Consider the following 85660-nt stretch of genomic DNA (forward strand, 5'->3'; position numbering starts at 1 on the left):
CCGGCTAGGTCTGCGCGGTGGTGTCTGGGCTGCTGCGCCCGTGCGGTTGTGCCTGCGCGGCGGCGACCGGCCGGTTGTGCCTGCGGGGCGGGGCTGCCTGGTTGGGTCGGGGCGGTCGGGGGCGGTCCGGTCTGGCGTTGGTTGGGTGCGGTGGTGTTGGGGCGTGGCTCGGTGTTGTCGGGGTTGCGGTGGTGGGGTGTCTGGCTGGTGGGAGGGGGGTGAGGTGGTTTGGGGCTGGGGGCGGGTGGTGACGCAGGCGATTTCGCCGATGCGCGGCGGGTGGGTGGGTCGGCAGGCTCCGGGGGTGCGGCCTCCGCCTGGTCGTACCCCCCGTTGAAGCGCTGATCGGAGATCCCATGCGTCGGATTCTCGTGCTCGTGCTGGCCTGCGCGGCGTTCGTCGTGGCCGGGCCGGTGGATGGTGCTCGGGCCGCCGGGCGTCGGCCGGTGGTGTTCGTTCATGGTTATACCGGTAGTGCGTCGAACTGGGTGACGGCCCAGTCGGTGTTCAGGGCTGCCGGGTACAGCGGCAGTGAGCTGTTCGCGTACGAGTACAACTCCTACGGCAGCAACGTTGCCAACGCGCAGGGGCTTGCCGCGTTCGTGTCGCGGGTCAAGGCGCAGACCGGGGCGTCGAAGGTCGACATCGTCAACCACTCGATGGGTGGGCTGGTCAGTCTGTGGTACCTGAAGCAGTTGGGTGGCACGGCCAACGTCGCGCACCTCGCGTCGCTTGCCGGCGCCAACCATGGCACGACGGCGGCCGGGGCGTGTCTGGTCTTCGTGACGTGTCAGCAGATGTACCCGGGCTCGTTGTTCATCGCGACCCTGTCCGCCGGTGACGAGACGCCCGGCAGCGTCGTCTACCGGACCTGGTACTCACCGTGTGACGGCGTGATCCTGCCCTACACCAGCACGGTCCTCAGCGGGGCCACGAACACCTACGTGGCCTGCGAGAACCATCTTACGTACCTGACCGACACGTCGATCCTCTCCCAGGTGCGGGCGTTCGTGTCGAGCTGACGACCGTCCCGCCGCACAGTCCACGGTCCGGGTGCGCACATCGAGGTGCGTGCCCGGACTGTGCGTCCGTGCCGGGACGATCGGTGACGGTGGCCGGTCCGCTGCTACGGCACCGTCCGCTCGATCGCCGCCGGGCCCAGTTCCTCCAGTTTGCGCCGGCTGCGCTCGACGTTCGCCGGGGTCGGGTCCCGGCCCTCGGCCACGGCCAGGTCCTCTGGGTCCCACGGCTGATCCGCCCCCGTGCGGACCTTGACCGGCCGCCCGCCCGGCTCGGCGGTCCGCGCCGCCGCGGGTACACCGGAGATGATCGGGTCCTCGCTCATGATGCGTACTCCCCTCTCGCGTGCTGGCTGCCGTGCCCCTACCCGCCCTCACCCGTCTCACACCGGCCCAGCCCCGCGGAGCAGCACCGGCCCGGCCCCGCGGAGCAGCACCGGCCAGGCGCCGCGGAGCAACGACGGCCGGCGCCGCGGAGCAACGACGGCCCGGCGACGTCCGCGGGCACGGAGCCGGTGTGGGACGGGTGAGAGCCGGGCGGCCGATGTACCCGAAGCCCTAAGCGAACCGCCGGTACTCCGCCGGCAGCTGGGCGAGCGCGTGCTGGACGTGGGTGCTGGACACGGACCGCCGCAGGGTGGTCAGGACCGCCCGCGCGCCGCGCCTGGCCTCGGCCTCGTTGAGACCGGTGCGTTCGCTGACCTGACGGACGAAGTCCCGCAGCGGCACCGGGTGCGCCCCGCCTGAGTGCTGCGGCAGGCTGTCGGCGAGCCCGTCGGGCAGGTCGAGCGCCAGGTCGCGCACCTCGCCGCCGCTGAGCTGGTGGCCCAGCGCCTCCAGGGTCGCGCGGGTGAGGTCGGCGGCCTCCTCCTTGCCCAGGCCGGCCTGCTCCGCGACCGCCGCGGCGAACGCGCGTTCCTCCATCGATATCCCCCAAAGCCGAAGAAGAAGGCCAACACAGCCAAAGAGCCAAAGAAGAAGGCGAACACAGCCAAAGGACGAAGGCCAACAACCGCCGAAGGACGAGGTCAAAGGAAAACGTAGCGGCGCACAGGGCGTGTCCCCGTCGCTCGCACGGGGTGACCGCACGAGCGACGGGGACACAGAGGGCACGGGCGATCAGCAGGCGTTGGTGCGGAAGCTCGACACCGCGGCACCGGAGAAGCCGCAGGTGAAGGGCGTGAAGCGGGAGTCCTGGTTCAGCCAGCGCTTGAACCACGAGACCAGGGCACGGGACGTGGTGGCGTTCGACGACTGCGGGAAGAAGTGGCTCGCCCCGGTCAGTTCGACGTACGTCTTCGGCCCCGCCAGGGTGTTGTAGAACGGCACCGAGTGCGAGGAGACCGGCGCGATGGTGTCGGACTGCCCGCCCACGATCAGGACCGGCTCGCTGACGTTGTTCCAGGTCTTGTCGCTGTTCCAGGGTGCGAGCGGCACCCCGGCCTTGACCAGTCCGCTGGTGTCGGCGGCGAGCGCCTCGAGGGTGCCACCGCCGCCCATCGAGTGGCCGGCCACGCCGCGGCGGCTGCCGTCGACGCGGGACCGCACGGCGGTGGGGGAGGAGCTGACCGCCCAGTTCAGCGCGGCGAGCAGCTGGCTGCCGCGGCTGCCGGGCTGGTCGTAGATGCTGTTCGTCTCGATGCCGACGACCACGAAGCCCCAGGAGGACAGGCGCGGGCCGATCCAGGAGAGGCTCGACCAGGTGGCGGTGAAGCCGGGCGAGATGGCGATCACCGGGTAGGTCCCGGTGGCCGTCGGGTAGTACACGCGGCCGCCGCCGAAGCCGGCGACCGTGCTGGAGATGCTGGCGGACGTGGTCGCGAAGCTGCCGTTGCCGGTGATGTTGGAGGCGGTGGGTGCCTGGCCGATCTCGTCAGCGAGCGCTGGGGTGGCGACCGCGGCGACTCCGCCGCCCATGAGCGTGAGGACGACGGCCAGCCTGAGCAGGATTGTTCGCAACGCTGCACTCCTCTCGAAACACCTTCGTAACTTCGATGGGTGTCAGTGTGTGCAGGTCGCGACCCATGCCGTATCGGCGAAATCACCGGTGTTAGAGTTTGAACACGCGTTCAAGAAGGCAGCGGGCATGATCAACGTCGGGGCCGCCGTCGACGGGCTGGCCGTCGTCTCCGTCCTCGCCGGCATCGCGCTCACCCTGAGGGCCCGGCCGCAGCCCGCAGAAGCCGGCGGCAGCCCGGGGCCCTGGCTCGGCGCCGTCGTTGCCGCGATCTACTGCAATCAGCTGCTGTTCACCGTGTACGTCCTCCGCGTCCACGACGGTGACCCCGCCTTCATCGCCCGGTACCTCCCACCCGGCTGGTTCGATCTCGCCGACGGCGACGTGATGCGGGCGGTCGCGGCCGCGTTCCCCGCGCCGGAACTCCTGGCCGCGAGCGTGCTCCGGGTCCAAGCGGTGCTCGAGCTGCCGTTCGTGATCCTCGCCTACCTGTGCGTGTGCCGCTGGCTCGACCCGGCCCGCGCCCGGATCCTGACCACGCCCGCCGTGCTGTGGGCCGCGTGCGTGGCGTACTCGGTCGTGTTCGGCCTGGTCGAGTGGGGGCTGCGCAATCCGTACACCACCGATGACCTGATCCTGCGGGGCCTCTCGTGCGTCGGCACGGCCCTGCTCGCCGGCCGCTGGCGCCAGCCTGCCGAACCCCGGGGATCGGCGGTGGACCTGCTGCTCGCGGTCGGTTCCGCCGGCGCCCTCGGAGTCCTGGTGCTGGTGGTGTACGACACCGCCCTGCTCTACAACCTCGGCCACGTCCCACGGCTGCTGCCGGTCGCGGTGGCGGCGGGAGCCGTCCTGGCGGTGACCCGGCTCCTCGCCCGCCGCCGGACTGAGACGCCCCGCGAGGCGGGCCCGGGCGTGCGGACCGTGTCGACCGGCCTGGCCTGGTTCGCGACGCTGTTCTTCGTGCCGGCGCTGCCCATCCGGTACGCCCTCGACCTCGGCACCATGTGGCTGACCGTCGCCGGTGCCGCGGTCGTCGCCGGGACCGCCGTGGTGCTGACCGTGCGCGACGTGACCCTCGGGTGGACCCGCCGGGCCGTCGGCCGCTGGCTGGCGCAGGTGTCGGTCGCCGCGGTTGCCGGCCTGGCCGCCGCGAGCGCCGCCCTGCTCCCGCCGCCGACCTACCCGGAGGTGCGGATCCTCCTGGCCGCGGCGCTGTTCCTCACCACCGCGACCGCCACGTGCGCCGCCACGGACGCCGTCCTGCGCCGCGAACCGTAGATCGCCGAATCATTATGCACGCTAAGTGTCGAAAGATGGTGTAGGGTCGGCGCACCACGGGGCCCGGCGCAGGAGGTCGGCATGGTGTTCAAAGTGGACGTTCCGCCCGACCTCGTGCAGGGCGATGTCGACGAGGGCTACGGACCGGTCGCCGACGCGTTCCGGCGCAACTTCGCCGAGCGCGGCGAGATCGGGGCGGCCTGCGCCGTGTACCGCGACGGCCGCAAGGTGGTCGACCTGTGGGGCGGCTACCGCGACGGCCGCACCCGCACACCGTGGCGGCGCGACACGCTGGTCACCGTGTTCTCCACGACCAAAGGGGTCTCCGGGCTGGCGATCGCGGTCGCCCACTCGCGCGGCTGGATCGACTACGACGCGACCGTCGCCACGTACTGGCCCGGGTTCGCCCGCAACGGCAAGGAAACGGTGACCGTCCGGCAGCTCCTCGCCCACCAGGCCGGGCTCGCCGCGATCGACCGGCCGCTCACCGTCACCGACCTCGCCGACCTCGACGTGGTCGCCGACGCCCTCGCCGACCAGCGCCCGGCGTGGGAGCCGGGGACCCGGCACGGGTATCACGCGATCTCGCTCGGCTGGTACGAGGGCGAGCTCCTGCGCCGCGTCGACCCGGCGAAGCGGTCCCTGGGCCGGTTCTTCGCCGAGGAGATCGCCGCACCCCTGGACATCGAGTTCCACGTCGGCGTGCCGGACACCGTGGATCCCGAGCGGATCGCGTTCATCCACGGGTACCGGCCGGCCGAGCTGCTGCTGCACCTGGGCACCATGCCGCGCGGGTTCGTGTTCGGGTTCCTCAACCCGCGCAGCGTGACCGCCCGCTCGTTCGCCAACCCGAAGGTTGAAATATGGCACACACCAAAGCGGTGTATAACGGGCTCAACCGGATGACACGCGAGCCGGTCAGAGCGGCTGTCCGGCAGGGGGATTCCTCCAGGAACCCCACGACGAGGCCGATAGCACGGTCTCGTTGCTGGTGGTGACGATCGCTCGATCCATGGTCCGATAGCTCGGCGTCCACGGTCGCTCGGGCACATGGTGGTGGTGCGGGGCCTCGGGATGGACCGGTCCGGCCTGGAGTGCGGCCGGGTGTTCGGCGGCGTGTGACTCGCCAACGTGGACCATCGTCAGGGCGATCAACGGCACCATCGCTGCGCAAGTGACGCAACGGAAATCGATCTGCATGGACCCTGACCGTATGCCGACGTTGGCGTGTCGGTGCGCGAAACACCGGCCCGGTTCGTGAGACGGCGCTCACATCCTCGTGCGTGCCAGTCTCACGCCATCCCGTAGAGGCTGAACTCCGATCCGGCGACCCAGTTGCCCGAGGTGGGGAAGAGTTGGATCGAGGTGTACGGGCCGGGGATGTTGGCGAGTCCGCCGCGCAGGGTGATGTTGGAGCCGCCTGCGGCGGAGGTCCACCAGGTGGAGGATGTGCCGGTGAACTGGAGGCTGGCGCGTCCGGCGGGCAGGACCCAACTCGGGATGGTGATCTCGCCTGCGCCGAAGTAGGTGGCGCCGCCAACATTCGCGCCGGGCATGTTGCCGATCTCGGCGGAGGTCGAGTTGCCGCCGCTGGCACCGCCCTGGGCGGCGTTCAGGAACGGCCCGGTCGCTTGGATGATGTTGAAGCTGTAGTTGCCGCCGCTGTTGCCGTTGACGCGCATGAGGACGCCGACGAAGTTGGCGGCGGCGTCACCTCGGGCTGAGTAGATGATGCGCAGGTTCTTGAATGCCGGGATACCGCTGAAGTCGACGGTGGTGGTTGCGCTGGTGAGGGTGCGCCGGGCGATGAGCTGCGTGCCGCCGAGGGACGCCACGGTCCAGGTGGAGCCGTCCCACTGTTGGATGCCGACCCCGGCGACCCAGCAGAGCTGTCCGGTCTCGGGCGCGGTGAGCTGGGCGTCGCGGGCGCCGGTGCTGGCGAAGCGCGGGACGGTCTGACTCATGAGGTAGCCGTTCACGTCGGCTGCGTTCAGGTAGTCATCGTCATGGAACTGGTGGTAGCCGCTCACGTGCTGGCCTCTCTCGTGGTCATGCGTCGCCATGTCGCAACAGCGACCAGTCGCAGGGGGCGCCGCCGTCTGGGGGCGCAGTGCCGAAGTTGATGGTGAATCCGGTGGTGGCCTTGTTGGTGATCCACCAGGTGGTGTTCCAGCCGGGCGCGACGGTCACGGTGTAGTTGGTGTCGAACCGCAGGTAGGGCATGGCGATGGTGGCGGTACTGACGCCGCCGTCCTGGTAGAACTCGAAGCCGTCCACGTCGAACTTGTAGGTCAGGACGCGTTCGATGCGGTCGCGGGACGGTCCTGTGTAGACGTAGGTGGCGCCGATATCGTCACGCCACCAGGTGGCGCCCGGGACCAGTCCGCGTGGGTTGGCGCTGCCACGGGCGTTGTCCTCGGCGGCGTCGGTGAACCGCATCCCGTTGTAGGTGTCCCCGACTTTGAGCCCGTAGACGCCGACGGCGGTGGGGTCTGGGCGGGCACCTGCGGGGGCAAGGTCGACAGCGTTGCTGTTCACCACCGTGTGGTGGCAGTAGTCCTCCAGGGCGATGCCATGCCGCATCGCGACCCAGTCAGCAGGGGTGGCGAAAAATTCTCCGATTCCGGCGTAGATGTAGTTGCCGATCAGGGTGTTGTAGGCGGCGGGGTGGCTGGCGCTGCCGGCGATGTTGATGCCGTCGTAGCCGCCCGCTGCCTGCGTCGAGTTGTAGTAGATCTTGTTGGATGCGATGTAGTTGTATGAGCCGTACTCGACGATCTTGATGCCGTGCTGGGCGTGGCCTTCGATCTGGCAGCCGATGACCTGGTTGGTGGGTGCGCCGATGAGGATGCCGTTGGCCTGCTTGGAGCCCCAGATCGTGCAGTTGCGGAGGCTGTTGGAGCCGGCGATCAGGTAGACGCCCTCGTACTGAGTGGCGCCGATGTCACCGAAATCGATGTGGTTGTCATCAGACCGGTCTGCGAAGAACACGCCGTACTTGCCGCACGCGTAGATGTACGGGCTGGTGAAGTGCAGCGTGGACGTGGTCATGTTGAACGCGTCCTCGCCGGACTGTCCGGTCAACGGCAGGCCCTGGATGACCAGCCCGGTGCCGCCGCAGTGCCGGATGGCGAGGTCGTAGAAGTTGGAGAACTGGACCGCCTCCAGCACCATGCCGTTGTTGCCGGTGAACCCGCTGTCGGCGCGGTAGACGGTGTTGTTGGTCTGGAGCACGTTGTTCATCGACTCGGGCTGTCCGCCGTCGAAGAACGGGTTCATCGCGTCGCCGTCCAGGCCGATGCCCTGCCAGTGGATGTTGCGCCGAGGGGTGGGTTCACTCGGGTCGACCTTGACCAGGCATTCCATGGTGGTGTTGGGCTTCTGCTTCAAGGTGACCGAACCCTCGGCGAGGTAGGCGCGGTCGGCGCGCAGCAGGATCGGTGTCTCGATGATGTAGGTGCCGCCGGGGAAGACGATCGCAGCGCCGGACGCTGACGCGGCGATGGCGCGGTTGATGGCCGCACCTGCGTCGGTGCGTCCGTTGGGGATGGCACCGTGGTCGGTGACGTTGACGCTGCTGTTGATGACTGGTGTGGGCGTGGTGGTGTCACCGCCGGTGCCGGGTGACGGCGTGGCGCTGGCGCTGCTGCCGCCGGTGGGCTTGAGTTCGAGGCTGGCGCTGTAGTGCCTGCCGAAGCTCTGTGTGACCCGGGCGACCGGAACGACGGTGCCGAACACGCTGATGGTGTCACCGGCGAGGAATCCGGTGCTGCGGAACAGACTGCCGCCGAGCCGGGAGCGGCCGAGCCGGAACGTGCGGCCGAGCCGGTCGGGGGTGACCGCGACGCTCTGCTGTCCGCCCATCAGTCGGGTGTCGTCGGCGCGCACGGTGACGGTGCTCGGGGTGAACTTGCCGCGTGCGGTGGACTCGTAGTCCACGGCGTGTGCCCAGTCCTGCGCGTCGGCGATGGTGGGTGCGACGCTGCCGGGGTCGAGCACGGTGACGTTGCTGGCGCCGCCGGTCAGGTAGGACCGCATCCGTAGCGGCAGGGTGGTGGCTGCGCTGAACGCCCGTGCGAGGTCGAGTCTGGTGGCGGTGCCTGCGTCCTCGGCGGGCATGACGGTGTTGAGCAGCGCTACGTGCGCGGCGCTGACGGCGGTGGTGTCCACGGTGAACCAGCGGGTGAGCCTGGTCAGGGCGGTTTCCTCGGGCAGCGCGTCCCAGGACTCCACGGCGGACATCAGGGTGGCTTCGCGGCTGGCGAGTTTGTAGGTGGTCTGCTGCGTGAATCCGCCGGTGGGGTCGGCCTCCAGGCCGGTGGTGACGCCGGTGACCTTGCCGCCGAAGAGGATCACATGTTCGTAGGACACCTCGACCACGTCGCCGACGGCCAGGGTCAGGCCGGTGGGTGCGCCACGGGTGGACATCTGTGCTGTGCCGGTCGCGGGGTCCAGGCTCAGCTCACCGTTGTCACCGATCGTGTACCCGTCGGCGAGGGTGACCGCAGAGACCGGGATGACCTCACGGAGGTCCGTGGTGGCGCCGAGCCGGGTGCGGCCCAGGACGGCGGTCCAGCCGAGTCGGGCCGAGCCGCTGAGCCGTTCGAACCTGAGCAGGTCAGGGTTGTACCTGCTCATGCCGTGCCTGCCAGGAACTGGCGGCCGATCTGCTGCTGATACGCCTTGATCGCCTTGACCACCTGTCGGCCGACCTCGCCAGGGTCCGTGCTGGGCGGCACGCTGACGTTGATGTTGACCGTGCTGGCAGTGCCGGTGCCCGTGCCGGCGATGCCGAGGGTGCCGGTCGCGGTGGTGCGTAGGTCCACTGTGGGCATTGCGGACAGCCCGGCGATGTCGTTTGTGACCCCGGCGAGGGTGCGCCGCAGGGCGGGTGCCTGCGAGTCGATCCCGGAGACCAGGCCGCGCATGATGAGCTTGCCGCTGTCGTACAACAGGGTGCGGTCCCGCTGCGCCGGGCCTTTCCAGTCCGGGATCAGGTTCGTGAGCTGCGAGAGCTTGTCTTTGACCTTGTTGAACCCGTCGGAGATGGCGTTGAGCAGCCCGTCGATGATCTTGCGTCCGGCGTCGACCAGCCATGATCCGGCGTTGGCGAAGATGGCGAAGACGCGGTCACGGAACTCGATCGCCTTGTTCGCGAGATTGACGATCGTCGACCACACGGCGGTGACGTTGGCGATCCCAGCCTGAATCCGGCCCTGCACGAACGCTACGGCGGCAGCGATCACAGCCTGCACTGCGGACCAGACGGCCGAGGTCGCCGACTTCACCGCCGACCAGGCGGCGGCGACGGCGGCAACGCCAGCCTCGAACGGCTTGACGATGTAGTTCCGCCAGAGGTTCACGAAGAACGACGCGAAGGGGCCGCTGAAGAAATCGACCACGGCCATCGCGCCGGCCTTCAGCCCGGACCATAGAGCATTGACGATGTTGCGGAACGCCTCGGAGTGCTGGTACGCGAGGACGATCACGGCGATCAGGGCGACGATCGCGATGACGACCAGGACGATCGGGTTCGCCGCCATCACGAAGTTGAACGCAGCGGTGACAGCCGTCCATACGCGCTGGGCTGCGGAGACGATCACCATCGTGACCTCGTAGATCTTGATGGCGGCGTTGACGACCAGGACGATCGCGGCCAGGGACGCGAGGACGGCGACCAGGGCAGTGACCGCACCCTTGTTCTCCTTGACGAACCCGACGAACGCGCCGAGCTTCCCGGCGACGGCGGCCATCACCGGCAGGAGTTGCGCGCCGAGTTCGGCGGTGACATTGGCGAGCTGCGCCTTGAGCGCGACCTGTTGGTTCTTGGCGGAGTCCGAGGTCCGGGCGAAGTCGCCCATTGCGTCCTTGGACTGCGCGAGGATCGCCTGAGACGCGGCAAGAGCCTTCTGCTGCGGGGTCAACGCCTCTTTGGTGGTCTTGATCAGGCCGAGCTTGAGCGCCTCGTTGCGCAGCGTCGCGTCATCGAGCAGGATGCCGTAGCGCCGGATCGGCTCTGCCTCACCACGCAGCGCGGCACCGATGGCCTCGACCGCCTCTTCGGGACTGCCGCCCTTGAACGACGCGAGGTCACCGGCCAGACCCACGAACTGATTCGAGAAGTTCGACAGGTCGGTGCCGGACAGCCCGGCAGCCTTTCCGATCGTGCCAAACGTCCCCGACGCGTCGAGAGCAGCCTGTTTGGACAGACCGAAGCTCTTGGCGGCACTGCTGGCGAAATCCTCGACCGCCTTCGCGGCAGAGCCGAAGACCACCTGTGACGCGGAGATCGAGTCGCTCATCTCCGATGCGGCTTGACCTGCGGCGAACGCGCCTGCGCCGATCGCGCCCAGGGCGCCGAGGGCGGGGGCGGTCATGCTGCGGCTGGCGTTGGCGACGCGGGTGCCCATCGAGTCGGCGGCGTCGCCGGTGTCGCGCAGGCCACGTACGGCATCGCGGACGTTAGCGAGGATGCTGATCACGACGCTCGCGGCCACTTGTCACCGCCTCCGGTTGGCCTTGTTGATGGCATTGGTGAACTCGTCGCGCTGGGCGAGGGTGAGTCCGAAGTAGACCGACGGTGGGAAGCCGGTCGCGATGCACCACTCGGCGAGGTGCCGGTCAGCGGCTACTCGCCGCTGCCGTCTTTTCCCGCCGGGTCGTCCGGCTCGACGGACGGGGCGGCGAAGTAGCCGTTGAGATCGCGCATGGTGCGCTGCTCGACTTCCGCCCACGTGATGTCCGGGTTCGTGCGGTGTTCGTAGGCGTGCACGACACCGACCAGGGTGCGGATGGCGCCGAGGTTCTCCATGTCGCGCTTGTAGTGCTGCTCGATGCCGATGACCTCGAAGCCGGTCAACTCCTCGACGGCGTCCTTGAGTGGTAGGTCGATGCTCACGACAGCCCCCGCGCGGAGATGAGTCGGTTGATGGCCTGTTCCAGCCGGGTCGGCAGGGTCGGCTTCATGGCCTCATCGGCGCGTTGCATGAAACGGCTGGCCGCGACCCCTCGACGCGGCCAGCCGTAGTTGATGGGTGCGGCGTAGGGGACGCTGGCGCCGACTACGGCTTTGGTCTTGATCTGCCCGCCCTTGACCGACGCGGCGAGCCGGCCGGTGCGCCGTGGCGCGAACGACGCTGCGAGTCGTGCGGTGTCGTCGGCGATGTCGCCCATGACCCGGCTGAGGTCGTCGCCGTCGAGCCCCTCGGCGGTGGCGCGGAGGTCGCGCTGCAACTCCTGGAGGCCGGTGACCTTAACCTTGGTGACCATGCTCAGGCCGTGATCCGGGTCGGCTTGGCGAGGAACGTCCACTCCACGTCGGTGGTGAACCGGGCGGTAGTGGAGGCGTCGGCCTCGCCGCCCAGCAGGTCACCGTCAGGTTCGGTGATGGTGACCGCGCCGGTGAAATGCGGCAGGGTCGCGGACGCGGCGGCGTTGCCGTGCGGACGGACGGTGACCGGCACGTCTTGACCTGCGTGGCTCCAGATCTGATCCCACAGGCTGCCGGTCTCGGTGTCCTGGACCATGGTCAGTTTCAGGGTGTAGGTCCGGCCTCCACCTGCGGCGGCGTCGGCGAAGCTGACGAAGTCCGAATCGGTCTCGGCGCTGGAGATGACGGCGCTGGACACCTCGGGCGTCACGTTGTCGCCGTCGATGCTCAGCGTGAGCTTGCGGGTTCCAAGGGCTGCCATTTTGCGTTCCTTACAGGCGGGTTGGCTTGGACAGATGCACGACGGTGCCGAGGTATTCGGTGCCGGAGATCGTGACCAGGGACGGGCTGTCCACACCGGACAGCGACCAGTCGACGGTGTTGCTCAGTACGCCTTCGACCAGCTCTTCGAGGGCGTTGAGCGCGAGGGCCGGCGACGCCTTCCCGGCGAGGACCACCACGTCCAGCGCGACGGTGTACTCGGTGAAGTTCGGTCCCGCCGTCACGTGCACAGCGCTGGCGGGCGGGACGACCAGTAGGACCGGCGGGGTGATGCGGTCCGGCCAACCGTTGGCGACCGGCACGCCCAGCACGTCGAGGTCCTTGGCGAGCTGGTCCCGCAACGTCTTGATCATCCGACCCGGCCCAGCGAACGGTAGGGCTGGAGGAGCGGCTTGACCGAGGTCATCGGGTCGCGGGCGAGTCGGACCGGTTGCCCGTCCGGGGTCCACTGCGCGATCCCGGACGGGGCGTTGCGGCGGGCGTACAGCTCTGAGCAGAGCTGCTTTGTCGCCAGGGTCAGCACGGAGGAGGGGACGGCCGGGATACGGGCACCGACGTAGGCGTTGATCAGGTCAACCGCAGTGTCGACCAGGTCAATGACCATGAAGCGGTTGGCATCTCGGAGATCGACGCCGATGTAGTCGGCAACGTCCTCAGGTCGGACCTCCAGCACGTCCACCATGTCGACCTCAGGAGTGCGTCAGTCGCAGCACGTCGTCATCGCGGATGACGGCCTCAGCCGAATATTGAAAGAAGCCGATGAATACGCTTTTTACCTGAATTTCGAAGGTGAGCCTCTGCGGCGGCGAAGTCCACTGCCAGACCGATTCCGGCACCATGAGGTAGCTCTGGTCGGAGCCGAGCGCCCACGCGGGCACGCCGACGGCGTTGCCGATCTGGACCGCGCCGAAGCTGGACGTTGCCGAACCGTCGGCGTTGGTCGGGTTGATCATCGGCAGTAGCGGCCGGTTGTCGGCGTCCTTGGCGTTGATCAGCGCCGTGTAGAGGTAGCCGTCCAGCGCGAGGCTGCGGTACCGGTTGCCGCCCCGCTTGAACTGGAGGCCGATCAGGATGCCCTTGAGGTCATCGACCAGGACGGCGTTGGCGCCGGTGATGGGATGAGGGGTCAGGGTGAGTCCGTCGAGCAGGTCCGCGATACGCGCCTCAGCTGCCTCTGCCGATGCGGCAAGCATCTCCTGCCAGACGATCGCGTCGGCCTGAGGTGACCCGCCCTGGTCGATTAGCTCGCGGTTGATTTCTGCTTTGCCCGACAGCACGCCCGGCGTGATCGTCTGGCTCGTGACGTTCATCGACGCAAGCGACGGCTCGACGCCTTCGACGTGCGGGTTGACCAGGTTGGTTGCTGCGCCGAACTTCGGCAGCGTGAACGGCGTTGCGTCGCTGATCGTCCCGGTGCTGATCAGCCCGGCGAGCGGCCGGTTGTACCGCAGCGGCGGCACGTACAGGTCCGGGCGGTTCTGGGTCGGGTTGAGCGCGGCGGCGTTGGCGCGGGTGACGGCGAACGTCTCGCCGACCGTGCCGATGAACGCGTTGATCCGCTGCGTCGCTTCACCGTCGCCACGCGTCGAGGCGATCGCGTCGGCGACGAATCCGAACCGGCCACCACGTCCGTCGAATCGGTACGGTGCCTCCTCTGCGACCTGCGTCGTGGCGGCGTTCGGGACGGGCTGCGGGACCGGACCATCCACAGTGGGCGGGGCTGCGGGTTTGAGGCCGGCAGCGATGGCCGCGCCCAAGGCGGCGGGGTCAAGGTTGAAGGTCACCGGAGCGACCGGGATGTCAGTGCAGTCCGGCATGACCGGGATTCCTTCCTGCGGGGTGGCGCTGAGCGCGACGGAGTCGATGCGGCTGCCCGAAAATGCAGGCAGGGGAGTGAGCGAAATTTCCTGGGCGGTCGCGGTGCTGACGTGGAGTTCCTCGCCGACCAGGCGGGCACCGCCCTCGGGCACATCGATGCCGACGGATAGGCCGACGACCCCGTCATGCGCGAGTTGGAGTGCCTCGTTACCTGCGGCGGTGCGGGATACGGCGAACTCGACCTCAAGACCTCGATCGGTCCACTCGCCGAGGGTCAGCAGTCCGACCGGGCGGGTTGCGTCGTGGTAGGCCAGCAGCGGAGTGCGGGTGCCGAACTTCACGGAGTCCTTGAGGAACCGCCAGACACGGCCGGCCTTGCTGGCGGTGGCACCCAACGGGATCGCCAGGCCACGGATGCGCCGTGCGGGAACGTCCGCGAACGTCTCACGGTGGTCCAGGTCGAAGACGAGCCGCTCGGTCATGCCTCCGCCTCCAGGGGCGGGCGGTCCTCCAGCGCGCGGACCTCATCGACGGTGAGGAATCCCGCGTTGAGGGCGATCTGGTGTGCCTGGTAGCGGGTCAAGGTGTCCGCGCGTAGGAAGCCGTCGAGGTTGAACCGCACCCGTTGACCTCGGGGCGTCACGTCACCGAGCGACAATCGCTCCTCGACCGCGTGTAGGTACGGGGCGAGAACGAAGTCCACAAACGACCGTCGAGCGTCCTGCGCGTTGGCGTAGGTTCGGCTGGTCGTGTTGACCGACAGCCAATCAGCGTCGATGCCCGTGAGTCGGGCGATCTCTGTTACAGAAAATTCCCTGGCCGCTACGAGCTGCATCGATTCCGGGGACATCCGATCGACGGTGTTGAGCTGCAAGCCGCCCGGCACGTAGGCGGTGGCACGGACCTTGCGGGCGTTGCGCCAGTCCGTCAGCAGCCTCTCGACCTCGGCAGGGTCCTCGGGGTCCACGCCGTCGACCGGGGTGAAGTAGCTCGCCGGCTCAGGGCTGTCGGCATACAAGGCTGCCGTTGCTTCGAGCCGGATCAGGTTCCTGATCGCGGGTGCACCGGCGAGAAGCAGCGGGTCACATGGGCTGGTGAACAGGATGATCTGCTCGGGGCTCATCTCCCGCCCGTCGACCCGGATCGTGCCGGTCTCGTCCTGCGACCACTTGCCGTACTCGATGCGCTCGACGACCTGCGGGAAGCCGGTCGACGTGCGCAGCACGACCAGCCACAAGGAGCGACCGTCGTAAATAAGGTCCTCGACCAGGCGGGTGACGCTGACGCTTCGGACCAGACCTTGCAGGCTCTCGGGCTGCTCCAGCAGGGCGTGTGCGACCTGCTCACCTGCGGCGTTGATCGCGTGCAGAGGGAGCGTCCCGATCGTGCCGGCGACCAAATCTCGCGCCCGCTTCACGGCGGGGACGGCGAACGCTTCCCGGCGGGAGACCTTCCCTGTCATGGCGGTTCCGCCAACGAGGGCTTGCCAGGTCGGAAAGTCGTTGTCGCCGAGCGCGAACCGGTGCCGGGCAGGCTGGAGGGCGGGTGCAGTGTCGGGAGACACCGCCTGCACCCGCCCCGTCAAAAGGGTCGACCAGAACCCAGGCATTGACAGATCTATCGGTTCGAGTTCTCCGGAACCGTGATCAGGCGGAGCTTGGCGGGTGCGGGCAGCGATCGGGCTAGATGAATCGCTCCGGCGGCGGAATATGCGGCGTCGGCGTGCCCACCGTCGCGACGGCTGAACCGCCACCCGTCACCGGACGTGAGCCGTTTCGCGCCCAGGACGTGAGCGGCGAGCAGCGGGTCACCGTTGTGCGCGACGCGGCCGGCTGCGGCGAACTCGGCGAGCCCCTGACAGATGGCGTTGGTCTGTCCGACGGTGAAGCCCTGGGCGTTGCGGACCCGGGCGATGTCGGTGCCCAGGGCTGCGGCGGGACCGGAGGGGAACCATCCGAAGGTGCGGGGGCGGATGCGGGCGAGCAGGCCGGGCAATGACGCGCGGACCTCGGCGGTCGATTGCCAGGCAGCGACGACTTCGACTCGAACACGGCCGTCCGGCAGGGTCGCGGCAGCGACCAAGGTCGAGTGCTGCAAGTCCGGGCTGAGGTCCAGGCACACCACCACGCGGGACCGGTGCGCGTCGAGGGTGCCCGGGTCGTGGCATGCGGCCCACGCGTCGGCACTGACCGCCTCATTGACGGCGGCGACGACCTGCGCGAGGTTCTCGGTCCGGAAGACCGAGGCAGGCTGACTGAGCTTCGAGGTCAGCGCACGCTCGGTGATCGTGCGGCCCAGGGACGGGTTGGCTTGCCGCCACGCATGCCGGTCGGTGATCTCGCATCCGTCCGGGGCGGACCACTCGAACAGGCCGAGGGACGGGTCCTCGCCGGACCGGCCGAGGGCGAGAAAGTGATTGAGGACGATCGAGCCGGCGTCACCTGCGTTCGACAGCATCCATGTCTGTGCGTCTCCGACCGCCAAAGTCGCGTTGTCGGCGGCGGCATGCGCCTCGAAGTCCCGGTGTTCGCGTAGCTCGTCCTCAACGACCCGGTGAGCGGTCAACCCTCGCCCGCCCCGGCGACCAGCAGCAGCGATCTTGTAGCGGCACCGATTGCCGACGGTGAGTTGCCAGTCCCCATTGGACCGGCGGACCTTCACCCGGCCGAACACGTCGGGCAGATCCTCGGCGAACTCGACCGCGTTCTCCCACACCTCACGGGCCGTGTCCAGGCTGCTCGACGTGCCCAGGATCAGGGGGACACCCTGACTGAGCCACCACAACGACAGGGCGGTGATCAGGCTGCTCTTGCCCTGCTGCCGGGCGGCAACGACCAGGACGGTCCGAAAGCGCGGTAGGCCGTCTTCCTGCAACTCCTGGGCGTGGAGTAGAAGGAAGCGCTGCCAGGGAAGTGGAGTCCACCCGAGTGCCGACTTACACCAGTCGATGACCTCATAGCCGGAAGTCGATTCCGGAGTCAGTGGGCGAAGCGGCTTGGTATAGATGCGCGGCTTTGCGATGCCCAGGCGTCGTCTTGACTCGATTTGAGGAAGTTCGCTGTTATCTGTATCTATGTGGTCACTCTGGGGGGAGGGATCCACGTCGGAGGTGGGACCGGGACCCGGCCGGCCGGGAAAAGCGCGGGCATCATTGTCGATTGCAGTGATCGATGCTGAGCCATGAGTCGATGCGCTCACCATCGGGTCGCCGAGGAAGGCTCAGGATCTCCGAGAGGCTGCCCCACCTTGCGGTTGCACTGACGGCACGAGGCGACCACGAAGGTCGGGTCATCACCCGTGATCAATCGACCCAAGGTGTGATGGCCTGCGGTCGCGTCGAGCGTGCAACCGGGTAGCCGAAGCTGACAGACACCGCCGTCACGGCGCAGCACTATGGCCCGGACACGACGCCACCCGGTGTCAGTCCCGCCCGCCCACGCTCGCGACACGGGTCACCCGTTGGTGTTGGTGGTGTCGGGGGCGGTGCTGTCGGCGATGTACTCCCCGGTGCGGTTGGAGACCGGGTTGCCCGGGTCGCGGTCGCTGTGCTCGGGCTGCTCGGGCTGCTCGACGGTCGGCAACTTGCTGGAGCTGACCGACCCGGACGCTTTGCGTGACATGAGCGCTATATCGGTCGATGAGAGGCCGGCGCGTTTCGTGAGCCGATGGACAGGTGTGTGACGGACACTCCCACTCGGCATGCCCATCGACGCTCGTACTCACCGGCCTACCGACAGGAGGTGGTCGATCAGGTCCGAGTCGGGCAGCGCAGGATCATGGAGGTCGCCAGAGAGCGCGGGATCGCACCCACCCTGATCCGCAACTGGGTCCAACGTGCCATCGCCGAAGAGGTCCCGGCAGAGCCTGAGCGACTGCAATCCCGGTCAGCGCGGGATCGAGCGCTTGACGATTTCCTCGCCCAGCGGCTGGAGAACCCACCAACGCACGTCCGGGGCGTCCGTCGCGTCGAGGTCGACCTGTTCGCCGGTCACGTCGCGCGGGCGCTGGACGCGTTTGCGACCGACCCGAGCTATGCGGTCCAGATCGCCAGAGCCGCGTGGGCGCTGACCCAGCGACAAGCGCAGCAAAAGACCCGCAAGCGGGTAACGTGAGCGCGCTATCCGTGCAGGTAGGCCATTCCTGCGAGCGGCGAACCGAAGACCAGGACGGCGGTGCCGTCGTTCGGATAGTGGACCTCGGGAAGCAGTTGCTGACCGCTGGCGCTGATCACGGTCACGCCCGGCTTCGTTGATAGAGCATGGTTGATCGTCCACGACGCCGACGGGACGGGCTGCGTGTGCACGTAGCGGGAGCCGGTGCCGACACCGGTGACCTCGGCGGCACGTAGCCGCGCCTCGATGTCGGCGATGAACGGTGCCCAGTCATAGACCGGTCCCTCGCCGAACGTCAGCACCCGCTCAGGTGGCTCGGGAACTGCCCCACGCTCAGCTGTTACGGCGGAGCGGGCGTAGCCTCCACGCGGATTCTCTTCCGTCGCGGTCATCGCGCGCTCAAAGGTGCTCGGTAGCCGACGTACGCGGTGCCCGTGCGCGCACTGGCCGTGATCCGCTCGATCCCAGCCAAGGAGCATACGCGGCCGAACAGCTTGCGGCTGATCCCGGCACCGAAGTGCTGGCGCTCTTCGGCGAAGCGTTGCCACGCCAGATAGAAGTCGATCGCTGCCACGCAGGAGTTCGACGCAGAGTGACGGTCGAGGAAGGCGCGGAAGGTGTCTGAGTCAGCTAGCGCTTGGGATCGACTGCACGCCATATTTGAAGCTTACTCCTGCATAGCAAAGGAATGCGAACCAAAGATCGACTAACTTTGCGTGCAAGATCGCTCCTCCGGGTAGCGACTTCGGTCCCTGGAACGCGGTAACGGTCCGTGGTCGACCGTGGCTATAGTTGATCCATGACGAGCACTCAAAGCGCAGGTCCACATCGGACCTCCGCAGCGACCGCAGCGCGCAGGTCGAAGGCGCAGGCGCGGCGAGTCGAGAAGATGGCGGAGCGGCTTCGAGAGTCGGGCTACACGGTCACGAAGAACACGGAGCCGACCGAGAAGACGCCCGGCAACTTGGTCTCGAAGAGTGTCACGCGGGTCGAGTTCGCCGGCTCTGAGGAGGACGGCACCCGATAAGCACGAACAAGCCCCGGGCGGGAACCCGGGGCTCAACGGTTTCACTGGACCGTCCACTGTCCGAAGTAGAGGTTACCGCATGTCCCGCACCACCGTGGACAAGAGTCAGGGGTACCGATGGGTCACGTGGCTGCGCAGCCACCACCGGAGCGAGTTCGCTCGGATCCTGCGGTACGGCACCCCCTCCGACGAACTCGTTGCCCTCGCGGAGTTCCCGGTCCTGCTGCGCAGCGCACATGAATCGGAGATGGAGTGGGTAGAGTTCCCGCTCTCGCTGAGCCGGCGATCCGGGCAGGCGCTGCTCTTCGAGACCGCGAAGCAGGTCGACTCTTACATGAAGTCGATCCCGATGTTCTCCTGGACCACGGTGTCATCCTGCCGGGAGATCTCCTCGACCCGCAGGACGTGGGAGATGCGGCGCAGTGCTGAGCTGGTCGCGGAGGCGATCCTGTACCGGGCGGCGGTGGAGTTCGTGAACACGGTGCTGTGCGCCTACTCCACCATCCAGACCTGGATCAGCAAGGCCCACGGCGTGGAGCTGAGCTTGCTCGGGATCGGCAACGCGCTGCGGTGGTGGAGCGAAGTCGAAGGCTCGCCCTTTTCTGTTCTGGAGTGGGGACAGCGGGGCGGATTCGGTCAGCCCACAAGGATCAGGATCAGGTTTGGGACTGAGGTAGGAGCTACCCCTAGCCCTACACCGGAAGCACCCGCCCGGACCTCCCCTCGGAGACCTACTGGTACTACAAGATCGTTTAGGGCATCCCAAGAGCAAGCTGATGAATGGGTTCTCTCCTACGCCCATGCCATGAACGCTGTGTACCGCCTCCAGGACGAACTCAAGGCCCACGCCCAGAAGCGCCGGAAAGAGCAGGGCGAGCGCAAGAGCATCGAGCACGCGCAGGAGAAGGAGGCGATCCGTAAGCGGGTGACTGAGCACCTGCGTGCTGGTCAACCCCTCTTCGGCACGCTGGAGGACCTCGTTCCCGCCGTACGGGTCGGCGCTACAGCCCCTGTCGAGCCCGCACCCATACCCGTACCTGCGTAATCCTGCGAGATCCCCGTATAGGTGAGTGTGGGAGAGATGTGCGGCGACGAGCCGGCGAAGACGAGGGACCACCGGGATGCCGCCTACTGGGCACACATCGACAAAGTGCTCGACGGGTTCACGCCCGTCGAGCACTGGCCGGAGGAGAAGAGGCGCCGTATGGCGCTGCTGTGGTCTACAGCTTCTCCACGATCTGGACGTACTCAGGCTTGAAGCCGGGACCTCTCGGAGCGGGCAGGACCGTCACCTCCAGCAGCTCCGAGAGGATCGCGCGCTGGATGCCCAGTGACATCGACTCCCACTTCGCGCGCTTGTCTTCTGCCTCCACGAGCTGCTTCACGGGCGACTCGACCACCACGGAGCCGAGCTGCTGCTGAACTGCGTCGAGCCGCGCTCTGGTCACCTTGGTGCCCTCCAGCATCTGGGCCCGGGTGATGAGGTCGGCGGCCTCGTCGCGGGTGTACTGGGCGAGCTTCTCGATGAGGGCCGCCTCCTTCTCGCGCAGGGCGGGCACGTCGATCCCGGGGTCGGTTGTCCGCAGCAGGTTGATCGCTCCTGGTCGCTGAGCCCACCGGATGATGAAGTCGGTGATGTAGCCATCCAAGATGTCGCACTGCCGGGAGGTGTGGGGTCCACCCGGACCACGGGTGCTGCACAGATACGCAGGCCCGGGAGGGGCACCCCGCTTCTTGATGCTCTTGCCCGGGTTACCTGGTCGCATCGGCGAATCGCAGGCGCACTTGTAGAGGAACGAGCCGAGCCACCGGTGAGCGGGACCAGGACCAGATCGGCGAGCCGGGTCCTCCAGTACCGCGACTACGGACTCCCACACGTCCCGGTCGAGGATCGGTTTCCACGGCGCAGCCCCGACCTTCTCTCCACGGTGGACCATGAGTCCCGCGTTGCGCGGGCGGAGCAGGATCAGCCTCACGGTCCGGGCCGACCACGGCCGCTCACGTGCGACCTCGCGCTTGATGAGGTCGCGGACGATGACCCGCAAGGGCACCTCGTTCAGCACCTGCTCCGCCATCTTCACGATCTCGCCGGCCTCGTTCTCGCGGATGGTGATGCCGTCCGGCTCGAAGCCATAGGGGCGGGGACCTCCACCGTGCTCGCCGTTCATGGCCTGACGGAGTCGAGCGGCGGCGACACGACGCGCGGTATCGGTGCTCGACTTGTTCGCCATCGTGACCATCATGCGGGCGATGGTGCGCTCGTCCGGCGTGCCGCCGTTGGTGAAGGACAGCGTCCCGGTCAGCGACTTCACGTTGGCGCTGTGCGCCTCCACCGTGTCGATGAGGTCTTCGAGGTCCCGAGGGTTGCGCACTGCCCGGTCGAGGTCGACACAGAGGAAGCCGCCAGATTTGCCAGAGCGAATGCGGTCGAGCAACTCATCGAAGCCCGGCCGAATGACGCGCAGTGCGGTAGTGCCGTCAGCGAGTGTCACTTTCCTGCGCTTGAATGCGGACGCGGGCTTCGGCTTTCCACCCTTCATGTCGTTCTCGATGACGGGCTTGCCGATGGTCCAGCCCTCCCGCTTCGCCCGCTCCCGCAGGAGGCGCTCGTGCTCGACCAGACCCTTGCTCAGACCGTCCTCGTTGAGGTCCTCGGTCCGTAGGTCGGACAGCCGCAGGTAGAGATCCATTGGAGCGTTTGCGCTGGTCATGGCTTGAGTCTGTCATAACTCAACCTTGGGCAACCCGAAGGTGCTGTCGGAGACCGGCAACTACAACCTGCCCGAGGTGCGCCGGCTGGAGCTGCCCGCCGCCAACGGCACCGGCGAGGTCCGCGCCATCGCCCGCGCCTACGGCGACGCGGCCACCGGCGGCGGCACGCTCGGCCTCGCACCGTCCACACTGGACGCCCTGGCCCGGCCGGCCGAGCCGCCGAGCGGCGGGCTGCGGGACGTGGTGCTGCGGGTGCCGACGATCTTCTCGCTCGGCTACGTCAAACCGTTCCCGCGGCTGCGCTTCGGCGCCGCCGGCGACCGGGCGTTCGGCACTCCCGGCGCGGGCGGGTCGTTCGGGTTCGCCGACCCGGAGACCGGCGTCGGGTTCGCCTACGCCATGAACCGCGCCGGGTTCCACCTCTGGGACGACCCGCGCGAGCTGGCACTGCGCGAGGCCCTGTACACGACGGTCCTCGGCGAGCGGACCCAGCGCCCGGACAAGAGCTAGCCGCGCAGCTCGGTCACCAGGGCGACGTACTGGCGCTGCGCGTCCTCCTGGCCGGTGCCGGCGAGGGCCTTCCAGGCGTCGTACTTGGCCCGGCCCACCAGGTCGAAGACGCCCGGCCGCTTGCCGTCGGCGTCGCCGTGGGTGCCCTGCTTGTACAGGGCGTAGAGCCGCAGCAGGACGTCGTTGGCGGGGCGCTGGTCGAGCTGCTTGACGTCGATCTGGGCCTGGTCGAACTCCGCGCTGAGTGACATGCCCGCAGACTAGCGCCTCAGCGGGTGATCCTCGGCGAGCGACTCGGGTGCTGACAGCTGCCACGCCTCGTAGAGCAGCTCGGCGAGCTCGTCGGCGTCGATCTTCTGCAGGTAGACGACCACCCAGCCGAAACCGCCGGACGTGAACTGGATCTCGAACACGTCGGGGCGCTCGGCGACGAGGGCGATCTGCTCGGAAATGGTCTGTTTCAACCCGGTGGTGTGGGTGCGGGGCCAGTAGTAGCCGAAACGCTTGCCGCGCACGCTGAACGACGTGTAGTCCGCGGCGTGCGCCCGCTCGACCTCGGCGAGCTCGTCCACCATCGCCAGGAACTGCTCGTCCGGAACCGCCACGACAAGCATTGTGGCAGGTGTCGTGGAAGTTTCATCCTCCCGCCTGGACAGCGGCCGCACCCGGTTGACACGTCAGGGAACAGGTTCGTAGCGTCGACTGTCGAAGCGCTTCGACAGGGATGGGCAGTGCATGAAGTTCAGCGACGGGTACTGGCAGCTGCGCGACGGGGTGCACCCCCTGTACCCGGTGCACGTCCATGACGTGGCGGTCGGCGCGAACAGCCTGTCGGTCTACGCGCCGACCCGGCGGGTCACCGGCCGGGGCGACACGCTCAACACGCCCCTGATCACGGTCGAGTGCACCACCCCCGCGCCCGACGTCGTCGCGGTGCGGGTCAGCCGGCACACCGGCGGCCGGGTCCGCGGCCCCCGGTTCCGCCTCGACGCCGACCCGGCCGCCGACGGCAAGGTGACCCGCGACGACGACGCCGTCACGTTCACCGCCGGCGCACTGAGCGCCCGGTTCTCCCTCGGCGGGCAGTGGCGCCTCGACTTCCTCGCCGAGGGGCGGATCCTCACCACCAGCGCGCCCAAGGCCCTCGCCGCGCTGCGCACCCCGGACGGGCACTTCCTGCGCGAGCAGCTCAACCTCGGCGTCGGTGAGGTGGTGTACGGCCTGGGCGAGCGCTTCGGACCGGTGGTCAAGAACGGCCAGACGGTCGACGTGTGGAACGCCGACGGCGGCACCAGCAGCGAGCAGGCGTACAAGAACGTGCCGTTCTACCTGACCAGCGCGGGCTACGGCGTCTTCGTCGACGACCCGGGCCCGGTGTCGTTCGAGGTCGGCTCCGAGGCCGTGTCGCGGGTCCAGTTCAGCGTCCCCGGCCAGGTCCTGTCGTACCTGGTCATCTACGGCCCGACGCCGCGCGACGTGCTGCGCAAGTACACGGCGCTGACCGGCCGCCCGGCGCTGCCGCCCGCCTGGTCGTTCGGGCTGTGGCTGTCCACGTCGTTCACCACGTCCTACGACGAGGCGACCGTGACGTCCATCGTGGACGGCATGGCGGAGCGCGGGCTGCCGCTGTCGGTGTTCCACTTCGACACGTTCTGGATGCGCGAGTTCCACTGGTGCGACTTCGAGTGGGACCCGGTGACCTTCCCCGACCCGGCCGGCATGCTCGCCCGCCTCAAGGCGAAGGGGCTGCGGATCTGCGTGTGGATCAACCCGTACATCGCGCAGCGCTCCGCGCTGTTCGACGAGGGCGCCGCGGCGGGTTACCTGGTCCGCCGGGAAGGCGGCGACGTGTGGCAGTGGGACCAGTGGCAGGCCGGGATGAGCCTGGTCGACTTCACCGACCCGGCGGCGCGAGCGTGGTTTCAGGGCAAGCTGAGGAGCCTGCTCGACCTCGGCGTCGACTGCTTCAAGTCCGACTTCGGCGAGCGGATCCCGACCGACGTGGTCTGGGCCGACGGCGCCGACCCGCTGCGGATGCACAACTACTACACCCACCTGTACAACGAGGCGGTCTTCGAGGTGCTGCGGGAGCACCGCGGCGACGGCGAGGCGGTCCTGTTCGCCCGGTCCGCGACCGCCGGCGGGCAGCAGTTCCCGGTGCACTGGGGCGGCGACTGCGCCGCCACGTTCGAGTCGATGGCGGAGAGCCTGCGCGGCGGGCTGTCCCTGGCCTGGTCCGGCTTCGGGTTCTGGAGCCACGACATCGGCGGGTTCGAGGGCACCCCCGACCCGGCGGTGTTCACCAGGTGGATCCCGTTCGGGCTGCTGTCCTCGCACAGCCGCCTGCACGGCAACGAGTCCTACCGAGTGCCGTGGCACTTCGGCGACGAGGCGGTCGCCGTGCTGCGCGAGTACACCCGGCTCAAGGCGCGGCTGATGCCGTACCTGTACGGCGCCGCCGTCACCGCGCACCGCGAGGGCCTGCCGGTGCTGCGGCCCCTCGCGCTGGAGTTCCCCGACGACCCCGCCTGCGCCCACCTGGACCGCCAGTACCTGCTCGGCGGCAGCATCCTCGTCGCGCCGGTGTTCAGCGCCGCCGGCGACGTCACCTTCTATCTGCCGGCGGGGCGGTGGACCGACCTGCGCAGCGGGGAGGTGCTGACCGGGCCGGGCTGGATCCGCCGCCGGTACGGGATCGGCGACCTGCCGGTGCTCGTCCGGCCCGGCTCGGTCGTGCCGTTCGGCGCGCACGACGACCGCCCCGACTACCCCTACGCCGACGGCGTCACCCTGCGGGTCTACGAGCTGCCCGACGGCGCGGGCACGACCGTGGACATCCCTTCACCGCGGGGCCGGCCCGACACCACCTTCACGGTGCGCCGGGCCGGGACGACCGTCGAGGCGCGCCGACGCGGCAGTTCGCCGGCGCGCTGGCGGGTGCAGCTGGCCGGCGTCACGACGGTGGCGGCCGTCGACGCCGGCCGGCTCACTCCCGCGTCGAGCACCGACCCCGCCGGGGTGCTCATCGAGGTGGACGCTGGTGTGGACCAGGTGACCGTGCGGCTGACCTGAAGGGGTGGGTGGGATCAGCGCCGCCGCGACCCGGTCCGGGTGTTCCGGGCCGCGGCGGCGCTGTCGCGCACCGTCAACGCCGGCGGCAGCAGCGTCGCCTCCGGCACCGCCCGGCCGTCGAGCTTCGCCATGAGCAGGTCGACCGCGAGCCGCCCGACCTCCTCGGCCGGGATGCTCACCGACGTGAGCCGCGGCTTGCCCCGCTCGGCGACCTCGTCGGGGCAGATCGCCACCACCGACACGTCCCGCGGCACCCGCAGCCCGAGCGCGGCGAACGCGTCCAGCAGCGGCGGCACCGTCGGCTCGTTGTGCACCACCACGCCGGTCAGGTCGGGGTGGCGGCGCAGCAGACCCGTGACCGTCTCCAGGACCGCGTCCGGGGTCGGCTCGCACGGCACGGTCGTGCCCCGCAGCCCCCGCCGGCGCAGCGCCTCGTCGAACCCGGCGGCGGTGCGGCTGGCGAAGCCCAGCTCCCGCTCGTAGACCTCCGGCGGCGAGCCGACCAGCGCGACACACGCGTGGCCGAGGTCCGCGAGGTGATCCACGCAGGCCGCGCCGGCCGCGGCGAAGTCCAGGTCGATGCAGGTCAGCCCGTCGGCGTCGGCGGGGAAGCCGATGAGCACCGACGGCCGGCCGAGGCTGCGCAGCCGCGGCAGCCGCCGGTCGTGCAGCTCGACGTCCATCACGATGAGCGCGTCGGCGAGCGAACTGGCGGCGACCCGCTCCAGGCCCTGCTCGCCCTCGTCCTGGGTGAGCAGCAGCACGTCATGGTCGAAGCGCCGCGCCGCCGTCACGACCGAGATCACGAACTGCATCAGCACCGGCACGTACAGGCCGGTGTAGAGCGGCATGATCAGCGCGATGACGTTGGACCGGTTGCTGGCCAGGGCGCGGGCGCCGGCGTGCGGGTGGTAGCCGAGCACCTCGACCGCGGCGAGCACCCGCTGCCGGGTCTCCTCCGAGATCGTCCGCTTGCCGCTCAGGACATACGACACGGTGCTCGGAGACACCCCCGCCTGCCGTGCCACGTCACCGATCGTCGCCATGCCCCTGCCCTCCCATGGTCACGACAGTATGCGGCAGCGGCGCCGCGCCCCCGTGGTGCGGGAAACGCGACGCCGCTGCCCGGCCGGTTGGCCCACCGGGGCCGCGGTGCTGGTCCAGGCCTTGTTGACGGTGGTGGCGTTCAGCGTGGCGGTCGCCAGGACCGGTCCGGTCGGCGAGTCGAGCCGCAGCTCGACGGTGGCGCGGGCGGTGCCGGCGGTCGCCGCCGAACCACGCGAGTGCCGCAGCGTGACGGTGCCGACGCCGCCGAGGCTGACCGGGTCGAACGCGACGTGGTCGCCGGGGTCGAAGCCGGTCAGGTGCTGCCCGCCGCCGGTGTCACCGCTGACGGTGGCCTCGACGCCCTACACCCGTGCAGCCGGTCGTGGACGCGTGGCCGTGGCCGTGGCTGTCGTGGCCGAGCACGAAACTTACCGTCACCCGCGAACAGTCGACGGGTCCGTCCTCCGGGTCGGTGACCGTGAACGGCACGGCGTCGCCCCACGTGAAGCACGAGCCCGCGACCGGCGCGACGACGGTGACCGCCGGCGCGGTGTCGCCGACCGTGACGGTGCGGGTGAGCACCGCCGTCGTGCCGCTGGAGTCGGCCACGGTGAGCTTCGCCGTGGAGACGCCGTTGGTGGTGTACGTCCTCGTCGTGCTGGCAGACCGGGGCTGGCGCCGGCCGCCGGGTCGAAGAGGCGGATCTCGCCGCCGTGGTTGTTGTGCAGGACCCGCCCGTCGGGCAGGACCGTGAGGGACATCGGCTCGCCGGCTCGTCGTTGTGGGTGACCTTCTCGCAGTTGCCGATGACGGTCGCGCCGCAGTCGCCCTCGACCACGCCGGTCACGTGCCCCTCGAACGCCGCCTGCCGCGCCGGGTCGAGCACGTCGCCGATGGTGTTGAGCAAGACGACCGCGCGGTAGCGGGCCAGGTTGGCGGCGGTGAACGCGCGGGCGTCCCGGGTCACCGTCGCGGTGAAACCGTTGCCGCGGGCCAGGTCCTGGATCTCGTCGAGCACAACGGCACGACCCCCGAGCTGGTGCAGATGTTCACGGTCCTGGTCGGGGAGAGCGTGGCCGCCGACCATCCGGCCCGCGCCTGAAGCGGTCTCTCGCGCCACCCGCGTAGGCATGTCCTTTTTCGCCCCGTGATGCGGAAATCTCCGGACCGGACCAAATTGACGACGGTTGGTTACAGTCATGCATTGAGTTCAATGCTTGAATACTATTCATCCCCCTTGCTGGGTCCCTCTTCCGGTGCGATTATTCTGGACATTGACCACAATTGACGCCGGATCAATCCGTGCGCCCTTCCGTGCCTGTCTCGGCGAACGCTAGGCTCCCGGGCATTGCCGGAGCACCCGGATTCCGCTGGTGCGGATCGACGGGCAGCCATGCCGAAAGGGGGAAGACCATGCCGAAGGCCGTTCGCTCGCTCTAGGAGTCAGCACTGCGCCGGCGCCGTTCAACAATGCGCCGGCGCAGGTTCCATCCCGTTTCGGCGAAAGAACTGGAATCGCTGTGACCATGCGTATTACGGTGCCCTTCGAAGGGGGCGGCAGCGGGGTCGGGGAACTGACCTGGGGACAATTCGCCGCCTGGCGTTCGATGCAGGTCGTCGAGGCCACCGAGTGGGCCGGCGGCACGATGCCCCTGGCGCCCGGCACGAGCGTCCGGGACGTGGCGACCACGCTCGGGTTCATCATGAGCCGGCACCAGTCGCTGCGGACCCGGTTGCTCGCCGACGGCGACGGCCCCCCGAAGCAGCTCCTGTCCTCGTTCGGGGCGGTCACCCTCGAGGTGCACGAGGACGACGGCGACCCCGAGCGCCTCGCCGCCGCCATCCGCGCCCGGTTCGAGGCGCTGCCGTGGGACGCGTACACCGACTGGCCGGTGCGGATGGCGGTCGTCGCCGACGCCGCGGACCCCGACCGGGCCCTGTGGTTCGTGGCCCTGTACTGCCACATGGTCATCGACGGCTACGGCTTCGAGGCGCTCATCGCCGACCTCGCCAACCTCGACCTGGCCACGGGCCGCCACCTCGCCCCGGTCGCCGGCGTCCAGCCCCTGGAGCTCGCCGCCGCCCAGCGTGGCACCGCCGCGCTGCGGCAGCACAACGCGTCGCTGCGGTACTGGGAGAAGCACCTGCGGGCGATCGAGCCGCGCCGGTTCCCGGTGGCGCTGACCCCGCAGCCCGAGCGGTGGTGCGAGGCGACCCTCACCTCACCCGCGACGCGGCTCGCCCTCGCCGTGGTCGCCGAGCGCGCCAAGGTGCACACCGGCACGGTGCTGCTCGCCGCGTACGCCGTGCTGCTCGGCCGCCTGTCGGGCCAGCCGGTCGGGGCGTGCCGGATCGTGGTGAGCAACCGGTTCCGGCCCGGGTTCGCGGCGTCGGTCAGCAACCTGGCCCAGGCGGGGCTCGCGGTCATCGACGCGGGCGCCGGCGGGTTCGACGACGTCGTCGCCCGCGCCTTCAAGAGCCAGCTCACCGCCGGGATGCACGCCTACTACCACCCCCGCGACCTGTGGGCGCTGGTCGAGCGGGTCGGCGCCGAACGCGGCGTGGAGCTCGACACCGCCTGCTACTTCAACGACCGCCGCCGCTCGGCCGCGCAGGCACCGGCCCCGGGCCGGCCGGAGCCGGACCGGATCCTCGCCGCGCTGCCGCGCAGCGAGCTGCGGTGGGGGCCGAGCTCCAACGAGTGGGACGCGACCTGCTTCCTGCATGTCGACGCCGCCCCCGAGGCCGTCGAGCTCACCTGGCGGGTCGACACGGCCGCGGTCTCGCCGGCGATGCTGGAGACCTGCCTGCGCGGGATCGAGTCCCTGGTGGTGACCGCCGCCCTTGACGCCGCCGCCACCGTCGCGGCCTGACCACCCACCCGAGGTGGTCAGCGGCGGGCGAGCCAGGCGCGGAGGTTGGCGATCCACAGGGCGACCGCGCCCGCGGCCAGCAGCGCGGCAACGGTCCACCCGAGCCACAGGGCGACCGCGCCCGCGGCCAGCAGCGCGGCGACGGTCCGCCCGAGGTGGTCAGCGGCGGGCGAGCCAGGCGCGGAGGTTGGCGACCCACAGGGCGACCGCGCCCGCGGCCAGCAGCGCGGCGACGGTGACGCGCCAGTGCCGGGCGGCGGTCTCGACCAGGGTCCAGCCGGCGAGCAGGACCACCGCCGTCATGACGCCGCGGCGCAGGAGGCGCAGCAGCCTGCGCCGCGCCGCGGCCTCCACCGCGACGAGCCCGGCCAGCAGCGCGGCGACGGACCAGAACACGCCGAGCGGCGGGTTGAGCACGATCAGCGCGGCGCCGCCGAGCACCACCGACGCCGACGCCGCCGACCACAGCACCAGGAACCGGCGCCGCCGGGCGTCGGGCCGCGCGGCCAGCCGGTGGACGGGCTGCGCCGCCGGCGGCGGTGGCGGGTCGCCGTCCCGCAGGGCCACCAGCTCCGCCTGCAGCGCCTCCAGCTCCGGGTCGGCGCGCGGGTCTGGGCCGCGGCCGGCGGCCCTCGCCGCGGCCCGCCGCCGGCGCAGCTGCCCGCGGCGCCGGGCGATGAGGGCGGTGACCTCGCGCCGGCGGGCGCCGGCGGCGGCGCCGGGGTCCGGCCCCTCGGCGTCCAGGCCGGCCCAGGTGACCGGGTACCCCCAGGACGCCCGCACGGTGCCGTCCCGCTCGTACCGGGGGCCGGCCGGCGCCCGCTCGCCGCCGAAGCGGTCCTCGGTGTCCAGGCCCCACAGCCCCCGGTAGTCGCGGACCCAGGGGGTGTCGTCGCCGATCAGGACCGGCGTCCACGGGTGCCGTTCGCCGGCGCCGATGCCCGCGCCGTCGCCGCGGTGGTAGTCCAGGAACGGCAGGCCGAACCCCGGCCCGGCCGCCGCTGTCGGCGCGGCGACCAGCCGCCGCGCCGCGTGCCACCAGCCGCCGGCCCGCTCCAGCCACGGCCAGCTCACGGTCGTGACGTAGTCGCCGGGGCCGTACGCACCGGCGTGCGAGCCGCCGCCCGCGTAGACGACCGGATGCTCGCCGACCCGTTCGAGGTCCGGGTCGTCCCAGCGGCGGCGCAGCTCGGGGCCCAGTTTGTCGTGCGAGGAGAACACCACCCACGCGGGCGGTCCGCCGGGCTCCGCGACGAAGACCGTCACCTGCTCCCAGTCCGCCTCGTGGTCGTTGACGCCGCCGAAGGTGGAGCGCCAGTCGTTCATGGCGTAGAAGTACCAGTACTGCATGACCAGGTAGCCGCCGTCGCGGGAGACCCGGCCGTAGTACGGGTGGACCTCGGGCGACGGCCGCGCGGCGTGGCGGACCTGGGCCGCGGCCCGCGTGCCGCCGGGCACCGTGCCGCGCACGAGCAGCGACAGGCGCAGCGCCGCGTCGACCAGCCGGGACGTCAGGCCGACCGCGGCGAGGCGGTCCCCCGGACGGAACGCCGCCGGGCCCAGTTCGCGGCGCCAGCGCCGGTACGCCTGCCCGCGCAGCGGACGATCCACGAACCGCAGGTGCAGCGGCTCGCCCCGCAGCCGGCGGCCGTGTTCGGCGAGCCGGTCGGGATCCAGGGCACCGGCCGGGGCGAGACAGCCGCCGGCGCGCCAGAGCGAGGCGGCGCCCAGGAAGCCCTCCACGGACGTCGGCAGGAACAGTTCGCCCGCCGTGTAGCGGAACACGGGCTCGTAGCGGGTGAGGAGCCGAAGATCGTCTGACACCGGGCCGCTCTACCCGGGCCGGCGCGGGTCGCGGGGGATTCCCCGCATGAGCCGGGGTGAAACATTTCGCTCCGGGCGGATTCTCTCAACGGCGACGCGGCCGGGCCGATGGGGCGGTTGGACCCCTGTTTTTCCGGCCCGGGCGGCAAGGACGGCACATGAGCACAGGTACGAACCCCATCGAGGTGACGGTCCGTCGTGGCGCACTGGTCGGCTGGGTGGCCGACCGGTCCGTCGGGACGAAGAACCTGATCGGCATCGCCCTGGTCGCGCTGGTCGCGGTCGGCGTCGGCGTCCTGTCGATCTCGAGCATGTCGCAGCTCAACGACCGGCTCGGGCACCTCAAGTCCCGGCATCTGGAGAGCGTCGAGCAGCTCGTGGTGATCCGGCAGGGCGTCAGCGAGAACTACCGGGGCCAGTCGCTGTTCGCGTGGTCGAGCTACGACCCGACCCTCGGCCCGCGGGCCGTGCAGGCGATCGACGGCGGCGACGCGATGATCGACGAGGCGGTGGCGAAGTACCGGACCCGGCTGGCCGGCTCGGCGACCCGCGAGGCCGCGCTGAACGACTTCGCGAAGGCGTGGACCGACTACAGCAACCTGCGCGACGTCGTGGTGTTCCAGAAGACGCCCGCGGCCGGCGTCACCGTCCCGACCGACCCGGCCGCCAGGAACACGCTGTGGCAGAGCCTGGAGGCGCAGATGAACGCCGCCCTGGGGAAGCTGCAGCAGCAGGAGATCGTCGAGTCCGCGGCCATGGCGAAGTCCGCCGCGGACGACTACGCGACCGCGCGGAACTGGACCATCGGCTCGCTCGTGGCCGGGCTGGGCCTGGCGCTGCTCCTGGCGCTCGGCATCGCGCGGCGGATGAACCAGCAGCTGCGGTCGGTCTCCGACACCCTGCGCGGCGTCGCCGACGGTGACCTGACCCTGCGCGCCGACGTGTACGCCCGCGACGAGCTCGGCTCGATGGCGGCCGCGATGAACCGCGCCAACGAGAGCGTCGGGCGCACCGTGCAGACCCTGGCCGCCGCCGCGGGCACCCTCGGCGCCAGCACCGGCCGGCTGACCAGCGTCACGACCCGCATCGCGGACAGCGCCAAGGCGGCGGCGTCCCGCGCCAACGTGGTGGCCGGCGACGCCGGCACCGTGTCGCACAACGTGCAGACGGTCGCGGCCGGCTCCGAGGAGATGGGCGCGTCGATCCGCGAGATCGCGCAGAACGCCAACGACGCCGCACGGGTCGCCTCGGAGGCGGTCGGCGTGGCCGAGTCGACGAACCGGACCGTGTCGAAGCTCGGCGACTCCTCGACCGAGATCGGCAACGTGGTCAAGGTGATCACCTCGATCGCCGAGCAGACGAACCTCCTGGCCCTCAACGCCACGATCGAGGCGGCCCGCGCGGGTGCGGCGGGCAAGGGCTTCGCGGTCGTCGCGAGCGAGGTGAAGGACCTCGCGCAGGAGACCGCCCGGGCCACCGAGGACATCTCCCGCCGGGTCGAGGCGATCCAGTCGGACACCGCCAACGCGGTCGGCGCGATCGGCGAGATCAGCCGGATCATCGCGCGCATCAACGACTACCAGCTCACCATCGCCTCGGCGGTCGAGGAGCAGACCGCGACGACGAGCGAGATGAGCCGCAGCGTCGGCGACGCCGCCCACGGCGCGGCGAACATCGCCGGGAACATCGCCGGGGTCGCCGACGCCGCGGACACCACGACGGCGACCCTGAGCGAGGTCGACGCGACGGTGGCGGAGCTCAACGGCCTCGCCGCCGACCTGCAGCAGGCCGTGGGCCGCTTCCGCATCTGACGCCCGCCGTGATCCGGAAGGCCTTGTGCGGCCAGGAGCGCACGAGGTCTTCCGGATCATGAAAAATGGGCGTTGAAGCACTGTGCGTCATACAGTACTGTGTGCCACATGGTAAGCGGTGCCGCGGACAAGCTCGAGCAGGAGCTGCGTCGCGGGGTCCTCGTGCTCGCGGTGCTGTCGCAGCTGCGGACGCTGCGCTATGGCTACGAGCTGCGGCAGTCCCTCGTGGAGCGAGGGCTGTCGATCGAGGAGGGCACCCTCTACCCGCTGCTGCGCCGGCTCGAGGCGCAGGGCGTGCTGCGCAGCGAGTGGCGCACCGCCGAGGGCCCGCCCCGGCGCTACTACGAGCTCAGCGCCGACGGCGCGGAGCTGTTCGAAGGGCTCACCGCCACCTGGCGGGGCCTCAACACGGCCATGGATCTTCTCCTGGAAGGCGAACGGTGCGATGACCGCTGACGAGCTGATCGACGGCTACGTGGCCGAGGTGGTCGGTCTCCTGCCCCGCGCCCAGCGCCGCGACGTGGCACTGGAGCTGCGGCAGCTGCTGAGCGAGGAGGTCGCCGCGGCACCCGACCGGGCGGAGGCGGCCCGGGCGCTCCTGGCCGGTTTCGGGCGCCCGGCCGAGGTGGCGGCGCGCTACGGCACGCCGGTGACCCTCATCGACCCGGCCGACACCCGCCGGTTCCTCACCCTCGCCGCGGGCGGGGCCGGGCTGATCCTGTTCGCCGCCGTGCTGCACGAGCTGATCGAGCGGGCCGCCCCGCAGCGCGACCTGGAGCGGGCCGGGCAGCAGGCGCTCCCGTTCGTCTTCGCGTGGCTCGGCCTGCTCCTCGCCGGGTTCGCCGTCGCCGCGTGGGCCCGCCGTCGCCGTCCGGACACCGGTTGGCAGCCTCGGCCGGTGCCCACCGACCGGATCAACCGGCTGGGCCGGGCGGCCGGGCTCGCGTTCTACATCCTCGGCACGTTGGTGCTGCTGGATCCCGCCCGCGTGATCGTGCCGCTCGCCGGGGAGGCGGCCGAGCCGGCGCTGCGCGAGGCGTTCGCCTATGACGGGGACTTCCTGCGGGTGCGCGGCCCGGTCCTGCTCGCGCTGCTGGTCGCCAGCCTGGTCGTCGAGGCGGTGCTGGTGGTCAAGGGGCGGTGGTTCCCGCTGCTGCACCATGTCACCCTCGGGCTCGGCCTGGTCATGTGCGCGGTGCTCACCTGGGTCATCGGCGCGGGGCCGGTCTTCACGGCGGCCCTGACCGACCAGACCGCCAAGGAGATCGTCGGGCTGATCGTCCTCGGCTCGCTGATCGACCTCGCGGTGCGGGCCCGCAAGCACCACGTGCGGCGCGCCGTCCACCATTGAGAGCGCTCTCTTGACGGGGTGGCCGGCGACTTTGTAGGTTCGACAAAAGTCAATCTGTGAAGATTGCTTACTGTAGCCGCACGGACACCGCCATGTCCTCGGGAGGTCGCCCATGCACATCCACCTCAAGGCTCGTTCCCTGCTCATGCTGGGCGCGACCGTCATCACGTTCCTCACCGCGATCGCGGTGCGGGACGCCGGCACCACCGCGGCCCAGGCCGCCATCGGCGGGCTCACGTGGTCCGACGAGTTCGACGGCGCGGCCGGCAGCGCGCCCAACGCCAGCAAGTGGAAGCGGGACATCGGCGGGGGCGGGTGGGGCAACAACGAGCAGCAGTACTACACCAACAGCACCAGCAACGCCTCGCTCAACGGCGCCGGCCAGCTCGTGATCACCGCGCGCCGGGAGAACCCGGCCAACTACCAGTGCCACTACGGCACCTGCCAGTACACCTCGGCCCGGCTGCTGACGCAGGACAAGTTCACCCAGGCCTACGGGCGCTTCGAGTCCCGCATGAAGATCCCGCGGGGGCAGGGCATCTGGCCGGCGTTCTGGATGCTCGGCGCCGACATCGGCACCAACCCGTGGCCCAACAGCGGCGAGATCGACATCATGGAGAACATCGGCCGTGAACCGAACCAGGTCCACGGCACCATCCACGGCCCGGGCTACTCCGGCGCCGAGGGCATCGGCGCCGGCTACACCATCGGCGCGCCGTTCGCCGACGCGTTCCACACGTTCGCGGTCGAGTGGGAGCCCAACGCGCTGCGCTGGTACGTCGACGGCAACCTGTACCAGACCCGGACCCCCGCCGACCTGGGCGGCGACCGCTGGGTCTTCGACCACCCGTTCTTCATGCTGCTGAACCTCGCGGTCGGCGGCTACTGGCCCGGCTACCCGGACGGCACCACCCAGTTCCCGCAGACGCTGACGGTCGACTACGTGCGGGTGTACGCGTACACCAGCGGCGGCGGCGGAGGCAGCGCCGGACCGATCATCGGCAACGGGAGCAACCGCTGCATCGACGTGCCCAGCTCCAACGCGGCCGACGGCAACCGGCTGCAGATCTGGGACTGCAACGGCACCGGCGCGCAGCAGTGGACGTTCAACTCGGACGGTTCGGTGCGGGCGCTGGGCAAGTGCATGGACGTGTCCGGCGGCTCCACCGCCGACGGCGCGGTCGTGCAGCTGTGGACGTGCAACGGCTCGGGCGCGCAGAAGTTCACCCTGAGCGGCGCGGGCGACCTGGTGAACATCCAGGCGAACAAGTGCGTCGACGTGCAGAACGTGGCCACCGCCAACGGCTCGAAGCTGCACATCTGGACCTGCAACGGCGCCAGCAACCAGAAGTGGCACCGTTAGTTTCGTGACCGGACTGCGGTGGCGTCAGGGATGGCGCCACCGCAGCACCTCCAGGGCCGCGCCGACGCTGACCACGTTCTCCTCCAGGGGGCGCGGGAGCAGTTCGTCGGCGCGGGCCAGCCGGCGCAGGACCGTGTTGCGGTGCGTGTAGAGCCGTTCCGCGGTGCGGGTGGTGCTGCACTGCTCGCGCACGTACGTCAGCACGGTGAAGCGGGTCGCCGGGTCCGCGTGCAGCAGCTCGCCGAGCGTGTCGGCGAGGAACTCGTCCGCCCGCGTCGGCTCGGCGGTCAGCAACGCGACCAACTGGACGTCCTCGTACCGGGCGACCTGCTGCGGTGACGTCAGCCTGGTGAGCATCCGCTGCGCCTCCGCGGCGTCGAGGTGGCTGCGGCGGAAGCCGTCCACGTCGGCTCCGGGCCGGCCCAGCGCGACCCGCACGTCCGGGTGCAGCTCCGCCAGGTCACCCGTCCGAGGGGCGGCACCCGCGGGGAACCACACCCACAGCGCCGCGGCGCTCGCCACGACCGTGAGCCGGTGGGTGGCGCCGGCCGCCCGCATGACCGTCTCCGCGGCGCCCTCCAGGTGCTCGCCGCTGGACGCGCTCCACAGGATCGCCGCCGTGTGCGGGCCGGCCAGGCCGTAGCCGAGCTGCGCCTCCGCCCGGGCCCGGCCGATCGGCGCGCCCTCCAGCAGCAGCGTCACCGCCGCCCGGCGCTCCGCCGACGCGCCCAGGGTCAGCTCGGCGCGCTCCGCCTCCATCCGCCGCGACACGGCCGCGACGGTGTCGTCGATGAACGTCGCGATCGACAGCGCCGACGCGTCGAGCAGCTCACGCAGCAGCACCGGGTCCGTCGTCAGGTCGAAGCAGATCTCCATCCACCGGCGCCACGCCACGCTCTGCGCGGTCCGGTACGCGTCGAGGCCCCGCTCGTCGAGCCCCCGGCGCACCATGTCCCGGGCCGCGTCGAGCGCCTCCGCGCCCATGTTGGCCGGCACCCGCCGGCCGGGATGCCGCACGTTCTGCGCCGCCCAGTGCAGCAGGTTGGCGAGGTTGGCCCGTTTCGTCGCCTCCGCGAGGACCGGGTCCGCGGCGACCGGGCGCATCCGGTCCCCGCCCAGCGCGGCCGCGTGCAGCTCCTCGATCCAGTCGGCGCGCGGGTCGAGCGCGATCTCCGCGCCGCGCCGGAACAGCTCGGCGACCGCGGGCGACAGCCGGGGCCACGACGGCTGCGCAGCAGTGTGCACCATGCGGCGAGTATTTCGGTGCAGATCGCGCTAGCGCAAGGCGGGGGTGGTGGCGCATCGTCGTGACTATGAGCGCTGTGGAGCACCTCGACGTCCTGATCGTCGGGGCCGGCATCTCCGGCATCGGGGCCGGCCGCTACCTGCGCACCGAGCTGCCGGGCAGGTCGTTCGCGATCCTGGAGGCGCGCGCCGCGTCCGGCGGCACCTGGGACCTGTTCCGGTATCCCGGCATCCGGTCCGACTCGGACCTGCACACGTTCGGCTACGAGTTCAAACCGTGGCGGGACGAGGAGTCCATCGCCTCCGCCGACCGGATCCTCGCCTACCTGCGGGAGACGGCGACCGAGAACGGCCTCGACGCCCACATCCGCTACCACCACAGGGTCGTCGCGGCGGCCTGGTCGAGCGCCGAGGCCCGCTGGAGCGTCGAGGTCGAGCGCGCCGACACCGGCGAGCGGACCCGGCTCACCGCCGGCTGGCTGTTCTGCGCCGGCGGCTACTACCGCTACGACGAGGGCTTCACCCCGCACTTCGAGGGCCGGGACCGCTTCGCCGGCCCGATCGTGCACCCGCAGCGGTGGCCCGAGGACCTCGACTGCGCCGGCAAGCGGGTCCTGGTCATCGGCAGCGGCGCCACCGCCGTCACCCTCGTGCCGGCCCTGGCCCGCACCGCCGCGCACGTGACCATGCTGCAGCGCACCCCGTCCTACGTGATGCCGGTGGCGAAGAAGGACCCGGTCGCCAACCTGCTGCGCCGGTGGCTCGGCGAGGAGCGCGGCTACCGGGCGACCCGGCGCAAGAACATCGCCCAGCAGCGCGCGGTCTGGCGGTTCTGCCAGCGGTTCCCGAAGGCGGCCCGCCGGCTCATCCGGTGGGTCAACACGAGACAGCTGCCGGCCGGGTATCCCGTCGACGAGCACTTCAACCCGCCCTACGGCCCGTGGGACCAGCGGCTGTGCGCGGTGCCCGACGGTGACCTGTTCAAGGCGATCCGCCGGGGTGCCGCATCCGTCGTCACCGAACGCATCGCGACCTTCACCGAACGGGGTGTGCTGCTCGCCTCCGGCACGGAACTGGCGGCGGACGTCATCGTCACCGCCACCGGCCTCAACGTCCAGGCCCTCGCCGGGCTGGCCCTCACCGTCGACGGCACCCCGGTGCGCCTGCCGGAGACGGTCGCGTACAAGGGGATGATGCTTTCCGGCGTGCCGAACTTCGCCTTCGCGATCGGGTACACCAACTCGTCCTGGACCCTCAAGATCGGGCTGCTGTGCGAGCATTTCTGCCGGCTCCTGGCCCACATGGACGCCACCGGCACCACCGTCTGCCGGCCCGAGGTCAGTGACCCGGACATGCCGACCCGCCCGTTCCTCGACTTCGCCGCCGGCTACGTCCAGCGCGTCGTCGACCAGCTGCCCCGGCAAGGAGACCGCATGCCCTGGCTCACGTCGATGGACTACCACTCCGACGTCAAACTGCTGCGTAACGGTCGTGTCGACGATGCGTCGCTGCGGTTCTCACGTGCGAAGGTCTCGGCATGACCGACGATCTGTTCGTGCAGCTGCCCGACGGGCGGCCGCGGATCTGCTACCGCGTCGACGGGCCGGCCGACGGCGCGCCGCTGCTGCTCATCGCCGGCCTCGGCCTGGACCTGACCTCGTGGCCGCAGCGGATGCTGGACGGGCTCACCGGCCAGGGCCTGCGGGTCATCCGCCTGGACAACCGCGACGCCGGCCGCTCGACCCGGGTCGCGGCCCGGCCGCCGGGCCTGCTGCGGCAGCTCTTCGCCCGGCCGCTGCCCGGCGCGTACGACCTCGCCGACATGGCCGAGGACGCGCACGGTCTGCTCGAACACCTCGGGGTCGGGCGGGTCCACCTGGCCGGGATGTCGATGGGCGGCATGATCGCGCAGACCCTCACGGCCCGCCACCCCGACCGGGTCGCCACGCTCACCTCGATCTTCTCCACCACCGGCGACCGCCGGGTGGGACAGCCGGCCCGCTCGACGATGATGCGCATGGCGAAACGACCCGCCCGCACCGTGGAGGAGTCCGCCGCCCGGCACCTGGCGCTGCTGCGGCACATCGGCTCGACCGAGTTCCCGCCGGACGAGGCCGTCGAGCGGGAGTGGATCGCGCAGCTGTGGGACCGCGGGTCGGGCCGGCCCAACCACGCCGGCGTCGCCCGCCAGATCGGCGCCATCCAGGCGTCGGGGGACCGCACCGCGCAGCTGCGCACGATCACCGCGCCGACCCTGGTCATCCACGGCGACGTCGACCGCATGGTGCACCCCAGCGGCGGGCGGGCCACCGCCGCCGCGATCCCGGGCGCCCGGCACGTCGAGATCGCCGGCATGCGGCACCACCTGGCGCCCGGCGTCCAGGACCGGCTCGTCGAGCTCATCGCCTCGGCCGCGGTGGCCCGCGCATGAGCGGTCCGGCGCGAAGCGGAGGATTGAGCACAGGCCGACGCCGCAGCGATGCGGAGGGGGCGGCATGAGTCCGGTCGCGGGCAAGGTCGCCGTCATCACCGGGGCCGCGTCCGGCATCGGGCGGGCGCTCGCGCTGGAGCTGGCCCGGCGCGGGGCCCGGCTCGCGCTGAGCGACGTGGAGGAGGCCGGCCTCGCGGAGACCGCCGAGCTGGCCGGGGGCGCCCACGTCAGTGTCCTGGACGTCAGCGACCGGCCGGCCGTGGAGGCCTACGCGGCCGCGGTCGCCGGGCACTTCGGCGTGGTGCACCAGGTGTACAACAACGCCGGGGTCGCCGGTGGCGGGCGCAGCGTGCTGGACAACGACTGGGCGGCGTATGAGCGGACCCTCGCGGTCAACCTCTTCGGCGTCATCCACGGCACGAAGGCGTTCCTGCCGCACCTCATCGCGTCCGGCGACGGGCACGTCGTCAACGTGTCCAGCCTCAACGGGATCATGGCCCAGCCGGCGCTGAGCGACTACTGCGCGGCGAAGTTCGGCGTGCGCGGCTTCAGCGAGGCGTTGCGCGGGGAGCTGCTGACGGCCCGGCATCCGGTGCGGGTGAGTGTCGTGCATCCGGGCGGGGTCCGCACCAACATCGCCACCGCCGCGCTCGAGCACGCACGGAGGACCGGCGTGCCGGTGACGGCCCGGGACGAGGCACGGACCCGGCACTACAACGAGAAGCTGCTGAAGATGCCGGCGTCGCGGGCGGCCCGCATCGTGGTGGACGGGGTCGAGGCCGGCCGGCCGCGGATCCTCGTGGGGCGGGACGCGAAGACCGTCGACCTGGTGGTGCGGTTGCTGCCGCGGTGGTACCCCAAGCTGGCGGTCCGCCTGGAGCGGGCGCTGTCTACGGCTTCAGCAGGGCGTTGACCAGCCTGGCGAGCGGTGCGACGAGGTCGTCGTGGCCGGCCGAGGCCAGGGGCTCCAGGGTGGTCGAGGAGCGCAGCACCGCCAGCCCGAACGCGGTCGCGAGGGTGACCTGCGCGCTGAGCAGCCGCTGATCCGCGTCGGGCAGGTCGGCCCGCCACCCGGCCGCCGCAGCCAGGCGCACGGCGAACGTGCCGAGGATGTCCTGGCGGATCCGTTCCGCCCGCTCGTCGCCGGAGGAGCGCAGGAGCAGCAGGATCTGGTTGGGGTGTTTGGCGGTGTGCGGGCCGACGAGCCGGGCGGCGATGTCGTGCGCGATCCGGTCCAGGGTCAGGTCTTCGCCGGCGGTCCGGCCGAGCTCGTCGCCGACACCGGTCAGGCAGGCCTCGAACAGGCCTTCCTTCGAGGTGAAGTACCGGTGGATGAGCGCCACGTTGACCCCGGCGTCCTCGGCGATGTCCCGCACGGTGGTGGCGGAGTAGCCGTCGGCGGCGAAGCGGCGCCGGGCGGCGTCCAGCAGCAGCAGCCGCGTCGCGGCCGCGTCCCGGCGCCGTGGCGCGGCGGTGTCGGTCATTTCCTCAGGTTAGCCGGGCGTTGCCGGGTGCTCCGGTGTGACGTAAACGATTGTTGACTTATCCGCGACCGGGTCAATACTGGCTAAGTCAGCAATCGTTTACATATCGCCTCGGGGATCCTCATGACGCGAACCATCGAACCGCCGGTGGCCACCAGCCGGCACGTCAACAGCACCCTGCTGGTGGTGTACCTGTCGCTCGGCGGCCTGGCCTTCGCGGTGCTGCAGTCCCTGGTCGCCCCGGCGATGTCGACGATCGCCCGGGACCTGAACGCCTCCACCGCGGACATCAGCTGGATCCTCACCGCATACCTGCTGTCGGCGTCGGTCCTCACGCCGATCCTCGGCCGGCTCGGCGACATGGTCGGCAAGCGCCGGGTCCTCATCGCCGTCCTGGCCGTCCTGGCCGCCGGCACGCTCCTGGCCGCCCTCGCCCCCAACCTGACGGTGCTCATCGTCGCCCGGGCGATGCAGGGCGCGGCCGGCGCGATCCTGCCGCTGTCCATCGGCATCGTGCGCGACGAGCTGCCCCGCGAGAAGGTCGCCGTGACCGTCGGCCTGCTGTCGGCGATCTTCGGCGTCGGCGCCGGTGTCGGCATCGTCGGCGCCGGCCCGATCGTCGAGCACCTCTCCTGGCACTGGCTGTTCTGGCTGCCGCTCGTCCTCGTCGTCATCGCCCTGCTCGGCGCCGTGTTCGGGATGCCCGAGTCGCCCGTGCGCACGCCCGGCCGCCTCGACGTGCTCGGCGCGTCGATCCTGTCCGTGTCGCTGGTGTCGCTGCTGCTGGCGATCAGCAAGGGCCAGTCCTGGGGCTGGGGCGACACCAAGACCGTCGCCCTCCTCGCCCTCGGCGTCGCGGCCCTCGTCGCGTTCGTGCTGGTCGAGCGGCGCGTGAAGGAGCCGCTCGTCGACATGCGCCTGATGTCGATCCGCGGCGTCTGGGCCACCGACCTCGTCGCCCTGATCCTGGGCTTCGCGATGTTCGGCACGTTCCTGCTCGTCCCGACCCTGCTGCAGCTGCCCGCCGCGACCGGCTACGGCTTCGGCAAGTCCGTGTCGGAGTCCGGCCTGTTCCTGCTGCCCACGGTCCTCATGATGGTCGTGTTCGGCCCCATCGCCGGCCTGCTCAACCGCCGCTACGGCCCCAAGGTGCCGCTGTTCCTCGGCGCCGTCGCGGTCGTCGCCGCGTTCACGCTCCCCGCGATCGCCCATGGCGCGGTCTGGCAGGTGCTCGCCTCCGGCCTGCTCACCGGCGCCGGCATCGGCCTGTCCTTCGCGGCCATGTCCAACGCCATCATCGAGAGCGTCCCGGCCACCCAGACCGGCGAGGCCAGCAGCGTCAACACCATCGCCCGCACCATCGGCAGCAGCATCGGCACCGCCGTCGTCGCCGCCGTGATCACCGCCAACAGCACTCCGCGGGGCCTGCCGACCGACACCGCGTTCACGGCCGGCTTCTGGGTCTGCGCCGGCGTCGCGGTCCTCGCCGTGCTCGCCTCGCTCGCCCTGCCCTCGGCGCACCGCCGCCACGAGGAGGCCGTCGCCGCCGGCGTGCAGGACCTGCCGCCGGAGCCCGCCGAACTGCACCTGCCGCTGCGCCACCACAACTGACGGCTCGTTCTCGTGATCCGGAAGATCTTGTGCACCCAGGGGTGCACAAGATCTTCCGGACCACGGGACGGCGACGGAGCGACGGACAGCGGACAACACTCTTGATCACATCGATGGTGCGCCGCGACAATGCCCGCCGTGGAGACAGAGAACGAAGGGCAGCAGCGGCAATCGCGATGGTCGGACAACTGCAACATCGGTGGTTGTGACATCCCCGACTGCGACATCCCCGGCTGCGACGGATGCGACATCCCCGGCTGTGACTGCAACTTCATGCTGGGCACGATGCTGCTCGGCACGATGGCGATCAGCACGCCCACGAAGAAGCCGCGGGCCACCGCCAGTGGGCCGGGCCGGGCCGGGATGGTGGCGATCCGCGGGTATCAGCGGTGGCTGTCGCCGCACCTGCCGACCCGCTGCCGGCAGATCCCGACCTGCAGCAACTACGGCCTCGAGGCGGTCCGGCGGTACGGGCTGGTCGTCGGCTCCCGGCTGACCGCGGCCCGGATCCGCCGGTGCAACCCGTCGACCCCGAGGGGCACCCGCGACCTGGTCCCGTAGCTCTGGACTGAACTGCCCCGGGTGACCGGCCGGGATCTGGCCGGCCGGTCGCCCGGATGCCATACTCTGCCGCTACCAGCACCGGTGGCGGACGGGAGCCCCTGCCATGAAGGCCCTCATCAGCGGATTCATCTGGATCGCGAACTCGGTCAAGGCAACCGTGGCGACCTACCTCGTGCTCATGCTCATCGGCGGGACGCTGTACAGCCTCTTCGAGCACAAGAGCTTCGGCGACTCGTTCTGGTGGGCGGTCGTCACCGCCTCGACGGTCGGCTACGGCGACACGTACCCGACGACGACGCCGGGGCGGATCGTCGCCGGCTTCCTCATCTCGATCATGGTGCTGGTCGTCATCCCGCTCATCACCGCCCACTTCGCCAGCAAGCTCATCGTCGACAACGACGCGTTCCGGCACGAGGAGCAGGAAGAGATCAAGGAAAGCCTCCGGGCGATCCGGGCCGCCCTGGAGCGCATGGAGCGGGAGCGCGAGGCGCCCTGAAAATCCTTTGCGGTGCGCGGGGCGGATCCGCGATGGTGGACCGCATGACGCTCTGACGGACGACCCCGGCCCGCCCCTGTTGACTTCGAATCGCGAAGCGAGCGTCCGTGCCCGAAAACAAGGCTTCCGTCAGTGTGTTCGCCGGCCCCACCAGCTGGATCGAGTCCGACGCCGTCGACCAGTGCCACCAGGTCGCCGCGCTGGACGGCATGCTCCACGTCGCCGGCATGCCCGACCTGCACCCCGGCAAGGGCGCCCCGATCGGCGCCGCGATGGCCTCGACCGTGTTGTACCCGTTCCTCGTCGGCTCCGACATCGGCTGCGGCATCGCCGTGTTCCCGATCGGCCTCAAGCGCGCCGTCCCGGAGAAGCTGGCCGCCCGGTTCCCCGACCTCGACACTGCCCTGGATCCCGAACGGGACGCCGACGACCCCGCCTGGGCGGTGCTCGACGGCGACATCCCCGGCGGGCACACCGAAGGGCTCGGCACCGTCGGGCGGGGCAACCACTTCGTCGAACTGGCCCGGATCGGCACCGTCCTCGACGGCGCCCACGCGGACCGCCTCGGGCTCGCCGCCGGTGATCTCGTCCTCGTCGTCCACAGCGGCTCCCGGGGGCTCGGGGAGCGGATCCTGCGGGCGCACACCGAGGTGCACGGCGCCGGCCCGGCCGCGGACCCCGCCGCGTACCTGGCCGCCCACGACGACGCCGTGCGCTGGGGTTCGCTCAACCGGCGGCTCATGGCCGCGCGGGTCGCGCACGCCCTCGGCGCCGAACCCACCGAGCCGATCGTCGACCAGTGCCACAACCTCGTCGAGGTCCGCGACGGTGTCTACCTGCACCGCAAGGGCGCCGCGCCCGGCGACGGCCAGGACGTCCTGGTCGCCGGCACCCGGGGCACCCCGTCCTACCTCGTCGCCGCCCACGCCGGGCCGGAGGCCAACCACTCGGTGGCGCACGGCGCGGGCCGCAAGATGTCGCGCGCCGACGCCCTGCGCCGGGGCAAGGCCAAGCACACCGTCGAGGAGCTGCGCCGCACCCCGGTCGGGTCGGTGGTCGTCTGCGGCGACCGCCAGCTGCTGTTCGAGGAGGCGCCGACCGCGTACAAGCGCATCGAGCAGGTGATCGGCGACCTCGTCGAGCACCGGCTGGCCACGCCGGTGGCGACCACGGTGCCCCTCGTCACGTACAAGACCCCGGAGGCCGGTTCGGCGCCGCAACGGGACCGACCGGACCACCGGGGCCGGCGGTTCAGCAGGTGATGCCCTGCTTGGCGAGCTCGGCGATCAGGGCGGTGGCGGTGAGGTTGGTGAAGTTGACGTCCTTGCCGTTGGCGGTCTCGATGACGTAGTCGTGGTCGCCGGAGTCCTGCTCGATCTCCACGGCGCAGTTGCCGGCCTTCGCGTCGGCCTCGTAGTCGTCGAGCTTCTTCACGTTCTTCTTCTTTTTCTTGTCATACACCTGGTCGTAGTCGGCCTCGGCGTTCACGTTCGTGTACCCGGCCTTGGTCAGCTGCTTCTCCAGGTCGTCCACCTGCGAGGAGCAGCCGGCGAGCCCAGCGCCGAGCAGCAGCATGGTCGTGGCGGCAACGATGGTTCGGGAGGCTCGCATGGGGTATCCGCGCTTCTTTCCGTCTGGGGGTGTCTCGGGGGTGCGCACCATTCTGGATCATCCAGTGGGCGGCGCTGTCGGGATGCCGATGACCGTTGTGTCGGCAAACGGCATGGTGCCCGTGCGACGGGCGTCGTAGTCCGGATCCAGCGTGCCGAACAGCCGGTCCCACACCGTCGTGTAGAAGCCGAGGTTGTACCGCGGCGCCGCGTGATGCCCGGCGTGCATGGCGGGCGTCGCCACCCAGCGGAAGACCGCGGCGGCGCGCACCCGCTGCGGCAACGGCTCCACCCCCAGGTGCCCGAGGATCCCGAAGAGCAGGTTCAGCACGGTGTAGCCGCCGAGCGCCCACGCCGAGAACGGGTGGACGGCGAGCACGACCAGCCACGCCCCGCCGAACCCGAGCACCTCGACCGGGTGCAGCGCGAACAGTGTGATCGGCCGGGCGTCGGCGAAGACGTGGTGCAGCCGGTGCGCGAGCGGGAACAGCCGGCGCACGTGGGCGAGGGCGTGCCCGGCGTACAGCAGCACGTCCATCACCACGATCAGCACGGCGAGGTCGACCAGCGCCCGCCAGCCGAACGGCAGGGTCAGGCTGATGACCCCGGCCCGCCACAGCCACCAGCCGGCCACGGTGACGGCCGCGTTGAGCACCGTCGCAACCGCCACCAAACCGAGCTCCAGCCGGCCGACCGGCCCCGGCGGCGCGGTCACCCGGTGCGCGCCCGGAAGTCGCAGCACCCAGTGCCCGAGCACCGCCGTGACCCCGACCAGCGCCGCGTTCTCGACCAGGGCGAGCACCACGACCCACCCCACGTCCAGCCCCCGCAGCCAGGCGACGATCTCATGCACACCACGACTGTGCCACCCGCCGGCAACCTTCCGTGATCCGGAAGACCGTGTGCACCCAGGGGTACACACGGTCTTGCGGATCACGGGTCAGTCGTCGACGGTGACGCCGTGGAGGGTGGCGAGCTCGGCGAGGCCGTGGTCGTAGCCCTGGCCGATGGCACGCAGCCGCCAGCGGCCGTCGCGCCGGTAGACGTGGGCGAGGAGCAGGCTGCGCTCGGTGGTGGCGGCGTCGAGGGTGGCCCGCAGGCGGGTCGTGCCGTCGCCGGTGCGGGCGACGAACTCGACCGGTCCCAGGTCGCCGAACGTGTGGGTGCCGGGCAGGGCGGCGGCGATGATGATCCGGCTGACGTCGTCGGGGACGCGGTCGAGCCGGACGTCGACGAGGGCCTCGCGGCGCACGTCGAGGGTGAGCTCCACGGACCCGTCAGCGGCGGCGGGCTGGTTGTAGAAGACGAAGTCGGCGTCGGCGCGGACCTGCTCGTCAGCGTCGGTGAGGAACGCGACGACGTCGACCTCCACGTCGGTGCCCGTCGGCCACGTGACGGAGACCGTCCAGTCGCCGACCCCCTCAGGCAGGTCGACCACCGCACCACGGGACAACACCGCGACCGGCGCCCCGGAAGCGGCGGCCGGCGTCGCACCAATGGCGGGCGGCGCGGCAGTAGGCGACGCCTCGGCAGTGGGCAGCGCTTCGGCAGTGGGCGGCGCGGCGGTGGGCGACGCCTCGGCAGTGGGCAGCGCGGCGGTGGTGGGCGGCGCTTCGGCAGTGTTGGGCGGCGCTTCGGCAAGGGCGGGCGGCGCAGTAGCGGCAGCGGCAGCGGGCGGCTCCGGTGCGGCGGCGGGCGGTGCGGCGGCGGGCGGTGCGGCGGCGAGCGGGGCAGCGGCGGGCGGGGTGGTCGCGGGCAGAGCGAGGGCCGCGGGTTGCAGGGCCTCCGGGGCGCAGACGGGCAGGGCCAGCGCGGTGACGGTGGCCCAGCGGCGGTCCGCGGACGCGCCCGGGAGGGCGACGACGTCGGTGACCCGGGCGGTGAGGTTGACCGCGGCGATGCCTCCGAGCTCGCCGATCACGGTGCGGACCTCGGCGGCCTCGCCGTGGGTGCCGCCGAGGACGAGCAGGCACCGCCCGGTCAAAGGCCCGGTCAAAGGCCCCGTAAAAGGCCCGGTCGAAGGTGCGGCGGCGCGCTGGGACGGCACCGCCGGCCGCGCCGGCGTGGCCTCCTTCGGCGTGCCGGGTTCGACGTCGGCCAGGAGCCCGGCGAAGGTGGTCTCGTCCACGACGGGGACGGCGTACCTGGCGGCGTCGCGCAGCTTCGAGGTCGCGGCGGCCGGGTCGTTGGTGACGAGCAGGCCGGTCCGGCCGCTGACCGTGTTCATCACGTCGAGTCCCGCGTCGGTCGCGCGGGCGGCGAGCGCGTCCCGGGCGGTGGCGGTGCTGCCGGTGATGGCGACCTTCGCGCCCTGGACCAGGCGCCGGCCCGGGATCCACCGGCCCGGCCAGGCCCACGGGCAGGCGGGCCGGGGGAGGCGGGCCGGGTAGACGCGGTCGGTCTCGGCGGGGTCGCAGGCGCTGAGTGGCAGTTCGACGGCGAGGGTGTCGGCGAAGGCGAGGCTGTGCCGGAGGATCTCGGTGAGGACCCGGGTGTCGTCCTCCGCGTCGTGCGGCCGGGCCTGGCTGACGCCCCAGTGCGCGGCGAGGGCGGCGAGGGACAGGCCCGGGGTCGGCAGGTCGAGCCGGCGGCTCAGCGCGAGGGTGCACAGCCGGGTGCTGACCGGCAGGCGGTGCACGGCCCGGTGCGCCTCCGCGGCCAGGAACCGCCAGTCGAACGCGGCGTTGTGCGCGACCAGGACCCGCCCGGCGAGCAGTTCGGCCAGGTGAGCCACCACGGTGTCGAAGCGGGGCGCGCCGGCCAGCCGCTCGCGGGTGATGCCATGGATGTGCACGGGGCCCGGGTCGCAGCCGGGGTCGACGAGGGTCGACCAGGTCCGGCCCACCGACCCGTCGGCCTCCATCTGCGCGACGGCGATCTGCAGGACCCGGTCACTTGGCGCGTGCAGGCCGGTGGTCTCCACGTCCACGACGGCGTACCGCAGCGGGTACCGCGTCGAAACCCGCGAGGGCAGCGTCTCCATCCGCGCGATTCTCGGGCCGCCGCCACGGAAACCGGCGCGCGAAACGCGGGACGCGCCGACAAAAGCCCGACACAGCCCCGACAAAGCGCCGAACGGGCACGCGGCGGGGGTGACGGCATGCGTTACGGTGCGGATCGTGGAGAACTCGATCGTCGCCGTCACCGTCTACCCCAGGCAGGCGCGGGTCACCCGCCGTGGCCGGACCACGCTCGAGGCCGGCGAGCAGGTCGTCGAGGTCGGGCCGCTGCCGTTGAGCATGGACGGCGACTCGATCCGGGTCAGCGGGCGGGGCGCCGCCACGGTCCTGGGCGTGGACGTGGTGCTGCGCCGGCAGGCCACGCCGTCCGACGGCACGGTGACGAAGGTGACCGAGGAGCGCCGCGGGCTCCAGGACGAGCTGGCGGAGATCGCCGACACCGAGACCGTGCTGCGCCAGCGGCAGACGTTCCTGACGACGCTCGGCGAGCGGGCCAGCGGCGCGTACGCGCGGGCCCTCGCCAGCGGCGACACGGCGCCGGACACGGTCACCGCGTTCACGGCCACGATGGGCGGCGAGCTGACGTCGGTCCTCGCCGACATCCGCGAGCTGCAGCACCGCCGCACCCGGGTCACGGAGCGCGTCGCGGCGCTGGACCGGCAGCTGCTCGACCTGTCCGGCAAGCGGGAGCCCGACGCGCGCTACGCCGTCGTCGCCCTCGCCGTGTCGGCGCCGGGCCCGGTCGAGCTGGACGTGTCGTATCAGGTGCCGGACGCGGGCTGGCGCTCCACCTATGACGTGCGGCTCACCGGTGAGACGCTGAGCCTCACCTGGTTCGGCCTGGTCGAGCAGCGCACCGGCGAGGACTGGCCGGAATGCGAGCTGGCGCTGTCGACGGCCCGCGCGTCCGGCGTCGTGGCGATCCCCGAACTGCAGCCGTGGTACCTGGACCCGCTGCTGCCCCCGCCGCCGGCTCCGCCGATGCAGTCCCTCGGCTACGGTGGCGCGCCCGGTGCCGCGATGCCGGCCGCCTCGATGGCCCCGGCGCCCCGGGCGGCGAAGCTCTCGCTGGCGCAGTTCGACGAGGCCCCGCCGGTGCAGGTGGCGCAGGCGCGGGTCGAGGAGGGCGCGGTCGCCGCGACCTACCGGCCGGCGCGGGTGGTCGCGGTCCCGGCCGACGGCACCACGTCCCGGGCCACGGTGCTGGTGCTGGAGCTGGCCACCCAGCTGGACCACGTGGCCGCGCCGGCCCGCTCGACGGACGTGCACCTGCGGGCCGTGGTGACGAACACGTCGCAGCACACGCTGCCGCCCGGGTCGGCGGCGGTGTTCCACGAGGCCGACTTCGTCAGCAGGACCACCCTGGCGACCTGGGCGCCCGGCGAGGAGCTGGAGCTGGCGCTGGGCCTGGACGACCGGGTCCGGGTCGAGCGGGAGCTGACCCGGCGCACCGCGACGAAGGCGACGCTGGGCTCCACCCGGCGCCGCGAGGTGGAGTACCGCACCAGCGTCGGCAACTACACCGGCCGGCCGGTGCGGATCACCGTGCTCGACCAGCTGCCGGTCAGCCGCCACGACCAGATCACGGTCAAGGAGACCGTGCTGGAGCCGCAGCCGGCCGAACGCACCGACCTCGGCGTCCTGACCTGGCGTCTGGTCATCCCGGAGGGACAGACGCAGACGGTGCGGCTGGGGTACCGGGTCGAGACGGGCAAGGGCATCGAGCTGTCCGGCTGGCGGGAGTAGCCCCGCGACGGGCGCGCGGGTCGAGCGCGATCAATGTAGAGTCCCTGAGTGGTCACTTCGATGACTTCTACGGGGAACCTGCAGGCCAACGACTATCGGTACAAGCGCGACATCAGTGAGCTGCGGTATTTCTACGTGCTCAACCCGGCGTCGCCGCACAGCGGGTGGGCGCTGCGCGAGATCATCCAGCCGGCGTTCCGGGCCCTGCACGCCGAATACGGGGTGACGGTCCAGCCCCTCGCGTACGGTGACGTGCCCGAGCACCGGGCGGACGGCGTCACCTACGTCGTCTACGGGCCGACGAACCCGCTCACGATGCCGGTCGACGAGCAGGGCTATCTCGCCGCCCTCGCGGCGACCGGCGCCAGGACGAACATCATCTCGGCGTATCCGCTGACCGAGACCAACGAGGACCGGCCCGACTACGCCAGGGCCGGCACCTGGGTGCCGGAGCTGTGCGACCTGCTCGACATCAACGCGATCTTCCCGGACGAGGTCGACCTGTCGCGGGGCATCCGCACCAACACCTGGCAGGACGTCTACGTCAACGCGATCGGCGAGACGATCCGGGTCAAGTACCAGCCGACGCAGAGCGCCGACCCCGGCGACCGGGCGGTGCTGCACCGGCTGCGTCACGAGCACGACGCCGAGATCGCCGAGCTGGCCCGGGTGCACCGCGACCACCACCTGTGGCAGCGCAAGCCCTACACCGACGGCTCCATCATGTTCACCCACGACGGGCACTGGTTCGCCTCGCAGACCGTCACCGACAAGTCGCGGATGACCGCCGACGACTTCGACCTGATCACCTCGTTCGACGAGGGGACCGCCAGCCTGACGTACACGGGACCGCGGCTGCCGAGCTCCGACGCGCCGGAGTTCCTGATGCTCAGCAGCGTGCTGGGCATGCACGGGCGCCGGCCGCGGCTCATCGTGCACTTCCACCACCGGGAGCTGACCCGCGGCCCGCGCTACCGGGAGCTCGTCACCGACGCGCGGATCGAAGGCGGGCGGTTCTCCGCCGGGCGGCTCTTCTACCGGGAGCTGTGCCAGAAGCAGACCGACTGGTTCATCATCCGCGAGCACGGCATGGTGTGGACCGGCGACTCGGTCGCGCAGTTCGAGGAGTTCGTCCACCGCGTCGTCGTGCCCGGCGGCTGACGGGGGCCCGGGGGATGTTGAGCATCGGGGTCGCCGCCCGCAACGAGGAGGCGACGATCGGGCAGACCCTGCGGTCGATCGAGGCCGCCGTCGCGGAGGTGCCGGGACCGGTCCCGGCGGAGATCATCGTCGCGCTCAACGGGTGCACCGACCGCACCCGCGACGTCGTCGAGCACTACGAGGCCGGCGACGGCGTCACGGTCCACGTCATCGAGACCGCGCCGGGCCTGATCGAGGCGCAGCGGGCGATCGCCCGGCTGGCCCGCTCCGCGGAGCACCTGATCCTCGTGGACGCCGACTGCGTCCTGGACCCCGGCTGCCTGCGGGAACTGGTCCGGGTGATGGCCGAGCACCCGGACGCGGAGGCGGCCTGGGCGAGCATGGTCCCGGCCGGCGACGGCACGGCCTTCTGGCCGGTCGTCTACAACTTCGCCGACTACCACCCCGACGTCGTGCACCGCGGCCGGCACCTGTGCGGCCGGGCGTTCGCCATCCGGCACTACGACGTCGCGTGGCGCGTGCCGCACCGGCAGCCGGACGTCGACGCGCGGGTCGCGGAGTACCTCAGCCTGCAGCGGGGGCCGGTCAGCGACGACTCGTACCTGTCCCGGGCCATCGTCGACCGTCACGGACCCGGCGCCATCCGGCACGCGGCGGCGGCCCGCGTCACCTTCCATCCGATCCCGCGGCTGCGCGACTTCGCCCGCGCGCAGCGCCGCAAGACCTATGAGGCGCGGCGGCTGGACCTGCTCTTCCCGGAGTACCGCGGGGTGCGGCGCCGCCACTTCGGCCGCCGGATCGACCCGGCGGGCTACGCGCGGCTGCGACCGGTCCAGCGCCTGCAGTGCCGGCTCTACGTGCTGCTGTACGCCCTGCTCGGGCGGCTCGCCGCGGCCCGCCTGGCGGCGGGTCTCACGCTGCTGCGGCTCGGCGTGCCGGTGCGCCCCTGCGACGTGTGGCCGGTCGTGGAGGGCACCAAGCGGCCCTTCACGACCGTTGCGGCACCACGACCGCCGGCTCCTCCCGCGTAGCCGCGGCGACCTCGTGGCGGCGGGCCAGGAACAGCACCGGCAGGGCGAAGGCCTGCAGCACCCCGCCGAGGACGAACGAGGTCGGGTAGCCCCGCTGGTCGGCGACCCAGCCCAGGCCGGGCTGCGTCACCACACCGCCGCTGGAGGAGATCAGCGAGTCGAAGGACAGCACCGTCGCCCGTTTCCCGGACGGCAGGAGGCTGTTGAGATACGCCTGCCGCGACGGCAGGATCGCCGCCGACACCATGCTGATGCCGGCGAGCAGCGCGATGGCGACGGGCACCGAACGGGCCAGCCCGAACCCGACCAGCAGCGCGCCGTTGAGCAGCACCCCGGTGATGATGACCGACACGCGCCGGCGGAACAGCCGCTGGACCGCCATGGACAGCAGCCCGCCGACCGTCTGCGCCGCCGCGTTGGCCGCGGCCGCGATGCCGAGCAGCCCGTAGGCGTGCGGGTCGTGGGCCAGCTGCAGCAGGTAGGGCTTCATGGTGAACGCGACGTAGTAGCTGACCCCGGCGGCGAACACCGCGCCGAGCATCACCCAGCGCACCGCCGGATGCCCCCAGCCGTGCCGCACCGACTCCGTGACGACCCGCCGCACCTCCCGCAGCGGCCCGGCGCTCCGGCGGCGGCTGAACCCGATGTCGTGCATGACCCGCCACGCGACGACGGTGAGGGTCAGCAGCAGCGCGGCCCGGATGAGGAACGGCACGCCCACGTTCGTCGCCTGCGCCACGTAGGCGCCGCCCAGCGAGCCGGCGAGGGTGCCGATCCCGGTGACGATCTGCGCCCGCGCGAACACCTGCTCGAGCCGGCCGTCGTACTGCAGGAAGTGCAGGGCGTCGACCAGCCACGCCTCGGTGGCGCCGGAGAAGAACGTGAAGCCCACGGCGAGCACCACCGACACCGCCGCCCACGCCCACACGCCCGCGTGCAGGCGCCACGCCAGCCAGTACAGCAGCGTCGTCACCGTCAGTGTGCCCCCGCCGAGCAGGTAGGACGCCCGCCGCCCCCACGTGTCGGCGATCGACCCGGTCGGGATCTCGAACGCGGCGTAACCGAGCGTGAAGCAGGCGTTGGCGGTGAGGGCCTCGGTGTTGCTCAGCCCGGCCTCGAACAGCAGCAGCGAGTTGATGCCCCAGATGAACGTGACGGCAAGGGTGTTGAGCAGCACGAGGCTGAGATAGATGCGTCGCACGCGGCGGCTCGTCACAGCCATGGCGCCACTGTAAGGCCTAGGCGCCTATCTATTTGGAGGAATGTCGATGAAGGTGAGCGTCGTTCTGCCGTGCTACAACGCGGGCCCGGCGCTCGGCCGGTGCCTGACCGCGCTGCGCCGCCAGGACCTCGGCGGGGCGCACCGGCTCGAGGTCGTCGTCGTGGACGACGGCTCGACCGACGGCACGGCGTCGTTGGTCGAGGCCTTCGATCCCGGCCTGCGCCTGGTGTACGTCCACCTGCCGCGCACCGCCACCTCGGGCCGCTCGGCCGCGCGCAACACCGGCATCCGCCACGCCACCGGTGACCTGATCGTCATGATCGACCCGGATCACGTGTTCCCGAGCGACTTCCTCGCCCGGCACGTCCGCCGTCACGAACAGCGGACCGACCTGGTCGTCGCCGGTCCCCGGCACCGCCTGGCCGGCGCCGTCTTCGACGTCACGCACGACCGGTCGTTCGAGGCGCTGCCACCACCGCGGGACGTGCGCGTGATCGTCCTGGCCCGGCTCGGCCTGCCCTTCGGCGACCTCGCGACCTGCTGGTACTACACGTTCAGCTGCAACCTGTCGGTGCGCCGGGAGCACCTGCTCGCGACCGGCGGGTTCGACGAGGGCTTCACCGGCTGGGGCCTCGAGGACTCCGAGCTGGGCTACCGGCTGCACCGCCACGGGCTCGCGTTCGCCTTCGAACCGGCCGCGGTCCTCTACACCTGGGAGCGCGGCGGCATGACGGCCCGCCGCTACACGGACTGGCGGCGCAACCTGGACCACTTCACCGCCGTGCACCCCGGCGCGGACGTCGCCCAGATCCGGGTGCTCGACGACACGTTCAACCCGGACGTCACCGTCGAGGACGGCATCGGCCGCTACGTGCGCTTCGAGCACGCCGTCCGCGCGCTCACCGCCCCGGCACCTCGACCGCGTCCGGGAACCGCCTCGGGCTGAAGCTCCCGTATCCGTCGGTGAGCGCCGCCGGCGGCAGGCCCAGGCTCTCGATGATCGCCTGGTGCTGCAACTCGGCCCACACGCGGTCGACGCCTGGGGCTCGGGTGGTCCCAGCCGGGTCGTTGGTGTCGCCATCGTGTCCCCGTGATCAAAGTCGCCCCGCGGCTATCCACCCGACCAGCCCACGACTTCGATCACGCCCGAACGACCCCGCGAGCCAAACGACTTGCCTGCAGTCGCCCGGGGTCGTCCACGAGCCTGTTGCGGATTGACGTCGCCGGTGGGTTGGCGGTGGTCCGGAGCTCTTGGGTGCTGCCGGCTTCAAAACTTCCGGCAGATCACCCGCTGGTGGAGCCCGCACCAAGGTCTCACGATCTTGGTCGCTTGATCAAAGGCGTTGGGTGGTCGTGTGGACGGCTGTGCGGCCATGGCGCTCCTCCGATCATGAGCGGACCGAATGATGCCCTCGACGGCGCTGGGTCAGGTGAGCTCGGACCGCGGGGAACCGCGCTTGCGAGCCTGTTCCAACACCAGCGCCGCCCACCTCCGTGATCCACGTCGCTCCGCGGCAGCCCCGCCGTCGCGGGGGCGGTCCGGCGAGCGGCGGCTGGATACAGTCGTGACCATGGGGACGGACATGGGGACGGGCGAGCTCGCCGGTTGGCGGCCGAGGTCGCGGGTCGGTGCGGTGGTGGCGGCGTTGCTCGTGGGGGACCAGGACGCCGCCGAGCAGGTGGCCGCCGAGCCGGAGCCGGCCGCGGATGAGCCGCAGGATGACCGGGAGCCGCAGGTCCTGGCGGCGGCGATCCGGCTCGCCGTCCGGAGCCTGTTCGACGACGACACCCCGGCGGAGGCGATCGCCGAGGACGTCGCGCTGATGGCCCGCGACGTCGAGGTCGACCAGGACGCGGCGGTGGCGGTCATCCAGGCCCACCTCGGGCCGGACGACGCGCTGGAGCGGCTGTTGACACCGTTCCCGCCGCAGGTGGTGATCGACACCACCTGGACGGTGTTCGGCTACCTGTGTGAGCAGCGTCTCGGCCGCGAGGACTCGCTCGAGCTCATCGCCCAGGCGGAGCGCGAAACCCTGGGGCCGGAGCGCGAAACGCCGGAGCCGGGACGGGAAAGCCGGGAGGGCGGGGCGTAATCACCGGCATGGCGGGCACCTGGGCGGGCGAAGGACTCCCAAGCTCGGCCGAAGGAGGCCAACCATGCCGTACATCACCGTGGGCAAAGAGAACTCCGGCCCGATCGACCTGTACTACGAGGACCACGGCTCGGGTCAGCCGGTCCTGCTGATCCACGGGTTCCCGTTCAACGGCGCCACCTGGGAGAAGCTGTCCACCCCGCTGCTCGCCGCCGGCTACCGGGTGATCACCTACGACCGGCGCGGCTTCGGCAACTCGTCGCAGCCGTCGACCGGCTACGACTACGACACGTTCTCCGCCGACCTCGACGCGCTGATGACGAAGCTCGACCTGCGCGACACGATCCTGGTCGGGCACTCGATGGGCACCGGCGAGGTGACCCGCTACCTGGGGAAGTACGGCTCGCGCCGGGTCTCCCGGGCGGTGCTGCTCGCGCCGCTCGCGCCGTTCCTGCTCAAGACCGCCGACAACCCCGAGGGGGTCGACAAGAGCCTGTTCGAGGGGTTCCAGTCGGCGATCATCGAGGACCGGTTCGCGTACCTCACCCAGTTCTGCAAGGCGTTCTTCAACTGGGACGAGAACAAGGGCACCCGGGTGAGCGAGGAGGCGTTCCGCGGGCACTGGGACATCGGCGCGCGCGGCTCCGCGAAGGGCACCCACGACTGCGTGGCGGCCTGGCTCACCGACTTCCGGCCCGACCTGCCGCGCATCGACGTGCCGGTGCTCATCGTGCAGGGCGACCAGGACAACGTGCTGCCCTACGCGAAGACCGGGCAGCGCCTGCAGCCGATGCTGCCCGACGCCCGGCTGGTCACCCTGAAGGGCGCCCCGCACGGCATCCCGTGGACCCACCCGCGCGAGGTGGCCCAGGCGACCGCGGAGTTCATCGGCGCGAAGGCGATGGCGCGCGCCTGACCCTTCGTCCAGCGAACGCCGGGCCCGGCGGGCCCGACCGTTCGTCCGCGAACGCCGGGCCGAGCGGCCCGACCCGTTCGTCCGCGAACGCCGGGCCGAGCGGCCCGACCCGTTCATCCAGCGGGCGTCGGGCCCAGCGGCCCGGCGCCCGCCGTGTCCGGTGAATCATGCCGGTGGCGTGAGGCCGGCTCGTCGCGGCCGGCAGCACGCTCGACCTCATGGCGGAAACCACGCGCGTCGTGACCACCGAGCGGCCGCAGGTCGTGCCGGGCCGGCCGGCGCGGCTGACACCGTTGATGGGCCCGGCCGTCGTCGCCGCCATCGCCTACGTCGACCCGGGCAACGTCGCCACCAACCTGACCGCCGGCGCCACCTCCGGCTACCGGCTGGTCTGGGTCGTCGTCGCCGCCAGCCTCGTCGCGATCCTGGTGCAGTACCAGGCCGCGAAGCTCGGTGTGGCGACCGGCCGGAGCCTGCCGGAGCTGTGCCGGGACCGGTTCCCGCGCTGGGGCCGGCGGATCCTGTGGCTGCAGGCGGAACTGGTCGTCCTGGCCACCGACCTCGCCGAGTTCGTCGGGGCGGCGATCGGCCTGCGGCTGCTGTTCGGCATGCCGGTCGCGCTGTCGGCGCTCGTCACCGCCGGCGTCTCGCTGCTGCTGCTCGCGCTGCGCCGGCGCGGCCGGACCCGGCGGTTCGAGTCCGCGACCGCGGCGGCGCTGCTGCTGATCGGCGCCGGCATGGCCTATGACCTGGTCACCGTCGGGCACCAGTCCGGGTCGGGGTTCGCCGGCGGGCTCGTGCCGCACCTCGGCGGCAGCGGCCAGATCGTCCTCGCGATGGGCATCGTCGGCGCGACCGTCATGCCGCACGCGGTCTACCTGCACTCGGCGCTCGCCAAGCCCGGCGCCCGCGCCGGTGCGCGCCCCCGGGACGTGCGGCGGGCGCTGCGCTACGACTGCGGGATCGCGCTGAGCGCCGCCGCGACCGTCAACGTGTCGATGATCGCGCTCGGCGCCGGGCTGGGCGCGCTGACCGGCGGCGCGTGGACCGGTGACCTGTTCGAGGCGCACAGCGTCCTCGCCGAACGCGTCGGCGGCGCCGCGGCCCTCGCCTTCGCGGTGGCTCTGCTGTCGTCCGGGTTCGCGTCCTCCGGCGTCGGCACCCTCGCCGGGGACGTGGTCATGGGTGGCTTCCTCGGCCGGCGGATCCCGGTGTACCTGCGCCGGATCGTCACCATGCTGCCGGCGGTGGTGCTGCTGACGATCGGCACGTCGCTGACCTCGCTGCTGGTGGCGAGCCAGGTCGTCATCTCCTTCGGCGTGCCGGTCGCGCTGTTCCTGCTCATCCACTTCTGCCGGGACCGGGCGCTCATGGGCCCGCTCGTCAACGCCCGGGTCACCACGACGGTGGCGGCCGTCGCGGCGGCGGTCGTCGCGGGCGTCGGCTGCGCGCTGCCGTTCCTGCTGCTGGCCTGACGCAGTGACAGTGACCATGACAGCGCCGGTGCCGGCCCGGATCCGGGCCAAGCTGCTCGGGTCGGGCGCGCTGACGGTCGCGGCCGTCCTCACCGGCGCGCCCGCGGTGACCGTCGTGGCGCTCGCCGCGACCTGCGCCGCGATCCCACTCGCCGCCGGCGTGCTCGGCGGTGCCGGACTGCTCCGGGCCGTGCTCGTGCCCGGGGCGGAGCTACCACGTACCAACTCCTCAGGAAGGTCGACGCAGAATGGCTCAGACGACCACCCAGCGGACGACGCCGCAGCCGAAGCGCGGGAACCGCGGCGGCACCGACACCGGCCCGCGGAACCTCGAACTGGACCTGCAGAACCCGGACCTGCTCACGCCGCCGGCGACGGACTACGGGACGATCCCGAACCTGAAGTTCTCCATGTCCATGGCGCACACCCGGATGGAGGAGGGCGGCTGGACGCGTGAGGTCACGCAGCGGGAGCTGCCGGTCGCCACCCAGCTGGCGGGCGTCGACATGAAGCTCAACCCGGGCGCCTACCGGGAGATGCACTGGCACAAGCAGTCCGAGTGGGCCTACGTGCTGGAGGGCAGCTGCCGCATCGGCGCCGTCGACCAGGAGGGGCGCACCTTCCTCGACGACGTGCAGCGCGGCGACCTGTGGTTCTTCCCCAAGGGGGTGCCGCACCACATCCAGGCGCTCGACGAGGGCGTGGAGTTCCTGCTCGTCTTCGACGACGGCATGTTCTCGGAGAACTCGACGTTCATGATCAGCGACTACTTCGCCCACACGCCGCAGAGCGTCCTGGCGAAGAACTTCGGCTGGTCGCAGGAGCTGCTGGCGAAGCTGCCGGAGCGGGAGAAGTACATCTTCAACGGGCAGGTCCCGCCGTCGCTCGAGTCCGACAAGCTGGTCAGTCCCACCGGTGACGTGCCGCGCACGTTCAAGCACCGCATGCTCGCCGAGACCCCGGAACGGTTCGAGGGCGGCTCGGCGCGGGTCGTCGACTCGACGAGGTTCGCGGCGTCGAACGCGATCAGCGCCGCGCTGGTGGAGATCGACCCGGGCGGGATGCGCGAGCTGCACTGGCACACGACCGACGACGAGTGGCAGTACTACATCTCCGGCACCGGCCGGATGGGGGTCTTCGCCGGCTCCGGCATGAACCGGACGTTCAACTACCAGGCCGGCGACGTCGGATACGTGCCGTTCGCCTACGGGCACTACATCGAGAACACCGGCAAGGAGCCCCTGGTGTTCCTGGAGATGTTCCGCAACCCGCGGTTCGAGGACATCTCCCTCAGCCAGTGGATGGCGAACACCCCGCCGGAGGTCGCCGCCGCCACCCTCAACCAGGACCGGGCGACGATCGAGGCGCTGCCGCACACGAAGCCGCGCATCACCCGCTGAGCACGGCCGTGCCGGGCCTTACCGAAGGGCCCGGCACGGAGCTGTGTGCGCTCAGCAGGCGCCCTGGTCCTCCCAGGCGCCCCACTGCCCGCTCGTCGACGGGTTCTCGCCCTGCGTCCACCACTTCGCCCGGTACTTGCGGCCGCTGTACTGCACGACCGTGTTGCCGGTGTACGCGCTGGTCGAGTTCCACACCGGCAGCGATGCGCAACCGGTGCCCGTGGACGTGCTGGGGCTCGTGCTCGGGCTCGTGCTCGGGCTCCGGCTCGGGGAAGCGCTGGTGCTCGGGCTCTTGCTGGGGGACGCGCTCGTCGACGGCGACGGACCGGAGCAGACGCCCTGGTCGACCCAGACCGCGTTGCCGCCCGGGGTGTCACCCTGCGTCCACCACTGGGCCTTCCACGTGTGGCCGTTGTGGGACACCAGGTTGCCGCCGGTGTACACAGTGGACGCCGACCACGCCGGAGCGGTGCAGGTGCCCGTCGACGGGTTCGTCGACACGGTGGGGGAGGCGGTCGGCGCGGTGCCGCCGCGGGCGTAGTCGGCCGAGAGGGCGTAGGTCTGCCCGCCGATGGTGAGCGTGAAGTTCGACGGTCCGGAGATCGGCAGCTGGTAGTTCAGCGTGACCTCGGCGAACGCGCCCGCCGCGATCGCCGGTACCGTCAGACGCACCCGGTTGAAGTCGCCCTTGAGACCGCCGACGTTGCTGCCGGTGTGCCCGGTCGACACGGTCGTCAGCGCCCACCCGGACTGCTGGCTGAGGTTGCCCGGCGCGGTGGTCGGGTAGTCGAACTCCAGCGTCGAGCCGGCCGGGATCGCCGCCCCGGTGTTGTTGGTCAGCCGCAGCTCCGGGTTGATCGGGTAGTTGTTGTCACCGAGCGCGAACCCGCCGACCGACACCCCGACGTTGAGGGTCTGCGTCGGCAGCGTGATGTTGGCTTTGCGGGCCCCGTACGGCGCGGCCGTCTTGAACTTGTCGTACAGCAGGTTCGTCAGGGTGTTGCCGATGTAGTACTCGTTGCGGGTCGCGTCCCACGCGTAGTCGCCGGCGAGCTCCCAGATCATGACGCCGCCGATGCCCTTGTTCACCACGTAGTCGGCCTTGGTGCCCAGCGACTGGTCGTCCTCGGTGGACAGGAACACCTGCTTCTGCGCGTTCCACAGCCACGGCGCGACCAGCGCGCTGGAGTAGTTGCGGGCGTAGGTGCCGGTGATGCGGTCCTCCGGGTCGGTCGCCGGGGTCAGCCCGTAGGCCTCCAGGTAGTCACCGGTGCGGCCCTCCTGCAGGTTCTTCGCGTGCCACATCGGGTTGGCGCCCGCGGGCACCTCCGCGTTGAGCTCGACGTCGTGCCACAGGTTGTCGATGCCGACCGCGCCGTTGCCGCACGGGGTGGTCGAGCCGATCGCCCCGCCGGTGCCGGCCGGGCACTTCGTCTGGTCCGGCAGCGCCGCCCGGCCCCACAGGCCGTTGGTGCCGCCGGTGACGCCGCGCCAGCCACGGGTGTAGTACGGCACGCCGATGTTGATCCGGCCGGACTGCATCGCGCCGCGGAAGTAGTGGTACGCCCAGTCGGTGTTCAGGTACCCGATGTTCGAGTACGCCCCGTACACACCGCCGGTGGACAGTTCCGCGTCGTCGCCGTTGTCGTACAGGGCCGCGTTCGGCCCGACGAAGTTGTTCCACGAGCCGTGCAGGTCGTAGGACATGATGTTGACGTAGTCGAGGTACTGCAGCGCCTGGTAGGACTCCAGGCCGCGCAGCAGCCAGCCGGACGCGGGCGCGGCGACGGTCACCATGTAGTACTTGCCGTCGCTGGCCGCGGCCGCGTCGAGCTTCTCCCGCAGCGTCTTCATCAGCAGGTGGTAGGAGGCGTTGAGGCCGGCCCGCTTCGCGTCCGCCTGGGCGAAGTCGAGCGGGTTGCCGGCCTTCGCGTTCGACGTCGGGTACTCGTAGTCGATGTCCACGCCGTCGAAGCCGTACGTGCGCAGGAACGTCACGACCGAGTCGGCGAACGTGTTGATGCCGGCGACGTTGACGCTGTTGTCGCTGTTCGTGGTCATCCGGTAGAAGCCGCCGGAGTCGATCCGGTCGCCGTTGTCGGCGAAGTAGCCGCCGGTCTCGGCCCAGCCGCCGACGCTGATCAGCGTCTTGACCTGCGGGTGCTGCTTCTTGAACTTGTTGAGCAGGTTGAAGTGGCCGGTGTAGGAGTACGCCGGGTCCATCTCCGCGCCGGCGGTGCCGGGCCAGGTCATGTTCGTCGCCGCGTTGTTCGCCGCGGTGGGCGTGCCGACGGAGATCTTGTTCGTGCCGTCGACGTGCGCGAAGGCGTAGTTGACGTGGGTGACCTTGTCCCACGGGATCTGGCTGGCGAGATACGCGGGGGCGCCGTTCTTGCCGGTGCGCCAGCTGGTGAAGTACCCGATGATCCGGCGGCCGTGGTCGGCGCCGAGGTTCTCGCGGCCGTTGGTGTCGTACACGTTGCAGTACGGCACCGTGACGCCCGGGGTCGGGTACAGCCCGTCCGGACGGCAGGCGGCGTGGTCGACCTCCGCGTTGGCGGTGGTCACGAAGAACGCCGCGGAAGCGGCCACGAGCGCGGCTGTCGCGGCGGACAGGAGGTGCAGGGTACGTCGTCGCATAGAACCCTCGCCAACCGTTAATAAAGTTAACAGTAAAGTGTCCTAGATGTATAGCGGCCATCGACGACGGTGCGCAAGAGCCAGGCTTAACGGCGCCTTAGTACGCGACTTATTTCTGGACGGACCGGTGCAGGGCCTGCATCGCGAGGATCGATGAGCGGACTTCCTGCAGCAGCTCGGTGGTCGCCAGGGGCCGGCCCCACTCGGCCGTCGCGAGGTCGTCCATGCCGATCGTCTCGATGCCGCAGCCGTAGGTTCGGCCCAGCAGCCGGACCGCGTCGCAGTGCTGGTGCCGCACATAGGGGTCGTTGGTCACCACGAGGACGCGGTCGCGCTCGGTGGGGGTGTGGATGTGCTCCGCCCAGCCGAGCAGGGTGCAGGCGGTGCTCGCGCGCAGCGGCAGCCGGGTCGACGCGGCGGCCAGGACGTGGACCCTGTCGTGCGGCCAGGCCTGGTGCCACCAGCCGTCGCCGGAGCGCGTCGTCGTGGGCGCGGGCAGGTCGAGGAAGCGCCGCAGCGCGGCCGTCATCATGTCGGCCTCGGTATCGAGGGTGCCGAGCCCCAGGCGGATGCCTTCGCGGTGCTCCCGGTCGTCGCGGTGCCGGAGGCTGCCCAGCCCGGCGACGGTGCCGGTTCTCACGTCGCCGCCCAGGAGGCGGGCGGTGAAGTCGACCCGGCCGAGGGTGACCCGGATGCCGCCACCGAGGATGACCACGTGGTCGTAGCGGTCGTGCGCGGGGCGGGTCCGGCCGCCGAGGCCGAGGGCGTGGATCAGGGCCCGGATCCGCTCGTCCGCCTCGCCGTAGCCGACCCGGGCGGTGTCGAACCGCTCCTTCGTCCCGCCGCGGAAGTCCCACACCGCGCAGAAGGCCGCCACCTCGTCCAGGGCCGGGCCGCCGGGCACCTCGCCGCCGAACTGGCCCACCAGGTCGCGCATGGCCGCCGAGCTGAACCACGCCTCGATCGAGGCGGTCACCGCGGCCGGGTCCACGCCGCCGGGCTCGCACGGGGGCAGTGGTTCCGACACGGATCAGGAGCCTACCGCAGGTCGCGGCGGTACCCTGGAGCGATGATCTTCATCACCGCGAAGTTCCAGGTCCGGCCCGAATACGCCGACCGGTGGGGCGAGCTGACGGGTGATTTCACCCGGGCGACCCGGGCGGAGCCGGGGTGCCTGTGGTTCGAGTGGTCCCGCAGCCTCGACGACCCGTCCTCGTACGTCCTGGTGGAGGCGTTCCGCGACGACGCCGGCGCGGCGCACGTGGAGTCCGCGCACTTCAAGGAGATGCAGCGGACGCTGCCGCGGTATCTGGCCGCGACGCCGCGCATCGTCAACGCCACCGTCGAGCAGGACGGCTGGTCGGAGCTCGGCGAGCTGGCGGTGCCGTCCGGTCCATAGTGGCCGGTCGGCGGCGGGCCGCGGGGCCGGTCGGCGGCGGGCGGGCCGGTCGGCCGCGGGCCGGTCGGCGGCGGGTCGCGGGGCCCGGTCGGCCGCGGGCAGGTCGCCGGCGGTCGGTCGGCTGCGGGTCGGTCGGCTGCGGGCCGGTCGGCGGCCGGCCGGTCCATAGTGGACGTTCGGGGGTGTGCGGCGTTGATCGACTCCGAGATACGGTCTCGATACGCTCACGCCGGAGGTGACCCGCATGACGACCGCAGCACTCGCCCGCGGCGCGAACACCGCGATCGACGAGACGGCGGTCGAGGCCCGCGTGGCCTGGCGCGCCGGCGCGACCGTCGACGCGTGCGCGCTGCTCGTCGGCGAGGGCGGCAAGGTGCGCGGCGACGCCGACTTCGTGTTCTACAACCAGCCGCGGGACGGGTCGGGCGCGGTGTCGTTGCGTACCGACGGATCCAACGCGGCGAACCTCGCCGTCGACCTCGCACGCGTGCCCGCGGACGTCGCCGGTGTCGTCATCGCCGGCTCGATGGACACCGGCACGTTCGACGCGGTGCCGGGCCTCGAGGTCACCGTCCGGGGCCCGGGCGGCCGGGTCCTCGCGAGCTTCCCGGTGCGCGACGTCGAGCCGGTCACCGCGATGGTGTTCGGCGAGTTCTACCGGCGGCAGGGGCGCTGGAAGTTCCGCGCCATCGGGCAGGGCTGGGACTCCGGGCTCGACGGCCTGGTGACGGCCTATGGCGTGACGGTCACCTCGTCGCCTTCCTTGCCTGCGGCGCCTCCCTTGCCTGCCGCGCCTCCCTTGCCTGCCGCGCCTCCCTTGCCTGCCGCGCCTCCCTTGCCTGCCACGCCTGCGTCGCCTTCCTTGCCTGCGGCGCCGTCCTCGCCCCGGCCGGACTGGTATCCGGCGCACGGAAACCCTTCCCAGTTGCGCTGGTGGAACGGCACCGAGTGGAGCGTGCAGACGGTGCCGCTCATCCACGACACGCCCACCGTCTGCGGGCGGTGCGGCGGGCCGAAGTACCGCAACCACGCCGGCGTGCAGTCCACCTGCCGCCGGTGCGAGCCGGAGATCGCCAACGTCCTGAACGTGTGGCGGGGCCGGGCGGCCCGGGTCCTCGCCACGTCCGGGACCGCCGAGCCGGCGTGGTCACAGCTGTGGGCCGAGCTGCGCCACCAGCGGGTGCGGGAGGACGCCGGCCTTTCGGCGCTGCGCCCCCTCGCGCTGCAGCATCTGCATCAGCTGCTGACGTTCGCGTTCGCCGACGGCGTCATCGAACAGCACGAGATGGACGCGTTCGACGAGGCGGTCGCCGCCCTCCGCGTCGTCGACCCGGTGATCAGCGACATGCGCCGCCGGTTGCGCCGCGGCCTCGAACTCGGCCTGATCAGCAACGGCGACGTACCCCGGGTCACCTCCAGCACCCTGCACCTCGACGCGGACGAGATCCTGCACCTGGAGGTGCCGGCGGCGCGGGTGCAGCAGCAGGCAAGGGGAACCAAACGCAGCAGCGGCCGCCTGATCGTGACGAACGCCAAGCTGCGCTTCGTCGGTGACAGCACCGGCTCCGACCTCGCCTGGGCGAAGGTCCTCGAGGCACGCCCCGAGTACGGCACCGTCGTCGTCGCGGCCACCACCTCCCGCGGCGGCGGCACCTACGAGGTCGGCGACCCCGAGTACGTGGCCGCGGTCCTCACCGGCGTCGTGAAGATCGCCAAGCGGACCGCTCAGTTGCCGGCCCAGCGCGACTCCCGGTCCGTCCCGCCCGCGGTCAGGGCCGAGGTGTGGCGCCGCGACGGCGGTGCGTGCGTGGAGTGCCAGGCCACCGAGTACCTCGAGTTCGACCACGTCATCCCGTGGAGCCGCGGCGGCGCGACCAGCGTCGGCAACCTCCAGCTGCTGTGCCGCCGCTGCAACCTCGCCAAGGGCGCCCGCATCTGACGCCGTTCGTGCCGCCGTCGTTGACCGCTGTTTGACCGCTGTCGGTGGCCGCTGTCGTTGATCGCTGTTTGACCGCCGTCGTTTGGTCGTCGTTGTTGATCGCTGTTTGACCGCCGTTGTTGGCGGTCGTCGTTGATCGCTGTTTCGGCGCGGCCGATTTATCGCTGCAGGTCGAGGCCGAGCCAGGCGGCCAGCTCCGCGATCTCGGCGTCGACGGCGGTCCGGTCGAACGGCTCGTCCTCGTGGACCGCGTTGACCCGCAGCACCCCCGCCTTGCGGTCCGCGGTCGCGTCGAGCTTGCCGACGAGCCGGTCACCGAGCAGGATCGGCAGCGCGTAGTACCCCCACCGGCGGTTCGCGACCGGCTTGTACATCTCCAGCCCGTAGTCGAAGCCGAACAGCTCCAGGGTCCGCTTCCGGTCGTGAATCAGCCGGTCGAACGGCGACAGCAGCGCGGCCCGACCGGTGAACGGCTCCCCGAGCCGGTCGAGCTGCCCGGGATCGACCCGCCACGCGCCCTTGACGCCCTCGACCACCACGGGCTCACCGACCTCGCCGACGCCCCACGGCTCGATCGGCACCTCCGTCGTCTTCGCCCGGGCGATCCCGAGCGCCCGCAGCCGCCGCTCGCCCCGCCGGCGCGGCGCCTCGTCCGCGGGGACGGGCGGGCCGTCCGGGTACACCCGCTCGGCCAGGTCCCACAGCCGGTCCCGGCCCTGCCGCCCGGCGACCGCCACCTCACCCATCGCCGCCATCAGATCGAGGAGCCGGATCACGTTCTGGTCGTTGGTCCACCCGGTCGACGCCCACGGCACCGCGCACGTGTCCGGCAGCGTCCGCGACGGCAGCGGCCCGTCCGCCGCCAGCCGGGCGAGAATGTCCTGCCGGCACGCGTCATTGGCCCGGATCCACTCGGGATGCCGCGAGTACTTGAACGCCCCGGGCGCGTGGTCGCGGCGCAGTGCCATCTCCGCCCGGTACAGCGCGAGGTCCTCGGCCGGCCGGATCGTCGCGGCCAGCTCGACGAGCTCGCGCCGCTTGAGCGCGTCGACCAGGTCGGCCGGTGCGTACGTGGCACCGAGCCGGCTCCACGCCACGAGATCCGCGGTGGGCGCGATCGCCGCGGTCGGGTCGATCTGCAGCAGCGTCAGGTGCCGCACCACGTCGAGGAGCCCACCGGGTCGGGGCCGCTGGTCGCCGAGGAGTTCGACGGGCCGGGGCCGCTGAGCGTCGAGGAGCTCATCGGGCCGCTGGTCATCGAGCAGCTGCGCGCGCACCGCGATCCGACGCGCGTCAACGAGTGAGAGCCGGTGTGTGGTCACCACCCGAGGCTATGACGCGACCGGCGTTTGCTGTGCACCGAGTGGTGCCGCGTCTGATCACCCCGTCCGGCGACCGCTTCACTTGCACGGTACCCCAGCCCACCTAATCGATCTCCGATGCCGCCACCGTCCGCGTACCCTCGGTGATTCGGCTCGGCAGGGCCCCTGGTGGGACGGCGCGATAGATGCTGGCGCGTTTGGCGTAGCGGGTGGCGAGGTCCCGCCACTGCTTGAACCGGTTGAAACACCGCTCCACGACGTTGCGCTGCCGGTACAGGGCCTTGTCGAAGTCCGGTGCTCGTCCACCGGGCTGGTTGATGCTGATCGCGTCCAGCAGGCGCAGCAGTTGCGGGTTGTCGCCGGCCTGACACGGGGTGAGCAGGATCGACAACGGCCGCCCCGCCCGTCGACCGCGATATGAATCTTTGCGCTCAGCCCGCCCCGGGACCGGCCGATCGCCTCACCGTCCTGCGCACCGACCGTCGCACCGGTAGCGCCCAGGCCTGCAGATCCCCTTTTTGTGGGCGCCAGCCGCGTGCTGATGCGCCCGGACCACCGAGGAATCCACGGAGATCGTCCACTCCACCGGCGCCCCGTCGTCGTGAACCTGCGCCACGGCAAGGATCCGGTCCCAGGTGCCGTCAGCGGTCCACCGCCGCAACCGCTCATGACACGTCCTCCACGGCCCATAGCGTTCCGGCAGATCCCGCCACGGCGCACCCGTCCGCGTCTTCCACAAGATCCCGTCGAACACCTGCCGATGGTCGCGCCACCTGCCCGAACGCTTCCCAGTCGCAACCCGGTGTCCAGCTGGTGTCGCGGCACCGCCGCGCGATCCACCCAGGCCGCCCAGGAGCACCGCGCGATCCACCCAGGCCGCCCAGGAGCAAATGCCGGCCTGCCGGGTGCCCCAGGAGCGATGCCGGCCCGTCGCAGACGGGACGGCATCGCACCGTGCGGTGGGTCAGCGCTTCAGGCCGTGCTCGATCGCCTCGATGATGCGGGGGCGCAGCTCCGCGGCGCTGATGATCGCGTCCACGGAGCCGACGGTGACGGCCCGCTGGATGTTGTGGACGCGGTCGAACTCGGCGGCCACCTCGCCGAGTTTCTCCGCGCGCACGGCGGAGTGCACCTCGGCCAGTTGGGCGTTGAGCGCGGCCCGCTCGGCGCCGCTGGCCGCGGTGATGCGGGCCTGCAGGTCCGTCACGCGTGGGTCGGTGGCGGTGCGGTTGTTCACGTCGCCGGTGAAGACCACGGCCGCGGCCGGGGCGCCGCCGAGCACGGAGGCGAACGAGCCTTCGAGGGCGAGGACCGTCATGTTCGGGTTCAGCGCCTTGGAGAAGACCACGAACGCGCCGCCGTGGTAGCGGGAGATGACGCAGAAGACGATCGGGCCCTCGAAGTTGACGATGGCCCGGCCGATCTCGGCGCCGTACTCCAGCTGCAGTTTGCGCATCGACTCGGGGGAGCCGTCGAACCCGGAGAGGTTCGCCAGGACGACGAGGGGACGGTTGCCGGAGGCGGCGTTGATGGCCCGCGCGGTCTTCTTCGAGGAGCGCGGGAAGAGGGTGCCGGCGGTGTACGTGTCGGGCCCGTCAGTAGGCGGGAAACCGCGCCGCGGCACCGATCGGGACTCGATGCCGATGAGGCAGACGGGCCAGCCGCCGATGTGGACGTCCTGCACGGCGGAGGTCTCGGCGTCGGCCATGCCGGCCCAGCGTTCCAGGACGGGGTGGTCCTGGTCGGACAGGGCGCGCATCACGGTGCGGATGTCGAAGGGCTTCTTGCGGTCGGGGTTGTGCGCCGCGGAGAAGATCTGCCCGACGGTGGTGAAGTCGCTGCCGGCAAGCACGTGCGGGAAGTCCGAAACGTCCCGATCAACACCATCAGTGGTAACAGCCCTGCGGGGACCGGTCTCACCCGGGACGACGTACGTGTGGTCGTAGTGTGCCATCAGCACGTCGCGGGCCGCCGGCAGGTGCGGCGCCCAGTACTGCGCCTGGCCGTTCGGGCCCATGACGCGGTCGTAGCCGCCGATGCCGTAGTTGTCCTCGGCGGACACGCCGCCGGAGAAGTCCAGGGACTGCTTGCCGGTGAGCACCATCGCCGAGTCCGGGGTCATGACGAGGATGCCCTTGGTGTGCATGAGCATCGTCGCCTCGGCGTTCCAGTACGGCTGGGCGCCGACGTTGATCCCGGCGACCACGATGTTGATCTCGCCGCCGTCCTGGGTGAAGGTGACGATCCGCTTGAGGGCGGCGGCGACCCAGTCCATGTTCTCGGTGCCGGAGCTCATCGAGATCTTCGCGCCGGCGGACAGGGCGAACCACTCCAGCGGCACCCGCATGGAAGCGGCGAGGTCGAGCGCGGCGATCACGCGGGAGCACTCGGGCTCGGCGAGGGCGCCGAGGGCCTTCGTCGGGTCGCCGAGGAGCACGACGCGGGTGATGCCCTCGGGGTGCCGCTCGGTGGGGGTGGTGACGACGCCGGCGACGATCGCGGCGGTGTTGCGGCCCTTCGGCCGGTCGACGGGCACGAGGACGCCGTCGACCAGGTCGTGCTCGACGAACGTGCCGAGGAGGTCGGTCAGCTCGTAGGGGTACACGTTGCCGCGGCGGGCCGCGCGCAGCACCTTCTGCCGGTAGTCGTCCAGGGGCTGCAGCGGCTCCGTCGACGGCTTGTCGACGAACAGCTGCACGCCGTGGCCGGGGTCGAAGGTGATCCGCACGGCGACCTCGCTGAGGTCGCCGGCCGAGTTGCGCTGCCGGGCGATGAACTGGACCTCTTCGAGGCCGGCGCCCGCGGTCGTCGGCAGGATGCGCTGGACGAGGGCGTTGAGCTCGTCGCCGGTCAGTTCGGTGGACGGCCAGACGTACATGAGGATCCGGTTCGTGTCGAACCGCTTGTTCTGCGGGCGCTGTGCCTGGATGTTGCGGATCGCGTCGAGGCCGGCGGTGATCGCGTCCTCGACGGCGGGCAGTGCGACGAGCCGGCCGTCGGCCTCGCGCAGCGGGGTCAGGTCGCGGACCTGCCCCATCGCGATGAGCCGCTCGTCGGACGGGTTGCTGCGGGCGACGGCCTTGAACAGGTAGACCTCCTCGTCCGCCGACGGCAGCCGGGTGAGGTCGAACTCGCGCAGCCGGTGCAGCTGCAGCCGCTGCGCGATCTGCGGGTGCAGCCCGCGGATGAGCCGATCTTCAATGAACAAAGAGCCGGACGGCCGGAACGTGAAGTGGTGGTGCATCACGGCGCCGCTGGTGCCGGCGACGGTGGTGGTGATCCGGCGCACCCCGGCCGGCAGCGCCTGCTCGGCGAGCAGCTCGCCGAGCCGCACCGCCATCGCGTCGGCGTCCGGCTGGTCCTCCCACGTCACGTACAGGTCGGCGACGAGCCCGTTGTCGGCGATTCCGAGCGCCAGCTCGGTGACCGCGCCGAGGGCGTGCGGCAGGGCGGCGATGTCGACGGCGGTGGTGACGATGCGGACCACGCCGGAGGAGTCGGTGCGGTCGGCGGTGACGAACCGGCAGCCGGCCACCTCCCGCAGCTGCACGTCGGACAGCGCGCGGTTGCCGTAGTAGCGCCGGGTCAGGACCTCCAGCAGTGGCGCGTGGTCGCGGCCGGGCCGGCCGATCCGCTGGCCGATCAGCCGGACCAGGGGCTCGGCGCTGGCCACCATCGCCTGGATCCGCTCGGCCCGGTCGGGCGCGTCCGGGTTGTCGTCCAGGTGGTGCAGGTCCTCGCGGACCGCGGCGTAGACCTTGGCCCGGTTGCGGCGCAGCAGCGGCTGGGCGAACCAGCGGAACACCACGCCGCGGGCCAGGTCCGACACCGCGGGGAAGCGGACCTGGGTGGCCTCGACGAGGTGCTCGAGGGTGAGGCCGGCGCGCTCGCTGAGCGACTCGAGGGGCGGCAGCCCGGCCAGCCACTGGCGCAGCAGCTCCGACACGACCGCGACGTCGGTGGACATCCGCTGCTGGGCCAGGAAGATGCGGAACACCGCGGACTCCAGCTCCGGGGTGCGGTCCAGTTCGGTGACGCCGTAGTGCGCCAACGCCTTGCGCAGCTTGGCCTGGAACCCTTCGGGCAGGCCGGCCCGCTCCACGTCGAGGCTCTGCAGGTAGCTGTGGAAGAACTCGCGCGGGCTGTGCACCGGGCTGCCGGGCTCGTCGTCGAACTCGCCGCCGGGCTTGTTGCGGCTCAGCTCCGACAGGTCCGCGAACACGGTCAGCAGGTTCAGCTCGCCTTCCAGGGGACGGCCGCCGAGCTCGGCCCGGGCGGCCAGGTAGCCCGACAGCAGGCGCCGGCCGTCCTGCGGGTCGACGTCGAAGCCGAGCAGCAGGCTGCACAGGTCCTGCAGGCCGCGCTCGACCCGGTCGGCCGCGGACACGTCGACCGGCTCCGGCGGCAGCTCGATCTCGGCGATCTCGGCGACCTCGGCGGTGGCGGCGACATCCGAGGAGTCGGCGAGGGGTTCCAGGCGCATCAGCGGCGCGCCGGTCTCGACCTGGCTGCCGACGGACACCGGGCACTCGCGGACCCGGGCGCGGAACGGCGCGCGCAGCACCGTCTCCATCTTCATGCTCTCCAGCACGAGGATCGGCGCGCCGGCCTCGACCTCGTCGCCGACGGTCAGCGGCGTCGCCACGACCAGGGCCGGCGCGGGGGAGCGCACGACGCCGCCCTCGTCGCGGCTGATCCGGTGGGTGGTGCCGTCGACCTCGACCAGGTGGATCGGGCCGTGCGTGGCCGTCACGAGGCGGAAGCGGTGGCCGTTGACCACGATCCGGCCGCTGTGCTCGTCGAAGCGTTCGATCTCGACGTCGACGGGGTGCACGTCGCCGCCGCCGGAGACGCCGACGCGGTAGCGCTTCGGCCCGGTGCGGGCGACGCTGACCCGGTAGCCGGCGCCGCGCAGCTTCAGGTCGAGGGGGCGGCCGGTCTCGTGCTGGACCTGGGGCCGCCCGCCGTGCGCGGTGGACAGCAGCCGGTGCCGGCTGATCTCCTCCTCGTCCTGGTAGGCCTCGATCGCGGCGGCGGCCAGGGCGATCGCGGAGTGGCGGTGGCTGACGAGGCGGCCCTCGGCGCGGACCCGGTCGATCCAGCCGGTGTCGGCGCTGGCGTCGATCACCTCGGGCTGGTCGAGCAGGTCGAGCACGAAGCTCTTGTTCGTCGTGCCGCCCTCGATGATGACGGTCGTCTCGGCCATCGCCCGGCGCAGCCGGCCCAGGGCCTCGGTGCGGTCGCGGCCGTACGCGATGATCTTCGCGATCATCGAGTCGAAGTCGGCGGGGATGGTGTCGCCCTCGCTGACGCCGGTGTCGACCCGGATGCCGGGCCCGGCGGGCAGGGCGAGGCGGGCGATGCGGCCGGGGGACGGCGCGAAGTCGCGGTCGGGGTCCTCGGCGTTGAGCCGCGCCTCGACGGCGTGGCCGATCTCGACCGGCTGCGGGCCCTCGAGGCGGCCGCCGCCCGCGACGTGCAGCTGCAGCTTGACCAGGTCGGTGCCGGTGGTGATCTCGGTGATCGGGTGCTCGACCTGCAGCCGGGTGTTGACCTCGAGGAACGCGAACAGCCGCTCGCCGGGGTGGTACAGGAACTCGACGGTGCAGGCGCCGCGGTATCCGACGGCGACGGCGAGCCGCTCCGCGGACGCCTTGAGCTCCGCGGTCTGATCCGGGGAAAGGACCGGCGACGCCGACTCCTCGATGATCTTCTGGTTGCGCCGCTGCACGGAGCAGTCGCGCACGCCGAGCGCCCACGCGGTGCCCTGGCCGTCGGCGATGACCTGGACCTCGACGTGCCGGGCGCCGGTGACCAGGCGCTCCAGGAACACGACGCCGGAGCCGAAGGCGCGCAGCGCCTCCTGGCTGGTGCGCTCATACGCGTCGGTCAGGTCCGCGGCGGAGGCCACCATGCGGATGCCGCGCCCGCCGCCGCCGGCGGTCGCCTTGAGCATCAGCGGGTAGCCGATCTCCTCGCCGGCCCGCAGCGCGTCGTCGAGGGTGGCGACCGCGCCGCGGCTCCACGGCGCTACCGGTACACCGACCTCCTCGGCCATCAACTTCGAGCCGATCTTGTCACCGAGCTTGCGCATCGCCTCCGCGCTCGGTCCGACGAACGTCACGCCGAGCTTGTCGCACAGCTCCGCGAACGTCGGGTCCTCCGCGACGAACCCCCAGCCGACCCAGGCGGCGTCCGCGCCGGTGCGCACCAGGGCCTGCTCCAGGACGGCGTGGTCCAGGTAGGGCCGGGCCGAGGCGGGTCCCAGCGGGTAGGCGATGTCCGCCTCCCGGACGAACGTCGCGGTCCGGTCGGCGTCCGTGAAGAGAGCGACCGTCTCGATCCGCGTCCCGGTCTCGGCCGACAGATCCCGGACGGCATGGATGAGCCGCATCGCGGCCTCTCCGCGGTTGACGATGGCGACACGACTGAACACCGGTTGAGCCTCCCAAGAACCAACGGCCCGCGCCGCGGAGCGGCGTCGCCGACAAACAGCAGGCGACGTCCCGGGTTCCGGAGCGTCGCCTGCACCTTGTTCCACCCTGCGTGATTACCGCCGAGTACGCCACTGTGCCGATCACGTAACCCGGTGCCGTCGAGTTGTTGGGATCCTACAAAAGAGGTCTGCGCCATCCGCCATTTCAGGAGTGACCGGCGTCACCCTGTGGTAACCGAAGGTTCTCGTGTCATTGGTGCGGCAGGTGTACGGGTGGCGCCGCGAACGCCGGTGCCAGGTGCTGCGCCCGGCTGATCGCGGTGGTCATCGCCGACTCGCGCAGCGCCGAGACGTCGGTCGGCTGTGCGTAGATGAAGTCGATGTCGGTGATCCCGACGAACCCGAAGATGGACCGCAGGTAGGGCTCCTGGAAGTCGAGCGCGTGCAGCGGCCCGGCGGGCGAGTAGTCGCTGCCCCGCGCGGTGACGCAGACCATCCGCTTGCCGTGCACGAGCGGCTCCGGGTAGCCCAGGTCGTTGAACCGGAACAGGTAGCCGGGCTGCACGATGCAGTCGATGTAGTACTTCAGCGTGTACGGGATGCTCAGGTTCCACATCGGGGTGGAGATCAGGTAGGCGTCCGCCGCCAGGAACCGCGCGATGAGCTGCTCGATCTGCCGCCACGACTCGACGTGCTCGCGCCCGATCGGCTGCCCCTGGTTGAGCGTGTACTTGGTCTCGATGTTGTTCCCGGCGAGCGCCGGCAGATCCCGGTTGAACAGGTCGACGACCTCGACCTCAAGATCCGGCGCGTGCCGGCCGAGCTCGTCGAGGAACTGCTGGGACACCTGCAGGGTGTTCGACTTGTCGCTGCGGGGTGAGGCGATGACGTGCAGGACCTTCATGGTCTCCCTCTTCTGGGCACGCGCAGCGACGGGAATGTCGCCCGTCAATTGTCGACAGTCGACCATCGCTGCAAGATCGCCCGGACGGCCACTTCCGCCGACCCGTTGAGCGGCCCGCGCCACGCAACGGCCGAGCCGGCACGAACCTGGCACCCGTACGAGCTGAGCCGGTGCGGCGGGATCGCCGACAGCACGGTCAGCGGGACTCCCACATCGACGCGGCCGTCGGTGGCTCGAACTCCTCGAAGACCAGCAGGGTGCGGGTGCTCACCACGCCCGGCATGCCCTGGATGACGTCCAGGACGAGGCGGCGCAGGTCGGCGTTGTCCTTGGCGCGCACCAGCAGGATCACGTCGAACTCGCCGCCGACGAGGGCGATGTGCACGACCCCCGGCAGGGCCCGCAGCTGCTCGCCGACCACCCGCCACTCGGCCTGGCGCAGGTTGACCGTCACGTACGCCGACGTGCCCATCCCGGCGGCCACGTGGTCGACGTCGGCGCGGAAGCCACGGATGACGTCCGTGTCCCGCAGGCGCTGCACCCGGGCGTAGGCGTTGGCGCGGGAGATGTGCAGCAGTTCGGCCAGGGTGCGCATCGACATGCGGCCGTCCCGGCTGAGCTCCACGAGGATCCGGCGGTCGATGTCGTCGAGCGGGGCGGCCACCTGTCTCGGCCCCCTTCCTGAACGAAGCCTAGGTTTGGACGTTTGGCATCGTACGGTGGGCTCCGGGCCTCCATCTTCTCGTTCTTCGCCGGGAACTGGAACGCGAATGGCGCGAGGCCCAGGATTGCGGCATGACGCGTGACCCGAGTCACCTGCTGCCGGCCGCGGAGCCGGTGGCCCTGATCGACGCCGACGGACGGGCCATCAAGGGCGCCGACGGCACGGCGTACCCCGCGCCGGACGACGCGGCACTCGTCAAGGCGCTCGGGGCGCTGCTCACCGCGCGGCGGCTCAACGACCAGGCGTACGCGCTCGTGCGGCAGGGACGGCTGGCGGTGTACCCGTCCTCGCACGGGCAGGAGGCCTGCCAGGTCGCCGCGGCCCAGGTCCTCGACGAGGGCGACTGGCTGTTCCCGACCTACCGGGACACGGTCGCCGCCGTCGGCCGGGGCGTCGACCCCGTCGAGGCGCTGAGCCTGCTCAAGGGCGACTGGCACTGCGGCTACGACCCGCACGAGCATCACGTCGCGCCGCACGCCACGCCCCTGGCCACCCAGCTGCCGCACGCGGTCGGGGTCGCGCACGCGGCCACCCTGCGGGGTGAGCCGACCGTCGTCATGGCCATGTGCGGCGACGGCGGCACCAGCGAGGGCGACTTCCACGAGGCGCTGAACTTCGCCGCCGTCTTCCACGCCCCGGTCGTGTTCTTCATCCAGAACAATGGTTACGCCATCAGCGTCCCGCTGTCCCGGCAGACCGCGGCGCCGTCCCTGGCGCACAAGGGCGTCGGCTACGGCGTGCCCGGCGAACGCGTCGACGGCAACGACATGGCCGCGCTGCTCGCCGTCCTCGGCGCCGCCGTCGCCCGGGCCCGCGCCGGCGGCGGCCCGCAGCTGGTCGAGGCGCTCACGTATCGGATGCAGGCGCACACCAACGCCGACGACGCCACCCGCTACCGCGACGACGCCGAGGTCGCCGCGTGGGTCGAACGGGACCCGATCACCCGGCTGCGGACCCACCTGCTCGACCGCGGCCTGATCGGCCCCGAGCAGTTGCAGGACTTCGCCGCCGAGGCCGAACGCGTCGCCACCCACCTGCGCGACGGCCTCAACCGCGACGTCGAGCCCGACCCGGCCGACCTGTTCGCACACGTCTACGCGACCCCCACGCCGCAGCTGCGGGAGCAGGCGGCCCTGGTGGCCGACGAGCTCAGCCGAGAAGGAGCCCGCTGATGACCGCCGTCGCAGAGCCCATGACCGCGTCGCCCGCGAAGCGGGTCGAGACCGAGCCCGAGCGCGGCACGCTGTCGATGGCGCAGGCGCTGAACCGGGCCCTGCGCGACGCCATGGCCGAGGACCCGGCGGTCGTCGTGTTCGGCGAGGACGTCGGCGCGCTCGGCGGCGTCTTCCGCGTCACCGACGGCCTCACCGCCGACTTCGGCGAGGCCCGCTGCTTCGACACGCCCCTGGCCGAGTCCGGCATCGTCGGCATGGCCGTGGGCATGGCCATGAACGGCATGCGTCCCGTCGTGGAGATGCAGTTCGACGCGTTCGCGTACCCGGCGTTCGAGCAGATCGTCAGCCACGTCGCGAAGATGCGCAACCGCACCCGCGGGCGGGTCGCGCTGCCGATGGTGATCCGCGTGCCGTACGCGGGCGGCATCGGCGGCGTCGAGCACCACTGCGACTCCTCGGAGGCCTACTACGCCCACACCCCGGGCCTGCACGTGCTCGCCCCGGCCACGCCGGCGGACGCGTACACGTTGCTGCGCGCGGCGATCGCGTCACCGGACCCGGTCGTGTTCCTGGAGCCCAAGAAGCTCTACTGGAGCAAGGGTGAGGTTGAAATGCCGTCCCGGGCCCCCGGCATCGGCTCGGCCGTCGTCCGCCGCCACGGTACGGATGCCACGCTGATCGCATACGGACCGGCCGTTCCGGTCGCCCTGGACGCCGCCGAGGCCGCCGCCCGTGAAGGGCGCAGCCTCCAGGTGGTCGACCTGCGCTCGATCGTGCCGTTCGACGACGAGACCGTGTGCGCGGCGGTGCGCTCCACCGGCCGGGCCGTGGTCGTCGCCGAGGCCGCCGGGTTCGCCGGGGTCTCCGCCGAGATCGTCGCCCGGGTCACGGAGCGCTGCTTCAACGCCCTCGCCGCACCGATCCGGCGGGTCGGCGGGTTCGACATCCCGTATCCGCCGCCGAAGCTCGAACACTTCCAGCTGCCGGGCGTGGACCGGATCCTCGACGCGGTCGACGACCTGCAGTGGGAGCAGTGATGGCGACGTTTCTGCTGCCGGACCTCGGCGAGGGCCTCACCGAGGCGGAGATCGTGCGGTGGCTGGTCGCCGAGGGCGACGTCGTCGCCGTGGACCAGAGCATCGTCGAGGTGGAGACCGCGAAGTCCCTCGTCGAGGTGCCGTCGCCGTTCGCCGGCCGGGTCGAGACGCTGCACGCCGCGCCCGGCGCCACCGTGCTGGTCGGCAGGCCGCTGGTGACGGTGGCGGCGGTGGACCGCGAGCCCGTGGCCGTCGCGACCTACCGCGAGGAGGAACAGGCCGGGTCCGGCAACGTGCTCATCGGCTACGGCACCTCGGCCGGCGCCGCGACAGCCGGTCGCCGGCGCCGGCCGCGCGGCAACGTCCGCCCGGTCGCTCCCGCGTTCCCGGATCCGGAGACGCGACGGGTGCCGCTGGTCGTCTCGCCGCTGGTGCGCAACCTCGCCCGGGAGAGCGGCGTGGACCTGCGCACCGTCGACGGGACCGGCGACGGTGGCGTCATCACCCGGTCCGACGTGCAGCGCGCCGTCGCCGTCCCCGGTGCCTCGGGGGAGCGGCGGGTGCCGCTCAACGGGTTCCGCAAGGCCGTGGCGGCGGCGTTGAGCCGCAGCCGGGCCGAGATCCCCGAGGCGACCGTCTGGGTCGACGTCGACGCCACGAAGCTGTGGCAGCTGCGCGCGAGCGCGCCGGCCGGGCCGGGCCTGATCGCGTACGTCGCCCGGTTCGTCGTCGCTGGGCTGCGGCAGTATCCGGTGTTCAACGCGCGCCTCGACACCGGACGGCAGGAGATCGTCGAGTTCGACCGGGTCGACCTGGGCATCGCCGTGCAGGGTGCCCGGGGGCTCGTCGTCCCCGCCGTCGTGGGCGCGGACACGATGACCACCGCGCAGCTCGACGGGGAGATCCGCCGGCTCACCGCGAGCGCCCGCGAGGGGCGCACGAGCCCGGCGGAGCTGTCGGCGGGGACGTTCACGCTCAACAACTACGGCGCGTTCCGGGTCGACGGCAGCGCCGCGATCATCAACCACCCGCAGGTCGCGATCCTCGGCCTCGGCCGGATCATCGACCGGCCCTGGGTCGTGGACGGCCAGCTGTGCGTCCGTAAGATCACGCAGATGAGCTTCGTGTTCGACCACCGCGTCTGCGACGGCGGCACCGCCGCCGGGTTCATGCGCAGCGTCGCGGACGCGATCGAGGACCCGGCCTCGGCCATCGCCAGGCTGTGACCGTCGTGCTGCTCGCCGGGGACCCGCTGCCCGGCGGCCCACCGGACGACGTCGCGCTGGGCCCGTCGCTGCTGCGCGACGGCCTGAGCGGCGGGCAGGATGGCGGACCGGACGGGGCGCGGGAGTTCCTGCGGATCCACTCGCCCGGGCCGACCGCGGCGTTCAGCCGCCGGGACACCCTGCGGCCCGGGTATCCGGCCGCGGCCGAGGCGGTCCGGCGGCTCGGCTTCACCCCCGTGGTCCGGCCGCAGGGCGGCAGCCTGGCCGCCTACCACCGCGGCAGCGTCGTCATCGACCACGTGTGCCGGACGCCGGACGCGTCCAGCGGCACCCTGGCGCGGTTCCGCCGGTTCGCCGCCCTGCACGCCGCCGTGCTCACCGGCCTCGGCGTCGACGCCCGGATCGGGGCCGTCCCCGGCGAGTACTGCCCCGGTGAGTACAGCGTCAACAGCGGCGGCGTCCGCAAGCTCGTCGGGTCCGCCCAGCGGGTGACCCGGGACGGCTGGCTGTTCAGCACGATCGTCCAGGTCACCGGCGCGGCGGTGCTCCGCGCGCCGCTGACCGTCGCCTACGGCCACCTCGGCTACGACTTCGACCCGGCCACCGTGGGCACCGTCGAGGACACCAACCCCGGCGTGACGGTCGAGGCGGTGACCGCGGCCCTGCTGGACGCCTACGGCGCGACCGGACCGGCACGACCCGTCCCGCTCCGCTGACCGTCCCCCGCTCCGCTGACCGCGGCCATCACCCGATCGTGGCAGGTGTTTCACCGGTGGGGCGGCTGGGGAACACGTTGGCGTCGAGGGTGCCGTCCGGCGGAAGGACTGCTGATCATGAGCCATCCGGTGTCGTCGCGTTCGCCGCTGGACCTTGCCGTCACGTCGGCGGGGTCCGGGCGGGTCCGGGTGGCCGTCGCGGGTGACCTCGACGCGTTCACCGTCGGCGACCTCATCCGGCGGCTGCGTGCCCTGCTCGTCGCGCAGCGCCCCGTGGCGATCCAGCTCGACCTGGCCGCGGTGTGGTTCGTGGACACCACCGCCGCCGGCGAGCTCACCCGCTTCCACGGCGTCGCCGCGGCGGCCGGTTGCGCGGTGACGATCGACGCCGCGAACGAGGCGACCTGGTGGCTGTTCGGGTCGCTGGGGCTGGCCCAGCGCTTCCCGGCGCCGGGCGACTGACAGACCGCCACCGCCCACGTCCCGGCACCGCCCACGTCCCGGCACCGACTGACAGACCGGCGCCGCCCACGTCCCGGCACCGCCCACGTCCCGGTGCCGGCAGCCTTGCGATGCCGGTGTCGATGGCCATGCCGGTGCCGGTGCCGGTGGCGTCGTGGTGCTGGTGGCGTTGTGGTTCCGGTGGTCAGGGCCGGTCGTCGACGATCGGGAACAGGATGTCGATCCGGGTGCCCCCGTCGCCGGTGACCACCTCGACCTCGGCGCACATGCGGTACACCAGCCGCAGCCCCCAACCGCGGATCCGGTCGGCCGGCTGCGCCCGCCGCGGGTTGACCCGGTGCGGCGGCATGCCGCGGCCCGCGTCGGTCACCCGGCAGCGCAGCCCCGGCGGCTCGGCCCAGATCGCGACCGTCGCGCTGCCGCCGCCGTGCCGGATCGCGTTGACCACCAGCTCGTGCACCACCAGCACGAACTTGGTCACCTCGAGATCGGCGAAGCCCTGGTCCCGCGCGACGTGACCGACCCGCTCCCGCAGCGCGGCAACCGACGCGGCGTCCGCCCGGTCGGTCAGCAGCGTGGATCCGAGCTCAGGCGGCGCCGTGGCATCGCTCATCTTCGAAGTGTCCCGCCGCCCGCAAGGTCCAGGCAACCCATGCACCCGTCCGTGTCACGTGGACCGTCAGGCGGACAGCATGCTGCGGGCCTGGCCCAGCGGCCGGATCAGGTCGGTCAGCGCGGCGACGATGCGCCGCTCGACGTCGGCGCTCATCCGGCTGGTCGGCACCGACACGGAGACGGCGTCGGTCGCGGGGTCGGTCAGCGGCACCGCCATCGCGAAGCACATGATGCCCTCGGCGTTCTCCTCGCGGTCCACCGCGTAGCCGGCGTCGCGGACCGCGGCCAGGGCCCGGTGCAGGTCGCCCCGTTCGGTGACGGTGCCCGGGGTGAGCCGCTCGAGGGGCCAGGCGAGCATCCGGTCGACGTCGCCGTCGGTGTGCTGGGCCAGCAGGGCCTTGCCGAGGGCCGTCGCGTGCGCGGGCAACCGCCGGCCGACGGAGCTGTAGAGCCGCAGCCGGTGGGTCGAGTCGCGTTTGGCGAGGTACACGATCTGGTTGCCGTCGATGCGGCCGAGGTGCACGGTCTCGCCGAGCCGCCGGGACAGCTCGTCGAGGACGGCGGAGATCACCGCGACGCTGTCGTCGCCGTCGAGGTAGGCGGCGCCGACCCGCAGCGCGCGCATGCCCAGCCGGAACCGGGTGCCGGTCTCGTCGGCGCGCACCCAGCCGCGGGCGGTCAAGGTCCGCATCAGCCCGTGCAGGCTGCTCTTGGGGATGTCCAGGGCGCGGGCGAGCTCGACCAGGGTCCAGGACCGCGGCTCGTCGGCGAGGACCTCGAGCACGTCGAGCGTGCGTCCGGCGGATTTGACCGGCTGGAAATCCTGGAGGTCCTGCTGCACGGCGCCACTGTAGCGAACGGCGGGCGCTTCCACTATGTTCACACTCGTGACTGACGTTCAAAATAATGAACAACTTGCCATAGGTCGGGTCCTGCCGGTGGTCGTCCTGGAGGACGCCCGGCACGCCGACGCACTCGGCGACGCCCTCGTGAAGGGCGGCCTGAAGGCGGCCGAGATCACCCTGCGCACCGCCGCCGGCCTGGACGCGATCGAGGCCCTCGCCGGCCGCGACGACCTGGTCGTCGGCGCCGGCACGGTGCTCACCGCCCAGCAGGCCGAGCGCGCCATCGCCGCCGGTGCCCGGTTCGTGGTGACGCCGGGCTTCGCGCCCAAGGTCGTCGCCGCGTGCCAGGACGCCGGGGTCCTCGTCGTGCCCGGCGTCGCCACCGCCACCGAGATCCAGATGGCCCTCGACGCGGGGCTGGACCTGGTGAAGTTCTTCCCGGCCGAGCAGCTCGGCGGGGCAGCGACGATCAAGGCCCTCGCCGCGCCGTTCCGTGGGGTCCGGTTCATCCCCACCGGCGGCGTCACCCCCGCCGTGATGCCGGACTACCTCGCACTGCCCGCCGTGGCCGCGGTCGGCGCGAGCTGGATCGTCGCCCCCGACCTCCTGTCGGCGCAGCGCTGGGACGAAGTGACCAGCCGTGCCGCCGCCGCGGTGGAGGTGGCGGCCGCATGACGCTGCGACTGCGCCCGAAGGAGGAATGCCGCTACGACCTCGTCTCGCTCGGCGAGGTGATGCTGCGGCTGGACCCGGGCATCGGCCGGGTGCGCACCGCCCGCACCTTCCAGGCGTGGGAGGGCGGCGGTGAGTACAACGTGGCCCGTGGCCTGCGCCGCTGCTTCGGTCTGCGGACCGCGGTCGTCACCGCCTTCGCCGACAACGAGGTCGGGCGGCTCCTGGAGGACCTGATCCTGCAGGGCGGCGTCGACACCTCGCTGATCCGCTGGGTCCCGTATGACGGCATCGGCCGGGCCGCCCGCAACGGGCTCAACTTCACCGAGCGCGGCTTCGGCGTCCGCGGTGCCGTCGGCACCTCCGACCGCGGCCACACCGCGGCCAGCCAGCTGCGCGCCGGTGACGTCGACTGGGACCACCTGTTCGGCACGCTCGGGGTCCGCTGGCTGCACACCGGCGGCATCTACGCCGCGCTGTCCGAGACGGCGCCGGAGACCGTCGAGGCGGCGATGACCGCCGCGCGCCGGCACGGCACGATCATCTCCTACGACCTCAACTATCGGCCCAGCCTGTGGAAGGCGGTCGGCGGGCAGACCCGCGCGCAGGAGGTCAACCGCCGCCTCGCCGGCCTGGTCGACGTCATGATCGGCAACGAGGAGGACTTCACGGCCTGCCTCGGGTTCGCGGTGCCGGACACCGACATCCACGCGGGCGCCCTCGACGCCGGCAACTTCAAGTCGATGATCAAGGCGGTCGTCGAGGAGTACCCGAACTTCCAGGTGGTCGCGACGACGCTGCGCGCCGTGCACAGCGCCACCGTCAACGACTGGGGCGCGGTGGCCTGGGCCGACGGCGACTTCGCCGAGGCGACCCACCGGCCGGGCCTGGAGATCCTCGACCGGGTCGGCGGCGGCGACAGCTTCGCCTCCGGCCTCATCTTCGGCCTGCTCGAACGCGACGGCGGCATCGCCACCGCGGTCGAGTACGGCGCGGCCCACGGCGCCCTGGCGATGACGACCCCGGGTGACACGTCGATGGCGAGCCTCAAAGAGGTCGAGGCCCTGGTCGGCGGCGGCGGCGCCCGCGTGCAGCGCTGAACCCCGGCCTCCGGCAGGTGTGCCTCGCACAGCCACCTGCCGGGGCCGGGTGCCTTTGGTGGCTACCCCTTGAGGTACGTGGCCAGCACGGCGATCAGCAGCAGGGTCGTGACCGCGCCGACGATGACGGCGAACGTGGCCCGCCCGCGGCCGTGGCCGCCGTGCCGGGCCTGGGCGAACGCCCACGCGCCGAGGCCCAGCGCCACCGGCCCCAGCGGCCAGATGAAGATCGCGAACAGCGCCACATAGCCGGCCGTGATGGACTGCCACGACCGCCCGGACGGCACCACCCAGTGGACCAGCGTGGCCGGCGACGAACCGTACGCCGGCCCGGCGCCGTGTTGGGGCGCGGTGCCGTATCCGTATCCGGGCGCGGTGCCGTGTTGGGGCGCGGTGCCGTATCCGTATCCAGGCGCGGTGCCGTATCCGGGCGCGGTGCCGTATCCGGGCGCGGCGCCATAGCCGGCGGGGCCGGGTCCGGGCGCGGGCTGGTACAGCTGCTGGTGCGACACGATCTGACGACCTCCCCGTTGGTGTTGCCAGCCAACTGTCGCCGACCCCGGGGCGGGTCCGCGTCCGCCCGCCGGGCAGGACCGGACCCGGTTCCCCCGACGCGCCCGTCAGGTGGCGTCGGGGGCGGTGGCCCGCTGGATGTCGGCGTCGAAGGTGCGCCCGCCGCGCCGGATGATCCACGCGCCGACGCCCAGCGGCAGCAGCAGCACCGTGAACGCGCCGCGCAGCGAACCCGCCCCGCTGTCGCCGCCGAGCGCGTCGGAGGCGACCCCGACCAGGAACGGGCCGGCCGCGCCGCCCAGGGTGACGACCGCGTTGAGGACGGCGAAGCCGAGGCCGCGCCGGAACGCGGGGACCACGTCGGCGTTGGCGGCGGTCAGGTTCGGGATCGCCGCGGAGAAGCCGGCGTTGGCGACGAAGTAGCCGGCGATCTGCACCGGCAGGACCGGCACCAGCGCGGCCACCGCCAGGCCCAGCGCGCCGATGAACAGCGCCGTGCCGGCGAGGACCATCCGCCAGCCCTTGCGCTGCCCGTGGAAGCGGTCGCCGTACCGGCCGCCGACGATGACGCCGAGCACGATGCCCATGCCGCCGACCCCGCCGGCGATCCCGGTGGCCGCGGCCTCCTCCAGGCCGAACTGGCGCTGGTAGAACGTCGGCATCCAGAAGAACAGGCCGCCGAGGCCGAAGAACATGATGGTCAGCCCGGCCACCACCGAGCGCAGCGTCGGGATCTGGAGGAGCTCCCGCAGCTGCCGCAGCATCGGCACCCGCACCGCCGGCGCCCGGACCTCGGCGGGTCCGGCGGTGCCGGCCGCGAGGGCGCCGATGCGGTCGCCGAGGCCCCGGACCGGCTCGCGGATCGTGAGGCAGAGCAGGGCGATGACGGCCCCCGGCACCGCGACGACGAGGAAGGCGTGCCGCCAGCCGACCGCCTGCGCGAGGGCCCCGCCGACCAGCACCCCGACCGGCAGCCCGACGAAGTAGCCGAGCCGTTCGAGGCCGAAGGCCCGGGCCCGGCCGCCGGGCGGGAAGTAGTCGGCGAGCAGGCTCGAGGCCGGCGGGTTGTACAGCTGGCCGGCCGCGCCGAGCAGCACCCGGATGCCGAACAGCAGCGCGTACGAACCGGCCAGGCCGGTGCCGAGGGTCAGCACCGCCCAGACGCCGACGACCGCCGCGATGATCCAGTTCCGCCGGCCGGTGTCCGCGAGCCGGCCCGCCGGCAGCAGCAGCACCACCCCGGCGATGGCCCCGGCCGTCGGGATCGCCCCGACCGCCTTGTCGCTGAGGCCGAACTCGGCCTGGATCTGCGGCACCACTCCGGCGAGGAGGTTGTACTCGACCCGGTCGACGAACGCGACGAGGGCCACGCAGATCGCCGGCCACCACCCCAGCGGTGCCGTCGCCGTGGGCCGGACCGCTACCGGTGGCCGCCCGGCGAAGGCGTCCACCAGCACGGTCTTTCCGCGGTCGGCGTCGGTACCAGGAACGGGCGCGACCATGGCGGCCTCCTCATGGAAACAGCGTTTCCCTAGAGCGCCACGATATGCGTCCGCCCCGCCCGACCACAAGATCCGTCAGCGTCGCTCGCTGGCGTAGTACCGGTAGAGCAGATACGCCGACACCGCGCACAGCAGGTGCCAGGCCGCGTGGCCCTGCAGCAGCGAGTGCGGGTCGCACAGCCAGGTCTTCGTGGCGTTCCAGATGGCGAACGCGGTCAGGATCGCCGCGAAGGAGGCATACGCGTAGCCGCTCCTGACGGACGTCTCCCGCCGGCGGATGACGGCGACCTCGAGGGTCGCGGCGGTGAGCAGCAGCAGCCCGAACGCGGCGTTGCCCGGGTGCATCACCACGGGCACCTCCACGTCCCACGCCCCGGCGAGCTCGCAGCCGGCGAGCGCGCCCAGGAACACCCCGGCGAGGAGGCGGGTGCCGGCGCGCCGCCAGCGCATCACGGCGTAGGCGGCGGCGAACGCGGCGATCAGATACATGCTCAGCAGGTCCAGGTGCCCGCCGAGCGCCGACTGGGTCGCGTGCATCGCCGCGCTGCCGGGCCCGAGCAGCACCACGATGCCGGCCATGGCGGTGGCCCGGCGTGGGAAGCCCCGGCGCGGGCCGGCGCCCGCGCCCAGGTCGGGCCGGGTCCCGGCGTGCCAGGCGATGAGCAGCCCGGCGAGCACGAAGCCGGCGTTGCTGAAGGTGTTGGCCGGCTGCCGGACGACCCAGTCCCGGCCGGCCTCGCAGAACGCCGCGCCGCGCCCGACGTCGGCGCCCAGCCAGCGCCGTGGTACCGCCGCCGCCAGCAGACCGCAGGAGAGGACCGCCGTCGCACCGGCGACCGCGACGGGCCTGAGATCACGGTCCATGCGCGCCACGATAAGCCGGTGAGTCCCGCGTTGTGCCCACCCGCGGCCCGGCGGATCCGTAACGTCGTCGGCGAACCGGCGGCCGTGGATGTGCCGGGCGGCCGCCCGCAGTCGAGAGGAACCGCAGATGAGCCCGACGATCCGCAGTGTGGTCGTGCCCGTGACCGATCTGGCCGCCGCGAAGGCGATCTACACCGCCCTGTACGGCGCGCCGCACACCGACCAGCCGTACTACGTCGGCTACGCCGCCGACGGCTTCGAGATCAGCCTCGCGCCGCAGGAGGACGTCGCCGGCGGTCCGGTCGCCTACGCCGACGTCGACGACCTCGACGCGACCCGGGCCGCGCTGCTCGCCGCCGGTGCGACCGAGCGCAGCGCGCCGCGCGAGGTGGCCCCGGGCGCCCGGGTGTGCGTCCTGGAGGACGCCGACGGCAACCCGGTGGGCCTACGGGGCAAGTAAGTTATTGAAAAGACGTATGTTGATATGACCTTGCCTTGGGTGGTCATCTGGTAGCTCTCGTGCACCTCCACACCCAAGGAGGCTTGATGAGCCACACCCGTAGGCTCTCCATCCCACTCACCATCGCCCTCGCCGGCGCCCTCGTGGTCGCCGCGATCAGCCCGGCGGGTGCCGCGCCG

At 71.5% G+C, this 85660-nt stretch carries 81 protein-coding genes and 1 pseudogene; 39 read left to right on the top strand and 43 right to left on the bottom strand.

Annotated features, from left to right (window positions below; genetic code table 11):
- Window positions 1-356 precede the first annotated feature (356 nt).
- On the top strand, window positions 357-1022 hold the full coding sequence (locus Dsi01nite_RS05155; RefSeq protein ID WP_203844858.1) for an esterase/lipase family protein: 666 nt from the start codon (window positions 357-359) through the stop codon (window positions 1020-1022).
- A gap of 104 nt (window positions 1023-1126) precedes the next feature.
- Here the strand turns inward: Dsi01nite_RS05155 and Dsi01nite_RS05160 are convergent, their stop codons facing one another.
- The 3 genes from Dsi01nite_RS05160 to Dsi01nite_RS05170 form a co-directional block, all read right to left on the bottom strand.
- On the bottom strand, window positions 1127-1345 hold the full coding sequence (locus tag Dsi01nite_RS05160) for a hypothetical protein (protein WP_239135711.1): 219 nt from the start codon (window positions 1343-1345) through the stop codon (window positions 1127-1129).
- Between the two features lie 232 nt (window positions 1346-1577).
- Complete coding sequence (locus tag Dsi01nite_RS05165; protein ID WP_203844859.1) at window positions 1578-1943, bottom strand: DUF2267 domain-containing protein; 366 nt, start codon at window positions 1941-1943, stop codon at window positions 1578-1580.
- A gap of 195 nt (window positions 1944-2138) precedes the next feature.
- A complete protein-coding gene (locus Dsi01nite_RS05170; RefSeq protein WP_239135698.1) occupies window positions 2139-2978 on the bottom strand; it encodes an alpha/beta hydrolase family protein in 840 nt (279 codons plus the stop codon).
- Between the two features lie 127 nt (window positions 2979-3105).
- Here Dsi01nite_RS05170 and Dsi01nite_RS05175 point away from each other — a divergent pair, with 127 nt between their 5' ends.
- Window positions 3106-4254, top strand: coding sequence for a hypothetical protein (locus tag Dsi01nite_RS05175; protein WP_203844860.1), 1149 nt, complete (start codon window positions 3106-3108; stop codon window positions 4252-4254).
- An 81-nt stretch (window positions 4255-4335) separates the two neighbouring features.
- Window positions 4336-5160, top strand: coding sequence for a serine hydrolase domain-containing protein (locus Dsi01nite_RS05180; RefSeq protein WP_239135699.1), 825 nt, complete (start codon window positions 4336-4338; stop codon window positions 5158-5160).
- Between the two features lie 12 nt (window positions 5161-5172).
- On the opposite strand, the gene Dsi01nite_RS05185 is transcribed toward Dsi01nite_RS05180, so the two are convergent.
- From Dsi01nite_RS05185 to Dsi01nite_RS05245, 13 genes are all read right to left on the bottom strand, one after another.
- Window positions 5173-5454, bottom strand: coding sequence for a hypothetical protein (locus Dsi01nite_RS05185; protein WP_203844861.1), 282 nt, complete (start codon window positions 5452-5454; stop codon window positions 5173-5175).
- A 92-nt stretch (window positions 5455-5546) separates the two neighbouring features.
- Window positions 5547-6284, bottom strand: a complete 738-nt coding sequence (locus Dsi01nite_RS05190; RefSeq protein WP_203844862.1) for a hypothetical protein — start codon at window positions 6282-6284, stop codon at window positions 5547-5549.
- A gap of 19 nt (window positions 6285-6303) precedes the next feature.
- On the bottom strand, window positions 6304-8892 hold the full coding sequence (locus tag Dsi01nite_RS05195) for a right-handed parallel beta-helix repeat-containing protein (protein ID WP_203844863.1): 2589 nt from the start codon (window positions 8890-8892) through the stop codon (window positions 6304-6306).
- Entirely contained in the window at window positions 8889-10751 is a 1863-nt protein-coding gene (locus Dsi01nite_RS05200) for a phage tail tape measure protein (RefSeq protein WP_203844864.1), read from the bottom strand. The genes Dsi01nite_RS05195 and Dsi01nite_RS05200 overlap by 4 nt, the downstream gene beginning before the upstream one ends.
- 131 nt (window positions 10752-10882) lie before the next feature.
- Window positions 10883-11152, bottom strand: a complete 270-nt coding sequence (locus tag Dsi01nite_RS05205; RefSeq protein WP_203844865.1) for a hypothetical protein — start codon at window positions 11150-11152, stop codon at window positions 10883-10885.
- Window positions 11149-11523 carry an HK97 gp10 family phage protein gene (locus tag Dsi01nite_RS05210; RefSeq protein WP_203844866.1) on the bottom strand — a complete coding sequence of 125 codons (375 nt, stop codon included), beginning with the start codon at window positions 11521-11523 and terminating at the stop codon, window positions 11149-11151. Before Dsi01nite_RS05210 ends, Dsi01nite_RS05205 begins: the two co-directional genes overlap by 4 nt.
- Before the next feature lie 2 nt (window positions 11524-11525).
- Window positions 11526-11945, bottom strand: a complete 420-nt coding sequence (locus Dsi01nite_RS05215) for a hypothetical protein (RefSeq protein ID WP_203844867.1) — start codon at window positions 11943-11945, stop codon at window positions 11526-11528.
- Window positions 11946-11955: 10 nt separating this feature from the next.
- The gene (locus tag Dsi01nite_RS05220) at window positions 11956-12318 is read right to left on the bottom strand and encodes a hypothetical protein (RefSeq protein WP_203844868.1); all 363 of its coding nucleotides are present in this window, start codon (window positions 12316-12318) and stop codon (window positions 11956-11958) included.
- Entirely contained in the window at window positions 12315-12644 is a 330-nt protein-coding gene (locus tag Dsi01nite_RS05225; protein ID WP_203844869.1) for a hypothetical protein, read from the bottom strand. The genes Dsi01nite_RS05220 and Dsi01nite_RS05225 overlap by 4 nt, the downstream gene beginning before the upstream one ends.
- Window positions 12645-12654: 10 nt before the next feature.
- Window positions 12655-14265, bottom strand: a complete 1611-nt coding sequence (locus Dsi01nite_RS05230; protein ID WP_203844870.1) for an HK97 family phage prohead protease — start codon at window positions 14263-14265, stop codon at window positions 12655-12657.
- On the bottom strand, window positions 14262-15392 hold the full coding sequence (locus tag Dsi01nite_RS05235; protein WP_203844871.1) for a phage portal protein: 1131 nt from the start codon (window positions 15390-15392) through the stop codon (window positions 14262-14264). Before Dsi01nite_RS05235 ends, Dsi01nite_RS05230 begins: the two co-directional genes overlap by 4 nt.
- Before the next feature lie 8 nt (window positions 15393-15400).
- Entirely contained in the window at window positions 15401-16885 is a 1485-nt protein-coding gene (locus Dsi01nite_RS05240) for a terminase large subunit domain-containing protein (RefSeq protein WP_203844872.1), read from the bottom strand.
- Window positions 16886-17235: 350 nt separating this feature from the next.
- Window positions 17236-17403, bottom strand: a complete 168-nt coding sequence (locus Dsi01nite_RS05245; protein ID WP_203844873.1) for a hypothetical protein — start codon at window positions 17401-17403, stop codon at window positions 17236-17238.
- Window positions 17404-17448: 45 nt separating this feature from the next.
- On the opposite strand from Dsi01nite_RS05245, the gene Dsi01nite_RS05250 reads away from it, so the two are divergent.
- On the top strand, window positions 17449-17895 hold the full coding sequence (locus Dsi01nite_RS05250; RefSeq protein ID WP_275423331.1) for a transposase: 447 nt from the start codon (window positions 17449-17451) through the stop codon (window positions 17893-17895).
- A gap of 5 nt (window positions 17896-17900) precedes the next feature.
- On the opposite strand, the gene Dsi01nite_RS05255 is transcribed toward Dsi01nite_RS05250, so the two are convergent.
- The gene (locus Dsi01nite_RS05255) at window positions 17901-18197 is read right to left on the bottom strand and encodes a hypothetical protein (RefSeq protein ID WP_203844875.1); all 297 of its coding nucleotides are present in this window, start codon (window positions 18195-18197) and stop codon (window positions 17901-17903) included.
- Window positions 18198-18283: 86 nt separating this feature from the next.
- A complete protein-coding gene (locus Dsi01nite_RS05260) occupies window positions 18284-18469 on the bottom strand; it encodes a hypothetical protein (protein ID WP_203844876.1) in 186 nt (61 codons plus the stop codon).
- A 532-nt stretch (window positions 18470-19001) separates the two neighbouring features.
- Between Dsi01nite_RS05260 and Dsi01nite_RS05265 the strand changes: the two genes are divergently transcribed.
- Entirely contained in the window at window positions 19002-19967 is a 966-nt protein-coding gene (locus tag Dsi01nite_RS05265) for a hypothetical protein (protein ID WP_203844877.1), read from the top strand.
- Between the two features lie 175 nt (window positions 19968-20142).
- Here the strand turns inward: Dsi01nite_RS05265 and Dsi01nite_RS05270 are convergent, their stop codons facing one another.
- Window positions 20143-21633 (bottom strand): recombinase family protein, encoded by a 1491-nt coding sequence (locus tag Dsi01nite_RS05270; RefSeq protein WP_203844878.1) that lies wholly within the window; start codon window positions 21631-21633, stop codon window positions 20143-20145.
- Between the two features lie 25 nt (window positions 21634-21658).
- On the opposite strand from Dsi01nite_RS05270, the gene Dsi01nite_RS05275 reads away from it, so the two are divergent.
- On the top strand, window positions 21659-22144 hold the full coding sequence (locus tag Dsi01nite_RS05275) for a serine hydrolase (RefSeq protein WP_203844879.1): 486 nt from the start codon (window positions 21659-21661) through the stop codon (window positions 22142-22144).
- Here Dsi01nite_RS05275 and Dsi01nite_RS05280 read toward each other — a convergent pair.
- The gene (locus Dsi01nite_RS05280; protein ID WP_203844880.1) at window positions 22141-22395 is read right to left on the bottom strand and encodes an acyl-CoA-binding protein; all 255 of its coding nucleotides are present in this window, start codon (window positions 22393-22395) and stop codon (window positions 22141-22143) included. The two genes, Dsi01nite_RS05275 and Dsi01nite_RS05280, sit on opposite strands and share 4 nt — an antisense overlap.
- A 9-nt stretch (window positions 22396-22404) precedes the next feature.
- Complete coding sequence (locus tag Dsi01nite_RS05285) at window positions 22405-22749, bottom strand: MmcQ/YjbR family DNA-binding protein (protein ID WP_239135700.1); 345 nt, start codon at window positions 22747-22749, stop codon at window positions 22405-22407.
- A 130-nt stretch (window positions 22750-22879) separates the two neighbouring features.
- Between Dsi01nite_RS05285 and yicI the strand changes: the two genes are divergently transcribed.
- On the top strand, window positions 22880-25216 hold the full coding sequence (gene yicI, locus Dsi01nite_RS05290) for an alpha-xylosidase (protein WP_203844882.1): 2337 nt from the start codon (window positions 22880-22882) through the stop codon (window positions 25214-25216).
- A 14-nt stretch (window positions 25217-25230) separates the two neighbouring features.
- Here the strand turns inward: yicI and Dsi01nite_RS05295 are convergent, their stop codons facing one another.
- The 3 genes from Dsi01nite_RS05295 to Dsi01nite_RS05305 are packed head-to-tail and all read right to left on the bottom strand — an operon-like array spanning window position 25231 to window position 27230.
- A complete protein-coding gene (locus Dsi01nite_RS05295; protein ID WP_203844883.1) occupies window positions 25231-26262 on the bottom strand; it encodes a LacI family DNA-binding transcriptional regulator in 1032 nt (343 codons plus the stop codon).
- A gap of 18 nt (window positions 26263-26280) precedes the next feature.
- Window positions 26281-26580: a carbohydrate-binding protein gene (locus tag Dsi01nite_RS58840; RefSeq protein ID WP_203844931.1), complete on the bottom strand. Its 300-nt coding sequence runs from the start codon at window positions 26578-26580 to the stop codon at window positions 26281-26283.
- On the bottom strand, window positions 26577-27230 hold the full coding sequence (locus tag Dsi01nite_RS05305) for a ThuA domain-containing protein (protein WP_239135710.1): 654 nt from the start codon (window positions 27228-27230) through the stop codon (window positions 26577-26579). The genes Dsi01nite_RS58840 and Dsi01nite_RS05305 overlap by 4 nt, the downstream gene beginning before the upstream one ends.
- On the opposite strand from Dsi01nite_RS05305, the gene Dsi01nite_RS57120 reads away from it, so the two are divergent.
- Both Dsi01nite_RS57120 and Dsi01nite_RS05310 read left to right on the top strand, forming a co-directional pair.
- Window positions 27111-27365 carry a hypothetical protein gene (locus tag Dsi01nite_RS57120; RefSeq protein WP_239135712.1) on the top strand — a complete coding sequence of 85 codons (255 nt, stop codon included), beginning with the start codon at window positions 27111-27113 and terminating at the stop codon, window positions 27363-27365. The two genes, Dsi01nite_RS05305 and Dsi01nite_RS57120, sit on opposite strands and share 120 nt — an antisense overlap.
- 436 nt (window positions 27366-27801) lie before the next feature.
- On the top strand, window positions 27802-29136 hold the full coding sequence (locus Dsi01nite_RS05310; protein ID WP_203844884.1) for a condensation domain-containing protein: 1335 nt from the start codon (window positions 27802-27804) through the stop codon (window positions 29134-29136).
- A gap of 159 nt (window positions 29137-29295) precedes the next feature.
- Here the strand turns inward: Dsi01nite_RS05310 and Dsi01nite_RS05315 are convergent, their stop codons facing one another.
- Complete coding sequence (locus tag Dsi01nite_RS05315) at window positions 29296-30960, bottom strand: hypothetical protein (RefSeq protein WP_203844885.1); 1665 nt, start codon at window positions 30958-30960, stop codon at window positions 29296-29298.
- 158 nt (window positions 30961-31118) lie between these two features.
- On the opposite strand from Dsi01nite_RS05315, the gene Dsi01nite_RS05320 reads away from it, so the two are divergent.
- From Dsi01nite_RS05320 to Dsi01nite_RS05335, 4 genes are all read left to right on the top strand, one after another.
- Window positions 31119-32771 (top strand): methyl-accepting chemotaxis protein, encoded by a 1653-nt coding sequence (locus Dsi01nite_RS05320; RefSeq protein ID WP_203844886.1) that lies wholly within the window; start codon window positions 31119-31121, stop codon window positions 32769-32771.
- A gap of 108 nt (window positions 32772-32879) precedes the next feature.
- Complete coding sequence (locus Dsi01nite_RS05325) at window positions 32880-33227, top strand: PadR family transcriptional regulator (RefSeq protein ID WP_203844887.1); 348 nt, start codon at window positions 32880-32882, stop codon at window positions 33225-33227.
- Window positions 33217-34122, top strand: coding sequence for a hypothetical protein (locus tag Dsi01nite_RS05330; RefSeq protein ID WP_203844888.1), 906 nt, complete (start codon window positions 33217-33219; stop codon window positions 34120-34122). Before Dsi01nite_RS05325 ends, Dsi01nite_RS05330 begins: the two co-directional genes overlap by 11 nt.
- A 112-nt stretch (window positions 34123-34234) precedes the next feature.
- The gene (locus tag Dsi01nite_RS05335; protein ID WP_239135701.1) at window positions 34235-35485 is read left to right on the top strand and encodes a glycoside hydrolase family 16 protein; all 1251 of its coding nucleotides are present in this window, start codon (window positions 34235-34237) and stop codon (window positions 35483-35485) included.
- A 24-nt stretch (window positions 35486-35509) separates the two neighbouring features.
- Here the strand turns inward: Dsi01nite_RS05335 and Dsi01nite_RS05340 are convergent, their stop codons facing one another.
- Complete coding sequence (locus tag Dsi01nite_RS05340) at window positions 35510-36733, bottom strand: PucR family transcriptional regulator (protein WP_203844889.1); 1224 nt, start codon at window positions 36731-36733, stop codon at window positions 35510-35512.
- Between the two features lie 65 nt (window positions 36734-36798).
- On the opposite strand from Dsi01nite_RS05340, the gene Dsi01nite_RS05345 reads away from it, so the two are divergent.
- From Dsi01nite_RS05345 to Dsi01nite_RS05355, 3 genes are all read left to right on the top strand, one after another.
- A complete protein-coding gene (locus tag Dsi01nite_RS05345) occupies window positions 36799-38271 on the top strand; it encodes a flavin-containing monooxygenase (protein WP_203844890.1) in 1473 nt (490 codons plus the stop codon).
- Window positions 38268-39161 carry an alpha/beta fold hydrolase gene (locus Dsi01nite_RS05350; RefSeq protein WP_203844891.1) on the top strand — a complete coding sequence of 298 codons (894 nt, stop codon included), beginning with the start codon at window positions 38268-38270 and terminating at the stop codon, window positions 39159-39161. The genes Dsi01nite_RS05345 and Dsi01nite_RS05350 overlap by 4 nt, the downstream gene beginning before the upstream one ends.
- A 64-nt stretch (window positions 39162-39225) precedes the next feature.
- The gene (locus Dsi01nite_RS05355; RefSeq protein ID WP_203844892.1) at window positions 39226-40074 is read left to right on the top strand and encodes an SDR family NAD(P)-dependent oxidoreductase; all 849 of its coding nucleotides are present in this window, start codon (window positions 39226-39228) and stop codon (window positions 40072-40074) included.
- On the opposite strand, the gene Dsi01nite_RS05360 is transcribed toward Dsi01nite_RS05355, so the two are convergent.
- Window positions 40052-40645, bottom strand: a complete 594-nt coding sequence (locus tag Dsi01nite_RS05360) for a TetR/AcrR family transcriptional regulator (RefSeq protein ID WP_203844893.1) — start codon at window positions 40643-40645, stop codon at window positions 40052-40054. The two genes, Dsi01nite_RS05355 and Dsi01nite_RS05360, sit on opposite strands and share 23 nt — an antisense overlap.
- Window positions 40646-40768: 123 nt before the next feature.
- On the opposite strand from Dsi01nite_RS05360, the gene Dsi01nite_RS05365 reads away from it, so the two are divergent.
- From Dsi01nite_RS05365 to Dsi01nite_RS05380, 4 genes are all read left to right on the top strand, one after another.
- Window positions 40769-42256: an MFS transporter gene (locus Dsi01nite_RS05365; RefSeq protein ID WP_203844894.1), complete on the top strand. Its 1488-nt coding sequence runs from the start codon at window positions 40769-40771 to the stop codon at window positions 42254-42256.
- A gap of 138 nt (window positions 42257-42394) precedes the next feature.
- The gene (yidD, locus tag Dsi01nite_RS57125) at window positions 42395-42817 is read left to right on the top strand and encodes a membrane protein insertion efficiency factor YidD (protein WP_239135702.1); all 423 of its coding nucleotides are present in this window, start codon (window positions 42395-42397) and stop codon (window positions 42815-42817) included.
- 106 nt (window positions 42818-42923) lie between these two features.
- Window positions 42924-43316, top strand: coding sequence for a potassium channel family protein (locus Dsi01nite_RS05375; protein ID WP_203844895.1), 393 nt, complete (start codon window positions 42924-42926; stop codon window positions 43314-43316).
- 107 nt (window positions 43317-43423) lie between these two features.
- The gene (locus Dsi01nite_RS05380) at window positions 43424-44578 is read left to right on the top strand and encodes an RNA ligase RtcB family protein (protein WP_239135703.1); all 1155 of its coding nucleotides are present in this window, start codon (window positions 43424-43426) and stop codon (window positions 44576-44578) included.
- On the opposite strand, the gene Dsi01nite_RS05385 is transcribed toward Dsi01nite_RS05380, so the two are convergent.
- The 3 genes from Dsi01nite_RS05385 to Dsi01nite_RS05395 all read right to left on the bottom strand — a co-directional run bounded on the left by Dsi01nite_RS05385 (window position 44568) and on the right by Dsi01nite_RS05395 (window position 47909).
- Window positions 44568-44927 carry a hypothetical protein gene (locus Dsi01nite_RS05385; protein ID WP_203844896.1) on the bottom strand — a complete coding sequence of 120 codons (360 nt, stop codon included), beginning with the start codon at window positions 44925-44927 and terminating at the stop codon, window positions 44568-44570. The genes Dsi01nite_RS05380 and Dsi01nite_RS05385 overlap by 11 nt on opposite strands.
- Window positions 44928-44984: 57 nt before the next feature.
- A complete protein-coding gene (locus tag Dsi01nite_RS05390; protein WP_203844897.1) occupies window positions 44985-45779 on the bottom strand; it encodes a sterol desaturase family protein in 795 nt (264 codons plus the stop codon).
- A gap of 87 nt (window positions 45780-45866) precedes the next feature.
- On the bottom strand, window positions 45867-47909 hold the full coding sequence (locus Dsi01nite_RS05395) for a TerD family protein (protein ID WP_203844898.1): 2043 nt from the start codon (window positions 47907-47909) through the stop codon (window positions 45867-45869).
- Between the two features lie 136 nt (window positions 47910-48045).
- Here Dsi01nite_RS05395 and Dsi01nite_RS05400 point away from each other — a divergent pair, with 136 nt between their 5' ends.
- Genes Dsi01nite_RS05400 through Dsi01nite_RS05410 form a run of 3 tightly spaced genes read left to right on the top strand, consistent with a single transcriptional unit; the run spans window position 48046 to window position 51824 of the window.
- On the top strand, window positions 48046-49632 hold the full coding sequence (locus tag Dsi01nite_RS05400; RefSeq protein WP_239135704.1) for a mucoidy inhibitor MuiA family protein: 1587 nt from the start codon (window positions 48046-48048) through the stop codon (window positions 49630-49632).
- Between the two features lie 60 nt (window positions 49633-49692).
- Window positions 49693-50793 (top strand): hypothetical protein, encoded by a 1101-nt coding sequence (locus Dsi01nite_RS05405; protein ID WP_203844900.1) that lies wholly within the window; start codon window positions 49693-49695, stop codon window positions 50791-50793.
- A gap of 14 nt (window positions 50794-50807) precedes the next feature.
- A complete protein-coding gene (locus Dsi01nite_RS05410) occupies window positions 50808-51824 on the top strand; it encodes a glycosyltransferase family 2 protein (protein ID WP_203844901.1) in 1017 nt (338 codons plus the stop codon).
- On the opposite strand, the gene Dsi01nite_RS05415 is transcribed toward Dsi01nite_RS05410, so the two are convergent.
- Window positions 51781-53046 (bottom strand): MFS transporter, encoded by a 1266-nt coding sequence (locus tag Dsi01nite_RS05415; RefSeq protein WP_203844902.1) that lies wholly within the window; start codon window positions 53044-53046, stop codon window positions 51781-51783. The two genes, Dsi01nite_RS05410 and Dsi01nite_RS05415, sit on opposite strands and share 44 nt — an antisense overlap.
- 52 nt (window positions 53047-53098) lie before the next feature.
- Between Dsi01nite_RS05415 and Dsi01nite_RS05420 the strand changes: the two genes are divergently transcribed.
- The 5 genes from Dsi01nite_RS05420 (at window position 53099) to Dsi01nite_RS05440 (ending at window position 58930) form a co-directional block, all read left to right on the top strand.
- Entirely contained in the window at window positions 53099-53992 is an 894-nt protein-coding gene (locus Dsi01nite_RS05420) for a glycosyltransferase family 2 protein (RefSeq protein WP_203844903.1), read from the top strand.
- A gap of 625 nt (window positions 53993-54617) precedes the next feature.
- The gene (locus Dsi01nite_RS05425) at window positions 54618-55139 is read left to right on the top strand and encodes a hypothetical protein (RefSeq protein ID WP_203844904.1); all 522 of its coding nucleotides are present in this window, start codon (window positions 54618-54620) and stop codon (window positions 55137-55139) included.
- A gap of 64 nt (window positions 55140-55203) precedes the next feature.
- Entirely contained in the window at window positions 55204-56055 is an 852-nt protein-coding gene (locus Dsi01nite_RS05430; protein ID WP_203844905.1) for an alpha/beta fold hydrolase, read from the top strand.
- Between the two features lie 218 nt (window positions 56056-56273).
- On the top strand, window positions 56274-57530 hold the full coding sequence (locus tag Dsi01nite_RS05435; RefSeq protein WP_203844906.1) for an Nramp family divalent metal transporter: 1257 nt from the start codon (window positions 56274-56276) through the stop codon (window positions 57528-57530).
- Window positions 57531-57778: 248 nt separating this feature from the next.
- Entirely contained in the window at window positions 57779-58930 is a 1152-nt protein-coding gene (locus Dsi01nite_RS05440; RefSeq protein ID WP_203844907.1) for an oxalate decarboxylase family bicupin, read from the top strand.
- 51 nt (window positions 58931-58981) lie between these two features.
- Here the strand turns inward: Dsi01nite_RS05440 and Dsi01nite_RS05445 are convergent, their stop codons facing one another.
- Window positions 58982-61570, bottom strand: coding sequence for a chitinase C-terminal domain-containing protein (locus Dsi01nite_RS05445; RefSeq protein WP_203844908.1), 2589 nt, complete (start codon window positions 61568-61570; stop codon window positions 58982-58984).
- Window positions 61571-61679: 109 nt separating this feature from the next.
- The gene (locus Dsi01nite_RS05450) at window positions 61680-62597 is read right to left on the bottom strand and encodes a hypothetical protein (protein WP_203844909.1); all 918 of its coding nucleotides are present in this window, start codon (window positions 62595-62597) and stop codon (window positions 61680-61682) included.
- A gap of 42 nt (window positions 62598-62639) precedes the next feature.
- Here Dsi01nite_RS05450 and Dsi01nite_RS05455 point away from each other — a divergent pair, with 42 nt between their 5' ends.
- Together Dsi01nite_RS05455 and Dsi01nite_RS05460 are read left to right on the top strand one after the other, a co-directional pair.
- A complete protein-coding gene (locus Dsi01nite_RS05455) occupies window positions 62640-62969 on the top strand; it encodes a putative quinol monooxygenase (RefSeq protein WP_203844910.1) in 330 nt (109 codons plus the stop codon).
- Window positions 62970-63213: 244 nt separating this feature from the next.
- The gene (locus Dsi01nite_RS05460) at window positions 63214-64908 is read left to right on the top strand and encodes a TerD family protein (RefSeq protein WP_203844911.1); all 1695 of its coding nucleotides are present in this window, start codon (window positions 63214-63216) and stop codon (window positions 64906-64908) included.
- 158 nt (window positions 64909-65066) lie between these two features.
- On the opposite strand, the gene Dsi01nite_RS05465 is transcribed toward Dsi01nite_RS05460, so the two are convergent.
- Entirely contained in the window at window positions 65067-66071 is a 1005-nt protein-coding gene (locus Dsi01nite_RS05465) for a DNA glycosylase AlkZ-like family protein (RefSeq protein WP_239135705.1), read from the bottom strand.
- Between Dsi01nite_RS05465 and Dsi01nite_RS57130 the strand changes: the two genes are divergently transcribed.
- Window positions 66060-66212 carry a hypothetical protein gene (locus tag Dsi01nite_RS57130; RefSeq protein WP_239135706.1) on the top strand — a complete coding sequence of 51 codons (153 nt, stop codon included), beginning with the start codon at window positions 66060-66062 and terminating at the stop codon, window positions 66210-66212. The genes Dsi01nite_RS05465 and Dsi01nite_RS57130 overlap by 12 nt on opposite strands.
- Before the next feature lie 121 nt (window positions 66213-66333).
- Here the strand turns inward: Dsi01nite_RS57130 and Dsi01nite_RS05470 are convergent.
- The 4 genes and pseudogenes from Dsi01nite_RS05470 to Dsi01nite_RS05485 form a co-directional block, all read right to left on the bottom strand.
- Window positions 66334-67020, bottom strand: a pseudogene (locus Dsi01nite_RS05470) (IS5 family transposase); the annotation flags it as partial.
- 174 nt (window positions 67021-67194) lie between these two features.
- Window positions 67195-72666, bottom strand: coding sequence for an ATP-binding protein (locus Dsi01nite_RS05475; RefSeq protein ID WP_203844913.1), 5472 nt, complete (start codon window positions 72664-72666; stop codon window positions 67195-67197).
- A 250-nt stretch (window positions 72667-72916) separates the two neighbouring features.
- Window positions 72917-73570, bottom strand: coding sequence for an FMN-dependent NADH-azoreductase (locus tag Dsi01nite_RS05480; protein ID WP_239135707.1), 654 nt, complete (start codon window positions 73568-73570; stop codon window positions 72917-72919).
- A gap of 196 nt (window positions 73571-73766) precedes the next feature.
- Window positions 73767-74234, bottom strand: coding sequence for an Lrp/AsnC family transcriptional regulator (locus tag Dsi01nite_RS05485; RefSeq protein ID WP_203844915.1), 468 nt, complete (start codon window positions 74232-74234; stop codon window positions 73767-73769).
- A gap of 131 nt (window positions 74235-74365) precedes the next feature.
- On the opposite strand from Dsi01nite_RS05485, the gene pdhA reads away from it, so the two are divergent.
- The 5 genes from pdhA to Dsi01nite_RS05510 all read left to right on the top strand — a co-directional run bounded on the left by pdhA (window position 74366) and on the right by Dsi01nite_RS05510 (window position 78910).
- Window positions 74366-75466, top strand: a complete 1101-nt coding sequence (gene pdhA / locus Dsi01nite_RS05490) for a pyruvate dehydrogenase (acetyl-transferring) E1 component subunit alpha (protein ID WP_203844916.1) — start codon at window positions 74366-74368, stop codon at window positions 75464-75466.
- 20 nt (window positions 75467-75486) lie between these two features.
- Entirely contained in the window at window positions 75487-76506 is a 1020-nt protein-coding gene (locus Dsi01nite_RS05495; protein ID WP_203844936.1) for an alpha-ketoacid dehydrogenase subunit beta, read from the top strand.
- The gene (locus Dsi01nite_RS05500; protein WP_203844917.1) at window positions 76506-77732 is read left to right on the top strand and encodes a dihydrolipoamide acetyltransferase family protein; all 1227 of its coding nucleotides are present in this window, start codon (window positions 76506-76508) and stop codon (window positions 77730-77732) included. Before Dsi01nite_RS05495 ends, Dsi01nite_RS05500 begins: the two co-directional genes overlap by 1 nt.
- Window positions 77729-78448: a lipoyl protein ligase domain-containing protein gene (locus Dsi01nite_RS05505; RefSeq protein WP_203844918.1), complete on the top strand. Its 720-nt coding sequence runs from the start codon at window positions 77729-77731 to the stop codon at window positions 78446-78448. The genes Dsi01nite_RS05500 and Dsi01nite_RS05505 overlap by 4 nt, the downstream gene beginning before the upstream one ends.
- A gap of 117 nt (window positions 78449-78565) precedes the next feature.
- Window positions 78566-78910: an STAS domain-containing protein gene (locus tag Dsi01nite_RS05510; RefSeq protein ID WP_203844919.1), complete on the top strand. Its 345-nt coding sequence runs from the start codon at window positions 78566-78568 to the stop codon at window positions 78908-78910.
- 184 nt (window positions 78911-79094) lie between these two features.
- Here the strand turns inward: Dsi01nite_RS05510 and Dsi01nite_RS05515 are convergent, their stop codons facing one another.
- Both Dsi01nite_RS05515 and Dsi01nite_RS05520 read right to left on the bottom strand, forming a co-directional pair.
- On the bottom strand, window positions 79095-79523 hold the full coding sequence (locus tag Dsi01nite_RS05515; RefSeq protein ID WP_203844920.1) for an ATP-binding protein: 429 nt from the start codon (window positions 79521-79523) through the stop codon (window positions 79095-79097).
- Between the two features lie 66 nt (window positions 79524-79589).
- Entirely contained in the window at window positions 79590-80366 is a 777-nt protein-coding gene (locus Dsi01nite_RS05520) for an IclR family transcriptional regulator (protein ID WP_203844921.1), read from the bottom strand.
- A gap of 34 nt (window positions 80367-80400) precedes the next feature.
- On the opposite strand from Dsi01nite_RS05520, the gene Dsi01nite_RS05525 reads away from it, so the two are divergent.
- Both Dsi01nite_RS05525 and Dsi01nite_RS05530 read left to right on the top strand, forming a co-directional pair.
- A complete protein-coding gene (locus Dsi01nite_RS05525; RefSeq protein ID WP_203844922.1) occupies window positions 80401-81045 on the top strand; it encodes a bifunctional 4-hydroxy-2-oxoglutarate aldolase/2-dehydro-3-deoxy-phosphogluconate aldolase in 645 nt (214 codons plus the stop codon).
- Complete coding sequence (locus tag Dsi01nite_RS05530; protein ID WP_203844923.1) at window positions 81042-82142, top strand: sugar kinase; 1101 nt, start codon at window positions 81042-81044, stop codon at window positions 82140-82142. The genes Dsi01nite_RS05525 and Dsi01nite_RS05530 overlap by 4 nt, the downstream gene beginning before the upstream one ends.
- Window positions 82143-82204: 62 nt before the next feature.
- On the opposite strand, the gene Dsi01nite_RS05535 is transcribed toward Dsi01nite_RS05530, so the two are convergent.
- From Dsi01nite_RS05535 to Dsi01nite_RS05545, 3 genes are all read right to left on the bottom strand, one after another.
- Complete coding sequence (locus tag Dsi01nite_RS05535; RefSeq protein ID WP_203844924.1) at window positions 82205-82654, bottom strand: hypothetical protein; 450 nt, start codon at window positions 82652-82654, stop codon at window positions 82205-82207.
- Between the two features lie 108 nt (window positions 82655-82762).
- A complete protein-coding gene (locus tag Dsi01nite_RS05540; RefSeq protein WP_203844925.1) occupies window positions 82763-84157 on the bottom strand; it encodes an MFS transporter in 1395 nt (464 codons plus the stop codon).
- A 75-nt stretch (window positions 84158-84232) separates the two neighbouring features.
- On the bottom strand, window positions 84233-85021 hold the full coding sequence (locus Dsi01nite_RS05545) for a ceramidase domain-containing protein (protein ID WP_239135709.1): 789 nt from the start codon (window positions 85019-85021) through the stop codon (window positions 84233-84235).
- Between the two features lie 127 nt (window positions 85022-85148).
- On the opposite strand from Dsi01nite_RS05545, the gene Dsi01nite_RS05550 reads away from it, so the two are divergent.
- The gene (locus Dsi01nite_RS05550) at window positions 85149-85481 is read left to right on the top strand and encodes a VOC family protein (protein WP_203844927.1); all 333 of its coding nucleotides are present in this window, start codon (window positions 85149-85151) and stop codon (window positions 85479-85481) included.
- The last annotated feature ends 179 nt before the right edge of the window (window positions 85482-85660 follow it).

It is taken from the genome of Dactylosporangium siamense (assembly GCF_016862795.1).
In the GTDB taxonomy this organism is placed as follows: domain Bacteria; phylum Actinomycetota; class Actinomycetes; order Mycobacteriales; family Micromonosporaceae; genus Dactylosporangium; species Dactylosporangium siamense.

Bases quoted from the DNA above. Each gene is read 5' to 3' on its own strand.
- Dsi01nite_RS05155 (WP_203844858.1), top strand. From the start codon at position 357: ATGCGTCGGATTCTCGTGCTCGTGCTGGCCTGCGCGGCGTTCGTCGTG.
- Dsi01nite_RS05160 (WP_239135711.1), bottom strand. From the start codon at position 1,345: ATGAGCGAGGACCCGATCATCTCCGGTGTACCCGCGGCGGCGCGGACC.
- Dsi01nite_RS05165 (WP_203844859.1), bottom strand. From the start codon at position 1,943: ATGGAGGAACGCGCGTTCGCCGCGGCGGTCGCGGAGCAGGCCGGCCTG.
- Dsi01nite_RS05175 (WP_203844860.1), top strand. From the start codon at position 3,106: ATGATCAACGTCGGGGCCGCCGTCGACGGGCTGGCCGTCGTCTCCGTC.
- Dsi01nite_RS05180 (WP_239135699.1), top strand. From the start codon at position 4,336: ATGGTGTTCAAAGTGGACGTTCCGCCCGACCTCGTGCAGGGCGATGTC.
- Dsi01nite_RS05185 (WP_203844861.1), bottom strand. From the start codon at position 5,454: ATGCAGATCGATTTCCGTTGCGTCACTTGCGCAGCGATGGTGCCGTTG.
- Dsi01nite_RS05195 (WP_203844863.1), bottom strand. From the start codon at position 8,892: ATGAGCAGGTACAACCCTGACCTGCTCAGGTTCGAACGGCTCAGCGGC.
- Dsi01nite_RS05210 (WP_203844866.1), bottom strand. From the start codon at position 11,523: ATGGTCACCAAGGTTAAGGTCACCGGCCTCCAGGAGTTGCAGCGCGAC.
- Dsi01nite_RS05215 (WP_203844867.1), bottom strand. From the start codon at position 11,945: ATGGCAGCCCTTGGAACCCGCAAGCTCACGCTGAGCATCGACGGCGAC.
- Dsi01nite_RS05220 (WP_203844868.1), bottom strand. From the start codon at position 12,318: ATGATCAAGACGTTGCGGGACCAGCTCGCCAAGGACCTCGACGTGCTG.
- Dsi01nite_RS05230 (WP_203844870.1), bottom strand. From the start codon at position 14,265: ATGACCGAGCGGCTCGTCTTCGACCTGGACCACCGTGAGACGTTCGCG.
- Dsi01nite_RS05235 (WP_203844871.1), bottom strand. From the start codon at position 15,392: ATGCCTGGGTTCTGGTCGACCCTTTTGACGGGGCGGGTGCAGGCGGTG.
- Dsi01nite_RS05245 (WP_203844873.1), bottom strand. From the start codon at position 17,403: ATGTCACGCAAAGCGTCCGGGTCGGTCAGCTCCAGCAAGTTGCCGACC.
- Dsi01nite_RS05250 (WP_275423331.1), top strand. From the start codon at position 17,449: ATGGACAGGTGTGTGACGGACACTCCCACTCGGCATGCCCATCGACGC.
- Dsi01nite_RS05265 (WP_203844877.1), top strand. From the start codon at position 19,002: ATGTCCCGCACCACCGTGGACAAGAGTCAGGGGTACCGATGGGTCACG.
- Dsi01nite_RS05270 (WP_203844878.1), bottom strand. From the start codon at position 21,633: ATGACCAGCGCAAACGCTCCAATGGATCTCTACCTGCGGCTGTCCGAC.
- Dsi01nite_RS05280 (WP_203844880.1), bottom strand. From the start codon at position 22,395: ATGTCACTCAGCGCGGAGTTCGACCAGGCCCAGATCGACGTCAAGCAG.
- yicI (WP_203844882.1), top strand. From the start codon at position 22,880: ATGAAGTTCAGCGACGGGTACTGGCAGCTGCGCGACGGGGTGCACCCC.
- Dsi01nite_RS05295 (WP_203844883.1), bottom strand. From the start codon at position 26,262: ATGGCGACGATCGGTGACGTGGCACGGCAGGCGGGGGTGTCTCCGAGC.
- Dsi01nite_RS05320 (WP_203844886.1), top strand. From the start codon at position 31,119: ATGAGCACAGGTACGAACCCCATCGAGGTGACGGTCCGTCGTGGCGCA.
- Dsi01nite_RS05325 (WP_203844887.1), top strand. From the start codon at position 32,880: ATGGTAAGCGGTGCCGCGGACAAGCTCGAGCAGGAGCTGCGTCGCGGG.
- Dsi01nite_RS05330 (WP_203844888.1), top strand. From the start codon at position 33,217: ATGACCGCTGACGAGCTGATCGACGGCTACGTGGCCGAGGTGGTCGGT.
- Dsi01nite_RS05335 (WP_239135701.1), top strand. From the start codon at position 34,235: ATGCACATCCACCTCAAGGCTCGTTCCCTGCTCATGCTGGGCGCGACC.
- Dsi01nite_RS05340 (WP_203844889.1), bottom strand. From the start codon at position 36,733: ATGGTGCACACTGCTGCGCAGCCGTCGTGGCCCCGGCTGTCGCCCGCG.
- Dsi01nite_RS05345 (WP_203844890.1), top strand. From the start codon at position 36,799: ATGAGCGCTGTGGAGCACCTCGACGTCCTGATCGTCGGGGCCGGCATC.
- Dsi01nite_RS05350 (WP_203844891.1), top strand. From the start codon at position 38,268: ATGACCGACGATCTGTTCGTGCAGCTGCCCGACGGGCGGCCGCGGATC.
- Dsi01nite_RS05355 (WP_203844892.1), top strand. From the start codon at position 39,226: ATGAGTCCGGTCGCGGGCAAGGTCGCCGTCATCACCGGGGCCGCGTCC.
- Dsi01nite_RS05360 (WP_203844893.1), bottom strand. From the start codon at position 40,645: ATGACCGACACCGCCGCGCCACGGCGCCGGGACGCGGCCGCGACGCGG.
- Dsi01nite_RS05365 (WP_203844894.1), top strand. From the start codon at position 40,769: ATGACGCGAACCATCGAACCGCCGGTGGCCACCAGCCGGCACGTCAAC.
- Dsi01nite_RS05375 (WP_203844895.1), top strand. From the start codon at position 42,924: ATGAAGGCCCTCATCAGCGGATTCATCTGGATCGCGAACTCGGTCAAG.
- Dsi01nite_RS05385 (WP_203844896.1), bottom strand. From the start codon at position 44,927: ATGCGAGCCTCCCGAACCATCGTTGCCGCCACGACCATGCTGCTGCTC.
- Dsi01nite_RS05395 (WP_203844898.1), bottom strand. From the start codon at position 47,909: ATGGAGACGCTGCCCTCGCGGGTTTCGACGCGGTACCCGCTGCGGTAC.
- Dsi01nite_RS05405 (WP_203844900.1), top strand. From the start codon at position 49,693: ATGACTTCTACGGGGAACCTGCAGGCCAACGACTATCGGTACAAGCGC.
- Dsi01nite_RS05410 (WP_203844901.1), top strand. From the start codon at position 50,808: ATGTTGAGCATCGGGGTCGCCGCCCGCAACGAGGAGGCGACGATCGGG.
- Dsi01nite_RS05415 (WP_203844902.1), bottom strand. From the start codon at position 53,046: ATGGCTGTGACGAGCCGCCGCGTGCGACGCATCTATCTCAGCCTCGTG.
- Dsi01nite_RS05425 (WP_203844904.1), top strand. From the start codon at position 54,618: ATGGGGACGGACATGGGGACGGGCGAGCTCGCCGGTTGGCGGCCGAGG.
- Dsi01nite_RS05430 (WP_203844905.1), top strand. From the start codon at position 55,204: ATGCCGTACATCACCGTGGGCAAAGAGAACTCCGGCCCGATCGACCTG.
- Dsi01nite_RS05435 (WP_203844906.1), top strand. From the start codon at position 56,274: ATGGCGGAAACCACGCGCGTCGTGACCACCGAGCGGCCGCAGGTCGTG.
- Dsi01nite_RS05440 (WP_203844907.1), top strand. From the start codon at position 57,779: ATGGCTCAGACGACCACCCAGCGGACGACGCCGCAGCCGAAGCGCGGG.
- Dsi01nite_RS05445 (WP_203844908.1), bottom strand. From the start codon at position 61,570: ATGCGACGACGTACCCTGCACCTCCTGTCCGCCGCGACAGCCGCGCTC.
- Dsi01nite_RS05455 (WP_203844910.1), top strand. From the start codon at position 62,640: ATGATCTTCATCACCGCGAAGTTCCAGGTCCGGCCCGAATACGCCGAC.
- Dsi01nite_RS05460 (WP_203844911.1), top strand. From the start codon at position 63,214: ATGACGACCGCAGCACTCGCCCGCGGCGCGAACACCGCGATCGACGAG.
- Dsi01nite_RS05480 (WP_239135707.1), bottom strand. From the start codon at position 73,570: ATGAAGGTCCTGCACGTCATCGCCTCACCCCGCAGCGACAAGTCGAAC.
- pdhA (WP_203844916.1), top strand. From the start codon at position 74,366: ATGACGCGTGACCCGAGTCACCTGCTGCCGGCCGCGGAGCCGGTGGCC.
- Dsi01nite_RS05495 (WP_203844936.1), top strand. From the start codon at position 75,487: ATGACCGCGTCGCCCGCGAAGCGGGTCGAGACCGAGCCCGAGCGCGGC.
- Dsi01nite_RS05500 (WP_203844917.1), top strand. From the start codon at position 76,506: ATGGCGACGTTTCTGCTGCCGGACCTCGGCGAGGGCCTCACCGAGGCG.
- Dsi01nite_RS05510 (WP_203844919.1), top strand. From the start codon at position 78,566: ATGAGCCATCCGGTGTCGTCGCGTTCGCCGCTGGACCTTGCCGTCACG.
- Dsi01nite_RS05515 (WP_203844920.1), bottom strand. From the start codon at position 79,523: ATGAGCGATGCCACGGCGCCGCCTGAGCTCGGATCCACGCTGCTGACC.
- Dsi01nite_RS05525 (WP_203844922.1), top strand. From the start codon at position 80,401: ATGTTCACACTCGTGACTGACGTTCAAAATAATGAACAACTTGCCATA.
- Dsi01nite_RS05530 (WP_203844923.1), top strand. From the start codon at position 81,042: ATGACGCTGCGACTGCGCCCGAAGGAGGAATGCCGCTACGACCTCGTC.
- Dsi01nite_RS05540 (WP_203844925.1), bottom strand. From the start codon at position 84,157: ATGGTCGCGCCCGTTCCTGGTACCGACGCCGACCGCGGAAAGACCGTG.
- Dsi01nite_RS05545 (WP_239135709.1), bottom strand. From the start codon at position 85,021: ATGGACCGTGATCTCAGGCCCGTCGCGGTCGCCGGTGCGACGGCGGTC.
- Dsi01nite_RS05550 (WP_203844927.1), top strand. From the start codon at position 85,149: ATGAGCCCGACGATCCGCAGTGTGGTCGTGCCCGTGACCGATCTGGCC.